General features: G+C 67.7%; 84 protein-coding genes (1 of these 84 running past the window's edge). 22 read left to right on the top strand and 62 right to left on the bottom strand.

The features are described from left to right. Positions 1-516 precede the first annotated feature (516 nt). The 14 genes from tyrS to infC all read right to left on the bottom strand — a co-directional run bounded on the left by tyrS (position 517) and on the right by infC (position 15153). Positions 517-1830, bottom strand: coding sequence for a tyrosine--tRNA ligase (gene tyrS, locus ITJ49_RS11865; protein ID WP_194605506.1), 1314 nt, complete (start codon positions 1828-1830; stop codon positions 517-519). 9 nt (positions 1831-1839) lie between these two features. Then, positions 1840-2418, bottom strand: a complete 579-nt coding sequence (locus ITJ49_RS11860) for a DNA-3-methyladenine glycosylase (RefSeq protein WP_370544494.1) — start codon at positions 2416-2418, stop codon at positions 1840-1842. Between the two features lie 137 nt (positions 2419-2555). Then, positions 2556-3995 (bottom strand): argininosuccinate lyase, encoded by a 1440-nt coding sequence (gene argH, locus ITJ49_RS11855; RefSeq protein WP_194605499.1) that lies wholly within the window; start codon positions 3993-3995, stop codon positions 2556-2558. Then, a complete protein-coding gene (gene argF / locus ITJ49_RS11850; RefSeq protein ID WP_194605496.1) occupies positions 3992-4915 on the bottom strand; it encodes an ornithine carbamoyltransferase in 924 nt (307 codons plus the stop codon). Before argF ends, argH begins: the two co-directional genes overlap by 4 nt. Next, on the bottom strand, positions 4912-6120 hold the full coding sequence (locus ITJ49_RS11845; RefSeq protein WP_194605493.1) for an acetylornithine transaminase: 1209 nt from the start codon (positions 6118-6120) through the stop codon (positions 4912-4914). Before ITJ49_RS11845 ends, argF begins: the two co-directional genes overlap by 4 nt. Then, positions 6117-7067 carry an acetylglutamate kinase gene (argB, locus tag ITJ49_RS11840; protein ID WP_055962464.1) on the bottom strand — a complete coding sequence of 317 codons (951 nt, stop codon included), beginning with the start codon at positions 7065-7067 and terminating at the stop codon, positions 6117-6119. Before argB ends, ITJ49_RS11845 begins: the two co-directional genes overlap by 4 nt. 10 nt (positions 7068-7077) lie before the next feature. After that, positions 7078-8235, bottom strand: a complete 1158-nt coding sequence (gene argJ, locus ITJ49_RS11835; protein WP_194605490.1) for a bifunctional glutamate N-acetyltransferase/amino-acid acetyltransferase ArgJ — start codon at positions 8233-8235, stop codon at positions 7078-7080. Continuing rightward, positions 8232-9278: an N-acetyl-gamma-glutamyl-phosphate reductase gene (gene argC, locus ITJ49_RS11830; protein ID WP_194605487.1), complete on the bottom strand. Its 1047-nt coding sequence runs from the start codon at positions 9276-9278 to the stop codon at positions 8232-8234. The genes argJ and argC overlap by 4 nt, the downstream gene beginning before the upstream one ends. Before the next feature lie 55 nt (positions 9279-9333). After that, a complete protein-coding gene (gene pheT / locus ITJ49_RS11825; protein ID WP_194605484.1) occupies positions 9334-11892 on the bottom strand; it encodes a phenylalanine--tRNA ligase subunit beta in 2559 nt (852 codons plus the stop codon). Further along, complete coding sequence (pheS, locus tag ITJ49_RS11820; protein WP_194605481.1) at positions 11892-12965, bottom strand: phenylalanine--tRNA ligase subunit alpha; 1074 nt, start codon at positions 12963-12965, stop codon at positions 11892-11894. Before pheS ends, pheT begins: the two co-directional genes overlap by 1 nt. After that, a complete protein-coding gene (locus tag ITJ49_RS11815) occupies positions 12965-13768 on the bottom strand; it encodes an RNA methyltransferase (protein ID WP_055963856.1) in 804 nt (267 codons plus the stop codon). Before ITJ49_RS11815 ends, pheS begins: the two co-directional genes overlap by 1 nt. Before the next feature lie 76 nt (positions 13769-13844). Then, on the bottom strand, positions 13845-14234 hold the full coding sequence (gene rplT, locus ITJ49_RS11810) for a 50S ribosomal protein L20 (protein WP_055962480.1): 390 nt from the start codon (positions 14232-14234) through the stop codon (positions 13845-13847). Between the two features lie 41 nt (positions 14235-14275). Then, complete coding sequence (gene rpmI / locus ITJ49_RS11805) at positions 14276-14470, bottom strand: 50S ribosomal protein L35 (protein ID WP_055962484.1); 195 nt, start codon at positions 14468-14470, stop codon at positions 14276-14278. 50 nt (positions 14471-14520) lie between these two features. Further along, positions 14521-15153 (bottom strand): translation initiation factor IF-3, encoded by a 633-nt coding sequence (infC, locus tag ITJ49_RS11800; RefSeq protein ID WP_084816184.1) that lies wholly within the window; start codon positions 15151-15153, stop codon positions 14521-14523. A gap of 271 nt (positions 15154-15424) precedes the next feature. On the opposite strand from infC, the gene ITJ49_RS11795 reads away from it, so the two are divergent. Next, positions 15425-15784: a DUF1844 domain-containing protein gene (locus tag ITJ49_RS11795; RefSeq protein WP_055963859.1), complete on the top strand. Its 360-nt coding sequence runs from the start codon at positions 15425-15427 to the stop codon at positions 15782-15784. A 51-nt stretch (positions 15785-15835) separates the two neighbouring features. On the opposite strand, the gene ITJ49_RS11790 is transcribed toward ITJ49_RS11795, so the two are convergent. The 6 genes from ITJ49_RS11790 to ITJ49_RS11765 all read right to left on the bottom strand — a co-directional run bounded on the left by ITJ49_RS11790 (position 15836) and on the right by ITJ49_RS11765 (position 20395). Beyond that, on the bottom strand, positions 15836-16630 hold the full coding sequence (locus tag ITJ49_RS11790; RefSeq protein WP_194605478.1) for an SseB family protein: 795 nt from the start codon (positions 16628-16630) through the stop codon (positions 15836-15838). Next, positions 16630-17376 (bottom strand): bifunctional 1-(5-phosphoribosyl)-5-((5-phosphoribosylamino)methylideneamino)imidazole-4-carboxamide isomerase/phosphoribosylanthranilate isomerase PriA, encoded by a 747-nt coding sequence (gene priA / locus ITJ49_RS11785; protein ID WP_194605475.1) that lies wholly within the window; start codon positions 17374-17376, stop codon positions 16630-16632. The genes ITJ49_RS11790 and priA overlap by 1 nt, the downstream gene beginning before the upstream one ends. A gap of 64 nt (positions 17377-17440) precedes the next feature. After that, a complete protein-coding gene (hisH, locus tag ITJ49_RS11780; RefSeq protein ID WP_194605472.1) occupies positions 17441-18085 on the bottom strand; it encodes an imidazole glycerol phosphate synthase subunit HisH in 645 nt (214 codons plus the stop codon). Further along, positions 18082-18705, bottom strand: coding sequence for an imidazoleglycerol-phosphate dehydratase HisB (gene hisB, locus ITJ49_RS11775; RefSeq protein ID WP_194605469.1), 624 nt, complete (start codon positions 18703-18705; stop codon positions 18082-18084). Before hisB ends, hisH begins: the two co-directional genes overlap by 4 nt. After that, positions 18702-19805: a histidinol-phosphate transaminase gene (locus tag ITJ49_RS11770; RefSeq protein WP_194605466.1), complete on the bottom strand. Its 1104-nt coding sequence runs from the start codon at positions 19803-19805 to the stop codon at positions 18702-18704. The genes hisB and ITJ49_RS11770 overlap by 4 nt, the downstream gene beginning before the upstream one ends. A 191-nt stretch (positions 19806-19996) precedes the next feature. Next, entirely contained in the window at positions 19997-20395 is a 399-nt protein-coding gene (locus ITJ49_RS11765) for a LysM peptidoglycan-binding domain-containing protein (protein WP_194605463.1), read from the bottom strand. 226 nt (positions 20396-20621) lie between these two features. Between ITJ49_RS11765 and lexA the strand changes: the two genes are divergently transcribed. Further along, complete coding sequence (gene lexA / locus ITJ49_RS11760) at positions 20622-21329, top strand: transcriptional repressor LexA (protein ID WP_194605460.1); 708 nt, start codon at positions 20622-20624, stop codon at positions 21327-21329. Between the two features lie 79 nt (positions 21330-21408). Here lexA and hflX read toward each other — a convergent pair whose 3' ends face one another. Then, entirely contained in the window at positions 21409-22944 is a 1536-nt protein-coding gene (hflX, locus tag ITJ49_RS11755; protein WP_194605457.1) for a GTPase HflX, read from the bottom strand. Positions 22945-22985: 41 nt separating this feature from the next. On the opposite strand from hflX, the gene ITJ49_RS11750 reads away from it, so the two are divergent. Then, positions 22986-23594 (top strand): class I SAM-dependent methyltransferase, encoded by a 609-nt coding sequence (locus ITJ49_RS11750; RefSeq protein ID WP_194605453.1) that lies wholly within the window; start codon positions 22986-22988, stop codon positions 23592-23594. A gap of 84 nt (positions 23595-23678) precedes the next feature. Here the strand turns inward: ITJ49_RS11750 and dapF are convergent, their stop codons facing one another. The 13 genes from dapF to thyX form a co-directional block, all read right to left on the bottom strand. Beyond that, positions 23679-24554 (bottom strand): diaminopimelate epimerase, encoded by an 876-nt coding sequence (gene dapF, locus ITJ49_RS11745; protein WP_055962512.1) that lies wholly within the window; start codon positions 24552-24554, stop codon positions 23679-23681. Then, a complete protein-coding gene (gene miaA, locus ITJ49_RS11740; RefSeq protein WP_370544491.1) occupies positions 24551-25483 on the bottom strand; it encodes a tRNA (adenosine(37)-N6)-dimethylallyltransferase MiaA in 933 nt (310 codons plus the stop codon). The genes dapF and miaA overlap by 4 nt, the downstream gene beginning before the upstream one ends. A gap of 11 nt (positions 25484-25494) precedes the next feature. Beyond that, a complete protein-coding gene (gene miaB, locus ITJ49_RS11735; protein ID WP_194605451.1) occupies positions 25495-27060 on the bottom strand; it encodes a tRNA (N6-isopentenyl adenosine(37)-C2)-methylthiotransferase MiaB in 1566 nt (521 codons plus the stop codon). A gap of 72 nt (positions 27061-27132) precedes the next feature. Further along, on the bottom strand, positions 27133-28005 hold the full coding sequence (locus tag ITJ49_RS11730; protein ID WP_194605446.1) for a regulatory protein RecX: 873 nt from the start codon (positions 28003-28005) through the stop codon (positions 27133-27135). After that, positions 28002-29111, bottom strand: a complete 1110-nt coding sequence (gene recA, locus ITJ49_RS11725; protein WP_055963868.1) for a recombinase RecA — start codon at positions 29109-29111, stop codon at positions 28002-28004. Before recA ends, ITJ49_RS11730 begins: the two co-directional genes overlap by 4 nt. A 381-nt stretch (positions 29112-29492) precedes the next feature. Beyond that, complete coding sequence (locus tag ITJ49_RS11720; RefSeq protein WP_055962522.1) at positions 29493-29717, bottom strand: DUF3046 domain-containing protein; 225 nt, start codon at positions 29715-29717, stop codon at positions 29493-29495. Between the two features lie 157 nt (positions 29718-29874). Then, on the bottom strand, positions 29875-30183 hold the full coding sequence (locus tag ITJ49_RS11715) for a helix-turn-helix domain-containing protein (protein ID WP_055962525.1): 309 nt from the start codon (positions 30181-30183) through the stop codon (positions 29875-29877). 147 nt (positions 30184-30330) lie between these two features. Beyond that, positions 30331-30822 (bottom strand): CinA family protein, encoded by a 492-nt coding sequence (locus ITJ49_RS11710; RefSeq protein ID WP_194605444.1) that lies wholly within the window; start codon positions 30820-30822, stop codon positions 30331-30333. Continuing rightward, positions 30819-31460, bottom strand: coding sequence for a CDP-diacylglycerol--glycerol-3-phosphate 3-phosphatidyltransferase (gene pgsA, locus ITJ49_RS11705; protein WP_194605441.1), 642 nt, complete (start codon positions 31458-31460; stop codon positions 30819-30821). The genes ITJ49_RS11710 and pgsA overlap by 4 nt, the downstream gene beginning before the upstream one ends. Before the next feature lie 4 nt (positions 31461-31464). Then, positions 31465-34383: a DNA translocase FtsK gene (locus tag ITJ49_RS11700; protein WP_194605438.1), complete on the bottom strand. Its 2919-nt coding sequence runs from the start codon at positions 34381-34383 to the stop codon at positions 31465-31467. Positions 34384-34575: 192 nt separating this feature from the next. Next, on the bottom strand, positions 34576-36252 hold the full coding sequence (locus ITJ49_RS11695; RefSeq protein ID WP_055962538.1) for a ribonuclease J: 1677 nt from the start codon (positions 36250-36252) through the stop codon (positions 34576-34578). A 73-nt stretch (positions 36253-36325) separates the two neighbouring features. Then, positions 36326-37303 carry a 4-hydroxy-tetrahydrodipicolinate synthase gene (gene dapA / locus ITJ49_RS11690; protein ID WP_194605435.1) on the bottom strand — a complete coding sequence of 326 codons (978 nt, stop codon included), beginning with the start codon at positions 37301-37303 and terminating at the stop codon, positions 36326-36328. Positions 37304-37328: 25 nt separating this feature from the next. Continuing rightward, a complete protein-coding gene (gene thyX / locus ITJ49_RS11685) occupies positions 37329-38081 on the bottom strand; it encodes an FAD-dependent thymidylate synthase (RefSeq protein ID WP_055962544.1) in 753 nt (250 codons plus the stop codon). Between the two features lie 80 nt (positions 38082-38161). Between thyX and ITJ49_RS11680 the strand changes: the two genes are divergently transcribed. Further along, complete coding sequence (locus ITJ49_RS11680) at positions 38162-39070, top strand: TIGR01777 family oxidoreductase (protein ID WP_194605432.1); 909 nt, start codon at positions 38162-38164, stop codon at positions 39068-39070. A gap of 52 nt (positions 39071-39122) precedes the next feature. On the opposite strand, the gene ITJ49_RS11675 is transcribed toward ITJ49_RS11680, so the two are convergent. Continuing rightward, complete coding sequence (locus tag ITJ49_RS11675; RefSeq protein WP_370544490.1) at positions 39123-39569, bottom strand: hypothetical protein; 447 nt, start codon at positions 39567-39569, stop codon at positions 39123-39125. Positions 39570-39606: 37 nt separating this feature from the next. After that, positions 39607-40350: a 4-hydroxy-tetrahydrodipicolinate reductase gene (dapB, locus tag ITJ49_RS11670; protein ID WP_194605429.1), complete on the bottom strand. Its 744-nt coding sequence runs from the start codon at positions 40348-40350 to the stop codon at positions 39607-39609. A 36-nt stretch (positions 40351-40386) separates the two neighbouring features. On the opposite strand from dapB, the gene ITJ49_RS11665 reads away from it, so the two are divergent. Next, entirely contained in the window at positions 40387-40866 is a 480-nt protein-coding gene (locus ITJ49_RS11665) for a GNAT family N-acetyltransferase (protein WP_194605426.1), read from the top strand. Positions 40867-40976: 110 nt separating this feature from the next. Here ITJ49_RS11665 and ITJ49_RS11660 read toward each other — a convergent pair whose 3' ends face one another. Next, complete coding sequence (locus ITJ49_RS11660) at positions 40977-41579, bottom strand: histidine phosphatase family protein (protein WP_055963877.1); 603 nt, start codon at positions 41577-41579, stop codon at positions 40977-40979. 11 nt (positions 41580-41590) lie between these two features. After that, on the bottom strand, positions 41591-42961 hold the full coding sequence (locus ITJ49_RS11655) for a pitrilysin family protein (RefSeq protein WP_194605424.1): 1371 nt from the start codon (positions 42959-42961) through the stop codon (positions 41591-41593). A gap of 258 nt (positions 42962-43219) precedes the next feature. On the opposite strand from ITJ49_RS11655, the gene ITJ49_RS11650 reads away from it, so the two are divergent. Beyond that, on the top strand, positions 43220-43852 hold the full coding sequence (locus ITJ49_RS11650) for a TetR/AcrR family transcriptional regulator (RefSeq protein WP_370544489.1): 633 nt from the start codon (positions 43220-43222) through the stop codon (positions 43850-43852). A 124-nt stretch (positions 43853-43976) separates the two neighbouring features. Here the strand turns inward: ITJ49_RS11650 and ITJ49_RS11645 are convergent, their stop codons facing one another. Then, positions 43977-45050, bottom strand: coding sequence for an aldo/keto reductase (locus ITJ49_RS11645; protein WP_370544488.1), 1074 nt, complete (start codon positions 45048-45050; stop codon positions 43977-43979). Between the two features lie 541 nt (positions 45051-45591). Further along, positions 45592-47865, bottom strand: coding sequence for a polyribonucleotide nucleotidyltransferase (locus tag ITJ49_RS11640; protein WP_194605418.1), 2274 nt, complete (start codon positions 47863-47865; stop codon positions 45592-45594). A gap of 338 nt (positions 47866-48203) precedes the next feature. On the opposite strand from ITJ49_RS11640, the gene ITJ49_RS11635 reads away from it, so the two are divergent. Beyond that, positions 48204-49505 carry a lytic transglycosylase domain-containing protein gene (locus ITJ49_RS11635; protein ID WP_194605415.1) on the top strand — a complete coding sequence of 434 codons (1302 nt, stop codon included), beginning with the start codon at positions 48204-48206 and terminating at the stop codon, positions 49503-49505. Between the two features lie 155 nt (positions 49506-49660). On the opposite strand, the gene rpsO is transcribed toward ITJ49_RS11635, so the two are convergent. Together rpsO and ITJ49_RS11625 are read right to left on the bottom strand one after the other, a co-directional pair. Next, positions 49661-49930, bottom strand: a complete 270-nt coding sequence (gene rpsO, locus ITJ49_RS11630; protein WP_055962559.1) for a 30S ribosomal protein S15 — start codon at positions 49928-49930, stop codon at positions 49661-49663. A gap of 86 nt (positions 49931-50016) precedes the next feature. Continuing rightward, positions 50017-50496, bottom strand: coding sequence for a VanZ family protein (locus ITJ49_RS11625; protein ID WP_194605412.1), 480 nt, complete (start codon positions 50494-50496; stop codon positions 50017-50019). Positions 50497-50664: 168 nt separating this feature from the next. Between ITJ49_RS11625 and ITJ49_RS11620 the strand changes: the two genes are divergently transcribed. Next, entirely contained in the window at positions 50665-51387 is a 723-nt protein-coding gene (locus ITJ49_RS11620) for a M50 family metallopeptidase (protein ID WP_370544487.1), read from the top strand. A gap of 26 nt (positions 51388-51413) precedes the next feature. Here the strand turns inward: ITJ49_RS11620 and ITJ49_RS11615 are convergent, their stop codons facing one another. After that, positions 51414-51953, bottom strand: coding sequence for an adenine phosphoribosyltransferase (locus tag ITJ49_RS11615; RefSeq protein ID WP_055962568.1), 540 nt, complete (start codon positions 51951-51953; stop codon positions 51414-51416). A 181-nt stretch (positions 51954-52134) separates the two neighbouring features. On the opposite strand from ITJ49_RS11615, the gene ITJ49_RS11610 reads away from it, so the two are divergent. Then, positions 52135-53160: a glycoside hydrolase family 6 protein gene (locus ITJ49_RS11610; RefSeq protein ID WP_194605409.1), complete on the top strand. Its 1026-nt coding sequence runs from the start codon at positions 52135-52137 to the stop codon at positions 53158-53160. 17 nt (positions 53161-53177) lie between these two features. On the opposite strand, the gene ITJ49_RS11605 is transcribed toward ITJ49_RS11610, so the two are convergent. From ITJ49_RS11605 to ITJ49_RS11595, 3 genes are all read right to left on the bottom strand, one after another. After that, complete coding sequence (locus ITJ49_RS11605; RefSeq protein ID WP_370544486.1) at positions 53178-55499, bottom strand: UvrD-helicase domain-containing protein; 2322 nt, start codon at positions 55497-55499, stop codon at positions 53178-53180. A gap of 160 nt (positions 55500-55659) precedes the next feature. Continuing rightward, positions 55660-56502: an aldo/keto reductase gene (locus tag ITJ49_RS11600; RefSeq protein WP_194605406.1), complete on the bottom strand. Its 843-nt coding sequence runs from the start codon at positions 56500-56502 to the stop codon at positions 55660-55662. Continuing rightward, positions 56502-56876, bottom strand: coding sequence for an FKBP-type peptidyl-prolyl cis-trans isomerase (locus tag ITJ49_RS11595; RefSeq protein WP_055962579.1), 375 nt, complete (start codon positions 56874-56876; stop codon positions 56502-56504). Before ITJ49_RS11595 ends, ITJ49_RS11600 begins: the two co-directional genes overlap by 1 nt. Positions 56877-57110: 234 nt before the next feature. On the opposite strand from ITJ49_RS11595, the gene ITJ49_RS11590 reads away from it, so the two are divergent. Further along, positions 57111-58448 carry an MFS transporter gene (locus tag ITJ49_RS11590; protein WP_228514385.1) on the top strand — a complete coding sequence of 446 codons (1338 nt, stop codon included), beginning with the start codon at positions 57111-57113 and terminating at the stop codon, positions 58446-58448. A 392-nt stretch (positions 58449-58840) separates the two neighbouring features. On the opposite strand, the gene ITJ49_RS11585 is transcribed toward ITJ49_RS11590, so the two are convergent. Beyond that, positions 58841-60127 (bottom strand): PrsW family intramembrane metalloprotease, encoded by a 1287-nt coding sequence (locus tag ITJ49_RS11585; protein WP_194605400.1) that lies wholly within the window; start codon positions 60125-60127, stop codon positions 58841-58843. 57 nt (positions 60128-60184) lie between these two features. Here ITJ49_RS11585 and ITJ49_RS11580 point away from each other — a divergent pair, with 57 nt between their 5' ends. Continuing rightward, positions 60185-61519 carry a YihY/virulence factor BrkB family protein gene (locus tag ITJ49_RS11580; protein WP_194605396.1) on the top strand — a complete coding sequence of 445 codons (1335 nt, stop codon included), beginning with the start codon at positions 60185-60187 and terminating at the stop codon, positions 61517-61519. 450 nt (positions 61520-61969) lie between these two features. Here the strand turns inward: ITJ49_RS11580 and ITJ49_RS11575 are convergent, their stop codons facing one another. The 4 genes from ITJ49_RS11575 to ITJ49_RS11560 form a co-directional block, all read right to left on the bottom strand. After that, positions 61970-63490: an aspartate ammonia-lyase gene (locus ITJ49_RS11575; RefSeq protein ID WP_194605392.1), complete on the bottom strand. Its 1521-nt coding sequence runs from the start codon at positions 63488-63490 to the stop codon at positions 61970-61972. Positions 63491-63701: 211 nt separating this feature from the next. Continuing rightward, the gene (locus ITJ49_RS11570) at positions 63702-66473 is read right to left on the bottom strand and encodes an ABC transporter permease (protein WP_194605389.1); all 2772 of its coding nucleotides are present in this window, start codon (positions 66471-66473) and stop codon (positions 63702-63704) included. Next, positions 66470-67192: an ABC transporter ATP-binding protein gene (locus ITJ49_RS11565; RefSeq protein ID WP_123942496.1), complete on the bottom strand. Its 723-nt coding sequence runs from the start codon at positions 67190-67192 to the stop codon at positions 66470-66472. The genes ITJ49_RS11570 and ITJ49_RS11565 overlap by 4 nt, the downstream gene beginning before the upstream one ends. Continuing rightward, entirely contained in the window at positions 67192-67806 is a 615-nt protein-coding gene (locus ITJ49_RS11560; RefSeq protein ID WP_194605386.1) for a PadR family transcriptional regulator, read from the bottom strand. The genes ITJ49_RS11565 and ITJ49_RS11560 overlap by 1 nt, the downstream gene beginning before the upstream one ends. Positions 67807-68192: 386 nt before the next feature. On the opposite strand from ITJ49_RS11560, the gene ITJ49_RS11555 reads away from it, so the two are divergent. Further along, the gene (locus tag ITJ49_RS11555) at positions 68193-69128 is read left to right on the top strand and encodes a phospholipase (protein WP_228514384.1); all 936 of its coding nucleotides are present in this window, start codon (positions 68193-68195) and stop codon (positions 69126-69128) included. Positions 69129-69196: 68 nt separating this feature from the next. On the opposite strand, the gene ITJ49_RS11550 is transcribed toward ITJ49_RS11555, so the two are convergent. After that, entirely contained in the window at positions 69197-70135 is a 939-nt protein-coding gene (locus ITJ49_RS11550) for a diacylglycerol kinase family protein (RefSeq protein ID WP_194605383.1), read from the bottom strand. A 60-nt stretch (positions 70136-70195) separates the two neighbouring features. Here ITJ49_RS11550 and ITJ49_RS11545 point away from each other — a divergent pair, with 60 nt between their 5' ends. Further along, positions 70196-70918 carry a hypothetical protein gene (locus ITJ49_RS11545; protein WP_194605380.1) on the top strand — a complete coding sequence of 241 codons (723 nt, stop codon included), beginning with the start codon at positions 70196-70198 and terminating at the stop codon, positions 70916-70918. A 10-nt stretch (positions 70919-70928) separates the two neighbouring features. Here ITJ49_RS11545 and ITJ49_RS11540 read toward each other — a convergent pair whose 3' ends face one another. From ITJ49_RS11540 to ITJ49_RS11530, 3 genes are all read right to left on the bottom strand, one after another. Beyond that, positions 70929-71141: a hypothetical protein gene (locus tag ITJ49_RS11540; protein ID WP_055962610.1), complete on the bottom strand. Its 213-nt coding sequence runs from the start codon at positions 71139-71141 to the stop codon at positions 70929-70931. Continuing rightward, positions 71138-72388, bottom strand: a complete 1251-nt coding sequence (locus tag ITJ49_RS11535) for an inorganic phosphate transporter (RefSeq protein ID WP_194605377.1) — start codon at positions 72386-72388, stop codon at positions 71138-71140. Before ITJ49_RS11535 ends, ITJ49_RS11540 begins: the two co-directional genes overlap by 4 nt. 82 nt (positions 72389-72470) lie before the next feature. Then, complete coding sequence (locus ITJ49_RS11530) at positions 72471-73991, bottom strand: carboxylesterase/lipase family protein (RefSeq protein WP_194605559.1); 1521 nt, start codon at positions 73989-73991, stop codon at positions 72471-72473. Between the two features lie 108 nt (positions 73992-74099). Between ITJ49_RS11530 and ITJ49_RS11525 the strand changes: the two genes are divergently transcribed. From ITJ49_RS11525 to ITJ49_RS11515, 3 genes are all read left to right on the top strand, one after another. Then, positions 74100-75908 carry a sodium:proton antiporter gene (locus ITJ49_RS11525; RefSeq protein ID WP_194605373.1) on the top strand — a complete coding sequence of 603 codons (1809 nt, stop codon included), beginning with the start codon at positions 74100-74102 and terminating at the stop codon, positions 75906-75908. A 108-nt stretch (positions 75909-76016) separates the two neighbouring features. After that, on the top strand, positions 76017-77381 hold the full coding sequence (locus tag ITJ49_RS11520) for an ABC transporter permease (RefSeq protein WP_194605370.1): 1365 nt from the start codon (positions 76017-76019) through the stop codon (positions 77379-77381). Positions 77382-77385: 4 nt separating this feature from the next. Further along, positions 77386-77637 carry a hypothetical protein gene (locus ITJ49_RS11515; protein WP_055962622.1) on the top strand — a complete coding sequence of 84 codons (252 nt, stop codon included), beginning with the start codon at positions 77386-77388 and terminating at the stop codon, positions 77635-77637. Positions 77638-77839: 202 nt separating this feature from the next. Here ITJ49_RS11515 and ITJ49_RS11510 read toward each other — a convergent pair whose 3' ends face one another. Together ITJ49_RS11510 and ITJ49_RS11505 are read right to left on the bottom strand one after the other, a co-directional pair. Beyond that, positions 77840-78145, bottom strand: coding sequence for a hypothetical protein (locus ITJ49_RS11510; protein WP_194605367.1), 306 nt, complete (start codon positions 78143-78145; stop codon positions 77840-77842). A 123-nt stretch (positions 78146-78268) separates the two neighbouring features. Beyond that, complete coding sequence (locus tag ITJ49_RS11505) at positions 78269-78784, bottom strand: 8-oxo-dGTP diphosphatase (RefSeq protein ID WP_194605364.1); 516 nt, start codon at positions 78782-78784, stop codon at positions 78269-78271. A gap of 56 nt (positions 78785-78840) precedes the next feature. Between ITJ49_RS11505 and ITJ49_RS11500 the strand changes: the two genes are divergently transcribed. From ITJ49_RS11500 to ITJ49_RS11490, 3 genes are read left to right on the top strand one after another with little or no spacing between them, the layout of a single operon-like run. Continuing rightward, entirely contained in the window at positions 78841-79185 is a 345-nt protein-coding gene (locus ITJ49_RS11500; protein ID WP_055962630.1) for a hypothetical protein, read from the top strand. A gap of 9 nt (positions 79186-79194) precedes the next feature. Next, the gene (locus ITJ49_RS11495; protein ID WP_194605361.1) at positions 79195-81378 is read left to right on the top strand and encodes a S9 family peptidase; all 2184 of its coding nucleotides are present in this window, start codon (positions 79195-79197) and stop codon (positions 81376-81378) included. After that, the gene (locus ITJ49_RS11490) at positions 81378-81908 is read left to right on the top strand and encodes a DUF1697 domain-containing protein (protein ID WP_194605358.1); all 531 of its coding nucleotides are present in this window, start codon (positions 81378-81380) and stop codon (positions 81906-81908) included. The genes ITJ49_RS11495 and ITJ49_RS11490 overlap by 1 nt, the downstream gene beginning before the upstream one ends. Before the next feature lie 85 nt (positions 81909-81993). Here the strand turns inward: ITJ49_RS11490 and ITJ49_RS11485 are convergent, their stop codons facing one another. Further along, positions 81994-83550 carry a CYTH and CHAD domain-containing protein gene (locus ITJ49_RS11485; protein WP_194605355.1) on the bottom strand — a complete coding sequence of 519 codons (1557 nt, stop codon included), beginning with the start codon at positions 83548-83550 and terminating at the stop codon, positions 81994-81996. Between the two features lie 59 nt (positions 83551-83609). Here ITJ49_RS11485 and ITJ49_RS11480 point away from each other — a divergent pair, with 59 nt between their 5' ends. Continuing rightward, positions 83610-84965 (top strand): phosphotransferase, encoded by a 1356-nt coding sequence (locus ITJ49_RS11480; protein WP_194605352.1) that lies wholly within the window; start codon positions 83610-83612, stop codon positions 84963-84965. Between the two features lie 141 nt (positions 84966-85106). Here the strand turns inward: ITJ49_RS11480 and ITJ49_RS11475 are convergent, their stop codons facing one another. Continuing rightward, positions 85107-86864, bottom strand: coding sequence for a pyruvate dehydrogenase (locus ITJ49_RS11475; protein WP_194605349.1), 1758 nt, complete (start codon positions 86862-86864; stop codon positions 85107-85109). Positions 86865-86970: 106 nt separating this feature from the next. Here ITJ49_RS11475 and ITJ49_RS11470 point away from each other — a divergent pair, with 106 nt between their 5' ends. Beyond that, positions 86971-87237 carry a mycoredoxin gene (locus ITJ49_RS11470; RefSeq protein WP_055963893.1) on the top strand — a complete coding sequence of 89 codons (267 nt, stop codon included), beginning with the start codon at positions 86971-86973 and terminating at the stop codon, positions 87235-87237. Positions 87238-87259: 22 nt separating this feature from the next. Here the strand turns inward: ITJ49_RS11470 and ITJ49_RS11465 are convergent, their stop codons facing one another. Continuing rightward, on the bottom strand, positions 87260-87772 hold the full coding sequence (locus ITJ49_RS11465) for a hypothetical protein (protein ID WP_194605347.1): 513 nt from the start codon (positions 87770-87772) through the stop codon (positions 87260-87262). A gap of 182 nt (positions 87773-87954) precedes the next feature. After that, positions 87955-88350: a VOC family protein gene (locus tag ITJ49_RS11460; RefSeq protein ID WP_194605343.1), complete on the bottom strand. Its 396-nt coding sequence runs from the start codon at positions 88348-88350 to the stop codon at positions 87955-87957. 401 nt (positions 88351-88751) lie between these two features. Here ITJ49_RS11460 and ITJ49_RS11455 point away from each other — a divergent pair, with 401 nt between their 5' ends. Continuing rightward, positions 88752-89399 (top strand): hypothetical protein, encoded by a 648-nt coding sequence (locus ITJ49_RS11455; protein ID WP_194605340.1) that lies wholly within the window; start codon positions 88752-88754, stop codon positions 89397-89399. A 101-nt stretch (positions 89400-89500) separates the two neighbouring features. Here the strand turns inward: ITJ49_RS11455 and ITJ49_RS11450 are convergent, their stop codons facing one another. Further along, on the bottom strand, positions 89501-90829 hold the 3' portion of the coding sequence (locus ITJ49_RS11450; RefSeq protein WP_194605337.1) for a DEAD/DEAH box helicase. Its footprint extends 846 nt past the window's final position; 1329 of the gene's 2175 nt are visible here — the last part of the coding sequence; its start codon lies beyond the right edge, outside the window — the gene reads right to left on this strand; it ends in the stop codon at positions 89501-89503.

Genomic DNA, 90829 nt, shown 5'->3' with positions numbered 1-90829 from the left:
AGATCCACTGAATGCCGAGGTATAATTTGGCATTTGACAATGTGCACGCTGTTGAGTTCTCAAGGACCAAACGCACCTGAGACCCGATGATGTTTATCATCTTCGCTCAAGGCAACTTTGAAACCTTATCCACCCCGTCGGGCCCTGTCAAACCCACTCTTTCAAGAAGATTTGATGGACTTCAAGAGTCTGTGAAGACTCTTGCGCCTGGCCTTAGCCAGGAGGTGAAGGACTTGCAACCTTACTCACAACCGGTTCCAAGTTCAAGACCGAAGTCGAAGAAGAACCGGGGAAGAAGGGCCCCCGCTTGAGGCCGGTAAGAGGAGCCGCTAGGCCCTTCCGTTTCCGTTCCTTTGGGGTGACAAGAAGAAACAATACGGGTGGATGAACACCTCGGCAAATCTCCGCCGCATCCCGGGCGTGTCGCGACACGCAGGCCCGAAAGTACAAGGGTTAACGCACGATGGCCCGGTTCTTCCCGTTAGGAAAGCACACCGGGCCATCATCCTCACCGCCTCAATTCGAGACAGTCACGCCGGCAAGGGTCTTCTTCCCTCGTCGAAGAACAGCTCGCTTGCCCTCGAACGCGAGTGACACCACGAGCGCCGAATCGTCACTGATCCGTTCGTTGTTGACGTAGATGCCTCCCTCGGCGGTGGCCCGGCGAGCTGCACCAAGCGATGCCACCAATCCGGTGGCGACCAGAGCCTGCGACACGGTGGTCGAGGAATCGACGATCGCGTGGGGCAACTCGGCAATGGCCGCCTCGAGCACGTCGGAAGGAAGAACCGCCAGGTCACCTTGGCCGAAGAGCGCGGCCGACGCATCGATCGCGGCCTGCGCGGCCTCGGTGCCATGAACCAATCCCGTCACCTCGAGTGCAAGACGCTTCTGTGCCTCGCGAGCGAACGCACGCTCAGCAACCTGCGTTTCGAGCCGCTCGATCTCCGCCCGATCGAGGAACGTGAACACCTTGAGGCGAGCCACCACGTCGGCGTCGTCCTGGTTCAACCAGAACTGGTAAAAAGCGTACGGCGAGGTGAGAGACGGGTCGAGCCAGACGGCATTGCCCTCGCTCTTGCCGAACTTGGTGCCGTCGGAGTTCGTGATCAGCGGGGTTCCGATCGCGTGAACCGCGACACCCTCTGTGCGACGAATCAACTCGGTGCCGCTGGTGAGGTTGCCCCACTGGTCGCTCCCCCCGGTCTGGAGCAGGCAGTCGTACGTCCGGTAGAGCTCTCGGAAATCGAGCCCCTGGAGGATCTGGTAGCTGAACTCCGTGTAGCTGATTCCCGCATCCGAGTTCAGGCGGGCCGAAACAGCGTCTTTCTTCAGCATCGTGTTGACTCGGAAATTCTTGCCGATGTCACGAAGGAACTCGATGGCGCTGAGCGGCTCGGTCCAGTCGAGGTTGTTCACGACACGGAGAGCGTTGGATCCCTCGCTCGAGAGGAACTTCTCGACGTGCACCCGGATGCTCTGCACCCACTCGGCCGTCTGCTCCCGCGTCTTGAGCACGCGCTCCGCCGTCGGGCGAGGATCGCCGATGAGCCCCGTCGACCCGCCGACCAACCCGAGCGGCTTGTGCCCGGCGAGTTGGAGACGCCGCATGAGGAGCAGCTGCACCAGGTTTCCGAGGTGCAGGCTCGGTGCGGTCGGGTCGAATCCGCAGTAGAACGTGATCGGGTCGCCGCCGAGGAGGTCACGCAGAGCACCCTCGTCGGTGGAGACATGCACGAGTCCGCGATAGACGATTTCGTCCCACACGGTGTCGAAGGTGGGATCGTTCGCCTGGGTGGCCAAGAGGTCGGCCGTCGTCTGACTCGTCACCCCCTAACTTTAGCCGCGGCGGCGCGAGACGGCGGGACGATACGCCGACACCGTCGGGTCGTCGGCGATCCAGAACCGCCAGGGGTAGGCGTTTGTGCCGGCGTGCCCTGCGACGCCGACGCGGGGGCCGGTTACGACGTCGAACGACTGCTCAGTCGGCAGCGTCAGTGTGAATGGCGGCGCGTCGATGGTCGCACCGTCATCGTTGAGCGAGATACCCAGCGCCGAGCCGAGCCGCCCGGGGCCTCGGGCGAGCTCGACGTCTCGGCGCGCAGCCGGTCGGCGTGACCTGGCCACCTCGAGACCGTCAACGATCTCACCAGCACGAAGCAGCACTGCCGAAGCGGACCCTTCAGGCCCGCAGACGAGATTCAAGCACCGGTGGATTCCGTAGGAGAGATACACGTAAAGGGTTCCCGGGGCCAGCCACATGCTCGCGTTACGGGCAGTTGGGCCGTTGTGAGCATGCGACCCCGGATCCTGACTCTGCCCTTGGTACGCCTCGACCTCGGTGATCCGAAGAGCCACGGGCCCCGACCGGAAAACCGCGCCGAGCAACATCGGAGCCACCTCGAGCGCGGGCCTCACGAGTGCGACCGCCACCGACGTCACGAATCAGAAGAAACGCTGGCCGGTGACGACCGTGTAGGCAACAGCCGCGGCGACGATGAGCACGCACACCACGATGACCACTCGCAGCAGGATCGGCCGCCTCTGCTGATCGCTCACGGCGTTGCCTGGAGACCGAGGTCGGCGACGAGGCTCCGCACCTGCGACGTCAAGGAGACGAGCTGCTCGGCGACCCGGTTCGGCGCCGTGCCCCCGACCCCGTCGCGGCTGGCAATCGATCCCTCGACGGTCAGCACGGCGCGGATCTCGGGGGTGAGGTGGTCGGAGACTTCGCGGTACTGCTCGTCGGTCGGCTCGTCAAGGTCGAGACCGTTCGTCTCGCAGAACTGCACGAGCGAACCGCTGATCTCGTGGGCGTCTCGGAACGGCACGCCCTGCTTGACCAGCCACTCGGCGACGTCGGTCGCGAGCGAGAACCCCTGGGGAGCCAGCTCGGCCAGCCGGCCCTCATCGAACTCGAGCGTCGCGATCATCCCGGTGAACGCCGGCAGAAGCACTTCGAGCTGCGTCACCGTGTCGAAGACCGGCTCTTTGTCTTCTTGCAGATCGCGGTTGTACGCGAGCGGCAGACCTTTGAATGTCGCGAGGAGCCCCGTGAGGTTGCCGATGAGCCTGCCCGACTTTCCGCGAGCGAGCTCGGCGATATCGGGGTTCTTCTTCTGCGGCATGATCGACGACCCGGTCGAGAAGCCGTCGTGCAGCTTGACGAAGCCGAACTCGCGGGTGTTCCAGAGGATCACCTCTTCGGCGAGCCGCGACAGGTCGATGCCGATGGAGGCCGTCACGAAGGCGAACTCCGAGACGACATCACGGCTGGCGGTCGCATCGATCGAGTTCTCGGTGGTGCGGTCGAAGCCGAGCTCCCGGGCGACGAGCGCAGGGTCCAGGCCCAGCGACGATCCGGCCAGCGCCCCCGATCCGTACGGCGACGCGCTCGCCCGCCGTGACCAGTCGCGGATCCTCTCGAGATCGCGCACCAGAGGCCACGCGTGAGCGAGGAGGTGGTGGGCGAGGAGCACCGGCTGGGCGTGCTGGAGGTGGGTACGACCCGGCATGACTGCGGTATCGTGCGCGGTCGCCTGCGCGACGATCGCGTCGATGAGGTCGGTGACGAGTCTCGCGATCACGAGGCCGTGGTCGCGGAGATACATCCGCACGAGAGTCGCGATCTGATCGTTGCGGCTGCGCCCGGCACGGAGCTTGCCGCCGAGCTCCGGCCCGGTGATCGACATCAGGTGCCGTTCAAGGGCGGAGTGCACGTCTTCATCGCTCTCGGCCGCCGTGTAAGTGCCGTCAGCCACGCCGCGCTCGAGCGTGTCGAGAGCCGCGAGCATGCTGTGGAGCTCATCGGCGGTCAGATAGCCGGCGGCGTTCAACGCGGTGGCGTGCGCGCGGGATCCTGCGATGTCGTAGGGGTAGAGCTGCCAGTCGAACTCCGTCGACTTACTCAGCGCCGTGAGCTCGGGGCTGGGACCGGATGCGAAGCGGCCGCCCCAGAGGGCGCCGGCCTCCGCGGCCCGGTTGCCGCCCGTCACTTCTGCTCCAGGAGCCAGGTGAGAAGCGCCTTCTGCGCGTGGAGCCGGTTCTCCGCTTCATCCCAGATGACGCTGCGGGGGCCGTCGATGACGTCGGCCGCTACCTCGTAGCCGCGATCGGCAGGCAGGCAGTGCAAGAAGATGGCGTCGTCATCGGCCTCGGCAAGGAGCGCTTGGTCGACCTTGTACGAGCCGAAAGTCGCGACCCGGTGAGCTTTCTCGTCTTCTTTGCCCATTGACACCCAGGTGTCGGTGACGACGATATCGGCACCGCGAACGGCGTCGACGGCGTTGGTGATCACCTGAGCGGAGCCACCCGTGGTGGCGGCGATCCGCTGAGCATCGGCGACGACAGCGGCCTCGGGAGCGAACTCCTCGGGAGCTCCGATGCGAACGTGCATGCCCGCCGTCGTGCCCGCGAGGAGGTAGGACTGAGCCATGTTGCATCGGCCGTCGCCCACGAACGCGACGGTCAGGCCCTCGAGAGTTCCCTTCTGCTCGCGGATGGTCAGGAGATCGGCGAGCAGCTGGCACGGGTGGAAGTCGTCGGAGAGGGCGTTGACGACCGGCACCGTGGTGCCCTTGGCCATCTCTTCCAATCCGGCCTGGCCGTACGTGCGCCAGACGATGGCCGCGACCTGGCGCTCGAGCACGCGAGCGGTGTCGCTGGGCGTCTCCTTGCCCCCGAGCTGGCTCGAAGCGGTGGCGATGATGAGCGGGACTCCTCCGAGGTCGGCGATACCGACGGCGAACGAGACACGGGTGCGCGTGGACGACTTGTCGAAGATCACGGCGACCGTCTGCGGGCCCTCGAGCGGACGAGCCTTGTAGCGATCGGCCTTGAGAGTCTCGGCGAGGTCGAGAACGGCGGACTGCTCGGCGGGACTCAGATCGTCGTCGCGGAGGAAGTGGCGGGTCATACGAGACCTTTCAGAACGGAGGTGAAGATCTCGGTGAACTCGGCGATCTCGGAATCGCCGACGATGAGCGGCGGAGCGATGCGGATGCTGGAGTCGTTGGCGGCATTGACGATGAGGCCCGCTTCGAGGCAACGGGCCGAGATCTCGTTGGCGATCGGCTCGTGCAGGCCCACTCCGATGAGGAGCCCGCGCCCGCGGACCTCCTTCACGTGCGGCGACGCGATCGCCGTGATGGCGGCCCGGATCTGCTCGCCCCGAACGCGGGCGTTCTCGACCAGGCCCGCGGACTCGATCTCGCCGAGGACCGCATTGGCCGCCGACGTGGCGAAGGGGTTGCCTCCGAAGGTCGAGCCGTGCTGACCGGCCTCGAAGAGGTCGCTGGTGTCGCCGAACGTCACGAGCGCACCGATCGGGATTCCCCCGGCGATGCCCTTCGCGACGGTGATCGCGTCCGGCACGATGCCGAACTGCTGGAAGCTGAACCAGGTGCCCGTGCGGCCGATTCCCGTCTGGATCTCGTCGAGAATGAGGAGCGCACCGTGCTTGGCCGTCAGCTCGCGCGCGGCCTTGAGGAACCCCTCGGGAAGGTCGACGACGCCGGCCTCGCCCTTGATCGGTTCGATGATGATGCCCGCGACACGGTCGTCGATCGCGTGCTCGAGCGCCTCGATCGTCGTGTCGATGTGCTCGACGCCCGGAAGCATGGGCTCGAAGGGCTCGCGGAGCGCCGGTTTGCCGGTGAGGGCCAGGGCGCCCATGGTGCGGCCGTGGAACGAGGACTGGAGGGCGAGGATCCTGGTCTTCGTACCATCGGGGCCCTTGTTGAGGCGCAGCAGCTTGAAGGCGGCCTCGTTAGCCTCGGCTCCCGAGTTGCCGTAGTAGACCCGACCCTGCTCGCCGGCTCCCGAGATGGCCTTGAGGCGCTCGGCGAGTTCGACCTGCGACGGCGTCGCGAAGTAGTTCGAGACATGGATCAGCGTCGCAGCCTGCCTGGAGACCGCCTCGACGAGAACCGGGTGGGCGTGGCCCAGAGCGTTGACGGCGATACCGGCGAGGAAGTCGAGGTAGCTTTTGCCCTCGACGTCCCAGACCTGGCAGCCTTCGCCGCGCTCGAGCATGACCTTGGGGGTCGAAAGGCTCTTCATGATGGAGTCACCGAATCGGCGCTGCCACGTGCCTTCGGTGGTCGGGGTGGTCGTGGTCATGACTGTCCTCTCTTCTGCTCGTGCGTTCGTCTGCTGTTGGGGATGACCTCGGTGCCCGCACCGCGCTGGGTGAAGATCTCGAGGAGAATGGAGTGCGGGATGCGACCGTCGATGATGGTCGCCCCGCCGACGCCCGCAACGACGGCGTCGAGGCAGGCAGTCATCTTGGGAATCATGCCGCTCTCGAGGCTCGGCAGGAGGCCTGTGAGTTCGTCGACGGTGATCAACGCCACGAGCGAGTCGCGGTTCGGCCAGTCGGAGTAGAGGCCCGGCACGTCGGTCAGCATGATCAGCTTGGACGCCTGCAGTGCGATCGCCAGCGCGGCCGCCGCGGCATCGGCGTTCACGTTGAGCGCCGAATCGGGATCCATGTCGTTCACGGCAATGGAGGAGACCACCGGAATCCGGCCCGCCGCGATCTCGGCGAGGACGCGCGACGGATCAACGTCGGTGATGTCGCCGACGTGCCCCAGATCGAAGGTCTCGCCGTCGACCTCGACGCCGCGGACATGCCCTTCGAAGAGCTTGGCCTCGTCGGTGCCGTCGCTGAAGACACCGCGCGCGAGGTCGCCGTGCTCGTTCATCATGTCGACGATCTCGCGGTTGACCTCGCCGGCCAGCACGTCGCGCACGACCGAGATCGCCTCGGTCGTCGTGACCCGGTAGCCGCCACGGAACTCCGACTCGATGCCGGCCGCTTTGAGCGCGGCCGAGATCTGCGGCCCTCCCCCGTGCACGACGACCGGGTGCAGCCCCACCGTGCGGAGGTACACCATGTCTTCGGCGAAGGCGCGCTTGAGATCGTCGTTGATCATGGCGTTGCCACCGAACTTCACGACGACCACCCGGTCGCGGTAGTTCAGCAGCCACGGCAGCGACTCAATGAGCGTCGCGGCCTTGACCGCGGCCAGGGCCTGCTCGGACTGCGTGGCGTGCTCGGTATCCATGCTCACGCCCTCAGCTCGAGTACGCGCTGTTCTCATGCACGTAGTCGTGCGTGAGATCGTTCGTCAGGATGGTCGCCGAAGCGGGGCCGGCATGCAGATCGAGAAGGATCCGCAGTGCTCGCGGACTCATATCGCAGTCGGTCACGGGGCGGTCGGGTGCACCTTTGGCACAGAGTCGCACCCCGTTGAACGAGACGTCGACGTCGTACGGGTCGAACTGCGCGCTCGTCGTACCGATGGCGGCGAGAACGCGGCCCCAGTTGGGATCGTTACCGAACACCGCGGCCATGAGCAGGTTGCTGCGGGCGAGCGACCGGCCCACCTCGACGGCCTCGTCTTCGCTGGCCGCACCCACGACCTCGATCGTGACGTCGTGCGACGCGCCCTCGGCGTCACCCTGGAGCTGCTCGGCGAGGTCGGCGCAGAGGGCCGTCACGGCCCGGGTAAATGCGTCGTCGTCGGGAGTGATGCCCGACTCGCCGCTGGCGAGCAGGACGACGGTGTCGTTCGTCGACATGCAGCCGTCGGAATCGAGGCGGTCGAAGGTGACGTGCGTGGCGCCCCGGAGGGCGGAATCCAACTTCGCTGCCGGAACGTCGGCATCCGTCGTCAGGACCACCAGCATGGTGGCGAGACCGGGTGCGAGCATGCCGGCACCCTTCGCCATACCGCCGACGACCCAGCCGTCGCCCTGGACGACCGCCTCTTTGGCGTGCGTGTCGGTCGTCATGATGGCAGTCGCCGCAGCTGTGCCGCCCGTCGGGCTCAGTTCGACGACCGCGGACTGGGATCCTGCGATCACCTTGTCGCGGAAGGTCTGGTCGCCCACGCCGATGAGACCGGTCGAGCAGACGACCACGTCGCCCGCGCCGATATCGAGCGCCTCGGCGACTGTCTCAGCCGTGAGGTGCGTGGTCTGGAAGCCAAACGGCCCGGTGAAGCAGTTGGCCCCGCCCGAGTTGAGCACGACCGCCCGGGCCTCACCGTCGGCCACCACCTGTTGCGACCAAATGACGGGGTGCGCCTTGGCGCGGTTACTCGTGAAGACACCGGCGACCGCGGCCCTGCGACCGCGGTTGACCACCAGCGCAACGTCGGGTTTGCCGGTCGACTTGAGGCCGGCGACGACACCGGAGGCCTCGAAGCCCTGTGCTGCTGTGACGCTCACGGGGCGACTCCGTTCGTGGTGAGACCGAGGGTCTCGGGGAATCCGAGGGCGATGTTCGTCGACTGGACGGCGGCACCGGCCGTGCCCTTTGCGAGGTTGTCCAGAGCGCTGACGACGATGACGCGGCCGGCTGCCTCGTCGACCGCAAGCCCAATGAGGCAGACATTCGCGCCGAGAGTGTCGGCGACTCGCGGGTACTCCCCCGCGGGCAGCACATGGACGAACGGCTCGTCGGCGTAGGCGGCCTCCCACGCGCGGCGGATGTCGGCCTCGGTCACGCCGGGAACGAGCTTCGCGGTGGTCGTCGCGAGAATGCCCCGCGCCATCGGCACGAGCATCGGCGTGAACGAGAGAGTCACATCGGTGGCGCCAGCGACCCGGAGATTCTGCTGGGTCTCGGGGATGTGCCGGTGGGTTCCGCCCACACCGTACGCAGAGGCCGAACCGAGCATCTCGCTGGCGAGGAGGTGCGGCTTGAGCGCTTTGCCGGCGCCCGACGGGCCGACGGCGAGAACCGCGACGATGTCGTTAGCCGACACCAACCCGGCCTCGACGCCCGGAGCGAGCCCGAGGGTCATGGCGGTCACGTTGCAACCCGGCACCGCGATGCGGGTCGCCCCGACGATCTCGTCGCGCTGCTTGCTGCCGCCGGCGTGGAGCAACTCGGGCATGCCGTACGTCCACGCACCGTAGAACTCGCCGCCGTAGAAAGCAGCCCAGTCGTCTTCGCTGGTGAGCCGGTGGTCGGCGCCGCAATCGACGACGAGGGTCTCGCTCGGCAGCTGGGCGGTGATCTCACCGGACTTGCCATGTGGCAGAGCGAGGAACACCACGTCGTGGCCGACGAGGTTCTCGGGAGTCGTCTCGACGAGTGTCAGGTGCGCGAGAGAACGGAGGTGCGGCTGGGCCGCGATGAGTGGCTGACCGGCGTTCTTGAACGCCGTGACGGTGGTCACTTCGAATTCTGGATGCTGAGCGAGGAGCCGGAGGAGCTCCCCGCCTGCGTAACCGCTTGCGCCTGCAACGGCGACGGATAAAGGCATGCTTCTACCCTAATGTTCGACTGGACGGGATCGGGGCGGCGACGCCTCGCGACGGTCAGTCGCGGAGAGTCGCCCCGAATCGCTCGCCAGCCAGACGGACGGCGCCGGCCTTGGCCTCAGAGGCCTCGGCGGCGGTCAGGGTGCGATCGGTCGCGCGGAACCGCAGCGCGAACGTGAGGGACTTCGAGCCCTCATCGATGCCTTCGCCACGGTAGTCGTCCACGAGGCGAGCATACTCGAGAAGCTCACCCGCACCGAGCACGACCGATTCGAGCACCTCGCCGGCAGGGGCATCGACGCCGACGACCAGAGACAGATCTTGAGTCGCGATTGGGAACGCCGAGATCGGCTCGGGCTGCAAGTCGACCCGGGCGAGCTCCATGGCACGCTCCAGATCGAACTCGGCGACGACGAGCCCGCGGGGCAGATCGAGCTCGGAAGCCAGAGCGGGAAGCAACTCGCCGGCGGCACCGAGGAGTTCGCCCGCGACCACCAGCTCGGCCGTGCGTCCGGGGTGCAGAGACGGGTGACGACCCTGACGAACCGTCAACTCGGCACCGATCGCGCGAAGAGCCACCCGCACGTCGTCGAGAACGTCGGCGAGGTCGGCCTGCACGGCGGGCTGCCCCGGCTGACGCTCGATCGTCGAACCCGTGCGCAGCAGTGCGAGGTGACGCGGCTGCTCGGGAAGGCTGGCGTTCAGCTCGGCGAGGACTTCGTCGGAGGGCTTGGCGGCACCGACCGGGATGAAGTCCGTTCCCGGTGAAGCGGCTTCGGTGGAAGCATCCGTCGAGGCTGTCGTCGAAGCATCCGTCGAGGCGACGAAGAACACCGAACCTGACTCGAACAGCGCAAGGTCGAGCAGACCACGCGAGATGTTGCGGCGGGCCGTCTCGAGAAGCCCCGGAATCAGCGACATCCGCATCTCGCCAGCGGCGGTGTCGAGCGGATTTGCCAGCGTCACCGGGGTGACGCCAGCGGCCCGATCACGGACCGGCGCGAACGCCCCGTTCTTCTCGGGCGACAGGAACGGATACGCGAACACCTCGGTCAAGCCGGCCGCAGCGAGCCCGGTCGACACAGCACGGCGCAGAACCTGCTCGCGAGTGAGACCGCGACCGGGAGGCGCGACGGGCAGGACCGACGGAATGCGGTCGTAGCCCGTGATTCGAGCCACCTCTTCGACGAGGTCGGCATCGGTGGTCAGGTCGGGACGCCACGTCGGCGGCATGACGGCGAAGCCACCGTCGACGACAGCGACGTCGGCACCGATCGCCAGCAGGGATTCTTCGACCTCGGCCGCGGTGTAGTCGACGCCGATCAGGCGAGAGGCGCGGTCTTCGGCGAGGAAGACGGAGGCAGGGGTGACGGATTCGTCGAACGAGGATCCGAGGACGTCGCTCGTTCCGCCTGCCAACTCCACCAGCAGTTCGACAGCGCGCTCTGCAGCTGGCGCCGCCACGGCCGGGTCGACCCCGCGCTCGAAGCGTCGCGACGCCTCGCTCGGCAGCTTGTGGCGGCGCGCAGTGCGCGCGATGCTGATCGGCTCGAAGGTCGCGGCCTCGATGACCACGTCTGTCGTCGTCGCCGAGACCTCGGTGCGCTCTCCGCCCATGACGCCGGCGAGGCCGACGGGGCCCTCGTCGTCGGTGATAAGGAGGTCTTCGACATCGAGGGCGCGGTCGCGTCCGTCGAGAGTGGTGAGGTGCTCCCCCGGAGCCGCGCGACGAACGGTGAGACCACCGACGAGCTTGTCGAGGTCGTAGGCATGCAACGGTTGACCCGTCTCGAGCATCACGTAGTTCGTGATGTCGACGGGCAGCGAGATCGAGCGGACGCCGGCGAGCCGGAGGCGGGAGCGCATCCACGGCGGAGTCGGACGCGTGGCGTCGATGCCTCGAACGACGGCTGTCGTGAAGGTGCTGACCCCGACTCGACCGCGGACCGGGGCGGCGTCGGCCACGGTGACGGAGAAGTCGCTGCGAGTCGTCGGCGTGAATGCTGCTGCGGGATCCTTGAAGGCGGCCCCTGTGGCGTGTGAATACTCGCGGGCGACACCGCGGATGCTGAAGGCGTATCCACGATCCGGTGTCACGTTGATTTCGACTGCTGCGTCGTCGAGCCCGAGCAGCGAGATCGCATCGGCGCCGATTTCGGGATCGAGGCCGAGGTCTTTGAGCAGCAGGATGCCGTCGTGCTCATCGCCGAGACCGAGCTCGCGCGTCGAGGCCATCATGCCGTCGGACACGTGCCCGTAGGTCTTGCGCGCCGCGATCGGGAACGGCCCGGGAAGCACCGCACCCGGCAGGCTCACCACGACCTTGTCGCCCACGGCGAAGTTGTGCGCGCCGCAGACGATGCCGCGCACGTCGGCGTCGTCGGTCTCGGGGTTCGGGCCGACCGCGATGCGGCACCAGTTGATGGTCTTGCCGTTCTTCTGGGGCTCGGGCGTGAACTCGAGTACCTGCCCCACGACGAGTGGGCCCGTCACGTCAGAGAGATGCACGTCTTCTTCTTCGAAGCCGACGCTCACCAGCGCCGCATGGACGTGCTCGAGCGTGACGTCTTCGGGAAGGTCGACGTATTCGCCGAGCCACGAGAGAGGGACGCGCATCAGACCACCATTCCGAACTGCTCACTGAAACGAACATCGCCCTCGACCATGTCGCGCATGTCGTTGAGATCGTTGCGGAACTGCAGGGTTCGCTCGATTCCCATTCCGAAGGCGAAGCCCTGGTATTCGTCGGGGTCGATACCCGCCGCACGAAGGACGTTCGGATTGACCATGCCGCAACCACCCCACTCGACCCACCGCGCGCCACCCTTGGCGTTCGGCTGCCAGACGTCCATCTCGGCGCTGGGCTCGGTGAACGGGAAGTAGTTGGGGCGAAGGCGGATCTGCGCCTCGTCGCCGAACATCTGGCGGGCCAGGTGCTCGAGCGTGCCACGCAGGTGAGCCATCGTGAGGCCCTTGTCGATGGCGATGCCCTCGATCTGCGTGAAGACGGGTGTGTGCGTAGCGTCGAGCTCGTCGGTACGGAAGACCCGCCCCGTGGCGACGTTGTAGACGGGGAGCTCTTTCGACAGGAGCGTGCGGATCTGCACCGGCGAGGTGTGCGTGCGCAGCAGCAGGTGACGGTCGACGGGCTCGACGAAGAAAGTGTCTTGCATCGCTCGGGCCGGGTGGTCGGCATCGAAGTTCAGTGCATCGAAGTTAAACCACTCATGCTCGAGCTCGGGCCCCTCGGAGAGCTCCCACCCCATGCTGACGAAGATGTCGGCCATCTTCTCTTGCAGGAGGCTCAGCGGGTGGCGGCTGCCCTGACGGCGCCGGACCGGCAGCGCGGTCACGTCGATGCGCTCGGCCTCGAGTCGTGCGGCCTCTTCGGCGACGGCCAGCTCGGCCTCTCGAGCCGCGACAGCCTGAGCGACACGGCCCCGGGCTGCCCCCATCAGTTTGCCAGCGGCGGCTTTCTGATCGTTCGGTAGCGAGCGGAGACCGGCGTTCATGCGCGCCAGCATCGACGCCTCGCCGACATGGTCGGACCGCACAGCCTTCAGCTCGGCGACGGTGGAGGCCGCCTGAACCGCTTCTAGGGCGGCATCGACGGCACTCGCGACGGAGTCTTCGGAGATTGCTGGCGTGTCTGACACGAGAAGCAAGCCTACCGAATGCTCGCCAGGCATCAGGAGCGCTGAGCGAACGCACTCTCGTACAGGCAGACCGACGCAGCGGTGGCGAGGTTCATGCTCTCGGCGTGGCCGTAGATCGGCACGACGACGGCGCGATCAGCGCGGGCGAGGTCTTCGTCGGTGAGCCCACGAGCCTCGTTGCCGAAGAGCCACGCGGTGGGGTCGGCGAGAATGCCCTCCTTGCGCGCGGCAAGGAGATCGTCGCCCTTCACGTCGGCAGCAAGCACTCGGACCCCTGCCTCGGTGCACCGAGAGAGAACGGCGGAGAGTTCGAGGCCGACCGCGACCGGAACGTGGAACAGCGAACCTGTCGTCGCCCGCACGACCTTCGGGTTGTAGAGATCGACGCTGCGCCCCGTCATGATGACGGCGTCGGCGCCCGCCGCATCGGCGGCGCGGATGATGGTGCCCGCGTTGCCGGGGTCGCGTACCTCTTCGAGGATCGCGATGAGACGCGGGCCGTCGTCGGCGAAGATGTCTTTGATCGCGGTCGGGAACTGACGGCAGACCGCGACGAGACCCTGCGGCGTGACCGTGTCAGCCATGGCCGTGAGCACCTGCTCGGTGACAAACTCGATCTCGACGCCCGCATCGACGGCAGCCTGAGCCAGCTCGGTGTACCGCTCGAGGGCTGTCGGCGTCGCGAACAGCTCGACGACCAGCTCGGGGCGGAACGTCAGGGCTTCGGTGACCGCCTGCGGGCCTTCTAACAGAAAAAGCCCGGTCTCAGACCGGGCGTCTCTCTTGGCCAGTTTGGCCACCGCCCGCACTCGCGGCGAACGGGGGTTGTCGATCATCTGGTTGCTGGGCACGCCCCCACCCTACGGGGAGAGCGGCGTGCCCAGCCACGAGACACGACTAGGGGAACGAAACCTACGCGGCCTCGACCTTGGGGGCCGACGTGTCGGCGGGAAGCGCAGCCTTGGCGGTTGCGACGAGGCCAGCGAACGTGGCGGGCTCGTTGACAGCGAGGTCGGCGAGGATACGGCGGTCGACCTCGACGCCAGCCAGGGCGAGACCCTGGATGAGGCGGTTGTAGGTCAGGCCGTTCGCGCGCGACGCAGCGTTGATGCGCTGGATCCACAGGCGACGGAACTCGCCCTTCTTGGCACGGCGGTCGCGGTACGAGTAGACGAGGGAGTGGGTGACCTGCTCCTTGGCCTTGCGATACAGGCGCGAACGCTGACCGCGGTAGCCCTCGGCGCGTTCGAGGACGACGCGACGCTTCTTGGCGGCGTTGACCGCTCTCTTGACTCTTGCCATTGTTCTTACTTCCTAACGATTAGACGGATGCCGACCAGGGGTCAGCGGCCGAGAAGCTTCTTGATGACCTTGGCGTCGGCCGGGGCCAGCACCTGGTCTTGGTTCAGGCGGGCCTTGCGCTTCGCGCTCTTGACCTCGAGGTTGTGACGCATGCCGGCCTGCTGCTTCATCAGCTTGCCGGTGCCGGTGACCTTGAACCGCTTCTTCGAGCCGGAGTGGGTCTTCATCTTGGGCATAGTCGTTGCTTTCTTCTCTGGAACCTCGGGGCGGAACGAGTAGGTGGTGCCTACTCGGCCGATGCCTCGGTGGTCGTGGTCTCGGCGACGGCAGCGTCGGCTGCCGCGGGGGCGGGGTGCTTGGGGGGCTTGTTGGCCTGCTTGCGAGCCTCGGATTCGGCCTTCGCCTCGGCCTTGTTCTTCAGCGGGCCGATCACCATGACCATGTTGCGGCCATCGATCGTGGGGTTGTTCTCGACGGTGCCCCACTCGGCGACATCTTCGGCGAAGCGCTGAAGCAGACGCACGCCCTGCTCGGGTCGCGACTGCTCGCGGCCTCGGAACAAGATCATGGCCTTGACCTTGTCGCCCGACTGGAGGAAGCCCTCAGCGCGCTTGAGCTTGGTCTCGTAGTCGTGCTTGTCGATCTTCAAGCGAAAACGGACCTCTTTGAGAATCGTGTTCGCCTGGTTGCGCCGGGCCTCTTTGGCCTTCTGCGCAGCCTCGTACTTGAACTTGCCGTAATCCATGATCTTTGCCACGGGCGGCTTCGAGTTCGGTGCAACTTCGACCAGATCCAGGTCGGCCTCTTGCGCGAGACGCAGGGCCATGGCGATGGGGACAACGCCCACCTGCTCGCCAGCGGGCCCGACAAGTCGGACCTCAGGGACGCGGATGCGGTCGTTGGTACGGGGATCGCTGATGCGGGACTCCTCTAATTCTTGATCAACACTCGACGGGTGGTCGGGCGGGCGAAAAAGAGGAAGTCACATGCCGGCTGACGCCAACACGACACCCTTAGAGCTGCTGGCCTCGAAACCTTCGTCTCGATGCCGTGCGGGGTGTAACTACCCGGTAACGTTGAAGTCGCGGGTGGGATAAACTCCTCTTTCGAACAGGGCATAAAGCCCCGTAGCCGCATGAAGCCTAGCAGAGAGATCGCTTGTGAGCCACAACCCGCCAGCCGACGACCACATCTCCCCCTACGACACGGTGGGCGACGGGGTCGAAGAGATCGGGGCCGAGCGCGATATCGCCGACGTTCCGGCGGTCGAGGTCATCAACACGGTCGCGGTTCACCTGCTCAGTGCGAGCGCCGTCAAGCTCGGGCTCGCCGACGCACCCGAGACCCAGATCGACCTCGACGAGGCCCGCAAACTCATCACGGCTCTGGCCGGACTGGTTACTGCCGCAGCGCCCGAGATCGGCGACACCCACGCCCGCGCCCTTCGCGACGGGCTCCGTACCGTGCAACTGGCGTTCCGCGAGGCGTCGCCCATCGCCGATCCGGTGGGCAAGGGGCCGGGCGAAAAGTACACCGGCCCGGTCAACTGACGGGACGGTTCGCGGCGCCGCGCCCGGATCCTTGTCGAGCGCGCTCTGTCGTCAGACTGCAGCCACGACGCGAACGGCCATGCTGTCGACGCGCTTCGCGATGACCTCATCGGACGCCCAGGCGGACTGCAGCCTCGCGAGCAGTGCTGCCAGCGCCTCGCGATCAAGGCCCGGCCGCAGCCCCAGCTCGACGACGAGCTCAGGGCCGCTCAGTCGTGCACTCGCCGACGAAGCGGCGACCGTGACGCTGGCGACGGACTGCTCGTCGGAGGTGGGACGCAGGAAAGCCTCTGCCACCTCGTCGTCGGCGTAGGACGCCACCCACGGCAGGTCTTGGGCGAGCGCCCACAGTGCGGGTCGCCGGATGCCGAATTCGGTCTCGGAGCCGGGGTCGAGCACCAAGAGTTCGGTCGACTCCCCCGCCGCCGCGATGGCCACGCGACGAGCTTCGGCCGGCACAGGCCGAGCCGTGGGGTTCCAGGTCGAGAGGGCCGCGACCGAGGTGAACGCCGGTAGCACGCTCCGCCCGTCAGGGCCCTCGACGGTGACGATCGCGAGTTCTTGAGTCTTGTCGACGGTCACGCCGTGCTCGTTGACCCCCTCGTCGCCCGCGTGGGCGATCAGCGGGATCAGCAGACGGGCCGAACGCAGCGCGTCGACCACAGCCGATTCGCCGACCTCCTGGGCGCGGAAACGCTGCAGCGCATCGAGAAGCCTCGCATCGGCTGTTCCGTCGTCGGCGGCGTAGGCCGTGTCGTGCGCCTGAAAAGTTCGGCCGGCCCAGGGTGTGCCCGCACTGTCTCGATCGGAATGGCCGTGATCGCCGTGGTGGGAACTCGCCGCCATCAGCGCCCGGCGACGTCGAGGGCAGCCGCAAGCGTGAACGCACCGGCATACAGCGCCTTGCCCACGATTGCGCCCTCGAGGCCGTGGGGCACCAACTCGCGAAGAGCGATCAGGTCGTCGAGGCTCGAGATACCGCCGGACGCGACGACGGGGCGATCGGTCTGCTGCATGACCTGCTTCAGCAGCTCGACGTTCGGACCCTGGAGGGTGCCGTCTTTCGTGACGTCGGTCACCACGTATCGAGCGCAGCCTGCGTCTTCGAGACGAGCCAGCACCTCGAACAGGTCGCCGCCCTCTTTGGTCCAGCCCCGTGCGGCCAGCGTGGTGCCGCGCACGTCGAGCCCGACCGCGATGGCGTCGCCGTAGCGTGCGATGACGGACGCCGCCCACTCCGGGTTTTCGAGCGCAGCCGTGCCGAGGTTGATGCGTTTGACGCCGGTCTCGAGCGCGGCCTCGAGGGACGCGTCGTCGCGGATACCGCCCGACAACTCGACGTGGATGCCGGTGACCTGCTTGATCACACGGTGGATGACCTCCCGGTTGTGCCCTCGACCGAAGGCGGCGTCGAGGTCGACGAGGTGCAGCCATTCAGCACCCTGGTCTTTCCAGTCGGCTGCCGCATCGACCGGGTCGCCGTAGTTCGTCTCGGTGCCGGCCTCCCCCTGGGTGAGGCGGACCGCCTTGCCGTCGGCGACGTCGACAGCCGGAAGAAGGGTGAGGGCGGGGGTGGAGGTGATCTCGCTCATGGTGCTTTCTGGGGAGGAAGGGCGGAGAGATAAAGGATCCGGCACGGCCGGCTTCGTCGGCGGACTACAGCGTCTGCAGCCAGTTGGTCAGCAGGCGGATGCCGGGTTGGCCTGACTTCTCGGGGTGGAACTGGGTGGCCCAGAGGGGGCCGTTCTCGACCGCGGCGACGAACGGACCGCCGTGATCACCCCAGGTGACGAGCGGGCCCTTGCGGGCTCCGTGCCCCTCGAGGCTCCAGGACTGGGCCGCAAAGGAGTGGACGAAGTAGAAGCGCTCGTCGCGGACGCCGTCGAAGAGAAGCGACTCGGTCGGCGCGTCGACGGTGTTCCAGCCCATGTGCGGCAGAACCTCCGCCTTCAACTCGTCGATGACGCCGGGCCATTCGCCGAGGCCGTCCACCTCGGAGCCACGCTCGACGCTCCGGTCGAAGAGCACCTGCATTCCGACACAGACACCGAGGACCGGGCGACCGCCCGCGAGACGCCGATCGATCTTCTCGGCCCCGCGGACGGACTCGAGCTGGCTCATCACCGCGGAGAACGCACCGACACCGGGAACGAACAACCCGTCGGCTTTCGCGACGCGGTCGCTCTCGGCAGTGAGCTCGACATTGGCGCCGGCGAGCTCGAGCGCTTTGATGGCCGAGTGCACGTTGCCGCTGCCGTAGTCGAGCACGACGACCCTAGGGCGGGCACCGGCGGCCGTCACAGAGCACCCTTCGTCGAGGGAATACCCTCGACGCGAGGATCGGGCTCGACGGCAGCCCGAAGCGCCCGAGCGAAAGCCTTGAATTCTGCTTCGGCGATGTGGTGCGGATCACGACCGCCGAGCACGGTGATATGCACGGTGAGCCCCGCGTGGAACGCGATCGCCTCGAAGACGTGGCGAACCATCGACCCTGTGAAGTGGCCACCGATCAGGTGCATCTCGAACCCGGCCGGCTCGCCCGTGTGCACGAGATAGGGACGACCGGAGACGTCGACGACCGCCTGCACCAGCGCCTCGTCGAGGGGCACGAGCGCGTCACCGTAGCGACGGATGCCCGCCTTGTCTCCGAGCGCCTGCTTTAGCGCGGTGCCGAAGGTGATGCCGATGTCTTCGACCGTGTGATGCACGTCGATGTGGGTATCGCCGGTGGCCTTGACACTGAGGTCGATGAGCGAGTGCTTCGAGAGCGCGGTGAGGAGGTGATCGAAGAACGGCACCGATGAGTCGATACTCGCCGAGCCCGTCCCGTCGAGGTCGAGTGACAGGTCGATGCTCGACTCGCTCGTGGATCGACTGACCGACGCGGTGCGATCGCGGAACGCCTGGGACGCTGTGCTCATGCTCCGAGCCTAATGTCGCTCATGGCCTCGAGGAACGCCGTGGTCTCAGCAGCCGTGCCGGCGCTCACGCGCAGGTGCCCCGGGATCGCGAGATCGCGCACGATGATGCCACGAGCGAGGAGCTGCTCGAAGACCGCCTCGGGATCGTCGACGCCGCCGAAGAGGACGAAGTTCGACCACGTCGGCCACGGCTGATAGCCGAGCTCGGTGAGCGTCTCGACGATGCGGTCACGCTGCGCCTTGATGTCGTCGACCATGGCGAGCATCTCGTCGGCGTGCCGGAGCGCGGCGACGGCGGCGGCCTGCGTCAACGACGACAGGTGGTACGGAAGCCGCACGAGTCGGAGCGCGTCGATCACCGCAGGGTCGGCGGCGAGGTAGCCGACTCGGGCACCTGCGAATGCGAACGCCTTACTCATAGTGCGGGAGACGAGCAGACGGGGTCGCCCTTCGAGGAGCGTGACCGCCGAGGGTCGATCGGCGGGCATGAATTCGGCATACGCCTCGTCGACCAGGACGATGCCCCGGGCAGCCTCGTAGGCCGCCTCGATGGTCGCCAGCTCGACCGGCGTGCCCGTGGGGTTGTTGGGCGCGCACAAGAACACGATGTCGGGGTCGACCCGGCGGATCTCGCGAGCGACCGTCTCGGGCGAGATCTCGAAACCCTCGTCTCGAGGCGCTTCGACCCACTCGGTACCCGTGCCCCTGGTGATGATGGAGTGCATCGAATAGGTGGGGGGGAACCCGAGAGCGGTTCGGCCCGGCCCGCCAAACGCCTGCAGGATCTGCTGAATGACCTCGTTGGAGCCGTTCGCCGCCCAGATCTGCGCCGGCTCGATCGCCTCACCGGGCTCGAGGCCACCACTGAGATAGCGGGCCAGCGCCTCGCGAAGGGGCGTGAACTCACGGTCGGGGTAGCGATTGACCTCGAGCACAGCGGCGGCAACGGATTCGACGATGTCGCGAGCCACGTCTTCGGGAATCGGATGGGTGTTCTCGTTGACGTTCAGCGCGACAGGCACCTTCTTCTGAGGTGCGCCGTAGGGCGACTGACCTCGGAGGTCGTCGCGAATGGGAAGGTCGTCGAGAGTGATAGCCACAACACCATTTTACGGGGCGTGCTCGCGCCGCAACTGCGTTCTCCACAGGCTCTCCACTGTTGGCGACTCCGGGCCGTGACTGCAAACGGCGGCTGCAGGCGGCACCGGATGGGGCCCACCGTCTGCACTCCATCGAAGACGCGAACGGCGCCACGCGTGAGCGCGGCGCCGAGGGGCGGTCGAAGACCTGATCAGCTCTGGCTGTACTGCACCGGGATGGCGAGCGACTGGCCCGGCATGACCTGCGTCGAAGAGAGATCGTTCAACTTGACGATGTCGGAGATGACGTCGCGCGGGTCAGAGTCGGGAGCGACGCCCTCTGCCACCTGCCACAGGGTCTCGCCCGCCGAGACGGTGACGTGGTCGAAATGGACGTTGCCCGCTGAACTCGTCGCGACGGCGCTGCCGCCGGTGAGCAGGAAGCCGGCAATGAGGGCGAGTGCGGCAACGACGACGGCGAGCGTCAGAACCAGGCGACCGCGGCGCGTGATGCGGAGGTGGGTCGGCACGTCAGTGGGGACCGGACCCGAGGTCGAAACCGTCGCGGCGCGGGAGGTAGAAGGAACCAGTGCGGTGATCGTAGCGCTCATGCTGTTGCCTCTCTCATCGAACACGATCGGCCCGTAAGACTGCGGACTCGAAGGCGTGTTCCGAACATATCTTCGATTACGGCCGATTTCAAGAGCTCGGTACCAGAAATTTGGCAAAAAACACGCGACACACTCGAACATGTGTTTGTTCTGCCATATCTGACCGGATACAGTTTCGATCGGTGGGATCAGTAGACCAGCGACCACCGACATTCGAGAGGGCGAGATGGCACGCGAGACCGCACGACGCGAAACCCAGGGCGATCAAGGCGCCGACGCCACGTCTCCGAAGAAGGCCCTCACCGCGAAGCAGACGCTGATTCTCACGGCGATCCGCGACTCGATCGGCAGCCGTGGCTACCCGCCGAGCATGCGCGAGATCGGCGATGCCGTCGGGTTGGCCTCTCTCTCCAGCGTGACGCACCAGCTCAATCAACTCGAGCTGGCGGGAGCGATTCGCCGAGACCCGAACCGGCCACGCGCTCTCGAGGTTCTTCTCGAAGACCCGGCCAAGTCGGATCCTGAGCCCTCGATCGTCCGTTATGACGACGACGACAACATCACCGCCCGGGTGCCCCTAGTCGGGCGAATCGCCGCGGGTATTCCGATCACGGCCGAGCAGCAGGTCGAAGACGTTATGCCGCTCCCCCGCACGCTCGTCGGCAAGGGCGAGCTGTTCATGCTCAAGGTCGTCGGCGAGTCGATGATCGACGCTGCGATCTGCGACGGCGACTGGGTTGTCGTTCGCCAGCAGGGCAACGCCGAGAACGGCGAGATCGTCGCCGCGATGCTCGACGACGAGGCGACCGTCAAAGTCTTCCGTCAGCGCGACGGTCACACCTGGCTGCTCCCCCGCAACTCGAACTTCGAGCCGATCGTCGGCGATCACGCGCAGATCCTTGGCAAGGTCGTCGCCGTGCTGCGGTCGCTCTAACAGCTTTCGAAAGTGCAAAAACCGCCCCCGAGCCCAAGCTCGGGGGCGGTTTTCGTGCACTCGGCGGAAGTGTCCGCCTCTAGTGCGCGAACTCCTGCAGTGTCGGGGCGTCCTGCGGATAGACCCGGGCCGTCACCCGAGTGCCCTCAGCGACGTATTCGACGTCGACGACGCGTCCGATCTCGTGAATTCGAGACACGACATCACCGCGATCGAACGGCACGAGTAGATCGAGCTCGACCTCGGGCCGGGGCAGCAACTCGGCGATCCGCGCTCGCAACTCGTCGATACCGGCGCCCGTACGAGCCGACACGAAGATCGCGTCAGGCACCATGCCCTGGAGCACCAGACGCTGGCTCTCGTCGATCAGGTCGCTCTTGTTGAAGACGACCACCTCGGGAATGTCACGCCCGTCGACCTCCGAGATCACCTCTCGAACCGTCGCCAGCTGAGCAGCCGGATCGGGGTGCGATCCGTCGACGACGTGCACGATGATGTCGCTGTCCTGCACCTCTTCGAGAGTCGACCGGAAGGCCTCGACGAGCTGGTGCGGCAGGTTGCGCACGAATCCGACGGTGTCGGAGTACGTAAACGGCCGGCCATCGTCGGTCGACGACTTGCGAACGGTCGCGTCCAGCGTCGCGAACAGGGCGTTCTCGACGAGGACCCCCGCGCGGGTCAGACGGTTCAGCAGGCTGGACTTGCCTGCGTTGGTGTAGCCGGCTATCGCCACGCTCGGAACCGTGTTGCGCACCCGGTTGGCCCGCTTCGCGACTCGAGCCGGCTTCATCTCTTTGATCTTCTTGCGAAGAATCGCCATACGGGTGTGGATGCGGCGACGGTCGAGTTCGATCTTCGTCTCACCCGGCCCACGGGAACCCATACCGGCGCCCGCGCCACCGACCTGGCCACCGGCCTGGCGCGACATCGAGTCACCCCAACCGCGCAGTCGCGGGAGGAGGTATTCCAGCTGGGCCAATTCGACCTGCGCCTTGCCCTCGCGGCTCGTGGCGTGCTGACTGAAGATGTCGAGGATCACAGCCGTGCGGTCGATCACCTTGACCTTCACCACGTCTTCAAGCGCGCGCCGCTGGCTCGGAGCCAGCTCGGTGTCGGCGATCACGGTGTCAGCGCCAAGGGCTAATACGGTGTTCTTCAATTCGAGCGCCTTGCCCGACCCGAGGTACGTGCTGGGGTCGGGGTTGGGGCGACGCTGCAGGAGCCCATCGAGGACCACCGCGCCCGCCGTCTCAGCCAACGCCGCCAGCTCGCGCAACGAATTCTCGGCGTCGCCGAGCGACCCCTGCGAGTACACGCCGATGAGAACCACGTTCTCGAGCCGAAGCTGTCGGTACTCGACCTCCGTGACGTCTTGGAGCTCGGTCGAGAGGCCGGCCACGCGCCGAAGCGCCTGCCGGTCTTCGCGGTCGAACTGATCGCCGTCGTGGTGATCGTCTCCGGTACCGTCGCCTCTCGTGCCGAGACCCTGGGTCTGGATGGCCTGGGCCGGCGAGAAGACGGACAGGCCGGCTCGCGACGAGGCATTGCTCAGGATCCGGTCGACGACGTCGTCGCGCTCGGCGCCCTTCTCCTCTGTGGTGCTGTGCTCTGTCATTCGAGTCACATTAGACCTTTCGTGTTCAGTAATCTGGGGTGATGACCAGCGATCACTACTTCTCGAGCTCCCCCTCGAGCGAGCTCCGACCGAGAGAGATCACGGTCGAGCTCGCCGGGCGTGAGCTCACGCTGGCAACCGCCGCGGGCGTCTTCAGCCCGGGGCGGATCGATCCGGGTACCGCGGTACTTCTTGGATCAATGCCGACGCCACCGAGCGACGGCACCTTCTTGGATGTGGGGTGTGGATGGGGGCCGATCGCGCTCACTCTCGCCCTTCGGTCGCCCGAGGCGACCGTTTGGGCGGTCGACGTCAACGAGCGCGTCCTCGAGCTCCTTCGCGAGAACGCCGCTCGCGTCGGCCTCACTAACGTCAACGCCGTGCTGCCCCCAGACGTTCCCGATGATCTCGTCTTCGACGGAATCTGGTCGAACCCGCCCATTCGAGTCGGTAAAGAGGCTCTCCACGGCATTCTCAGCCAGTGGCTGCCTCGCCTCGGCATCGACATGGAGGCATACCTCGTCGTGGCGAAGAGCCTCGGCGCCGACTCGCTTCAGCGATGGATGAACGAGACGATGGCCGAGATCGTCGAAGTCGAACGGGAGACCACGTCGAAGGGATACCGCGTACTGCGCGCAGTCCGACAGTAGTGGCGCTTCGTCGAAAGGGACGCCGAACCCCGGCGAGCGACTGGGTCAGATGGTCTTCATGCGAGAAGACTAACCCGCGAGGCGTCAGAGAACCAGGTCTCCGGTGAAGACGAGCTCCGCGGGGCCACTCAACGAGACGTGCTCGCCGTCTTCCGTCGCGAACATTCGCACGCCGACGGTGCCACCGGGAACGTCGACCCGCCACTGATCGGGAGCCGAGGGCCCCGCCCAGTAGCGAACGGCAAGGGCCGCAGCCGCCGCACCCGTGCCACACGAGAGAGTCTCACCGGAACCGCGCTCGTGCACTCGCATGCTGATGCGCCCGATCCCGTCGGCGACCAGCGGATCGGCAGGGACGACGAACTCGACGTTGGCCCCGTCGACGGGATTCGGCTCGAGGATCGGCACCACCGTGAGATCGACGTCGGCGAGCTCGTCGGCCGAGGCGAGAGCGACGACGACGTGGGGGTTGCCGACCGTAAGTCCGAGGCCGGGCCTCGCCGCATGCAGATTTCGAGCCCGCACCTGGGCCTCGTCGGTCAGCCCCCACCGCCCCAGGTCGACCTGGAACCCCGACCGGTTGATCTGAACGTCGCGCACACCAGCCCTCGTGCCGATCGCCAGGGTCTCACCCGGCTCGAGGGTGACCAGGCCCTGCTCGAGGAGGTACTTCGTGAAGACGCGAATGCCATTGCCGCACATCTCGGCCACACTGCCGTCGGCGTTGTGATAATCCATGAACCACTCGGCACCGTCGTCTTCGGCCAGACTCGACGCGCCCTCAGGGTGGCTGTCGCTGCGCACCGCTCGAATCACGCCGTCGCCGCCGACACCGAATCGGCGATCGGCCAGCGCGCGGATGCGATCCGGTGTGAGATCGAACGAGCCATCGGGGTCGGAGAACAGCACGAAGTCGTTGCCCGTGCCCTGGCCCTTGGTGAAGCGGACGGTGGTGGTCACCCCACGAGTGTATCGGCGGCGGCTGACACGGATCCTGCGCTCCCTGCCCCCGACCAGGCGACCCGCGGATACCGCCGGAACCAGCTCACCTGTCGGCGGGCGTACCTCCGTGTGAGCAGCTTGGTCGAGTCTTTCGCCTCGCCCTCGGAGACCTCGCCGCGCAGCTGCTGCAGGGCCTGGGAGTAGCCGATGGCTCGGCTCGCGGTCGCGCCCCGTTCGATCCCCTGCTCTCGCAGTCTCTCGACCTCGGAGAGGAGCCCGTCACGCCACATGCCGTCCACTCGGTCGTCGAGTCGCTCGACGAGGATCTCACGCGTCTCTTCGAGGCCGAAGAACGCGGGCGAGTGCCACGTCGGGGCGTCGTCGGGCAGGCCCACCGCGAAAGGCCTGCCCGTGAGCTCGCCCACCTCGAGGGCTCGCACGATACGCCGGCCGTTGTGCGAGCCGATTGCCCGCGCCGCCTCCGGATCACGTTCGAGGAGCAGGCGGTAGACGACGCCGACCCCCTCTGCCGTCAACTGCGACTCGTATTTGTGGCGGACGACCTCGTCGGTGCCGGGAAAGGCGAAGTCGAAGACGGCCCCCGACACGTAGAGACCTGAGCCGCCGACCAGGATCGGGACGGCCCCCCGCTCGAAGATGCCGCTCGCGACCTCGCGTGCCCGTCGCTGGTACCACTCGACGCTGGCCTCGTCGGTGACGTCGAGTTCGTCGAAGAGGTGATGCGGGATACCCCGGCGTTCGGCGACCGGAAGCTTCGCGGTGCCGACGTCCATTCCCCGGTACAGCTGCATCGCGTCGGCATTGACTATCTCGGCGGTGCGCCCGCGAGTGGCGAGTTCGTCAGCGAGGTCGAGCGAGAAGGTCGATTTACCGGTGCCGGTCGCCCCCACGACGACGGCGAAATCGAGGCGCGGCAACGCGCTCACTGGCGACGCGCCTACCGTTCGGAGTCGGACGAATCGTAGATCGGCGTCGTCGACACCCGAAGCGTGGGCAAGCCGAGCGACACCCGCGGCTTCGTGGCCGACGCCACACCCGTCGAGCCGCTGGGCAGACCGCAGGAGGCCGCCTGGGCGAGATCCCACGCGTCGCCCGCCCGAGTACGCCGAACGGAGAACGGGCTCGTTGCCGTCTGATCGGAGAGGAGGTAGAACGGCTTTGCCTCGGTGATCTCGACCGTGACCATGTCTCCGGGACGAGGCGCCTCGATGCCCGCGGGCAATTCGAAGTGCACGAGACGCGAATCTTGCGCGCGACCCGAGAGCCGGTGTGTGGCCTCGTCTTTGCGCCCCTCGTTGGTTGCCACCAGGAGCTCGACCACGCGCCCGACCTGCTTCTGGTTCTCTTCGTACGAGATGCGGTCTTGCAGAGCGGCGAGACGCTCGAAGCGCTCCTGGACGACCGCCTTCGGAATCTGATCGGCGTAGTCAGCGGCGGGTGTGCCCGGGCGGACGGAGTACTGGAATGTGAAGGCGGTAGCGAACCTCGACTGCTCGACGACGCGGAGCGTCTCTTGGAAGTCGTCTTCGGTCTCGCCGGGGAACCCCACGATGATGTCTGTGCTGATGGCCGCATCGGGCATCTGCGCGCGGACACGATCGAGGATGCCGAGGAACTTCTCGCTGCGATAGCTGCGGCGCATTGCCTTGAGAATCCGGTCGCTCCCCGACTGCAGCGGCATGTGAAGCTGCGGCATGACCGAGGGTGTGTCGGCCATCGCGTCGATGACGTCGTCGGTGAAGGCGGCGGGGTGGGGGCTGGTGAACCGAATGCGCTCCAGACCGGCGATCTGACCGGCGGCACGAAGCAGCTTCGCAAAGGCGCCCCGGTCTCCGAACTCGACGCCATACGAGTTGACGTTCTGCCCGAGGAGCGTGACCTCGACGGCGCCATCGTCGACGAGGGCCTGAATCTCGGCCAGAATCTCGCCGGGACGGCGGTCTTTCTCCTTGCCCCGGAGCGCGGGCACGATGCAGAAAGTGCAGGTGTTGTTGCAACCGACCGAGATCGAGACCCATCCGCTGTAGGTCGAGTCGCGCTTCGTCGGCAGTGTCGAAGGGAAGACGTCGAGCGACTCGAGGATCTCGAGCTGTGCCTCGTCGTTGTGACGCGCGCGCTCCAGCAGAGTCGGCAGAGCGCCCATGTTGTGCGTTCCGAAGACGACGTCGACCCACGGAGCTCGGTCGAGGATGATTGACTTGTCTTTCTGGGCGAGGCATCCCCCGACAGCGATCTGCATGCCCTCGTGGTTGCGTTTCGTCTGAGCCAGATGCCCGAGCGTGCCATAGAGCTTGTTGTCGGCGTTCTCTCGCACCGCACACGTGTTGATGACGACGATGTCGGCCTCGGCCCCGTCGGCGGGTACGTAGCCGGCAGCTTCGAGTGATCCGCTGAGCCGCTCGGAGTCGTGGACGTTCATCTGGCACCCGAAGGTGCGCACCTCATAGGTGCGTGCGCGGGCATCCGTAGGAACGGGTGCGCTGGTTTCGAGGACCGTCGACATAGTGCTCCAGTGTAAATCTTTGCGGGCCGCGCCTCGTACCCGACGATGTCGGAGCCGAGGATCCGCGACCCCTCACTCGAATCGAACACCCCCGCGCGATCCCCCGCCGCGAGACCCACCCCGGGGCAGAGCCTTCTCGACCGCTCGTCGGATGACCTCCGACCGGTAGCCCCGCCGCATCAGGTAGCCGTTGAGTCGCCTCTCCGCGGTTGCCTGGTCGAGTCCGCGGAGCTGCCCGGCGCGCTTGGTCGCCCAATCGTCGGCGCGTGCCTGCTCCTCGTCATCGTCGATCTCGGCGATGGCCGCCTCGATCGACTCCTGTGCGACACCGCGCTGACGGAGTTCGGCCGTGATAGCGCCCTTGCCCAGGCCCTTGCGATCTTGCTTGCTGCGGACCAGGTTTTCGGCGAGCTCGTCGTCGTTGAGCAGGCCGACCCGTTCGAGACGCTCGATCTCTTCGGCGACGACCTCGTCAGGGAGATCACGCGACCGAAGGGTCTTGGTCATTTCGGCCGACGAGACACCCCGGCGGGAGAGCGCATGCAGGCTGATGTTCTCCGCTCGAGCCTTGGCCGCTTCGTACGACTCTTCGGGTTCGGGCTCTGTTTCGGGCTCGGGCTCAGGCTCGACGTCCGGGCCGGCTTCGGAGCCTTCAGACCGGGCCGCGAACGCGGCGTAGGTCGGCAGGGCCGAGACCACGGCACCGTCAGGCTCTGCCGCTTCACGGCCCCGCTGCGACAGAGACCCGTGTGAGGAATGCCCACCGATGTCGGCGATCCCGCCATCGGCTGCCTCGACGTCGCCCCGAGTGGCCCGCGCCTCGAACGACGCGGACTCGTCGGGGTCAGCCCACTCCGGCTCGTCAGGGGCCCTGGTGCCCGGCTTTGCCCACCCGGCCCCGAAGAGCGGGGTTACCGGCGCGAGACGATCGTCGTTGTCGCTCATGCGCCCTTGCGCTCTGCCAGCTTGCGCTGGATGGGTGCGACCGAAGGAGCCGCTGCCGGTGCCGCGGCTGCTGCGGCCGCGTCGTTTGCGGCCTTCGCAGCCGCGCCGTCGGCGCCGACACCAAGCTTGGCCAGGATCTTCTGCTCGATCTCGAGAGCGATCGACTTGTTGGACAGCAGGAAGTTGCGGGAGTTCTCTTTGCCCTGCCCGAGCTGGTCGCCCTCGTAGGTGTACCACGCGCCCGATTTGCGCACGATGCCGTGCTCGACGCCGAAGTCGATCAGGCTGCCCTCACGCGAGATGCCGACACCGTAGAGGATATCGAATTCGGCCTGCTTGAACGGCGGTGCCATCTTGTTTTTGACGACCTTGACGCGGGTGCGGTTACCCACGGCATCGGTGCCGTCTTTGAGAGTCTCGATGCGACGGATGTCGAGGCGGACGGATGCGTAGAACTTGAGGGCCTTACCACCGGCGGTCGTCTCCGGGCTTCCGAAGAAGACACCGATCTTTTCGCGCAGCTGGTTGATGAAGATCATCGTGGTGCCGGTCTGGCTGAGACCACCGGTGAGCTTGCGAAGCGCCTGCGACATGAGTCGAGCTTGGAGGCCGACGTGAGAGTCACCCATCTCGCCCTCGATCTCGGCGCGCGGCACGAGGGCTGCGACGGAGTCGATGACGACGAGATCGATGGAACCGGAGCGGACCAGCATGTCGGCGATCTCGAGCGCCTGCTCACCGGTGTCGGGCTGCGACACGAGAAGGGCGTCGATGTCGACGCCGAGCTTCTTGGCGTACTCCGGGTCGAGGGCGTGCTCGGCGTCGATGAAGGCGGCGATGCCTCCGGACTTCTGAGCGTTCGCGATCGCGTGGAGGGTGAGGGTCGTCTTACCCGACGACTCGGGCCCGTAGATCTCGACGATTCGACCCCGCGGAAGCCCGCCAATGCCGAGCGCGACATCCAAGGCGATCGAGCCCGTGGGGATGATGGCGACGGGAGCGCGCTCGTCGCTTCCGAGCCTCATGACGGCGCCCTTACCGAACTGGCGGTCGATCTGGGCGAGTGCGGTCTCGAGGGCTTTCTCGCGGTCAGCAACTGAGGGCATGGTGTTCTCCTTGGATGACATCCGGTGCGGATGGGCGGTGCGCCTATAGGCTGTCGTGCCCCGACCGGCCGATGGTGCAAGGCCGGATGTTCTTCGACAAGGCTCAGGGGAAGCGCTGGTGAAAAGAACGCTACGGAGAACCACCGACACTCAGAGCGGCAGCAGGCCTTCCGTGGAGAACCGGGCTCCAGCGAGCCCCTGTGAAGACGAGGCTAACACTCAACCGAACACATGTTCGAGTGGCTCAGGGGCGGCGTGTCGCTCATGCCGCTGCCCGAATTCGAAGGAAAAACCGGCGCGCGCGACCGTAGTTATGCGGATCCGGGGCTGCGCGGCGACAAATCTCCTTCAAATTCGGACGGGAGGACGTCGGCGGCCCGATCAGCTCCGCGGCTTCGGCAGACCCACGCCGTGACGACGCTCCACCGGCACGTCTTCGGCGTCGCAGAGCGCCAACCACACGTCGCGCGGCTCATCTCCGCGGGCGATGGCCGCGTCGGCCGACACATTGCCGAGCGCCGGGAGCACGGCGTCGCGGGTCACGACCCGGCCGTAGCCCTCTCCGAACTCGTCGATCACAGCCCGGGCGAATTCACTCTTGCGCACCGGTCGAGGCTACCCGCCCTGTGGGAAATGAGCCGTCGGATCCTGGAGTTCGACTCCGCGCGGGCGAACCCGCGAGCGTGACGCACCTCACAAGCCCCATACGAAAGAACGCCCCGACCAGAAGGCCGGGGCGTTCGAAGCTCGAAACGGAATGTGACTAGCGGACCGCGAGGTCAGCGTCGAACTCGGCGACGAGGTCGTCGGGGAGCGTGTCGGGGATGCGGTTCAGCCCCTCGATGACCGCCATGCGGTCACCGACTTCACGCATGATGGTGGAGATAGGCGTCTCGAGAGCATCCGCAACAGACGCGAGGATCTCGGAGCTGGCCTCTTTCTGGCCACGCTCCACCTCGCTGAGGTACCCGAGCGCGACGCTGGCCTTCGATGCGACCTGACGAAGCGTGCGACCCTTTTGCAAGCGGAAGTCACGAAGGACGTCGCCGATTTCTTGACGTACGAGAACCATAGGGACCCTCCTTCTGAGGACGACCCACCGAAGTCGAAGTACTTCTGTGGGTGAGTAACACTAACTGTCGTCGCTGGTGTAACTGTAGCCAGCAGGCTTTGAATGCGCCGTGTGTACCTGCGAGATGTAACGAGACCGAAACCCTGTCTATTCCCGAGGCCGTTCGAGCAGTCGTTGAAGTGCCGAGAGTGATTCGTCGACGGTAGCCGATCGGATTGCTGTTCGGTCACCCTCCAGTGCGAGGGGTACGACCTCGGAGTGGTCTTGCCAGACGATCCCGACGTAGACAGTGCCGACGGGCTGGCCGTCTTGCCCCTCCGGCCCGGCGACGCCCGTGGTGGCGATGCCGATGTCGGCCTGACGGTGCCCGAGCGTCAGACGCTCGCGGACGCCTCGCGCCATCGCGATCGCGACGTCGGGGTGGACGGCGCCGTGCTGGGCCAGGAGCGACGCCGACACTCCGAGCAGGGAATGCTTGACCTCCGTCTGGTAGGCCACGACTCCCCCGGCGACGACCGCGGAGGCGCCGGGCACGGAGACGAGCTCGGCGACGAGCAGGCCACCGGTGAGCGACTCCGCGACGGCGATGGTAAGGCCCTGGGCACGGAGCGAGGCGACGACGTCGACGACGAGGGTCATGCGCGGGCTCGCGAATGGCGAAGGGCGACCCGCATGTAGTCGAGGCCGGAGAGCACCGTCGCGACGAAGGCAGCTGACATGACGACGATGTTGACCCAGGTGAACCAGTCGCCCAGCCAGGTCGTAAACGGGATTAGCGCCAGCGTGAGAGCGACGCCCTGCAGCAGGGTCTTGAGCTTGCCGCCGCGCGAGGCCGGGATGACCCGGTCGCTGAGCGCCACGAACCGGTAGACCGTGATGCCGACCTCGCGGATGAGGATCACGATGGTCACCCACCACGGCAGTTCGCCCAGCACGCTGAGGACGATGAACGCGCCACCGGTCAGCACCTTGTCGGCGAGCGGATCGACGATCTTGCCGAAGTCCGAGACCAGATTCTGTCGTCGGGCCAGGAACCCGTCGAGGCTGTCTGTCAGGATCGCCACCACGAAGATGACCGCGGCCCAGATGCGCAATGACCCCATCTCGCCGTCGTCGACGAGGAGCAGCACGAAGAACAGCGGTGCCATGAGGATCCGCACCACCGTGATGATGTTGGCGATGTTGGCCGTCGAAGCCGGGCCGTCACCGCGGCGGACGATGCGGCCGGTGAACGGGAAGGCCTTGGCGCGGGGGCTGCCGTCGGGATCGTGACTCATGGCTCTAGTCTCGTCCCGTCAGGCCCCAGGCGTCTTCCGACTGCTCGTCGTCGCCGTCCACCTCGCGATATCCGCGGGTCATGTCGCCCACGGGGTCGGCGCTGTAGATGTCGGCGCCGTCGTCGGGGCGGGAGACCGAAAGATCCGGGGAACCCTGGCTCGAGGCCGGCGCATCCTGCCCGCGCAACCGTGCGAGCACCCCCGGCAGCTGCTCCACCGTCACGAGCACGTCTCGCGCCTTCGACCCCTCCGAGGGCCCGACGATGTCGCGCGACTCCATGAGGTCCATCAGGCGTCCGGCCTTGGCGAAGCCGACACGGAGCTTGCGCTGCAGCATCGACGTCGATCCGAACTGCGTCGAGACCACGAGCTCGGCCGCGGCGAGGAGGAGTTCGAGGTCGTCGCCGATGTCGCCGTCGATCTCTTTCTTCTCGATGACCTGGGCCACGTCGGAGCGGTAGTCGGGTCGAGCCTGACGGGTGACGTGCTGGACGACCTCGTTGATCTCGCTCTCCTGCACCCAGGCGCCCTGCACACGCATGGCCTTCGAGGCGCCCATGGGCAGGAACAGGCCGTCGCCCTGACCGATGAGCTTGTCGGCGCCGGGCTGGTCGAGAATGACCCGCGAGTCCGTCACGCTCGTCACGGCGAACGCGAGCCGCGACGGAACGTTGGCTTTGATAAGTCCGGTGACGACGTCGACCGACGGACGCTGCGTCGCGAGGACGAGGTGGATTCCCGATGCTCGAGCGAGCTGCGTGATACGGACGATTGAGTCTTCGACGTCTCGGGGCGCGACCATCATGAGGTCGGCGAGCTCGTCGACGACGACCAGGAGGTACGGGTACGGCTTGAGCTTCCGCTCGCTCCCCTGCGGCAGGACTATCTCGTTGTTCACGACGGCCTTGTTGAAGTCGTCGATGTGGCGGAACCCGAACGACGCGAGGTCGTCGTACCGCATGTCCATCTCCTTGACGACCCACTGGAGCGCCTCGGCGGCCTTCTTGGCGTTCGTGATGATGGGAGTGATGAGGTGCGGCACGCCGGCGTAGATGGAGAGCTCGACGCGCTTCGGGTCGATCAGCACCATGCGCACGTCGCTCGGCTTGGCTCGCATCAACAGCGAGGTGATCATCGAGTTGACGAAGCTCGACTTACCCGAGCCGGTCGAACCGGCCACTAGGAGGTGGGGCATCTTCGCGAGGTTGGCGACGACGTACCCGCCCTCGACGTCTTTGCCGACGCCGATCGTCATCGGGTGGCTGCTCTTCGTAGCGACCGACGAACGGAGCACGTCGCCAAGCGACACGATCTCGCGGTCGGTGTTCGGGATCTCGACGCCGATCGCGCTCTTGCCGGGGATCGGCGAGAGGATCCGCACCTCGTTCGAGGCGACCGCGTAGCTGAGGTTTTTCGAGAGGGCGGTGACCTTCTCGACCTTGACCCCCGGCCCGAGCTCGATCTCGTAGCGAGTCACGGTCGGTCCGCGGCTGAAGCCGATCACGCGAGCGTCGACGTTGAACTGGGTGAGCACCTCGGTGATGGCAGCGACGATGATGTCGTTCGCCTCGCTGCGCGTCTTGGCCGGGTCGCCGGCGCTGAGCGTCGAGACGGCCGGCAGCCGGTAGGGCGTGTCGCTGGCCTGGTCGTCGACGATCTCGAGGCTCGGCGGAGCCTCCTCGTCTCCGGGCTCGAAGAAGTCGGCGGCGGCGTCGGACGGCCCGAGGTTCATCGCCGGAACGACGGGAGCAGGCGTGGGGACGGGTGCGGAGGGTGCGGTGAACGCCCTGGTGAGTCCGTCGGATCCTGCGGTTGCCGCCGTCGCAGCGGACGCGTTCGCGACCGCCTGCTCGGCGAAACCGAGGTCGCTGAGAAGGTCGGTGCGAGTGTCGGGTGCGTCGTCGGACGGCGAGCCGGTGATGACCTCGGTGAACGACGCCTCGGCGGGCTCGGACTTGGCCTTACGACCGCGAGGCTGGCGACCCAGCGCATCGGTCGGGGCCGTCTCGGCGACGACCGGGGAATCGTAGGCGGGATCTTCTTCGCGTCCGCTCTTGTTGCGGCGCCACCACGGCATCTGCTCGGCATCCTCGTCGGTCGTGTCGTCGAGCTCGGCGGCCTCGCTACGTTGCGCCTCGACCGAGCCCGGCTGTGGTGCGCCGAAGAGGTAGGAGTAGAGCTCGTGGAGCCTGTGGCCGATGTGATTCGGCGGGGTCTTTGTGATGATGAGCAGCGAGAGCGCCAACACGATGCAGACGATAGGAACGGCGACCCACGCGGTGAGCAGGCTCACCATCCACGAGGCGACGACCCAGCCCAGGATCCCGCCGGCCGACGCCAGACCGACCATCCCGCCGGCGGCTTCCGGTCGCCCGCCGAAGATGTGGCAGAGACCCGAGATCGAGACCACCATGAGCCCCAGGCCGATGCCGATGCGGGTGTTGTCGTGCACGGATGCCGGGTGCCGGAAGAGCCACCCCGCGAAGACGATCATGATGACCGGGAGGGCGTACGCGACGCGTCCGAAGAGGCCACCGAACGTGTAGTGGTCGAGTGCCATCGCGATCGGATCGGTCGGGTTCAGCCACTCGACGACCGCTCCGGCGATGGCCAGGAGGACGAGGAAGAAGGGCACGCCGTCGCGGCGCTCGTCGGGGTCGAGCGACTCGCGACCGAGAACGCGAAAGCCCGCGCCCACCACGTGGGCCAAGCCGAGCCAGGCCCGAGTGCCGATGCCGGGCCCGTGGTCGATGACGACGGGCGACTTGGAAGCGGGGAGCTTCTTGGTCGGCGTGGCTCTGGTCGCGGCGGTCTTGGTGGCGGCGGTCTTGGCGGGCGACTTGGAAGCGCCGGAGCCGCCCGCGCGCGAGGCAGCGCGGCCCGTGGTGCGGGCGCGCGGCGAGGGCTTAGTGCTCGTAGGCATGCCGCAAAGCTACCTTGCACCACTGGTTGAAGGTGCATCTGGGGCGCGCGTGTCAGTTCACAAGAGTCACAGGAGTCACATTGGTGGGGGCCGGAGGGCCTGCAGGAATGACGTGAGGGGGTGGCGAGTCGCTGCGTCGCCGGACGACCGGAGCTTGTCGGAGGTCCGGCGCCGCGGCGACGCGCCGCGGAATCAAGCTGAGATGACGACCGGAACGATCATTGGACGACGACGGTGCTGGCTGTTCACCCAGCGGCCGACGGTGCGACGGACGACCTGGCTGAAGGCATTCGCGTCGCGGGTGCCGTTCTCGGCCGCCTCGGTGAGCGCCGCGAGGATCTTCGGACGGACGTCGTCGAAGACACGCTCGTCTTCGGCGAACCCGCGCGACTGGATCTCGGGGCCCACGACGACGCGACCGGTGGTCGGGTCGATCGCGAGGAAGATGCTGATGAAGCCCTCTTCGGACAGCACGCGGCGATCCTTGAGGTCGGCCTCGGTGATCTCACCCACGGTGGAGCCGTCGACGTAGACGTAGCTGAGGTCGAGCTGGCCGGCCACGGTCGCGACGCCGTCTTTGAGGTCAACGACGATGCCGTCCTGGCCCAGGATGATGTTCTTGCGCGGCACACCCGTCTTCTCAGCCAGCGCGGCCGACGCATAGAGGTGGCGGTGCTCGCCGTGAACCGGGAGCACGTTCTTCGGACGCAGGATGTTGTAGCAGTAGAGCAGCTCGCCGGCCGACGCGTGGCCGGAGACGTGCACCTTGGCGTTGCCCTTGTGGACGACGTTCGCGCCCAGCTTCGTGAGCCCGTCGATCACTCGGTAGACGGCGTTCTCGTTGCCGGGGATCAGGCTCGAGGCCAGGATGACCGTGTCGCCCTCGCCGATCTCGATCTGGTGCTCGAGGTTCGCCATGCGGGCGAGGACGGCCATCGGCTCACCCTGCGATCCGGTCGACATGTAGACGATCCGGTCGTCGGGGAGGTCTTTGGCCTTCTTCGAGTCGATGAGGACGTTCTCGGGCACCTTGAGGTAGCCGAGGTCGGCCGCGATCGTCATGTTGCGAATCATGGAGCGTCCCATGAAGGCGACGCGGCGGCCGTTCAGGTGCGCGGCGTCGAGCACCTGCTGCACACGGTGCACGTGGCTCGAGAAGCTCGCGACGACGACGCGACGAGGCGCGCGCGACATGATGTCGTCGAGAACGGGCCCGATGTCGCGCTCGGGGGCTGTGAATCCGGGCACGTCGGCGTTGGTGGAGTCGGGCAGGAACAGGTCAACGCCCTCCTCGCCGAGACGCGCGAACGCACGGAGGTCGGTGATGCGGTCGTCGAGCGGGAGCTGGTCCATCTTGAAGTCGCCGGTGTGCAGCACGAGGCCGGCGCTGGTGCGGATCGCGACCGCGAGAGCGTCGGGGATCGAGTGGTTGACCGCGATGAACTCGAGCTCGAACGGGCCGAGTTTCTCGATCTGCCCCTCCTTGACGGCCAGCGAGTACGGCTGGATGCGGTGCTCTTTGAGCTTCGCCTCGACCAGCGCGAGCGTCAGGGTCGACCCGATCAGCGGAATGTCTTTGCGGAGACGGAGGAGATACGGAACGGCGCCGATGTGGTCTTCGTGGCCGTGCGTGAGCACGACGCCGAGCACGTCTTTCAGGCGGTCTTTGATGGGACCGAAGTCGGGCAGGATCAGATCGACCCCGGGCTGGTGCTCTTCGGGGAAGAGCACGCCGGCGTCGACGATGAGGATCTTGCCGTCGAGCTCGTAGGCGGTCATGTTGCGGCCGATCTCGCCGAGACCGCCGATCGGGATCACTCGCAGAGTGCCCTTCTCGAGGGCGCGGGGAGTCTGGATTGTCGTAGGCATAAGTTCCTTGGGTGTAGAAGTCGAGGTCGTGAACCTCCGGTGTAGGTCTGGTGCCGGTCGGAGCCGGCGAACGCTAGCGCGTGGTGCCGTGGATCTTCGGCAGGGCGCCGCCCGCGGCCGCGTTGCGGTCGGGGCGGAATCGCGAGAGGTCAACGCCGGGAATCTCGCCCACGTGCGACAGCTCGTCTTCGATGAGGGCAGCCTCGGTGTCTTCGGGGCCGACGAGGGGCAGGCGCACGCGAGGGCTCGAGATGCGCCCCAGGCCGTGCAGGATGTACTTCGCGGCGACAGTTCCGGGCACGTGGGTCATGACGGCCCGCACGAGGGGCTCGAGCTGCTGGTGCGCGAGGGTCGCGGTGGGCAGGTCGCCCGCGTTCACCGCGTCGATGATGGTGCGGTAGGGCGCTGCGGCGATGTTGGCGGTGACGCCGATGAGGCCGGTCGCTCCGATGGCGAGGTGCGGCAGTACATTCGCGTCGTCGCCGGAGAAATACATCAGATCGGTCTGGTTGAGCACCCGGCTGACCTCGGCGAAGTCGCCCTTGGCGTCTTTCACCGCCACGATGTTGGGGTGCTTCGCCGCGCGGAGGATCGTCTCGTACTTGATGGGGATGCCGGTGCGGCCGGGGATGTCGTAGAGGATGACGGGCAGGTCGGTCGCGTCCGCGATCATGCGGAAGTGCGTCAGCACGCCCGCCTGCGTCGGCTTGTTGTAGTACGGCGTGACGATCATGACGCCGTCGGCGCCCGCCTTCTCGCTGGCCTTGTAGAGCTGGATCGCGTGGGCGGTCTCGTTCGAGCCGCCCCCGGTGATGATCTTGGCGCGACCCGAGGCGACGTCTTTGCCGACCTCGACGAGCTTCAGCTTCTCGGGGTCGGTGAGAGTCGAGGTCTCGCCCGTGGTACCCGTGACGACGATGCCGTCGGCACCCGAGGTGATGCAGTCGTCGATGTGCTTCTCGACGCCCGGCCAATCCACTTCACCGTCTGCGGTGAAGGGGGTGACGAGTGCGACGAGGACCTGCCCGAAGGGGTTTGCGATGTTCGACACCCCCCTAGAGTATCGGCACCCGCCCCTAGGGGGCGACGCGGCCGTTCTTGCCGAAGGCGGCGTAGGTCAGCGGCATGAGCTCGGCCCAGATGTCTTCCATCTTTTCGGCGCACATCTCGATCTCGCGCTGTGGGAACGACGGGAAGTGCGTGCCCTCGCGCTTCGTGCGGAGCGACAGGAAATTCATGAGCGAGCGGGCGTTCACGGTGACGTACATCGACGAGTAGATGTTGAGCGGCAGGACGATGCGCGCGACCTCGCGGGCGACACCCGCCTCGAGCATCTTCTGGTACGCGTCGTAGGCGAGCGTCGAGGAGGCCTTCGTCGCCTCGGAGACGAGCTCGTACTGCTCCGGGCTGCCGGGCAGGAAGTCGTAGGCGCCGGGCTTGCCGACCTGCACGAGGTTACGGGTCTCGCCGGGCACGTAGAACACCGGGTTGAGCTCGCGGTAGCGGCCCGACTCTTCGTTGTAGGACGCCATGCGGTGCCGCATAAACTCGCGGAACACGAAGATCGGCGCCTGCACGTAGAAAGTCATCGAGTTGTGCTCGAACGGCGAGCCGTGTCGGTCGCGCATAAGGTAGTTGATGAGGCCGGCGCCCTTGGTCGCCTGCTCGCCGTCAGCGGAGGCCTGCGCACCGTCGAGGGTGAGCTCGCCCATCGTCGAGACACGCGCAGCGAACAGCACGTCGGAGTCGTGGGCGCTCGAGCGGACGAGCTCGACCGTCACGTCGCTGCGGAATTCGATTTCGGGGGTGGCGGGGGTCTCTTCAGGCACGGCTCCGAGACTACCCTCCGAGCACCCCCGGACACCGCCAGCACCCCCGTCTAGTGTGAGGACTCGACGAAGGGCAGGCAATGACGGGACAGAACGAGACGGGTCTCACCGTGTTGATCGCGGGAGCATCGGGTTCGATCGGCACGGAGGTGACCCGGCAGGCAAAGGCGCAGGGCCACGAGGTGCTGAAGCTGGTGAGGCGACCCACGACGAAACCGGACGAATTCACCTGGTCGCCGTCCGCCGGCATCATCGACTACAACCTGCTCGATCGCGCCGATGCGGTGATCAACCTGTCGGGTGCGTCGCTGACGAAGCTCCCGTGGACCTCGGCGTACAAGCACGAGATCCTCGAGTCTCGAGTGACGGCTACGCGCACGCTGGTCGACGCCATGCAGCACGCCGAACACCCGCCTGCGACCTTCTTGAGCGGCTCCGCGGTCGGAATCTACGGCGACCGTCCGCTCGACATCCTCACCGAGGACTCCCCCCGCGGCGAGGGCTTCCTCGCCGACGTGGTCGCGGAATGGGAGGACGAGGCGAAAGCCGCCCCCGACGCGACGCGGGTCGTCCTGCTCCGAACGGGCATCGTCATCGCCCCCGGAGGCGCCATGAAGCCGCTTCTCGCCCTCACGAAGGCCTTCCTCGGCTCCCGTCTGGGCACCGGCACGCAGATCTGGCCTTGGATCAGCCTTCATGACGAGGCCGCCGCCATCGTTCACCTGCTCACCAGCGACGTCTCGGGCCCGGTCAACCTGACCGGCCCGGTCGCAGCAACGAGCGATCGCATCACGGCTCGCACGGCAGCTGATCTCGGCCGCCCGTACAAGCTTGCGGTGCCCGAGTTCGCCATCCGCACCCTGCTCGGCGACGCTGGCCAGGAGATGCTCCTCTCCAGCCAGAAGGTCACCCCGCAGCGACTCATCGACGACGGGTTCGACTTCCGCTTCGACACCGTCGAAGACGCTCTGGACGACCTCATCAAGTAGGGCGGGGCCCGGCGGGGCGATCAAACGAAGGATCCGCCGGCTCGCCCTCGAATCAGGCCGACGCGCGGCGCCTGAGCCCGAACGACCTCCGGATCGCCCCACGGGCCCGGCGTCGGTCGCCGCACGCGTCGTACGCCAGCCCCAGCCGGAACCAAGCGCGCCAGTCGTCCGGTGCCGCTCGAGCCGCCGCGGCGTAGGCGGGGAAGGCCGCGTCGGCGGCTTCGCGTTCGTAGCGGCCCGACGGGCGACGCGGCAGGTCGTCGACGGGCAGGGCGTCTTCGGCCTCCAGCTGCTTGACCATGCGCTCGGTGAGAATGCCAAAGCGGATCTCGAACAAGAGGGCCGCGACCCCGATGATCGGCAAGACGAGCAGGGCGACGCCGATCACGATCGCGATGGGCTCGCCCGCTGCCATGAAGAGCACGGCCCGCTGCCCCACCAGCACGAGGTAGAGCACCAGCAGGGCGCACATGACGAGAGCTGCGATGCGGCCTTTCACCGTCGGATCCTGACGTCGGTAAGTGCGACTGAGTCGCTCATGCGGCGGGAGAGCGGAGCGGAAGCACTCGATCGAGCCCCACGACGACGCCCACGGTAGCGGGTGCGGCGGCGAGAGCGACCAGGATGCCCTTCTCGTACGCGGCCTGCGAGGTCGTGTCGTGGGTCAGCGAGAGCGTCTCGCCCGAGCCGCCGAAGACGACCTCCTGTCGGGCCTCGATGCCGGGAAGGCGGAGGCTGTGCACGGGCACGCTGGCGATCTGCTGCCCGCGGGCGCGCTGGTCGACGTGCGGGGCACGCACGGGGCCGAGGTCGCGACGGGCGTCGGCGATGAGCTCGGCCGTGCGAATGGCCGTGCCCGAGGGCGAGTCGACCTTGCCGGGGTGGTGCGTCTCGATGATCTCGACGGAGTCGAAGAACCGAGCGGCCATGGTCGCGAAGGTCGTCGCGAGGACCGACCCGACCGAAAAGTTGGGGATCACCAGGACGCCGGGGCCGTCGACCTCGGCCACGACGCGACGGAGATCGGCGAGTCGAGGCTCCGACCAGCCGGACGTGCCCACCAGCACCGGGATGCCGGCACGGACGGCCTTCTCGACGATGCCGGGGCTCACCGCGGGCACCGTGACGTCGACCACAAGATCGGCTCCGAGCAGCTCATCGAGCGAGTCGCGCGACGACAGCCCGGCGTGGAGTTCGAAGCCGTCGGTCTCTTCGATGAGACGGAGGAACAGCTGGCCCATCCGCCCGGTGGCTCCGACGACAGCGACGCGTATGGACATGCCTCCAACCTACCGGGCTCGGTAGCATCGGTGCTCGTGGTGCACTACCGAGAAGTTCCTGTCGACGCGCCCGAGGCGCACGCCCTCCTGGACGCCTATTTCACCGAGCGCATAGCGACCTTTCCCGATCCGGCCGGCTACAAGACGACGTTCCCGGACGCTTCGCTCTTCACTCCCCCGCACGGGGTCTTCGTGGTCGTCGACCTGTCGGACGACGAGCGGGGCGTCGCCTGCGGCGGAGTTCGCAGGATCCGAGACGGCGCGGCCGGCGAGGTCCGGTACGAGATCAAGCACCTCTTCGTGGCGCCGTCGGGCCGGGGTCGGGGGCTCGGCAAGGCTCTGCTCGGCGAGCTCGAGCGTCGGGCGCGCGCGTTCGGCGCGACGGAGGCCGTGCTCGACACGAACGACAGCCTGACGGCCGCGGGCGGCCTCTACCGTGCGTCCGGCTACGCGACGATCGAGCCGTACAACGACAACCCCAATGCGACGCACTGGTACGCCAAGCCCCTGGCCTAGTTCGCCGTCTGTCGCCCAGAAGTCTTCAGCGCTTTTCGCGGAAGGCAGCCGCTCACCGGAGGATCGGAGCCTGTCGGAGATCCGGTGGGCGGCCGTCTGACGCCCCAGAATCACAGCGGCTGCTCGACCGGAAGGCCCGTCCGCAACTCGACCGGAAGGTGACCGAGGTCGTTGTGGGTCACGAGCTCGGGCGGCTTGGCGGAGCGCACCCGGATGATCGTCAGCCCGCAGTTGGCCTGGTTGACGCCCATCCAGCGCCACGACGGCGCCCCGAACACCTCGCGCACGAACCAGCCGATCACGAAGTTGTGGGTGATGAGGAGGTCGTGACGGTCTTCGCGCGCCGGGGTCAGCCACTCGGCGACCGCATCGGACATCTGTGCCTCGCCGGCCTCGATCTCTTCTCCGGTGACCCCGCCGAAGAACGGCTTGTAGGCCTGCGGCATATCGGGGGTCGGCCCCGACGGGATGCAGTCGAAGAGGAGGGTCGAGGGCTCGGGGGTGAGGGCCGGCATCATCTCGGTCATGATGGTCGCCGTCTCGGCAGCCCTCTCGAGTGGCGAGTGCCAGGCCGCGTCGAAGGGGACGCCGCCGAGTCGTGCGGCGATGGCGCGGGCCTGTCGCTTACCGCGTTCCGAGAGCGGCCCGTCGGGCAGACCGTATTCGGCGTCCTGCTGCTCGCCGTGTCGGACGAGGTAGAGGTAGTGCGACACTGTCGCCTCCTTCATCGGATTTCGGGCGGCGTCGTTGCCGCGCCGGAAACGGTCGAGGCGCCGAAGAGCTCGGGCTCGATGTCGCCGACGACCACGGTGGACAGTACGCCCGAGCGGAGTTCACCGGCGAGAGCGGCGACGTCGTTCGGGGTCACTTTCGCCAGGCGGGCGAGCGATTCATCGAGATCGATGAATTCACCCATCGAGATCTCCGCCCGACCGAGGCGGTTCATTCGCGTGTCGCTGTCTTCGAGAGCGAGGGCGGCGGCACCGCCCAGCATGCCGAGGGATCGCGAGTGCTCCTCGTCGGTGATGCCGTCAGCGGCCAGCCGATCGAACTCCTCGAGCAGGAGAGTGGTTACCTCGCGCGCGTTTCTGGGCGCGCACCCGGCGTACAGCCCGAAGAGGCCCGCATCGGAGTAGCTGGCCGCAAACGAGTAGACCGAGTACGCGAGACCGCGCTTTTCGCGGATCTCCTGGAAGAGACGTGACGACATGCCTCCACCGAGGACGGCGTTCAGAATGCTGAGGACCGGTCGTCGGGCGTCGGTGAGGGACAGCCCGGGCACGCCGAGCAGCACGGTCGCCTGCTCGAGCGGCCTCGGTATGACCTGGGTCGGAACGCCCTGCGACAGGGGGCTGACGAGGGTGCTGCGGCGCTCGACGGGTGCCCCCGGTGCATCAGGCCAGCCAGCGAGACTCAGGGCGGCCTCGATTCGACCGACGAGGGCCTCGTGGTCGACGGCTCCCGCCACGGTCACGACGAGGTCTTGCGGCCGGTAGTTGGCTCTGTAGTGGTCGACGACGTCGTCGCGGCGTGCTGCGCGGATGCTGTCGGGCGAGCCACCGATGGGTCGACCGAGCGGGTGCTCGCCGAAGACCGATTCGAAGAGGCGTTCGCTCCCGACATCGGCGGCGTCATCGTCGGCCATTGCGAGCTCGTCGAGGATCACCCCGCGCTCTACCTCGAATTCGTCGGGGTCGATCGTCGACGAGGTGACCATGTCGGCCAGGACGTCGACGGCCATGTCGAGGTCGACGTCACGCACCTTGGCGTAGTAGCAGGTGTACTCCTTGGCGGTGGCGGCATTGTGCTCCCCTCCGACCGACTCGAAGCTCACCGAGATCTCGAAGGCACTTCGAGACGGGGTGCCCTTGAACAGGAGATGCTCGAGGAAGTGCGTCGAACCGCGTTCGTGACCGGTTTCGTCTCGGGAGCCGACGGCGACCCAGAATCCGACCGTGGCGCTGCGGGAACCCGGCATGCTCTCGGTCAGTACACGTGCCCCCGTCGACAGGACGCTGCGCCGGACCAGTTCACCTCCGGAAGCGCGGAAGGAGAGGTCGGCGACATCGAGGGGAAGAGGGACGGCACCGTTCATCGGGCACCCCCGCGCACGAGTCGATTCAGCACTGCTTCGTTCATCGCGTCGAGCCTACGGGATGGGTGACACCCGAACTGGGGTACGCAATTAGTGGACAGACAGACTCGTCTGTTTGTCCTCCTGTGTGATACTCTGGTTTCACTGATCGGGTCCGCTTGAGGCCGACTCGATCGGCGGCTAGCCGGACGTTCGATGTCGGCACCGTCGTTTCCCTCCTTTCGACGGCCCTGCCGAATGTCCTCAAGGAGCCACGCTGTGACGGTCGAATTCCCCCCATCGGCCGTCCAGCGTTCCCTCCTCGTCGAGCCCACCGCAACCCGGGTCCACCAGCCCGGTCCCGGTGCCAAGCAGCGCGTGTTGACCACGTCCGACCGCCTCTTCTACGACGAGGGCATCCGCACGGTCGGCGTCGATCGCCTCATCTCCGAGTCGAGCGTGACGAAAGCGACGTTCTACAAGCACTTTGGTGCCAAAGACAACCTCGTGGTCGACTACATCGGTCGACGGCACGCGTCCGCCGTCGCCGAGGTCGAGGCCATCACAGCCCGCGAGCCCGACGCCACCGGCGTGATTCGCGGCGTGATCGCGTCGATCACCGCCGACATCCAGCGGCCCGAATTCCGCGGGTGCCCATTCGTCAACGCGGCTGCCGAGTTTGCGAATTCGTCACACCCGGTTCGCCAGGTCGTTCTCCAGCACCGCGAGTGGTTCACCGACACCCTTGTGGAGCTCTTCCGCAAGGCGGGCCACCCACTCTCGGGCGACGCCGCCGACGAGTTCCTGCTCGCCCGCGATGGCGCGATGGTCGGCGGCTACGCCGGCGACCCCATCGCCGCCACCGCCGCGCTGTCCCGGGTGGCCGAACGACTCCTCGCCGACTGCGTCTGACCCCCGCTCAGCGCGCCCGCACGGCGGCAAGTGGGACACAGCGACTGTCGGGCACGGCACCCAGCAAGCACTGCTCCTCGCGAACGCTGCTCCTCGGGAACACGGCGCCCGGTGAGCTCAACTTCTAGTGGGCGCTCACCCGGTCGAGCTCGGCCACGTCATGGCGCGTCAACTGCACGCGAGCAGCCTCGACGAGCTCGATCACCTGCGACGGAGACGTCGCGCTGACGACCGGCGCCACGACGTTGGGCTTCGTCAGAAGCCAGGCGAGGGCGACTGCCGAAGCCGGGGCGGCATGCAGAGAGGCGATCCTATCGACCTCGGCCAGGATCCTGAGGTTCTTCTTGGTCAGCAGCTTGGCGACCTCGCTGCCCCTCCGGTGCCCTTTGACATCGGCGCGTCGGCGGTACTTGCCCGAGAGGAATCCGCTCGCAAGGGCGAATCGAGGCATGACGGCCAGGCGCTGCTGCGAGGCGACCTGCGCGAGGTCGCGCTCGTACTCGGAGCGCTCGACGAGGTTGTAGCGGTTCTGCAACGCGACCATCGGTGCGACGCCCAGCATTCCGGCGGCGATCCGGGCCTCGTAGAGACGGTTTCCGGAGTGGTCTGAGCCACCGAACCAGCGCACCTTGCCGGCACGGATCAGCCGGTCGACCCCCAGCAGCGTTCGCTCGAAGGCCACGTCGGTGTCGTCGACGTGCAGGTACAGCAGATCGATGTGGTCGGTGCCGAGGCGCCGGAGCGAGGCCTCGACGGCGCGTTCGATAGAAAGCGGCGTGAGACCCGGGTTGTCGAGGCTCTTGCCGATCTTTGTCGCGAGCACCACGTCTTCGCGCATGCGGCGGGAATGCATCCACTCGCCGATGAGCTCTTCGCTGCGGCCATCGCCGTACGAGTCGGCCGTGTCGACGAAGTTTCCGCCGACCTTGAAGTAGGTGTCGAGCACGTCGAGGCTTGATTTGTCGTCGGCCGTCCAGCCGAAGACGTTTCCGCTCAGCGCCATGGGGAACACGCGCAGGTCAGACGTGCCGAGGCGGCGCCGAGGCTGGATGATGCCGAGGTCGACAGGCACCGTCGAGATGGGCGACGTGAGGGCGGCCCGACGCCCGTGGCGCTGGCTTGGTGCCTCGGTTGCCGGAGCAACGACGTCGGAAGGCACGGTGCTAGGAGTCTCGATGCTCGAGGGCGACTCCGTCACCTGCGTCTCCTGATCCCTGGGTTGAGACGAGAATACGGTCTCCTCGTCCAGTCAACAGCGCGCCGCACCAACTCGTTACCAAATTCGCCACCCCAATTCGGGAAAACAAAGGATCCCACGGGGGACGCTCCACAGCCACCTCATCGTGACCGTTCAGCAGACGCAGAGTCAGCGCAAGTGCTCCCCTCAGGGGCCGTCCGTAATGTTCTTCTCGTGCGGTTCCTGGGAGGGTTCCGGGGCATCGTTCTTCGTGGTGGGGAGCGGTGTCGTCACTATTGCATCGGTACGCATGATCGATGCCAGAAGGGCCGGGCCGCGGTGGGGATCGCGGTTCCGGCCCTTCGCCAATTCTTGGGTCGGGCACGCTGTGTCGCGTGGCGGGTGCCACGCGCCTGGTGCTACGTCCCGAGTGCCGCCTTATGCCGTCTACGGCGGGGGCGGCCCGGCATTCGGCGGCACTCGGCACACTGATCAGGCACAACGAGAACGCCCGCCCCTGCCGAAGCAGGAGCGGACGTTCGTCGATCAGTCAGCTCGAGGGTCAGACCTCGACGGAGGCGTCAGTCGACTCCTCGGTCGCGCCGGAACCGTCGGTGTCGGCCTCGTCGGCCACGACCGGGGCGAGCGAGAGCTTGCCACGGTCGTCGATCTTGGTGATCTCGACAAGGATCTTCTGGCCGACTCCGAGCACGTCTTCGACGTTCTCGACGCGCTTGCCACCGGCGAGCTTACGAACCTCGCTGATGTGCAGCAGGCCGTCTTTGCCGGGGAGAAGCGACACGAACGCACCGAAGGTCGCGATCTTGACGACCGTGCCGAGGAACTGCTCGCCGATCTCGGGGTTGGTCGGGTTCGCGATCGCGTTGACCTGCGCGCGCGCGGCCTCGGCGGACGGACCGTCGACAGCGCCGATGTACACGGTGCCGTCTTCTTCGATGGAGATGTCGGCGCCGGTCTCGTCCTGGATGGCGTTGATCGTCTTGCCCTTCGGGCCGATCAGCTCGCCGATCTTGTCTTGCGGGATCTGCACGCTGATGACACGAGGAGCGGTCGGAGCCATCTCGTCGGGGGTGTCGATTGCGCTGTTCAGCACGTTCAGGATGGCCGTGCGGGCCTCCTTCGCCTGCTTGAGAGCGGCGTCGAGCACAGCCGAGGGGATGCCGTCGAGCTTCGTGTCGAGCTGAATCGCGGTGACGAACTCGGAGGTACCGGCGACCTTGAAGTCCATGTCGCCGAGGGCGTCTTCGGCGCCGAGGATGTCGGTGAGAGCCGCGTAACGGGTCTGGCCGTCGACCTCGTCGGAGACAAGACCCATGGCGATACCGGCAACCGGAGCCTTGAGCGGCACACCGGCGTTGAGCAGCGACAGCGTCGAGGCGCAGACGGAGCCCATCGAGGTGGAGCCGTTCGAGGAGAGCGCCTCGGAGACCTGACGGATCGCGTAGGGGAACTCTTCGCGGCTCGGCAGGACGGGGACGAGGGCGCGCTCGGCGAGGAAGCCGTGGCCGATCTCGCGACGCTTCGGCGAACCGACACGGCCGGTCTCACCGGTCGAGTAGGGCGGGAAGTTGTAGTGGTGCAGGTAGCGCTTCTTCGTGATCGGGCTCAGCGAGTCGATCTGCTGCTCCATCTTGAGCATGTTCAGCGTCGTGACGCCCAGGATCTGGGTCTCGCCGCGCTGGAAGATGGCGGAACCGTGGACGCGAGGAATGACCTGCACCTCGGCGTCGAGCGGACGGATGTCGGCGAGGCCACGACCGTCCATGCGGATCTGCTCGGTGAGGATGCGCGTGCGGACGACCTTCTTGGTGACCGACTTGTACGCACCTGAGACCTGGCCGTTGGCCGTGGCGGGCAGTTCGCCGGCCTCGACCTTGGCGGCGACAGCCGCCTTGACGCGGCCCTTGAGCTCGTCGTCGGCGTTCTGACGCTCGACCTTGGCCGCGATCTTGTAGACGGCCTTCAGCTCGTCTTCGGCGACAGCGGCGACGGCCGAGTAGACCTCGTCGGTGTACGGCGGGAAGACGGGGTAGTCGGCGATCTCTTTCGCGCTCTGCGCGGCGAGCTTCGACTGAGCCTCGACGAGGACCTTGAGGAACGGCTTCGCCGCCTCGAGACCCTGTGCGACGACGGCCTCGTCGGGCTTCACGTCGCCGCCCTGGATGAGGCCCCAGGCGTGCTCGGTGGCCTCGGCTTCGACCATCATGATCGCCACGTCTTCGTTGCCCGCGGCATCGGTGACGACACGGCCGGCGACGGTGAGGTCGAAGACGGCGTCTTCGAGCTGCGACGCCTTCGGGAACGCGACCCACTGGCCCTTGATGAGCGCGAGGCGCACACCGGCGACGGGGCCAGAGAAGGGCAGACCGGAGATCTGGGTCGAGGCGCTGGCGGCGTTGATGGCCAGAGCGTCGTAGAACTCGTCGGGAGCGATGCTCAGGACGGTGATCACGATCTGGACCTCGTTGCGGAGACCGTCGACGAACGACGGACGCAGCGGCCGGTCGATCAGACGGCAGACCAGGATCGCCTCGGTGGAGGGGCGACCCTCACGACGGAAGAACGAGCCGGGGATCTTGCCCGCGGCGTACGAGCGCTCTTCGACGTCGACGGTCAGCGGGAAGAAGTCGAAGTTGTCTTTCGGGTTCTTCGAGGCGCTGGTGGCAGACAGAAGCATGGTGTCTTCGTCGAGGTACGCGGCGACGGCTCCCTGAGCCTGCTGCGCGAGACGGCCGGTTTCGAACCGGACCGTGCGGGTGCCGAACTTGCCGTTGTCGATGACGGCTTCGGCGAACTTGATTTCTGGACCCTCCATATGGGGGTTTTCTCCTCTTTGTTTTGAATCGTCTCCCCGTGTGGGAGGCGATGTCACTCAGTAGGAGCAGGAGGCTTCGAGGCACGAGAGGTGCGCACACGAACCCGGAGCGCCGAGAGTGGCGCCTGCGGTGGCGTATGCCTGGTCAACAGTAGAAACGCTCGGGCCCGACTCGAAAACAACGTCGAGGCCCGAAGATCACCACCGGTGACCAGCTGCTGCCAGCCTGGTCCTATGTGGTCGAGAGTAGCACCAGGCGATATTTTTCCTCCTGGCACGCGCCGAATGTGGCTCATGTGACTGGTGTTACTCGTGTTATCGGCGTTATGGTCGGGACCATGCCATTCGCCCGAGTGCGCCCGCGCACGCTGCGCCGTCGTTCGCTGACCGTCGTGAGCGCGGTGGCCGTGGTCACCGTGACCTGCGGGATCCTCGTCTCTCCTCTGCCGGCGTCGGCGTACCCCTCGTGGAGCCAGGTCGAAGCGGCCAAGGGCAATGCCAGCGCCACGAAAAAGCAGGTCGCGAAGATCACGTCGGCCCTCGACGACCTCGAGCAGGCCGCTGCCACGAAGAGCCAGGCGGCGCTGCAAGCCGACGCCGCCAACTCCGAGGCCCAGCAGAAGTACCAGGCCGCGAGCAGCCAGGCCGATGCCCTCGACGCCGAGGTGGCGAAGCAGAAGACCAAAGCGGCCGAAGCCCACCAGGAGGCCGGTCAGCTCGCGGCGCACCTGTTCCGTATCGGCGGCTCGTCGATGGAGGGTCAGCTTCTCACCGGCGAGAACGCCGACAAGACGCTGTACAAGCTCGGCGCCCTCTCGCAGTTGACGACGCAGTGGCAGACCGTGCTCGACCAGGCCACCGTCGCGAGTCGTTCGGTCTCGTCGCTGAGCGACCAGGCGAAGGTCGCCGCGGATGAGCGCGACCGCCTTGCCGCCACCGCGAAGACGACCCTCTCGACCGCGCAGTCGGCCCAGCAATCAGCCGACGACGAGGTGGCGACCGCCACCCGCACGCAGTCGACCCTCTACTCGCAGCTCGCCGCACTGAACAGCACGTCGGCCACCCTCGAGAAGAAGTACCGCCAGGGCGAGGCCGCCAAAGCCGCCTACGCCGCGCAGCAGAAGCGGGCAGCCGCGGCCGCCGACGCGCTGGCCGCCCAGCAGGCCGAGGCAGCGAGGAAGGCTGCGGCGCCGGTTGCAGCGGCGCCGGTCTCGTCGGGTTCGTCAGGATCGAGCGGGTCGGGCGGATCCTCGGGATCCGGGTCGTCGGGTGGTTCCGCTTCGTCGGGCGGTTCAGGATCCGCGGGAGGCTCGCTCGGGTCGGGCGTCGTCGACGATCCCGCCGGAGCCCAGGCCTACGCCCGCGGCGCCCTCCCCTCGCACGGCTGGGACTCGTCGCAGATGTCGTGCCTCGTGCTGCTCTGGAACCAGGAGTCGGGCTGGCGCACCAGCGCCCTCAACCCGTCGAGCCAGGCGTACGGCATTCCGCAGGCGCTCCCGGCGACGAAGCTCGCGACAGCCGGACTCGACTGGCAGACCAACTACCGCACGCAGATCAACTGGGGCCTCGGCTACATCGCCGCGGCCTACGGCTCCCCCTGCGGCGCCTGGTCGCACGAGGTCGCCCACAACTGGTACTGATCTGCCACGACAGTCGACGCCCAGCACACCGGAGAGACTAGAGGATCCGGGTCTGCCGACCACAACGAGAACAGCCCGCCTTCCGAAGAAGGCGGGCTGTTCGAGTGAAGAGTGTAAGCCGCGAACGGCTTTGCTTCAGTTATCGAGAATGGTCGTTATCGACGCAGTCCGAGACGCTCGATGAGAGCGCGGTACCGCGTGATGTCGACATCGCTGAGGTAGCCCAGGAGGCGACGACGCTGGCCCACGAGCAGAAGCAGGCCACGACGCGAGTGGTGGTCGTGCTTGTGCTCTTTAAGGTGCTCGGTGAGGTCTTTGATGCGCTGAGTCATCACAGCCACCTGAACCTCAGGGGATCCCGTGTCGCCGGGGTGGGTCGCGTATTCTTCGATGATCGCAGTCTTCACTTCGGGTGCAAGTGCCATAGCTGGATCCCCTTTCAGTCGTTGCGCGGTGCTCGGCGCCGGATGCGCGAGCTCTCTTTCTCCGCGGCCGTTGGACGGCAACCTGCCTAGCGTACCAGCCTGGCGGGCTCCCGACGAGCCGGCGTCGAAACGGGCTTGCGGCCCGCCGACGCGAACGGCAGGAACATCAGCCGCAGCACAAGGGCGATCATCGCTCCGATGAAGCCGCCGATGCCGTTGTGCTGGATGTCGGCGGCGTCGCTCACGCGGGAAGAGAGGAACGAGCCCTGGTAGGCCTCGATGCCCGCGGAGAGGAGCACGCAGAGCCCCACTGCCACGAAGAAGAGCCGCTTCGGAAAGAACAGGGCCAGGAAGAAGCCGAGCGGCACGAACATCAGGGCGTTCGCGATCGATTCGACGACGGAGAAGGTGAGCCAATTGGTGGCGTCGTGGCGTTCGAAGAAGCCGAGAGCGCGGTAGAGGTACTCCCCCGTCGTGTGCCCGTAGACGGAGGGGCGCAGGGTCATCCACGCAACGGCCATCAGGTACAGGACGGTCACGACGAGGAGCCAGGGACGAAAGCGCATCCGAACAGTGTGCGGCACGGGCACCGGGTGAGCCTGTGTGCACCCGGTCTATCTGCTGATGGGATCGGTATTCGGGTCTGGAGGACGACGGCCGGTCATCCTTCCGGGTGAGAGGAGGGCCGCCAGCGGGCGACCGGGACTGTCAGCGGCTCTCTCTAGGCTTGCGGCGTGGACATCCTCGCCTCGCTCTGGTCACGGGCAACCCAGACTTCTCCGCCCCTCGAGTTCGCGATGCTCGCCGGGGCTCTCGTGGTCGGGGCACTCCTCGTCATCCTTCCGGGCACCTGGCACACGGTCCGGCACGCCGTGACGGTTGTGCACGAGGGCGGGCACGGTCTCGCGGCCGTCGTCACTGGGCGCCGCCTGACCGGCATCCGACTGCACTCCGACACCTCCGGCCTGACCGTGTCGAAGGGCCCGCGCACCGGGCCGGGAATGGTGATCACCCTGCTCGCCGGCTACACGGCACCCGCCCTCGCCGCGCTCGGCGCCTCCTGGATGCTGAGCCGAGGGTATTCGGCGGGGCTCCTCTGGGCACTCCTGCTCGTGCTGGCTCTGATGCTGATCCAGATCCGCAACTGGTTCGGGCTCAGGGTGATCCTCGTCGGCGCAGCCATCGTGTTCGCCGTGACGTGGTTCGCCACCCCCGAGTGGCAACTCGTCTTCGGGCACGTGCTCGCCGTCGTGCTCGCACTCGGTGCACTTCGCGCCAGCATTGAGCTCCAGGCCAGCCGCACCCGCAGCCGCACGCAGAAGTCCGACGCCGATCAGCTCGCCAGGCTCACCCACCTGCCCGGGCTGTTCTGGGTGTTCGTGTTCGTCCTGGTGGCTCTCGTTGCCGCAGTTGCCGACGTGTGGATGCTCGTGCCACAGGGGCTGCTGACCGTCTGAGCCGCCGAACGGGCGGCCCTCCGGGGTCAGGCCGGGGCAGAGGCGAGCGCGTGCACGGGCACCCGGGAGTCGAGGCGACCGCGACCATCGAGCCCGTCGAGCTCCAGCAGCACGGCGATGCCGACGACCTCGTAGCCGGCGCGTTCGAGCAAAGTCATCGAGGCCTCGGCCGTTCCGCCCGTCGCCAGCACGTCGTCGACGACGAGTACCCTCGAGCCCGCGGGCAACTGGCCGGGGCGCAACTCGATCGACGCCTCGCCGTATTCGAGCGCATACGTCTCGCTGAGCACCTCGCCGGGGAGCTTGCCGGCCTTCCGCACCGTGAGCACGCCGGTGCCGGTCTGCGCGGCGATGCCTCCGGCGAGCGCGAAGCCCCTCGCCTCAATTCCGGCGACCGCGGTGAAGCCCCCTTCGAAGGGCTCGGCGAGGGCGGCGCACACGACGCCGAACGCCTCCGCATCGGCGAACACGGGGGTGATGTCGCGGAACAGGATTCCGGGCTTGGGAAAGTCGGGGATGACCGCCGTGAGGCGATCGATGAGCTCGGAGGCGCTGGAAGCAGACATACCCTCCAGCCTAGAGAACCGACTGCGGATCCTTCGCCTCGCCCCTGTGCCCCGGACTGGGGTGACTCCCTCCCCCGAACGGGCGCTCGTTGTTTGTGTGCCCGACTGATGGACTTGGACGACGGCCGACGCCGAGTGCACGGGGTGCTCGCGGGGCCGATTTCAGGGGTGTCTCATCGCGATGTCAGACCAGCGTCTTCGATGGATCGTGCGCGTCGTCGCGATGACGGGCGCCGCGGCCGTCGTCGGAGTCGGCCTATTGCAGGGGATGGACGTGCACGCCGCGCCGGCGAAGGTGCTGACCGTGGCGCAGGTGCAGAAGGCGAAACCGAAGACGCTCTTTCCGGGCGGTCTCGCGACGCAGCCCGACACGAAGGCGGCCTCCGTCGTCGCCGACCTGAAGAAGGCGAAGCGCACCGCCGATGCGAGAGCCATCGCGCAGATCTCGTCGCAGCCCGTCGCGGTCTGGCTCGGCGACTGGTACACCACGGCCCAGCTCAAGTCGGTCATCGCGAAGTCCCTCTCCACTGCGGAGGCGCAACACCGCACGGCGACCTTCGCGACCTATGCGATTCCCGACCGCGACTGCGGCGACTACTCGGCGGGTGGGCTCACCGCGGCGCAGTACGGGCCCTGGAACAGGGTCATCGCGGCAGCCCTGAAAGGGCACCGCGCCGCCGTGATCGTCGAGCCGGACGCCCTGGCGATGATCAGCAACTGCCCCTCGGTCGAGAAGACCCGCGTGCCGCTGATCAAGGCGGCGGTGTCGACGCTCGCCGATGCCGGCGTCACCACCTACCTCGACGGGGGCAACTCGCACTGGGTCGACCCGGCCGTCATGGCTTCCCGCCTCCGAGCCGCCGGCATCGCCAAGGCCCGAGGTTTCGCAACCAACGTCTCGAACTACTACCCCACCGCCGACGAACGCGCCTACGGCACAAAAGTGTCGAAACTCACCGACGGATCGCACTTCGTCATCGACGTGTCGCGAAACGGAACCGGCTGGAAGGGCACCTGGTGCAACGCCACGGGCGCGGGCCTCGGCGTCAACCCGCGCGTCGGATCCGGTGCCACGAAGGTGGATGCCCTGCTGTGGGTCAAGACGCCGGGCGCCAGCGACGGCACCTGCAACGGCGGGCCGACCGCCGGCAGCTGGTGGGAGGATTACGCCCTCGCCCTGGTGAAGAACCGCACCGTGACGAAGTAGCCCCCGAGCCGTCTTCTCTAGGGGACGTCGACCACGGTCAGCCGCTGCGTCGGCCGAGTCATCGCCACGTAGAGCGAGGCATTGCCCCGCGACGACAGCGCAAGGATCCGAGACGGCGAGACCACGACGACCGAATCGAACTCGAGACCCTTCGACGTCGCCGGGCTCAGCACACTGATGGGCCGGGTGAGCGAGGCGGTGCCGGGAGCGACCTGACCCGGGAACCGGGCGTCGAGCGTCGCGACGAGAGTCGTGACGAGCTCGGGCGGGGCGATCACGGCGAGGGTGCCGGAGTCGTCGATGTCGCGGTCGACGACGACGGCCTCGAGCGTGGCTGCCGCAGGATCCTGCGAATTTGTCTCTCGGACCGGCCACTCGCTGGCGCGCACCGACCGGCTCGGGGTGATCGCCAGTCCGCTCGCCCGGGCGACGCCCTCGGCGTACTCGACGATCTGGCTCGGGGTGCGGTAGTTGACGGTGAGCTCTTCGAGACGCCAGGCGCCCTCGCGGCGGCGGCGGCCGAGGAGACTCTGAAGGGCGCGCTCCCACGAGTCGGCCGATGCCGGCGACGACGCCTGGGCGATGTCGCCCACGACGGTGAATGACCGCAGCGGGCAACGACGGGCGAGGAGGCGCCACTGCATGGGCGACAGCTCTTGTGCCTCGTCGACCACGACGTGACCGAAGGCCCAGGTGCGGTCGCCGCCTGCCCGCTCGGCGGTCGTCATGGAGGCGGCCCGCTCGGCGAAGTTGCCCGCGATGTCGGACGCGGTGACCATTCCCTCGACCTGCATGTTCTCGATGGCGCGCTCGGCGTTCTCGATGTCGCGCTTCTGCTGCTGCTTGCGGGCGCGCTTCTCGGCGTCGACCACCGCGTCGAATTCGCCGAGCAGCTCGGCGGCCTCGTCGAGCAGCGGAACGTCGCTGATCGTCAGCGCCTCGCCGCGGGGTCGCCGGAGGAGCGCCCGCTGCTCGGGGGTCCACTGGGGGGTCAGCGAGGCGAGCCAGTTGGGCCGGGCGTAGAGGTCGTCGAGGAGCTTCTGCGGCGTCAGCGGCAACCAGGCCGTGTTGAGGAGCACGCGCACGTCGTACGACTGGCGGATGTCGTCGCGGAGCACGAGTTCGTCGGAGTCGTCGATCGTGGTGCCGCGGGCCTTGAGCTGGGCGACGAGCTGCTTCGACAGGGCGGCGAGCGCGTGCTTGTTGAACGTGACGCGACCCTCGTTGTGCGGCTTGCCGCGCTCCTGAGCACGACGCATGGCCTCGGCGACGAGCTGCGGCTGAACCGTCATCCGCTCGCCGTCGATGTCGACCACGGCGGGCTCGGTCGGAACGATCTGCCGCGAGCGGACGGCGCGCTTCAGCAGGTCGGCCATGCGAGCCGACCCCTTGGCTGCGGCGACGTCGGGTGCGTCATCGACCGTCGCCTCGACGCCGGGATAGAGGCCGCCGAGGCTCGACAGCACGACGCCGGACTCGCCGAGTGACGGCAGCACCTGTTCGATGTAGCGGAGGAACGACCGGCTCGGGCCGACGACGAGCACCCCGGAACCGCGGAGGCGCTCGCGGTGGGAGTAGAGCAGGAACGCGGCCCGGTGCAGGGCGACAGCCGTCTTACCGGTGCCCGGCCCACCCTGGACCACGAGGACCCCGTCGAGGCCGGAGCGGATGATGCGATCCTGTTCGCCCTGGATCGTCGCGACGATGTCGGTCATGCGACCGGTGCGCTGCGCCGTCAGAGCGGCCATCAGCGCACCCTCGCCCTGCAGCTGCGCGTCGCCGCGGTCGAGCAGGGTCGGATCGAAGACCTCGTCTTCGATACGGGTGACCGTGCGCCCCTCGAGCGTCAGATGCCGGCGAGCGCGGGCTCCCATCGGGGTCGCGGCGGTCGCCTGGTAGAAGGCGCTCGCACCCGGAACACGCCAGTCGAGGAGGATCGGGTGATGCTCGGTGTCGCGGAGCCCGACCCGGCCGATGTAGCGGTAGGCGCCGGTGCTGCCGCCGCCGCCGCTGCCGTCAGTGCTGTCAGTGCTGCCAGGAGTGACGGTGCTGTCAGCGCTGTCAGTGCGGTCGCCCGCACGCAAGGGGCTCGTCGTCTCGTCGGGCTGCTCGAGCTCGAGGCGCCCGAACGCGAGCCGGTCGTCGACCTCGCTCAGCTGGGCGAGGGTGTCTTCGTAGAGCCGCGCATACGCGTCGCGCTCGCTTCGGCTCTGATGATTGCCACCGACCATGTCGCGGCGGGTGGCGACCAGCCGTTCTCGGGCTTCCGCTTTGAGCAGGTCGAGGCGTTCGTAGAGCGTCGACACGTAGTCGCGTTCGCGGTCGAGTTCAGATGGCAACAGGCGTGCACTCCTCGGGAAAAGTCGGCCTCAATTCTACCCACCCGTGACCGGGCCCTCCGGACACCCGGTCTAACAGCGAAGACCCGCACGACCGGTGTGAACGCTCCCCTGGAAGGGATGTTCGCACCGGTCGTGCGGGCCAGAGTCGCAGAGGGAGCTAGAACTCCTCGTGCGTCTCGGGGTCGCCGTCCCAGAGGCGTCCGCGCTCGAGGCCGGAGATGCGCACCACCTCGTCGTCACTTAGCTCGAAGCCGAAGACGTCGAGGTTCTCGCGCTGACGCCCGGTGTCGGCCGACTTCGGCAGCGGCACGGCGCCGAGCTGCACGTGCCAGCGCACCACGACCTGGGTCGGGGTGACGCCGTGGGCGGCCGCGATGTCGACGATGACCTGCTCGGTCAGCAGTTCGGACTGCTTGCCGATGGGGCTCCAGCTCTCGGTCACGATGCCGAGCTCGGTGTGGACTGCGCGAAGGGCCGCCTGCGGGAAGTACGGGTGCAACTCGACCTGGTTGACCGCGGGAACCACGCCGACCTCGTCGATGACCCGGCGCAGGTGGGCCTCGGTGAAGTTCGAGACTCCGATCGAGGTGATGAGCCCGTCGTCCTGCAGCTTCTTGAAGGCCCGGAACGACTCGACGTACTTGTCGATGCGCGGCAGCGGCCAGTGGATCAGATACAGGTCGACATGGTCGAGCCCGAGATTCGTGCGCGTCTCCTCGAAGCTCGCGAGCGTCTCCTCGTAGCCGTGGTGGCGCCCCGGCAGCTTTGACGTGACGATGATCTCGTCTCGCGGCACGTCGGTCTCGCGCACGGCGCGACCCACGGCGTCTTCGTTCTCGTAGTTGAGAGCGGTGTCGAGGATCCGGTACCCGGTCTCGAGCGCCGACTTCACCGCGTCGGTGCCCTCGGCGCCGTTCAGCTTGTACGTGCCGAGGCCGACCTTGGGGAAGGCCGTCCCGTCGTTCAGCGGGGTGGTGGGGACGCTGATGGGCTCGGCCATCAGCTCACGCCCAGGAGGTCGATGATGAAGATCAGGGTCTTGCCGCTGAGCTGGTGGCCGCTGCCGGCGGGGCCGTAGGCGAGGTGCGGCGGCAGGACGAGCTTGCGACGGCCGCCCACCTTCATCCCCGGGATGCCTTCCTGCCAGCCGCGCACGAGTGCCGCGAGGGGGAAGTTGATGGATTCGCCGCGACCCCACGAGGAGTCGAACTCTTCGCCGGAGTCGTACTCGACGCCCACGTAGTGGACGTTGACGGTCGAGCCGGACTGGGCCTCGGCTCCGTCGCCGACGGTGATGTCGGTGATCTCGAGCTGCGCGGGAGCCGGGCCCTCGGGAGCGTCGATTTCGGGCTTGGTAGATGCGTCGTGAGTCATGCCCCCAGTCAAGCATGAGAGCCCGGTGGGGCGTCGCATGCCGGTGATGAACCCCGTGGGAGCGCGATGGGCTGCTCGCTCGCGTCCTCCCTGCGAAGGAATCGAGTGGGCAGCCCATCGACAAACCGGTGATGCCGTTCACACCGAGAATCGAGTCATCAATGCGAACGCATGCAGGCTACGCCGGTTCTTGCACGGTCTGCAAACCGGTGCGTTAACGGGCAGACTAGAGCCTTGTCCAATCACGCCCCCGGGGCCGAGGCCTCCGCCCGCAAGCGCCTCTTCGTCGACCTGAGCCCGCTCCGCGAGAGCCCGGCATTCGCACGGCTCTGGATCGGCTCCTCCATCTCCGGCATCGGGGCGCAGCTCACCCTCGTCGCCGTCGGGCTCGAGATCTACGACATCACCAAGTCGACCTTCGCCGTCGCGCTGGTGGGCGTCATCTCTCTCGTGCCGATGATCATCGCCGGCCTCTACGGCGGCATGCTCGCCGACGCCTTCGACCGCCGGATCGTCGCCATCATCGCCGCCGTCGTCGCCTGGGTCACGACAGGATGCATCGCCCTGCACGCCTGGCTCGGTCTCGACAACGTCGCCCTGCTCTACGCGCTCACCACGGTCGACGCCGTCGCGGCCACGGTGATCGGCACGTCGAGGGCCGCGATCGTGCCTCGGCTCCTTCCCGCACGCCTGCTGCCCGCGGCGTCGGCGCTGAACGGCATCGGCACCGGCGTGCAACTGACACTCGGACCGGCGCTGGCCGGGATCCTCGTCGCCTCTGTCGGTTTCCCTCTGACCTACACGGTCGACGTGGTGCTCTTCACGACCGCGTTCCTCGGGATCCTCGCCCTGCCGGCCATCCGACCCGAGGGCGCGACCCAGCGACCCGGGCTCGAATCGCTCCTGTTCGGCATCCGGTTCTTGCGCCGCTCCCCCAACATCCGCATGACCTTCATCGTCGACATCATCGCCATGACGTTCGGTCAACCGCGAGTGCTCTACCCGGTGGTGGGCGCCATCCTCATCGGGGGCGGAGCGGTGACTGTCGGCGTGCTCACGGCGTCGTACGCGGTCGGAGCGCTCGTCTGCAGCGTCTTCTCGGGGCGGCTCGGGCAGGTGCGGCGACAAGGATCCGCGGTGAACTGGGCCATCACGGCTTACGGGGCGTGCATCCTCGCATTCGGGGTCGTTCTCCTCGTGGCACAGCTCGGCGGCGAGCACGGAACCGGCGGGCTCACCGACGACTTCTGGTCGGCGAACCTCGGTGCCATCGCGTTTGCGGCGCTCGCCCTCGCCGGAGCGGGAGCGGCCGACAACGTCTCGGCGATCTTCCGGTCGACCATCTTGCAGTCAGCGGCGCCCGACGCGATGCGAGGACGCCTGCAGGGCATCTTCATCGTCGTGGTGACCGGCGGGCCGCGCCTCGGCGACCTCTTCGTCGGGCTCCTGGCGCTGGCCGGAACGGTGTGGCCGCCGCTGCTCGGAGGCGCGCTCATCATCGCGCTGATCGGGCTGCTCGCGCGAGTGCAGCCGTCGTTCCGCCGGTACGACTCGCTGAACCCGACGCCGTAGCGCGGTGTGCTGTGTGCTGTGTGCTGTGTGCTGTGTGCTGTGGCCGGTCTGCTGAGGACGGTCGGGCTGCTTGCAAATGTGAAGGAGATCCGTCGCCCCGACCCCGCCCGATCGGCATGGATGCGTGCCGGCGCTGCAGTTTCTCCTTCCAATTCGGAGGCGGGCGCGGACCGGTGCGGCGAGGCGACAGGGATCGGCCGAGGTCGCGCGCCGCGGCGGTGTGACATCGGCCGATTCGCGCGAGGTCGGGCAATGCGACCCGGATCGGCCAAAGTGACGCGACGAGCCACGACGGATTGGCCGAAACGCGTCGCTTCATCTGCGGCAGGGCCGGCGAGCGCATGACACGGCAGACCCTCACGAGACGGGTGACCCGCAGGATCCGACAGACCCTAGCCGCGGTCGACGCCCGAGCGCCCGGCACCCGGGTTCGGCTCGGCCCACGCCGGCATGCCCGACGGGCGGCTCGCCCACTGGCCCATTCCTGGCCCGCCCGCGCCCGGACCGCCCGCGGCTGCGACACCCGGCGCCTGCAGGTACGGCCGGGCCGAGGCGATAGCCGCGAGCAACTCCTGCTCATCGCTCTGAGCGGCCGCCCTTCCCGACGCCGAGTGACGCATCGACACGATCTTCTGGCGCGTCGACGCCAGCCGTGTGGCATCAGAGATGAACCCGGCCATGACCGGCCCGAGCCCGTTGTATTTGGCCCAGCGTTGGGCGCGGCGTCGTGATGCTCCCGACGAGAGCATCGCCACCTCGGTCTGGTCGAACCAGCCCGCGCCCGCGTAATCGGCGAGACGCAACCTCGTCACGCGTCGCTCGAGGTAGCGGAGTACGACCACGAGCACGACACACGCCACGAAGATCGGCACCTGAACCAACACGTAATAGGCGAGGAACCGGTCGCCGACGACGACGAGTGCGCCGTTCCAGAGGGCGTGGAGCAACATCGCCGGCACGAGCCCCACCGCGAAATATCCGAGGGCGCCGAGAGGCCCGGTGCGCCGCGAGGCCACCCCGAGCGCGAAGCCGACGCACGCGGTGTAGATGATGTGCCCGAACGGCGCCATCAGCGCCCGCACGAGAAAGACGCCCGCCACGCTCTCGCCGCCGAACGCCTGGTGGACGACCTGCACCGAGAAGTACTGGATGTTCTCGACGAACGCGAACCCCGCGGCGACGGTCGCCGCGTAGACGATGCCGTCGATCGGGCCGTCAAAGGTGCGGCGGAAGATCCAGAGCACGAGAAGTACCCCGACGCCCTTCGCCGTCTCTTCGACGACGGGCGCCTGGACCACGGCGCCGACGATGTCGGCTGTCTCGCTCTCTCCGGAGGCACCGAGCGCACTCTGCACGGTCTGGACGGCAAAGTCGAAGAGGAGGGCGGCCCCGACCGAGACGCCGGCACCCCAGAAGAAGGCGAAGATCAGGGCCACCCGGGGCTCGGGCTCCCATCGGTCGACCAGCCAAATACCGAACAGGACGATGACGAGCGGGACGACGGCCAGGAAGATGCCGATCGTGAGCACCTCGGTGGGCAGCACGGACACGAAGTAGACGACGACCGCCGCCGCGAAGCAGGCGATCACGACGAACCCGACCGCGAGCGCGGCGAAGCTCGTCGCGGGGCTCCTCCGTCGGAGGGCGGGCGGCGGATGTGGGCTGTTCCCCCGGGTCATGGGTCGAGAGTACCCGCGGCCTCCGACACCGACACCCGGCCCCGGTATCCTGAGGCAATGACGGGACGAGCGCTGCGACCGGCGCAACCCTCTCGAGAGGGCGCGCTTCGTCTCGGGAACCGGGTGTCTCGGATCCTTGTCGCGATCTGGTCGCCGATCTGGGCCGTGTTGCGCGCAATCGGCCGTCTCGCGCGTGCCGTGGCGCTCTTCGTGGCCCGACTCACCTGGCCGATCCTCCGGCCCATCGGCCACGCGACGGCCGCACCCTTCGTCGCCGGCTGGCAGAAGTGGCTCGTGGTCGGGGCGAAGGATCCCATTCCGTGGCGGTATGCGCTCCGGCGCACCTACCACGGGTTCCTCCGGCACCGGACGGTCGACGCCGGCGCTGCCCTCGCGTTCTTCTCGACCCTCGCCATCTTCCCGGGTGCGCTCAGCGTCGTATCGGCGGTGGCCCTTGGGCAGAGCGACGGCGACGCGGTCGACGCCATCCTGAACATCGCCCGGCTCGGCATCGGCCAGTCGGCCGCGGACGCCCTCCGACCGCCGTTGATCTCGCTGCTGAGCCTCTCGGTGCCGGGGGTGTCCCTCGGGGTCGGGCTCTTCTTGACGCTCTGGTCGCTCTCCGGCTACGCGTCCGCCTTCGGTCGCGCGCTGAACATGATCTACGGCGTGCAGGAGGGGCGCCGGTTCGCGAAGTTCCGGCTCGAGATGCTGCTGCTGTCTGCCGTGATGATGGTGCTGTTCGCCGCGATCGCCGCGATCTTGCTCATCACCCCGTCGATCGCCGAAGCCATCGGGGCCCAGTTCCGGTTCGGGGGGCTGCTCGTGCTGCTCTGGAACATCCTCAAATGGCCGGTGCTGGTCGGCATCGTGGTGCTCACGATCGCGCTGCTCTACTACTTCTCGCCCAACGTGAAGCACCCCCGCGTGCGCTGGGTGTCGTACGGTGCCCTGTTCGCGATCGGCGGCTGGGCCCTCGCAACGGTCGGCTTCGCGATCTACATCACGACGTTCTCGAACTACGACCGGGTGTACGGGTTCCTCGGCGGAGCCGTCGTCGTGCTGGTCTACGCCTTCATCTCGAACTTCGTGCTGGTGCTCGGCGGCGAACTCGACTCGCAGATCATCCGGGTTCGCTACCTGCAATCGGGCGTCGAGGCGGAGGGGCTGATTCCGCTGCCTCTGCGTGACAGCAAACGCAACCTCGCCCTCGCACGGCACCAGTCACTCGACCTCGTCGACGGCAGGACGATGCGCCTCAAGGCCGTCCGCCTCTACGGCGAGCCGACCCTTGACGAGCACGGGCAGCCGCACATCCGGCCGCGCTTCCAGACGATGTCGGGTAGTGCGCGGCCGGGGCTGAGCGACGAGGACGACCGCGCAGGGCAGTAACTTTTGGGCGCGGCGGTGGCCGCGGCGCCGTGTCGGGAGACGAGATGCGGGATCCTCCTCTCTCGCCCGCTGGGCGCTGGCGAGCGTCGCTGACCGTTTCACGCACGGCTAACCGAATAAACGGTGGGCGATGCAGAAAACGGTAAGCGATGGCCCACTGCGGGTGTGTCGAGCAGCGCGCGGCCGGATCCTTCGATTTCGCCGCCGCGCGCCTGGTAGGGGCGCAGCGCCGGACGACCGAGGCTCGCACGAGGTCCGGTGCAGGGCCCGTGCCGGGCGCCAAAAGGATCAGCCCGGTAGGGGCGCAGCGCCGGACGACCGAGGCTTGCACGAGGTCCGGTGCAGGGCCCGTGCCGGGCGCCAAAAGGATCAGCCCGGTAGGGGCGCAGCACCGGACGACCGAGGCTTGCACGAGGTCCGGTGCCGTGCCCCTACCGGGCGCCAAAAGGATCAGCCGGCGGTCTCGTCGGCGTGAGCCGCATCGAGCGACGCCAGGTGCTTCGTGATCTGCTCGGCGGTGACGACCGGGATCGACGACGTGATCGCCTCGAGGCCCGACAGGCGCGCGGGCGACAGGACGTGCTCGACCTGCTCGGCCGTCATCAGCCCGGCGGCGACCACGAGGGTCGCGATCGGCGTCTCGGTGGCGAGCGCCGTGTGCGCGATCGACGCCGCAGCCGCGTAGCCGATGTACGGGGTGAGGGCCGTGACGACGCCGATGTTGGTCTCGACCTGCTGGGCCAGCCGCGACGTGTTGGCCTGGATCCCGTCGATGCAGTTGACGCGCAGGGTGCGGCAGGCCCGAGAGAGCCACGAGACGCTCTGCAGGATCGAGTTGGCGATGACGGGCTCGAACGCGTTGAGCTGTAGTTGACCGGCCTCGGCAGCCATCGTGACCGTCACGTCGGCGCCCGCGACCGCGAAGGCCACCTGGTTGACGACCTCGGGGATCACGGGGTTGACCTTGCCGGGCATGATCGAGGATCCGGCCTGACGTGGTGGGAGCGTGATCTCTCCGAGGCCGGCCTGAGGCCCGGACGACAGCAGCCGCAGGTCGTTGCAGATCTTCGACAGCTTGATCGCGCTCCGCTTGAGCGCTCCCGACACGGTCATGTAGACGCCCGCGTCGCTGGTGGCCTCGATGAGGTCGGGGGCGGTCACCATCTCGATGCCCGTCAGCTCGGAGAGGTGGCGACGAACCGCCTCGGCGTACTTCGGGTCGGCGGTGATGCCGGTGCCGATCGCCGTCGCGCCGAGGTTGATCTCGGCGAGAAGCGGCAGGGTGTCGCGGAGGCGCTCCTGGTCTTCGCCGAGGGTGTGCGCGAAGCCGGTGAACTCCTGGCCGAGGGTCATTGGAACGGCGTCTTGCAGCTGCGTGCGGCCAACCTTCAGCACGTTGCGGAACTCGGTGCCCTTGGCCGCGAAGGCGTCGGCCGTCCGGCCCAGCTCGTCGACGAACGGGCCCAGGGCAAGGATCATCGCGAGCTTGATCGCGGTCGGGTAGGTGTCGTTGGTCGACTGGCTGCGGTTGACGTCGTCGATCGGGTGCAGGTATTCGTACTCGCCGCGCGCGTGTCCCAGGATCTCTAGGGCACGGTTTGCGATAACCTCGTTGCTGTTCATGTTGGTGCTGGTGCCCGCACCGCCCTGCATGACACCGACGCGGAACTCGTCGTGCAGCGCTCCCCCGCGGATCTCATCGCAGGCCTGCTCGATGGCGCGGGCTTTGGCGGGGTCGAGCACGCCGATTTCAACGTTGGCGCGGGCCGCCGCCTGCTTGACGACCGCGAGCGCCACAACCAGCTCCGGGTACACCGAGATCGGCCGATTCGCGACCGGGAAATTCTCGACCGCACGCAGCGTGTGGATGCCCCAGTAGGCATCGGTCGGCACGTCGCGCGAGCCGAGCGAGTCGGTCTCACGTCGCGTGGTGGGCTCGCTGGTGGCTACTCGGACGTCGTCGTCGGTCATGCGTCAAGCCTAGCTTTCGCGTCGGTATCGTCGAGGGATGACCTGACGAGAGTCGGGCCCGGCCGCCACTTTGAGAGCGATCCGGCAGAGCACACCACGTGCGGCAGTAACTGGTGTGACTGCGAAGCAGGATCGCTCTCGAATTGGCGGGGCGGGGCGGCCAGGATCGAGGACTGCCGCGGCGGTGGGCCGGATCCTTACGCCGTCCGGCTCAGGCCGCGGGCAGCCGCCGAGACGGTCCGAGCTGGCGCGTACGCCGCGTCAGGGCCCACGAGCCGGCGGCGATCAGCAGCGGCATGGCGATCGCGGTCAGCGCGAGTTGCAGCCACGGCGGCGAGAATGGGATGTAGCCGCTGGTCACGCCCTCGGCACGCAGGCTGAGCGCGAAGGCGGGCACCAGTCCGAGCCCCGCACCGATCAGGGCACCGAGGCCCGCGATGATGATCGCCTGCCAGAAGCCGAAGCCACGGCGGAGGGCCGGACCGGCTCCGATCGATGCCAGGATCTCGTCGTCGCGCCGAGAATCTGCTCGCGCCAGCGAGAGGGCAACGCCGGACGAGACGAGCGCGATGATGGTCGTCAGCGCAACGAGTGCCCACGACCAGGTCGCCGCGTAGAGGTCGGGGCCGCGTTCGATGTTCCACCCGAAATCGCTGTCGACGAGCATCAGCGATGCGGAGAAGGCGTCCGTCTGGGCGGCGGTCGGCGGGGTGGCGAGCTGCGCCATGACCGAGGTCGGCTCGAAAGGCACGCCGAGCTTCTTCGCCGTCGCCGGGCTCATGAAGGTGCCAAAGGCGAAGTCATGGTCGGGCTGCTGGATGGTGGCAGCCACGCTCACGGACCGGATGGGTTTCTGCGGTTGGCCGTCCGCGCCAGTCGCCGCCGGCACGGTGTCGATGATGACCTTGCCGTCTGAGACATACTGCGGGTAGAGCGACACGACGCCACCCGATGCCAGCGTGGCCTTCGACCTAGCCGAGACCTTCTCACCGAGGATGAGCGCCAGGTCGGCCGATGAGCCGACCACGATCGAATTCTCGGTGCTGTCTGCGGAGAGGAAGTAGGGGCGGCCCGCGGGCATCGCGTGCCGCGGCACCGCGTAACTCGAAACGGCTGTCTCGCCCAGCGAGCCGAAGGAGGGTGTACTGAAGATGACTCGCGCCCGTGCTCCCGGGAACGACCGGTCGATCGCGTCCGCTACGCCGTCCGGCGAGCTGAACGTCGAGGTTCCGTCTTCGGAGGTCTTCATCAGTCCCACCGACAGGCTGTTCTCGGGCCCCTGCCAGTAGTGACCACGGATCGACAGCGCCTGCCCGCCCGACAGCAGGCACATCGCGAACACGGCGACGAAGACCGTGCTCATGATGGCGGCGAGCGCCGGGACCGTCCGGCTCGGGTTGCGGGAGGCGTCGCGCGAGCCGATCCTCGCGGCGGTCCCGACCCGTGCGAGGAACGTCGTCACCCAGCGCAGGATCAGCGGCGTGATCATGAGCGCGCCGACTTGCATGACGACGGGACCGATCACCAGCAGGACGATGCCGGCCGTCATCATGTGGTCGTTTTGCTGCGCGACCTGGTTGGTGCCGATGACGACGAGCCCGCCCATCAGGGCGATCACGGAGCCGCCAGCGAGCACGAAGAGCCCGATCAGGGGGCGCCGGAGCGTGACCTTGGGCGGGCGACGAGCGCCTCGGAGAGCCGCGACGACGTCGACCTTCGAGGCGGCCCGAGCCGGAACGGCCGCGGCGAGCCAGCCCGAGACGGTCGACGCGAGCACGATGAGCACCAGCACGAGCGGATCGACGTGAAACCCCGGGTAGCTTGCCTGAACACCCTGGCTGATCAGAGGGATGCCGATCGCGGCCGCCGCGATTCCGAGGGCGACGCCGACGACACCGCCGAGGAACCCAAGCAGGATGCCCTCGATCGACATGACGGCGAAGACCGTCCGCCTCTCGGCGCCCACGCTCGACAGAATGGCAAATTCGCGCTGACGAGCTCGAGCGCCGACCGCGAAGGCGGCTCCGGCCAGAAGGCAGACCTCGAACAGTCCGAACGCGCCGAGCAGGGCGATGAAGACGATCGTGATGAAGTTGCCACCGCTGCCGCTGTCGAGCAGTCGCGGTGCCACCGACGACGGTGGCGGATCGAGGATGATGCTCCGCGACAGGGCGGTGGCCCCCTGGGCGTTGAGCTTTCTGATCTGCGACCACGACAGATCGACATCGGGAAGATAGAACGTGGTCTGGGTCAGAGCCTTTCGACCGCTGATGCCGTCGAAGAGGCCGGGAGTTCCGTAAAGCTGGACCCCGTCGGTGCCGAGCTGGGCATCGCGCAGGGTGCCGACGACCGTGTACGCGCCTTTGACCGGCCCAGCGACGGTCGCCGTGCCGCCGAGCGAGATCCCCAGCCGGTCGAGGGTCGCCGGGCTGACCATGATCTCGTTCTTCGCGGTCGGACGCCGACCGTCGACGAGGTCGTACCGACCGGCGAGCGAAGGATCCCACGCCTCGCCCTGGATGGCGGGGAGCGATGCGAGCCCGGTCTTCGTCTCGACGATAGCGTCGGCGTACCGGGTCGAGACGGTGCGCGTGCCGGCCGGCAAGATCTGACTCGGCGTCAGGAGGTCGGAATCGCTGGATTCGGCTGATCCGGCCGAGCCATCCGACGTATCGGCGGTGCTCCCGGTGACCTGATTGTCCACGGGATCCTGGGTGAGCTGGGGATCGGGAGCGGAGACGATCGACATGCTGGTGCCCGCCTGGCCGAGCTTCAGCCGGACCGTCTCGGCGGGCGTGGCCGCGCGACTCGCCTCGACCGTGTCGATCGCCGTCAGCCCGAGAATCGGGATCGCAATGAGAAGCATCACCAGGATGCTGCGCCCGGGTGTGCGCAGGAGCATGCGGCGCGCCATCCGGGAGGCGGGGCCGAGGCCCCCGCGGCTCGACTCGGTGAGAGCCGCCCCGGTGGCTGTGTCGCTCATCGCCCGACCCCGTCGAGCAGAGCCGTGATCGGGGTGGGCTGGGCGTCGTCGACGATCCGTCCGTCGCGGAGGAACACGATTCGATCGGCCCACGCGGCATGACGGGCGTCGTGAGTGACGAGGATGCCGCCCGCACCGGCATCCACGCGGGACCGGAGCATGCGAAGGACCGCCTCGCCGGTCGTCGAGTCGAGGGCGCCGGTCGGTTCGTCGGCGAGCACGAGCGAGCGTCCGCCGACAACGGCGCGGGCGATGGCGACCCGCTGCTGCTGGCCTCCCGAGAGGTCGGAGGGGTACCGATCGGCGCGATCGGCGAGCCCGACGACGGCGAGGGCGTCAAGAGCGGGTCGCTTCGCTCGCCGCAGCGGGAGCCCGTCGAGCTCCAACGGCAGCGAGACGTTCTCGAGCGCGGTCAGCGATGGGATGAGATTGAAATCCTGGAACACGAAACCGAGACTGCGGCGACGGAGCGTGGCGATCTGCCGGGCGCTGAGCTGGCTCAGATAGTGCCCCTCGACCACGACCTCGCCGCTGGTGGGCGTGCGGAGGCCCCCGGCGACCGTGAGGAGGGTGGATTTGCCGGATCCTGACGCCCCCATGACGGCGACGAGCTCGCCGCGCGAGACCGTCAGATCAACTCCCGTGAGCGCCGTCACACTCGTCTCGCCGTGACCGTACTGCACCGAGACGCCGTCGAGCCGGAGCAGTTCGTCGCCCATCACTCGCCCGCCTCCGTCGCGACTCGCGCCGGTCGCCCGCGTCGAACCGGGGTGTCGTCGATCGGCACGGGAACCGCGACACCCGACGCGACGGCCTCGACGAGCCGGGTCTCGGAGTGGTCGAGCCAGCGGATCTCGGCCTCGGCCTGGAAGATCATCGAGTCGGCGACGAGCTGCCACGCCAGGTCTTCGGCGCTCGCCGCCTCACCGCCGGCGCGCTTGGTGCGGGTGAGCTCTTGCAGGGTGCGGAGGGTCGCGGATCGCTGCGTCTGGATCATGCGGATGATGTCGACTCCCGGGATCGTGACGGCGATCGCGAGCTTCATGGCGAGCTCGTCGCGCGCGGCAGCCGTCGGACGCGCGACCGGCGAGGTGAGCCACGCCCCCACCTCCGCTCGGCCGGACGTCGTGATGGCGTAGTAGATGTGCTCGCTGTCGCCGGAGTCGTCACGGGTGATGAGCCCGTCTCGCTCGAGACGGTCGAGGGTCGAGTAGATCTGACCGATGTTGAGGGGCCACGTCGAGCCGGTGCGGCGCTCGAACTCGGACCGCAGCTGATAGCCGTAGCAGGGTCCCTGGTCGAGGATCGCGAGAAAACTCTGACGAATGGACATGGACGGACTCCCCTGGTCGACGGTGATCTGCGCCCACCGGCATCGGCGTGATCAGCTGTGCCGGTAAAGCAGTTCCGAGTATTGCATACCCGGTACTGTCACGCGATGGTCTATGCGCATGCATGGTGGACAGAGGGTTCTTCCAGGCGTTTCGGCGGACTAGCCCAGAATCGGTCCGCATACTCGCCGCTTCGCCCGCGGCCGATCCGATTCGACGCCGGGCGAGTATTCCGTCACCGGATCGCCATCCGTCCGACCCGTGCACCGAGCCGCAGCTCGAGCCGAGAGGGCACGGCCCTGCCGCCCGTCCCCCCGCCGCGCCGCAGAGCCCGACGTCGCCCTGCCTTCGTCGAGATGGCGAGACCCGGTCGAGCCATTGGACCGATTTGCCCGTCAGCACCACACCCCTGCCCGAAACCCGACACTCCCTCGGGGCCAAGCGCCGCCGCGTTCGCCGCATCCGTCTCGCCGGCCTCACCGGATCCGTCGCAACCGCCGCCGTGCTCTGCACCGGCCTCGTCACGGGAGTGGCATCAGGATCCGCCTTCGGCCTCCCGACCGCCGCGGGCACGCCGAGCGCCCTCACCACGGCACTCGACGTCGTCGCTCCCGGTCAGACGGCGACAGCGAAGTCCGACTTCACCGTCACCGACGCATCGGGTGACCGCGTCTCGGTGCACGCGGGGTCGGCCGTGAGCCGTTCCACCGCGAACACCGTCGCAACGATCGCCCTGGCCTCCGGCAAACACGCCGCAGCCGAGGCGAGCGGCAAAGTCAACGCGTCCGAGCTGAAGATGTCGCTCGCGTCGCTCGCCGGTTATCAGAAGCTCGACGCCGACACGGTGCTCGCCCGGGCCGACGCCACGCAGGATGCTGCCGCCGACGTCACGACCGCGACGGAGAAGGTCGAGAAGCGGGCAGCCGCCAAGGCCGCCGCCGCCCGGAAGGCGGCGCAAGCGGCCGCAGCGAAGGCGAAACAGGAGAAGGCCGACGCCGTCCGCCAAGCCGCCGCGAACACCCCGGCCGGGGCGAAAGCAACCGCCCAAGCACTCATGTCGAGCCAGTACGGCTGGGGCTCCGACCAGTTCTCCTGCCTCGTGTCGCTCTGGACCAAGGAGTCGGGATGGAACTACCAGGCGTACAACGCGTCCGGTGCCACCGGGATCCCGCAGGCGCTCCCCGGCAGCAAGATGGCCAGCGTGTCGTCGGACTGGGCGACCAACGCCACCACCCAGGTGATCTGGGGGCTCGGGTACATCTCGGCGTCGTACGGCACGCCGTGTGCTGCCTGGGCTCACTCCCAGTCGGTCAACTGGTACTGATCGTTGAGACCCGCCCGATCGGCCTAAACACCTCGCCTAGGGCGAGCGTTTGGGCCGACCGGGCGGGTTTAGGCCGAATGAGCGGGTTCGGCGGGCGGAGCGAAAACGCGCAGAGCAGCCGGCACGACCTCGATCGTCACCGGCAGAGCACCGATCCGCTCCCCGTCGCCATACGCCACGACGTCACGCGCCGCGATCGACACCCGCCGGGCGCGTGACAGCCGCACCCGAGGGTCGTCGCCGTGCGTGCCTTTCGCGACCCGCGGGAACAAGCGCAAGAACCCGACGCGCGACAGCCGCTCGACGATCAGCACGTCGAGGAGACCGTCGTCGATCACGGCGTCCGGCAAGAGAGTGATGCCGCCCCCGACCGAGCGGGCGTTGCCGACAGAGACGAGTGTGCCGGCGACGCGGGAGGCGACCCCGTCGACGACGACGTCGTACTCGACCTGCCGCAACCGCAGAAGCTCCAGCACGAGCGCGAGGTCGTACCGTGCCCGGCCGCGGGGGCGTCGGATCCTATTGGCGCGCTCGTTGACGAAGGCGTCGAAGCCGGCCGACACTCCCCCCGCCACCCAGGTGGGCTCGGCGCCGTCGCGCGTCACCCGCAGCAGGTCGACGGGGCGCGGCACCTCGCGAAGCAGCTCGACCAGACTGTCGATCGCGCGGGCGGGGTCGTCGAAGGGGAGCCCGAGCGCCCGAGCCATGTCGTTGCCCGTCCCCGAGGGCACGAGGCCGAGAGGCACGCCGGTCTCGGCGACGAGCCCCACACCGAAGCTGACCATTCCGTCGCCGCCGACCACGATGAGCGCGTCGACCGTCGTGGTCTCGAGCTCGGATCGAACGGCTGTCTCGAGAGCCTCCTGCGACTCGCGCTGGAGCGGGACGACGTCGTGCCCGGCCTTCTCGAGCGCCGCGGTGACGGCGGGGCCGACGGGGCGATGCCTGCCGAACGAGGCCGACGGATTGATCGCGACCAGGATGCGAAGGCGCGGCGACGTCGGCATAGACCGATCATGGCAGAACCCCGGCGGCTCGGTTCGGCCCTCCGGCGGTACGATCACGCCATGACCGCCGAGCAGGAAGGCTCCGCCGAGGATCCCGACCGCCGCCGGCTGGCCCTCACCGAACTCGCGTTCGCCCCGGGCGCGGACCCGCGGGTCGCCGCCGAGGCCGCCGCGGCCCTGCGCGAATTCGACGCCGAGCAGCGACGGCAGCGCGAGGCCGCCTCACCGTCACCCGCGAACACGGCAGACCCGACTCCCCCGGCACCCGACGCACCGGAGGAGGCCGAGCCGGCTCGACCGAAGCACCGTGCGTGGTTCGTGACCGGGGTCGCGCTCGCCGCAGCGATCGCCCTCGCCGCGACGGTCCACGGCGTGACCGACGCGAATCAGGAGAGTGTCGAGACGAAGCCGTCCCCGTCGGATCCTTCGCCGACCTCGCCCTTGCCGTCGGTGCTGTCGAGGGCGCTCGACCGCGCCGAGGTGCCGACCGATGCTCTGCCCGTGGCGATACGAGGCGAGGTCGATCTGGGGTCAAGCCGCGTGATCTACGACGAGGATCCCTCGTTGTCGGCCACCGCAGACCGCTGGCGGCTCTGGGTCGGGTACGGCGTCGACTCGGCCCAGGTGTGCTTCGTGGCGACCTACGACAACGTCGGCGACGCCGTCTCGTGCGTGCCGAAGCAGCGGGCCCTGGTCGATCGAGTGGTGCTGGTCTCGACGCTGCCGGGGCGACGGTTCGAGATGCTCGCGAACGGTGGCGCGATCGCCGTGCAGGTCGACTGACCCCGAGCGGTCAGCTCGCGTGCAGCGCCGGAACGATCAGGTAGATGCCGAACAGCACACCGAGCGCGCACACGGTGAAGCAGGCGTACGCACCGACGACCGCGGCACGGGGCCGCCCGTCGACGGCCAGCAGTCGCAGCCCGGACGCATAGATCGTCACCAGCGCACCCGCCGACACCAGCGAGACGAGGGCCACCAGCAGAAATGCTCCCCAGTTGATCATCGGACTTCCTCCTCGGCACCCAGTTCGAACAGCGACGACTCGTCGCTCATACGGCGGCGCTCGGCGAGAAGCTCGTCACCGCGCTTCTTGAGCAAGCTGCGGCGCTCGCTCCGCGTCAAGACGGAGTTCATGGCGACGTCGACCTCCAGGGCGTTGGACTGCTCGTGCGGTTTGCGGCGCGAGGCAACGAAGATGCCGACGATGACCCCTGCCCCGAGCACCGCGTCGATGACAAGCCCGACGACGCCGATACGAGCGATGAGCTCGCACGCCGCGCCGACGAGCCCGGCGGCGGGCAGCGTGATGAACCAGGCGATGACGATTTTGCCCGCGGTGCCCCACTGGATCGTCGAGCCGCGACGGCCGAGGCCGGCACCGATGATCGAGCCCGACGACACCTGCGTCGTCGAGAGCGCGAAGCCGAGGTGGCTGGAGGCGAGGACGGTGGCTGCGGTCGATGCCTCGGCCGAGAAGCCCTGGGTCGCCTTTATGTCGGTCAGACCGCCGCCCATGGTCTGGATGATGCGCCAGCCTCCGGTGTAGGTGCCGAGCGCGATGGCCAGAGCGCAGACGAGGATCACCCAGAACGGTGGGTTGGCTCCCGAGCCGAGGAACCCGCCCGCGATCAGAGCCAGGGTAATGACGCCCATCGTCTTCTGGGCGTCGTTGGTGCCGTGAGCCAATGCTACGAGCGACGAGGTGAAGATCTGCCCGACGCGGAACCCGCCGCGCTGGTTCTTGCCGACCGGGCGCCGGGTGATCCGGTACGCGAGGCGGGTGGCGAGGAATCCGACGAGGCCGGCGACGAGAGGCGCGAGCAGCGCCGGGAGGACGACCTTCGACAAAACGACTCCGAAGTCGACCGAGTTGGTGCCGGCGCCGACGAGGGCCGCGCCGATAAGGCCGCCGAAGAGCGCGTGCGACGACGACGACGGCAGACCGCGCAGCCAGGTGATCATGTTCCAGATCACGGCGCCGATGAGGCCGGCGAAGATCATCGTCGGGGTGATCTCGACGCCGCCCGGGCCCTCGCGGATGATACCGCCCGAGATGGTCTTCGCGACCTCGGTCGAGAGGAAGGCACCCACCAGGTTCAACAGGGCGGCCACGGTCACGGCGACCCTGGGCCGCATCGCCCCGGTCGCGATCGGTGTCGCCATGGCATTGGCGGTGTCGTGAAAGCCGTTCGTGAAGTCGAAGAAGACGGCCAGAACGATGACCAGAACGACTATGAGGGTGAGATCCACCGGCCTGACTCTTCCAGTCGGCTGAACGGATTGCAAACGCGCGGTGGACGGCGTGTGAACAACCGCCCGACGGGCGTCGCCGTCAGATATGCGGCACGAAGTCCTGCCACACGCGCCGCCGCTCTCCGCGCGGGTCGAACTCCACCCGGTCGACGCGGTCGATGATTAGCGTCCGCCTGCGGAACGGGTCGTACGACGGCCAGTCGGCGACCCCTCCCGTGACGACGAACTCCAGCCAGCGCCGCCGCATGCGGGCCGCCGTCGCGAGGAACGCCCGCCGACCCCCGAGCAGGCTCATCGCCGCGCCGAAGGCCGAATTCATCCGGCCGAAGAGCGCCCACAGCTCCAGACCGTGGAACGCGTCGACCCCCGCGAGACGCAGGATCCGGGGCGCCGCGTCGAAACGGTAGAAGTACACGCGGGCGAACCGGGCGTGCCTCTCCGCCACCTTCACCGACGGGAACCAGAACGAGAAGTCGCCCCCGAAGTCGAGGGCGGGACGCCGCGCCGGCAGGCCCGGGTACTGCTTGGTGATGGCCTTGCGCGCCTTCTTGGTCGTGTTGGCAAAGATCGCGCGGATCCTGAGCGGTGTCGTCGCCAGGATGTCGCGGCGGCCCGTGAAGACCGAGCCCTCTCGGTCGTTGGTGCCGATGATCAACGGCACCGGGTGCGCACGCCCGGCCTTGAAAGCGTCGAGGGGGCGCTCGGGCAAGAAGTCGCCGTCGATCACGGGCGACAGGAAGATCGAGCCGGGCTGATCGTCGGGAGCCCGGAGGAACAGCTTCGACGTCGCCCGGACGATGTGGTGCGCGCCGGCCTTCTCGAGCAGGGCGACCGCGTCTTCGTGCGAGGTCGACTCGAGGTCGTCATCGCGCACCTCGCGGCTGAGCAGCTCGAGCAACTCGCCCGCCCACTTCTCGGTGACCTCGCGGGGGTAGATGGCGTTGGTCGGCGACGACTGGGCGATGGCTCCGGCGAAGAGCCCCTTCGCGCTCGGCACCGTCATGAGCGTCGTCACCGCGTTGCCGCCCGACGATTCGCCCGAGATCGTCACGCGCTCGGGGTCTCCCCCGAACTCGCGAATGTTGTCGCGAACCCACTCGAGGGCCTTCACCTGGTCGCGGAGGCCGAGGTTGGAGTCGATCGGTCGCTCCTCGGTCGACCAGGCCGTGAGATCCACGTAGCCGAACCCGCCAAGCCGGTAGTTAAACGAGACGTAGACGATTCCGCCCTCGCGCACGAGCTGCTCGCCCTGCCGCGGAAACTCGCGCGACGATCCCACGGCATACGCGCCACCGTGGATGAACACCAGGACGGGCAGGGAGGCGGCCGCCTCGGATCCTTCGGGGGCGATCACATTGATCGACAGGCAGTCTTCGTCTTGCGGGGTCGTCGCGTCGATACCCACGAACCGGTCGCGATCCTGCGGACACGCCGGCCCGAAGTGCCGCGCGTTCCGCACGCCGCGCCAGGGCGCAGGATCCGACGGGGCCCGGTACCGCAGGGCACCCACGGGTGCCGCCGCGTACGGGATACCCCGCCACGCTCTTATTCCGCGCTCGGCCACACCGAGCACCTCGCCTGAGGTCGTCCGCCTTCGCATCACCCCCGCATGCTACGAAACCCGGATGAACCCCGAGCACAGGCGGAGCCTGGGTGCCACCTGGCAGAATGGCACCTCTGCGCTCACTGCACGATGGACGGAACCCACGTGGAACTTCTCGAACTCCTTCTCATCCTCGCGGGGTCTCTGACGATCACGGCGTTCGCGCGCTGGCGCGGTCTGCCCGCTCCCCTGCTCGTGGTTGCCGTCGCACTGCTCGTCTCGTTCATTCCCGGGCTTCCCGATATCGAGATCGACTCCGAGGTGATCTTGACGATCATCCTTCCCCCGCTGCTCTACTCGGCCTCGCTCGACGTGTCGTTCCAGAACTTCCGCCAGAGTCTCGTGCAGATCCGGCGTCTCGGCATCTTCCTCGTCATCGTGACCGCGCTCGTCGTCGGCTGGATCGCCTATGTGCTGATCCCCGACATGACTCTGCCCGCGGCGATCCTCGTGGGGGCCGTCGTCGCTCCGCCCGACGCCGTCTCCGCCGCCTCGATCGGCCGCAAGCTCGGCCTGCCCCGCAAGATGATGGCCGTCATCTCGGGCGAGAGCCTCATCAACGACGCCGCCTCGCTCACCTTGGTCAAGGTGTTCCTTGCCATCGTCGGCGGCGCGGCGCTCACCATCTGGCAAGACCTCGGCATCTTCGGTCTGGCTATCGGCGTCGGCGTCGCGGTCGGTCTCGTGCTCGGCATCGTCGCGCACTACCTCCGCATGCACGTCAAAGACCCGGTGGTCGAGATCGTGATCGGCCTGATCCTGCCGTTCCTCGCCTACATCTCGGCAGAGCAGCTGCAGGGCTCCGGCGTGCTCGCGGTCGTCGCCGCCGGGCTCTACGTGGGTTACAACTCGCCAAAATCGGGCTACGCCTCGCGTCTCCAGGAGCGACCCATCTGGGCGGCGGCCGACGTCACGCTCGAGGGCTTCGTCTTCGCGCTGATCGGACTGCAGCTCAGCACGGTCGTGACCGACGTCACCGAGAGCGGTCGCAGTCTGGGCCAGAGCGTGGGAGTCGCTTTCATCGTGCTCGGGGTGGTGATCGTGGTGAGACCGATCTTCATCTTCGTCACCTACTACTGGTCGCGGGGCATCAAGTTGATCGTGCACGCGCGCTTCCGGCGGTTCCGACGAGCCCGTGTCCGACGCATGATCTGGGGGAGGCGAGATCCGAAGCTGTCGTGGCAACAGCTGCTCGTGCTCTCGTGGACGGGCATGCGCGGCGTGGTGACCCTCGCGGCGGCCGTCTCGATCCCCGTCATCACCGAGAGCCGTGTCGAGGTGCCCGCCCGTGACGTGATGTTCCTCATCGCGTTCGTCGTGACCGTGGGCACACTGCTGTTGCAGGGGCTCACCCTGCCCTGGGTGATCCGCCGACTCGGTGTTCAAGACCTCACGCAGGCCGAACGCGACGTCCAGGCCGAGCTCAAGCTGGTCTCCAACAGCACTCAGGAGGCCGTCGACTACCTCGACACCCGACGTGACGCCTGGGCGAAAGAGTGGGGCGAAGAGTCGATCGACCGGGGCATCACCATCCTGAAGGAGCGCCTGCAGCGGCAGGACGCCGCCTTCCGGCAGGGCCTTCGCGAAGACAGCGACGCCGAATCCGACGAGCAGGATCCCGCGGCCGAGTCGGTCGAGCCCGCTTCGCCCGAGCGCGGGGCCGACATGCGATCCACACCGCACGTCGTGATCCCCGACATCACGCCCGATCCGACGCTGGCCCGGCCCGCCCGCAACAACGCCCGCGCCCTCGCCAGCATTCGGCGGGAGCTGCTGCAGAAACGGCGCGAGGTCGTGCTGCGCGAGCGAGACAACGGCAACCTCGACGAGGAGGTCATGCGCCGAGTGCTGCTCGGACTCGACGCCGAAGAGCTCGCCATGGACACGTCGGCGGTGTCGCGCACGAGGTCGTAGGCGTCGTCCACGAGGTCGACGGCGTCACGCCGGGTCGACTGTGGAGGGCCGCGGCGGGTGTCGGCGGTCAGGGTTATCGTGGTCGAAGGCACTCAGAGAGGCGGATCAGTGGCTAATCGTGCAACGAGCCTGGCGCTTCGCGGCCCGTCGGCCTTTCGACGGTGGTACGGATCCTTGCATCCGTCGCTCCAGTTGATCGGGCTGCAACTGTGGCTTCCGCTCTTCTTCATCGTAATGTTCTGCCTCTGCTACGTAGCCGCCTTTCACGCGCCACACCCGCACGAGGTGCCGGTCGCCCTCGTCGATGCACCGGCCGGGCTTCGGGCCGCCATCGAGAAGGCGCTTCCCGGCGTGCTCGACCTGCAGGCGTACGCGTCAGTCGACAGTGCCCGGCAGGCCGTCCTCCACGGTCATGTCGCCATCGCGTTCGATGGGTCAACCGACACCGTCTATCGCGCCACCGCCCACCAGTACCAGGTCGCCGCGCTGATTCCGGCGACACTCGAGCCGATCTTCGCAGCCCAGGGCATCACCGTCACCTCGACCGATCTCGCGCCACTTCCGGTGTGGGACGAATACGGCACGGTCTCGCTCTACCTCATGCTCTCGTGGTGCATCGGCGGCTACATGGTCGCGATGTTCATCGGCCTCATGGGCGCTCCGCTCCGCCACCGCACTCGCGTCGTCGTCATTCTGAGCGGTGGTGTGCTGATCTCGGCGATCACCAATACGCTCGCGGGGCCCGTCATCGGCGCAGTCCACGGGCACTTCGGCATGCTCTTCCTTATCGGCTGGGGCTGGATCGTCGCGATCGGCCTCGCGGTCAACGGCTTCAGCTACTTCGCGGGCCGGTTCATCGCACTGCCCGCAATGGTCGTGTTCATCTTCTTGTCGATGCCCTCGTCGGGTGCGGCCTACCCGTCGTGGTTCATGCCGCAGCCGTTCGCCTGGCTCAACCACGTGGTCGTCGGCTCCGGCATCACCGAGATGCTCAAGCGCGAGCTCTACGACGTCGGGCCCGGCTTCGGCCGCGGGCTCACGATGATGGCGGCCTATGCCGTCGGCGGCGTCGTCCTGATGATCACCGGAAAGCAATTCTGGGAGCGCCGGCGCATCCACGCCATCCTGACGGGGAGCACCACGATGTTCCAAGACGCCCAGGCGGCGAACCGCGAGTTCTTGATCAGTGAGCGCGACGAGGTGCTGGCCCGCCACGGCCTGTCGCGCAGCGACACCGGCACCATCGCGACCATTCCGGTCGATGAGCGCGCCGACTTCCAGGGCCCCGACGACTTCGATTCCGCTCACGGGTTCGACGATCCCTCGACGTCCGACCCCTTCCTGGGGTCCGTCACGGGGCTCGAGGCCGAGGCGCCCCGCACGCGGCCGGTGCAGGTGCCCGCCGGCGCTCGGCGCGAACCGCCCGCTCCACCCACGGGCGACGGGGGCTCGTCGGGCGGCGGCGTATCCTAAAGCGGTGACTCGCCTTCAGCTCCACCGCCTCTTCTTGGGGCTCGTCGTCCTGTTCATCGTGGGCGCTGTCGTGCTCTACGTGTTGTCGATCGTGCTGGCCTCCCGCGGCGGAGACACAGCGCGCCATTTCGACAGCTACGCGATCTTCGCCTTCATGGGCGCCGTGCTCTTCGGCATCATCGACTTCTTCGTGCGCCCGGTGATGCACGCCACGGCCGACGGCTCGCGCGACGTCGACACTCCGCTCAACGGGTAGCTGTCACTGAGTGGACGGGGCTCGGCGGTAGGGGCTCAGCGGTAGGGGCTCAGTGGTAGGGACTAGCCGCCAATTTGAGAGCGATCCCGGCTGAACGACCCCGCACGGCAGTAACTGGTGTGACTCGGTCGCCAAATCGCTCTCAAGTGAGCATGTGCCGGGGAGCGGAAACCCCCGGATGCCGACAAGGAAGCCGGAAAGGTCAGATGTCGCGCTCGGGGTAGGGGGCGCTGTCGATGATGAGGTTCGCTCCGCGGACGTTGCGCGCGGCGACCTTGACGGCCTGACGGGCGAACATCGCAAGCACGCCCGCGACTCCCGCCCAGAAGATGAGGCGCCCTTCAGCACCCAGGAGGGCTCCGGCGATAACGGCAGTCCAGACGGCGGGCCACACGAGGGCTGCTACCCAGCCGACGGGCCGAGAGTCGCCGTTGTTGTTCTGAGGGGTACGGCGGTTGTCGCCCGGACGGCGGACACGGCGTGTCACCCGGCTATCGAAAACGGTCATGATGCTCCCTCAGCTGTGCTGATTTGTCACCCGACGGGTGGCAATACACCGAATCTACTGACTGATCAGATCGGGCGCGTCCCCCTGTCAAGGTGGCACCCATTTGGGGGAACAACCCTCAACTTACGCGGGTCCGAACCGAATCGGGCGGTGTGTAGAGACAGTTGCCAGGTCGGGGCCGAAGACGAACTCGCGCGAGACGTGTCCCCCATCGAGCACTTCTGGGAGCCACCGGCGAGCATCGTCCCACATCTGATCAAGGGGCAGATCGGACACGTCGAACCACTCAGGGTCGAGCTCGTCACTGGGGGACGGATCACCGGCCCACCGCACCGCGACGAAGACCGTCGAACGCTGACTCCAGGTTGGTCGGTCCGGAAAGAGATAGCGCAGGTCTCCGCGTCGATCGAGGTCGCTCTTCTCGACGATGACGCCCGACTCCTCTTCGATCTCGCGGACGATCGCCTCGAGCTCGGTCTCCCCCGCCTCGAACTTTCCACCGAGGCCGACGAAGAGACCCTCGCCGAGGCCGCGCTTCTTGCGACCGAGGAGCACCTGACGACGCCCGCCGACCTCGCGGCAGAGGTAGGCGACGCAGACGCGGAGGAGGTCGTCGGGCACCTGGGTGGCGGCAGTCATCCACCCATCGTGCCAGGCGTAGCATCGACGGATGGTCGAGAGAGACATCCGCATCGATGGCTGAGGGCACCACCCCCGAGCGTCCCCGATTCGCCGGGGCCGGGCGCAGCCTCGAGGTGCTCCGAGCCGAGGCCCACGACGAGCTGGCTACTCTGATCGAGCTCCGCTGCCGACAGGGCGAAGACCCGTGGGAGGTCATCCCCGACCTGCCGAGCGTCGACGAGCACGTCGTGATCTCGCTCCGAGCCGATGCGTTCGGGCATGCCGGATCAGGATCCCCTACCGGGCTGGGGCTCGACGCCGAATTGGAGTTTCTGCGCGAGATCGCCCTGTGGCATCCCCCACTCAGCCGTGCCGTCTGGTCCCTCTCCTACAGACTCGAGACAGCACCCCGTCACTAGGCTTGTCGCATGGCCATTGCTGATCTGCCCGAAGCCCCCCGCGCACCGAAGAAGCCAGTCACACGCAGTCACCACGGCCGCGACTTCGTCGACGACTACGAGTGGCTCCGCGAGAAAGAAAGCCCCGAGGTCATCGCTCACCTCGAGGCCGAGAACGCGTACACCGAGCTGACGACGCGACACCTGGAGGGGCTGCGACAGACGATCTTCGACGAGATCAAGGGGCGCGTGCAAGAGACCGACCTCGGTGTCGCCACCCGCGAAGGGTCGTACTGGTACTACTCACGGACCGCCGAGGGCAAGCAGTACGGCATCCAGTGCCGGCTGCCGATCGACGGGCCCGACGACTGGACCCCTCCCACCATCGAAGCCGGGGTGCCGGCCGAAGGCGAGCAGGTCATCTTCGACGGCAACATCGAGGCCGAGGGCCACGACTTCTTCTCGCTCGGCAGCTTCGACGTCTCCCCCGACGGCCGCCTCCTCGCGTTCGGCGTCGATCTCGAGGGCGACGAGCGCTACACTCTCAGGATCCGCGACCTCGTCACCGGAACCGACCTCCGAGACGAGATCCGCGAGACCGCACCCGGCGCCACTTTCGACGGTTCGGGCCGCTATCTCTTCTACCCCACGGTCGACGAGTCGTGGCGGCCCGATACCATCTGGCGGCACGAGGTCGGCAGCACCGGCGACGACGTCAGCATCTTCCACGAGGCCGACGACCGCTACTGGATCGGCATCGGCCTGACCCGCAGCCGTCAGTACCTGGTGATCGAGGCGGGCTCGAAGATCACGAGCGAGACGTGGATCCTCGACGCCTCCGACCCGACCGGCGAGTTCCGCGTCGTGTGGCCGCGCCGCGAGGGAATCGAGTACGAGGTCGACCACGCCATCGTCGACGGCAGCGACCGACTGCTCGTCTTGCACAACGAGGGCGCAGTCGGCTTCGAGCTGGTCGACGTTCCGGCCGACGATCCCGCCTCGACGACCGACCGCCGCGTGGTGCTCCCCCACCGGGCCGATCGTCGACTCGAGTCGGTCGACGCCTTCGCCGGTCACCTCCTGATCGACTTCCGCGCCGACGGACTCTCCCAGATCGGCATCGTGCCACTCCCGGGTGACAACAGCGGTTTCGGAGCCCTGGAGGTGCTCGCCTTTGACGAAGCCCTCTTCACGGCCGGTTGGGCGGGCAACCCGGAGTTCACCCAGGCGACCGCGCGCTACGTCCTGTCGTCGTTCGTCACCCCGACGACGATCGCCGACCTCGAGGTCGCGACGGGCGAGCGTCGGATCCTGAAGCAGCAGGTGGTGCTCGGCGACTACGACGCCGCCGACTACGAGCAGAGCCGCGAGTGGGCGACGGCCGCCGACGGCACCCGCGTGCCGATCTCGCTGGTGTGGAAGCGCGATGCGGTGACGCTCGGCACTCCGTCGCCGGTGCATCTCTACGGCTACGGCTCGTACGAGCACAGCATCGACCCCGCCTTCAGCGTCGCGCGCCTGTCGCTGCTCGACCGCGGCGTCGTGTTCGCAGTCGCGCACGTGCGCGGTGGCGGCGAGATGGGTCGCGAATGGTACGAGAACGGCAAGACGCTGACCAAGCGCAACACCTTCACCGACTTCGTCGCGGTCGCCGACCACCTCATCGCCGAGGGGCGGACCACGCCGGCCCAGCTCGTCGCCGAGGGCGGAAGCGCCGGCGGCCTGCTCATGGGTGCGGTGGCGAACCTGGCGCCGGATCGCTTCGCCGCGATCCTCGCCGCTGTTCCTTTCGTCGACGCCCTGACGTCGATCCTCGACCCCGACCTGCCGCTGACCGTGATCGAGTGGGACGAATGGGGCGACCCGCTCCACAACCCCGAGGTCTACGACTACATGGCGACGTACACGCCCTACGAGAACGTCGCCGACGATGCCTCCGGCTACCCCAAAATCCTGGCAGTGACGAGCCTCAACGACACCCGCGTGCTCTATGTGGAGCCCGCGAAGTGGGTCGCGCGCCTGCGCGACGCGGGAGCGCCCGCATCGATGAAGATCGAGATGCAGGCCGGGCACGGCGGCGTCTCGGGCCGGTACGAGTCGTGGCGCGAGCGGGCGTTCGAGATCGCGTGGCTGCTCGAGGTGCTGGGGCTGGCGGGTGACATGTCTGCCCCTGACGCTGCGGTGTCTGCCGCGTCCGCCTCGTCTGGGAGCTGATGCCCGACTGGGTCGCCCTCCTCCGGGGCATCAACGTCGGCACCGCGAAGCGCGTGCCGATGGCGGCCCTGCGCCAGGTGTTCGTCGATGCGGGTCATGCCGAGGTCGCGACACTCCTGAACAGCGGGAATGTGATTTTTCGGGCTGCGGGAGACCCGGATCCTGCGGTTCTGCGCCGGGGTGTGCGAGATGCCACCGGTGTCGACTGCGAGCTGATGGTCGTGTCGGCCGAGGCGTTACGCGCGGTCGCCCAGGCGAACCCGCTGCGCGCCGAGGGCCGGCCCGGCAATCGGATCGCGGTGTCGTTCCCGGCCGGGGTGATCGACGTCTCGGTCGGGCGGCCCGCTGCGAGCGAGTTGATTCCCGAGGAGCTCGTCGTCACGGCCTCGGCCGTCTACCAGTGGCTGCCGGACGGCGTGCTCGCGACGAAGGTGCCGCCCGCCTGGTGGCGTTCGCTCGGGGTGGCCGTGACGGCTCGCAACGATGCCACCGTGCAGAAGATCGTGGCGCTGCTCGACGGTCGCGCCTGAGCTGCGCTCGTCAAGACCTCAAAATCGACCGGTTTGCTGGCGCTGGAGGCGTCAATTCTGAGGTTTCGGCCGTGCAACCTGCAAACTACAACTTCTCGGCGAGCTTGGGCAGGCGCCGCAGGGCGCGATCGCGGCGGGCGAGGGCCAGAGCCGTCAGCACGCCGTACCCGAAAGTGTCTTCGCCCGCCCACCGGGCGACATCAGCCGCCGCTCGGTAGCGCTCAGAAGCCGCGTGCGCGTCGAGCGCGTCGCCCAGGGCATCCTGGAGGGCATGCGCGGCTTTGGGGCTGACACTCCCCTTCAGCGTCGCCCCGCGCTGAGCATCGATCGCGTAGCGCAACCGCCGGGCGGCCTTCCGTGCCCGGTGCAGGAGCTCCGCGTCGAACCCACCGCTCTCTCCGTAGGCATCGGCGGCCGCGACCGCTCGGCGACGGGCCCGCTTCGACTCCTTAGCGATCTTCAGGGCGGCGAACTTCGACGCCGACTTGTCGGCCGAGTCGCCCGTGATCGCCTCGATGCCGCCCGGCCCGATGAGGGCGTCGAGCCGGTCGAGCGTCTCGAAGTACGAGACATCGTTCAGGATCCGACTCAGGTCACGTCCGGCCTCCGCCCCGAGTTCGCCGAGGGATGCCCGCAATCGAGCGAGCGTGTCGTGCGTCACCAGGCCCTCCGGCGCATCAGCAAGATCGAGGGCCAGTTGCTGCTCGGCCACCTCGATGTCGCGGGCGACCCCGGCTGCCGCACTGACGGGGGCGAGGGCCGCGTCGAGGGCGGACGCGGTCTCGGGGTCGATGATTCCGGAATAGACGCGGAGGAGGCCCCGGAGCCGACGCACGGTCACCCGGAAGCGATGCACCGCATCGTCGGCGCCATCGCGCGCCGGAGGGTCGAGTCGCTCCAGGTCGTCGACGAGAGCCGCCATCTGGACGAGAAGGAACTCACCGGCCGACGACGGGGCCAGAACAGCGCCGTCGTCTCCCGGGAGGGCGATCGCCTTCGTGCCGGGCAGGGAGTCGCCGAGGCCGCGCGCCAACTTCGACTTCGACGCGGACACGCTCGCCCCGGCGCTCTCGAGCACGCCGCCGACCGCGTCGAGCACCGCTTCGCCGTCGGACCGGCCGACGCCGGGCGCGAGCTCGACCTCCCATTCGCGCCAGGAGCGGATTGCGGCCGTGTCGGGGTTTGTAGCCGTCACCTCGTCGTCGGCGACCTCGCCGAGCGGGTCGCCGTCGATGTCGAGCAGGGTCGTCACGGTGCGACGCGTCTCGAGCACCAGCACCGGGTGAAGAGGCCGTCCGCGCAAGATCACCTCGACCGCAGACCGGAGCGCCGCGGGCAGCGGCTCGTCGGCGGCCGCACCGAGGGACGCGTGCAGCTCGTGCCGCGCCGGGGTGGCTGTCGACTCGGCGTCTCGTGAGGCGGGCAGCTTCACGTGCCATCCGGCGTCGTGCCCACCCTCGCGGCGACGCAGTGTGATGCGGTTCGTCAGCAGGAGGTGCTCGGCCGTGTCGAAGTAGACCGCCCGCAGCGTGAAGGCCTCCTCGGTGGTCGTGGTCGCCACCGGGCCGACGCCCATTAGCTCTGGCACCCGGGTCTCGTGGTCGACGTCGTACTTGCGCTCGATCTCCAGCTGCCGCTTCATGCCCCCTGTCTATCGGATGCGGGTGACAAACGTCGAGGCACCCGGCGTAGTCTGCTGAAATGGACGCTGTCGCCCCCTCACTTGCCGGATGGATGGCGCGCCAGCGCTGGTACGCCACGAAAGGTCGCCTGCCCAAGATCCGAGTCATCGGCAGCATGGAGTCGATGGTCGACGACGCTCTCGTAATGACGCTCCTCGTGATCGACGAGGCGCCCGACGTTCCGGTGCTGTACCAGGTGCCCGTCGTCGCCAGGCCGACCCCGCTCTCGGGAGGCGACCACGCCTTCATCGGGTCGAGCGACGGCCTCTACCTCTACGACGGTCCGCACGACCCCGCCTACACTCACGAGTTGCTTCGCACCCTGGTCGAGCGGCGCCGGGTAGACGGCTCCGACCTTCACGCCGAGGGGCATCTCGTCACGGATCCTGGTCGCGTCACCCGCACCAAGGTGCTCGAGGGCGAGCAGTCGAACACGTCGATCATCTACGACGTCCAAGACGGTCCGGTCGACCGGGTCATCACGAAGGTCTTCCGCGTGCTGCACCACGGTGACAACCCCGATGTGACCTCGCAGGCGGCGCTAACGCACGGTGGCTCGTCGCGGGTGCCGGAGTCGCTCGGCTACCTCACCGCGAGCTGGCCCGACCCGGGTCGTGAGGGCGGAGAAGCGAACGGGCACCTCGCCTTCGCTCAGGAGTTCCTCTCAGGATCCGAGGACGCCTGGCGCGTCGCTCTCGACGCGGCCCGTAGCGGCGTCGACTTCACCGACTCGGCGCGCGCCCTCGGCGAGGCCGTCGCCGAGGTCCACGCCACTCTCGCCTCCGAGCTCGGGACGGTTGCCGCCGGCCCCGACGAGATCGACGCGGCACTCGTCAGCATGCGCCGCCGCATCACTACCGCGGCGCGCGAGGTACCGGCGATCGCCGAATATGAGGGCGCGATCAACGCCGTGTACGACGCGGTGGGGGCGCTCGACTGGCCGTCGCTCCAGCGCATCCACGGCGACCTCCACCTCGGGCAGGCCCTGCAGTCGCCGACGCGCGGCTGGGTGCTCCTCGACTTCGAGGGCGAGCCGCTCCGGCCCATGCCCGAGCGGTCGAGGCCCGATGTGACGCTGCGCGATGTGGCCGGGATGCTGCGATCGTTCGACTACGTCGCCGGATCCTTGGCGCAGGAGCAGCCCGCGGTCAACGCATCGGAGTGGTCGCACGCGGCACGCCGGGCCTTCATCGACGGCTACGTCGCCGCCTCCGGCATCGACGTGCGCGCGCAGCGGACCCTCCTCGACGCGTTTGAGATCGACAAAGCCGTGTACGAGGCGATTTACGAGTCGCGTAACCGGCCGGGCTGGATCGGGATCCCGCTCGGTGCGGTCGGTCGGCTCGTCTCCCGGAGTGCGCCCGCCATTCAGTAGCGGCCTCGCTCCTGTGGCGGCGTTTGCAAATTTGAAGGAGATCCGGCGGCTGCTGGGGCCCGGATCCGCATGAACACGTCGCGCGGCGCCGGTTTTTCCTTCGAATTTGCAAGCGCCAGCCCGCTCGCCCGCCGGCCCGACCTACGGCCGGGGCACGTTCCGCAGGTTCGACCGGGCCATCGCCACGGCTTCGCCCGCCCCACCGTTCATCACGATCTTCGACATCGCCAGGGCGAAGCCCCTCACCTGCGCTCCGGTGATCGTCGGTGGCAGGGACAGCGCCCGCGGGTCGGTGACGATGTCGACGAGTGCGGGGCCGTCGTGCTCGAAAGCGGCCTCGAGTGCATCGTGGAGGTCGCGCGGATCCTCGACCCGGACGGCGTGGATGCCGAGAGCCCGGGCGACGGCCGCGTAGTCAGTCGACGGCACGTCGACGCCGAAGTCGGGGAAGCCGGCGACGAGCATCTCGACCTTGACGAGCCCCAGTGTCGAGTTGTTGAAGACGACGATCTTGACGGGGACCTTGTAGGCAGCGACGGTGACGAGCTCCCCCAGCAGCATCGACAGCCCGCCGTCACCCGACATCGAGACGATCTGCCGGCCCGGGTAGGCGAACGACGCGCCGACCGCCTGCGGGAGGGCGTTGGCCATCGAGCCGTGCAGGTACGAGCCGATGATCCGACGGCGGCCGTTAGGCGTGATGTAGCGGGCGCTCCACACGTTCGACATGCCGGTGTCGGCGGTGAAGATCGCGTCGTCGGAGGCGATCTCGTCGAGGACGCTCGCGGCGTATTCGGGGTGGATCGGCACGATCTTCGTCGCGTCTTTCGTGTACGAGCCGACGACGCCGTTCATGAGGCGTTCGTGCTTCTTCAGCAGCCCATCTAAGAACTTCCGGTTCTTCTTCGGCTTGAGAAGCGGCAGCAGCGCGCGGATCGTCGGCCCGACCTCGGCGTGAACGGGCAGGTGAACGTCGACTCGGCGACCGATGTTCGCCGCATCGGCATCGACCTGGGCGACCTTGACCTTGTCACCGTCAGGCAAGAACTGGTCGTACGGAAAATCGGTGCCGAGCATCACCATTACGTCGGCATCGTGGATTCCGGCGTGAGCGGCTCCGTAGCCGAGCAGGCCGGTCATGCCGACGTCGAACGGGTTGTCGTACTGGATGACGTCTTTGCCGCGCATCGAGTGCCCGACCGGCGCCTTGAGCACGTCGGCGAGTCGGATCACGGCGTCGTGCTCGCCGATCGCCCCGGCGCCCACGAACAGCGCAACGGTCTTCGCCTCGTTAAGTGCGTCGGCGAGGTTCTGCAGGTCGTCGCGGTTGGGCTCGAGCGTCGGCGGTTTTGTCGCGACGTACGCGGGCACGTGGCCTGCCGCCTCGAACTCGGCGATGTCGCCCGGCAGTGTGATGACGCTGACCCCGTTGCCGGCCAGCGTGTGTCGGATCGCACTGGCGACCACACGGGGCGCCTGCTCGGCCGTCGAGATCATCTCGGAGTAGCCCGAGCACTCGGTGAACAGGCGATCGGGGTGCGTCTCCTGGAAGTAGGACATGCCGATCTGGTTCGCCGGAATGTGGCTCGCGATCGCGAGCACCGGTCCGCCCGAGCGGTGGGCGTCGTAGAGCCCGTTGATCAGATGCAGATTGCCCGGACCGCAGGATCCGGCACACACCGCGAGCTGCCCCGTGAGTTGGGCCTCCGCCGACGCCATGAACGCGGCGGCCTCCTCGTGCCGCACGTGGATCCAGTCGATCCCACCCTTTGCCGACCCACCCGTCCGGCGCACCGCGTCGACCACCGGGTTCAAGCTGTCGCCGACGATCCCGTAGATGCGACGCACACCCGCCTCGACGAGTTGCGCGATGAGCTGGTCGGCAATGGTCTGCGGCATGGATGTGCCCTTTCGTCGGAAGTCGATGGTGTCTCGTCCACTCAACTCCTCGGATCCTTTGCTGTCGATCCTCGCGTTGTCAGATGCCCGGCGTATTCTTCTCGACATGACCACCATCGACGCGACCTATGTGCCCGAGGCGGGCACCATCACGATGTTCTCGACCGGCTGGTGCGGCTACTGCGCACGGCTCAAGCAGCAGCTGACCAAAGACGGCATCGCTTACACCGACATCAACATCGAAGAGACGCCCGGCACCGCCGAGATCGTCGAGCAGGTCAACAACGGCAACCAGACCGTGCCGACCGTGATCTTCCCCGACGGGTCGTCGGCGACCAACCCGTCGCTGGCCGAGGTCAAGTCGCGCCTGTAAGCGTTCTCGCCCCGGCGGAGCTCTAGGTGTAGTCGTCGGGGTGGTCGGTGCCGAGGGTCCGGTAGGGCTTGCGCGTCTTCTTGAGTTCGGGCTCCGGTTCGCCCTCGGGCCTCGTTGCGACGGGTGCTGTTGTCCGGCCTAGCAGCGCAAGGAATGAAGGCAGGTTGACGACCAGCACGAGCGCTCCGAAGACGCCCCCGAAGCCACCGATGAGCCTGCCGCCTGAGTCGATGACGAGGCCTACGCCAGCGCCGAGAAACGACACAAACATCAGCGGTGTGGGCCAAAGAGTAAGAAACCCTCGACAGAGGCCTACGCGGAAGCCCTCTGCCCTGTCCGCCGCTGCTATGCGGTCGTTGATCGAGACGTTCGGCTCACGTCCGGCCCGGTAGGCCGCGAGGATCTCCCTATCGATTTCCGGCGTGAAACCCCGTACGCCCCCGAACTTCTGGCTCTCGGTGATCGCCGGCCGCCAGCGGAACAGCTCGATCCACGCCGCGATGGCAGCAGCGGCCAGGCCGACGGCGAAAGACACCAGGATCCGCGCCCCTTCGGTCTCGAATCCGGGCACGAGGGCGTGAAACACCGCCGCACCACCCACCCCGAGCACCACCACCGTCGTGACGAGGGTTCGGCGCCGCCGTGGCGTGACAACCTCGCGCGCGTACGGGACGAAAAGTCGCCACCCCTCGCGGAGATCATGCCCGAGGGCCATCGTCAGCCTGCGGAAGGGGCGAAGAACTCGATGGCGTTACCGTCGGGATCCTTGACGTTCAAGACTGTTCCGTAGGGGGCTTCGACGAGGTCGCCGTCGATTCCGGCATCGGCGAGGCGGTTCTTCAGGGCCACGACGCGGCCCCGGCTCGGCACGGCGAAGCTCACGTGGTCGAGCCCCGGGTGTCGGGGGTCGAAGCGGTCGGCGTCGCCCTTCACGGTGTACTCGGTCACTCCGAACACCTGGCCTTCGCCGACCGGGAAGATCTTGCGGACGAAATCGTCGGTCACCAGCTCCCCCGCGGGCTCGGTCTCGAACACCGAGGTGAAGAACGGCAGGCTCTTCTCGAGGTCGGTCACCGTCAGGGCGACGTGGGCGTATCCGTTGAATTCGGGCATGTTCGGGTTGCTCGCTTCCGTGCGACGATCGTTGTCTGGCCCGAGCTAACACCCCGGGTGCTGGGCGAGTTCTGCACAGCTGTCCCCCTCGCCCCCTGCTCGGCGGCGGCCGTCGGCAGTCTGGTGCGATGTCTCTTGCTCCTGGCCCCGAGCTTCTCGTGCACTCGTCTTTCGACGACAGCGCTGTCCGACGAGCATGCCTGCGTCGTGAACTCATCCGGCTGACGCCGGGCCGTTATGTGCGGGCCAGCCACTGGGCCGAGCTCACTGACATCGCCCGAGAGATCCTCGTGACGGTGGCAGCGGTGAGCACGCTGCATCGAGAATGCGTTATCTCCCACACCTCCGCAGCCCCGTTTTGGGGTCTGCCACGGCTCGGTCCACCACCGAAACGGGCACACGTGACCGACCCCGCAGTCAGTCAGACCATCATGAACAGCGCGGTGGTCAAGCACGCCGGGGCTCTCCAGGCGACCGATGTCGACCATGTGTTCGGAGTTCTCGTGACGACGCCCCGCCGCACGGTCGTCGACATCGCCCTCACTGTGACGTTCCGCCACGCGGTCGTCGTGCTGGATCACTGCCTGCGCGTCGGCCTGGCCACGAGGGAAGAGCTCCGAACCGAACTCGAGTCAAGGGGAAACGCCCGTGGCCGCATCCGGGCCGCGAGGGCCATCGACTTCGCAGACGAACGAGCCAACCGGCCCGGGGAGTCTCTGAGTCGTGTCGTGATGGCTGAATCGGGGGTCGAACCCCCCGAGCTGCAGTATCGCTTCGAGGGCCCCAACGGAGAGATCGCTTTCTCGGACTTCTATTGGAGGAGGTCACGCCGCGTCGGCGAATTCGACGGCATGACGAAGTACCGCGATTCGGGGCGGTGGTCTGGCCTCGATGCGAGTGAAGTGGTCATTCGGGAGAAGTCGCGCGAGGACTGGATGCGCGAGCTGCCGGAGGTGCGCGCATTCACGAGATGGACCTGGCACGACGCGGTGACGCCGGGGCGGCTGGCTCATCTCCTCGCACCCGAGGTCGTACGGAGGCATCGCTAACCGTTTGACGCACGACTTACCGAATAAACGGTTAGCAATGAGTCAAACGGTTAGCGACACCACCCGAGGGGCGCAAGCAACGGGGCGCAAGCAACGCGGCGCTAGCGACGACGCTGCGGCGCAGCCTTCCGCGCCGACGGAGACGCCGAGAGCGCCTCGGTCAGCAGCGCGACGAGGGCGCCGAGCTGGATGTCGGACGACGCCACGATCTCGGAGTCGTCGCCGTCGAGGGCTCGGGCCGCGAGGCCGGCCTTCGAGTCGATGAGCTCGGCGATCTTGGTGTCGATCGTCTGGGCGGCGATCACGCGCCAGGCGGTGACGGGCTCCTCCTGGCCGATGCGGTGCACGCGGTCGATGGCCTGAGTCTGCTCGGCGTCGGTCCAGGAGAGCTCGGCGAGCACCACGTTGGAGGCGACCTGGAGGTTGAGGCCGACGCCCGCCGCGGTGAGCGAGCAGACGACGATCGAGACGGAGGGATCGTTGACGAACGCGTCGATGTTTTTCTGGCGGACGCTCGGCGTCTGGTCGCCGCGGATCGACGCGAACTTGATGTCGCGCTTGGCGAACGTCTCGGAGGCGGTGTCCATCACGTCGATGTGCTTCGCGAAGAACACCACCTTGCCGACGTTGCGTGCCAGCTGCGCCGTGTAGTCGGCGGCGAGGCCGGCCTTGGCCTGGCCGATGCGGCGGACCATGCTGAACACGTTCTCGCCGGTCTTGGCGCCGTCGCCGTCTTCGAGCTCCCACTTGGCGACCTGGCGCACCAGGTCGTGGTCGATGCCCTCGACGCGCACGCCGGAGGTGCGAGTGGCGAGAGCCGTCTGGTAGCGGGTGACGAGCTTCTTGGCGAGCTCGCGCTCGGCCTCGCGGATGGAGCGGCCCACCTCGTCGTCGAGCTCGACGGGGAGGTCGGCGATGCGGCGGGCGGGGATGTCGGCCGCGACGTCGACCTTGCGGCGGCGGACGATGCCGAGGTCGATCACCGAGGAGCGCGCCGAAGCGAAGAATCCGGGCTCGGCCGGGGTGAGGCCGGTCTCTTCGAGGGCCTCCATCAGTTCGGGGCCGGGCTTCTTGTCGTCGATCCAGCCGAGGAACTGCCAGATCGCGCGGAAGTCTTCGATGTCGTTAATGAGGGGCGTGCCGGTCAGCGCCATGAGGAGAGGATGAGCGGTGCGGGCGCGGATCCTGGAGGCGAGCTGGAGCACATTGCGCGAACGCTGCGAGTCTTTGTTTTTGATGAAGTGCGCCTCGTCGACGACCATGCCGCGGAACCCGAGGTCGCCGAGCCAGCCGACGTGGCGGTCGAGCACCTCGTAGTTGACGATGACGATGTCGGCGAAACCGTCGATGGTGTCGCCGTCGCCGTGGATGACAGTGGCGGTGCGATGGGGCGTCCACAGCCCGACCTCGCGGGCCCAGTTCGTCTTGAC

This window comes from Frondihabitans sp. VKM Ac-2883 (genome assembly GCF_015350875.1).
Classification (GTDB): domain Bacteria; phylum Actinomycetota; class Actinomycetes; order Actinomycetales; family Microbacteriaceae; genus Frondihabitans.
The sequence above is the reverse complement of the archived record's forward strand: the minus strand, read 5'-3'. Positions and strand labels throughout refer to the sequence as shown.

What these genes read in the sequence shown, in the direction of transcription:
- argF (WP_194605496.1), bottom strand. Translation starts at nt 4,915, where the DNA reads ATGACCCGCCACTTCCTCCGCGACGACGATCTGAGTCCCGCCGAGCAG.
- ITJ49_RS11845 (WP_194605493.1), bottom strand. Translation starts at nt 6,120, where the DNA reads ATGACCACGACCACCCCGACCACCGAAGGCACGTGGCAGCGCCGATTC.
- argB (WP_055962464.1), bottom strand. Translation starts at nt 7,067, where the DNA reads ATGGATACCGAGCACGCCACGCAGTCCGAGCAGGCCCTGGCCGCGGTC.
- argC (WP_194605487.1), bottom strand. Translation starts at nt 9,278, where the DNA reads ATGCCTTTATCCGTCGCCGTTGCAGGCGCAAGCGGTTACGCAGGCGGG.
- pheT (WP_194605484.1), bottom strand. Translation starts at nt 11,892, where the DNA reads ATGCGCGTCCCTCTCTCGTGGCTCGGCGAATACGTCGACCTTCCCGAA.
- pheS (WP_194605481.1), bottom strand. Translation starts at nt 12,965, where the DNA reads ATGCCTGGCGAGCATTCGGTAGGCTTGCTTCTCGTGTCAGACACGCCA.
- ITJ49_RS11815 (WP_055963856.1), bottom strand. Translation starts at nt 13,768, where the DNA reads ATGATCGACAACCCCCGTTCGCCGCGAGTGCGGGCGGTGGCCAAACTG.
- rplT (WP_055962480.1), bottom strand. Translation starts at nt 14,234, where the DNA reads ATGGCAAGAGTCAAGAGAGCGGTCAACGCCGCCAAGAAGCGTCGCGTC.
- rpmI (WP_055962484.1), bottom strand. Translation starts at nt 14,470, where the DNA reads ATGCCCAAGATGAAGACCCACTCCGGCTCGAAGAAGCGGTTCAAGGTC.
- ITJ49_RS11790 (WP_194605478.1), bottom strand. Translation starts at nt 16,630, where the DNA reads ATGGCGGCGAGTTCCCACCACGGCGATCACGGCCATTCCGATCGAGAC.
- priA (WP_194605475.1), bottom strand. Translation starts at nt 17,376, where the DNA reads ATGAGCGAGATCACCTCCACCCCCGCCCTCACCCTTCTTCCGGCTGTC.
- hisB (WP_194605469.1), bottom strand. Translation starts at nt 18,705, where the DNA reads ATGAGCACAGCGTCCCAGGCGTTCCGCGATCGCACCGCGTCGGTCAGT.
- ITJ49_RS11765 (WP_194605463.1), bottom strand. Translation starts at nt 20,395, where the DNA reads ATGAGCGCTACGATCACCGCACTGGTTCCTTCTACCTCCCGCGCCGCG.
- lexA (WP_194605460.1), top strand. Translation starts at nt 20,622, where the DNA reads ATGGCACGCGAGACCGCACGACGCGAAACCCAGGGCGATCAAGGCGCC.
- hflX (WP_194605457.1), bottom strand. Translation starts at nt 22,944, where the DNA reads ATGACAGAGCACAGCACCACAGAGGAGAAGGGCGCCGAGCGCGACGAC.
- ITJ49_RS11750 (WP_194605453.1), top strand. Translation starts at nt 22,986, where the DNA reads ATGACCAGCGATCACTACTTCTCGAGCTCCCCCTCGAGCGAGCTCCGA.
- miaB (WP_194605451.1), bottom strand. Translation starts at nt 27,060, where the DNA reads ATGTCGACGGTCCTCGAAACCAGCGCACCCGTTCCTACGGATGCCCGC.
- ITJ49_RS11730 (WP_194605446.1), bottom strand. Translation starts at nt 28,005, where the DNA reads ATGAGCGACAACGACGATCGTCTCGCGCCGGTAACCCCGCTCTTCGGG.
- recA (WP_055963868.1), bottom strand. Translation starts at nt 29,111, where the DNA reads ATGCCCTCAGTTGCTGACCGCGAGAAAGCCCTCGAGACCGCACTCGCC.
- ITJ49_RS11715 (WP_055962525.1), bottom strand. Translation starts at nt 30,183, where the DNA reads ATGGTTCTCGTACGTCAAGAAATCGGCGACGTCCTTCGTGACTTCCGC.
- ITJ49_RS11710 (WP_194605444.1), bottom strand. Translation starts at nt 30,822, where the DNA reads ATGACCCTCGTCGTCGACGTCGTCGCCTCGCTCCGTGCCCAGGGCCTT.
- pgsA (WP_194605441.1), bottom strand. Translation starts at nt 31,460, where the DNA reads ATGAGTCACGATCCCGACGGCAGCCCCCGCGCCAAGGCCTTCCCGTTC.
- ITJ49_RS11700 (WP_194605438.1), bottom strand. Translation starts at nt 34,383, where the DNA reads ATGCCTACGAGCACTAAGCCCTCGCCGCGCGCCCGCACCACGGGCCGC.
- ITJ49_RS11695 (WP_055962538.1), bottom strand. Translation starts at nt 36,252, where the DNA reads ATGCCTACGACAATCCAGACTCCCCGCGCCCTCGAGAAGGGCACTCTG.
- ITJ49_RS11680 (WP_194605432.1), top strand. Translation starts at nt 38,162, where the DNA reads ATGACGGGACAGAACGAGACGGGTCTCACCGTGTTGATCGCGGGAGCA.
- dapB (WP_194605429.1), bottom strand. Translation starts at nt 40,350, where the DNA reads ATGTCCATACGCGTCGCTGTCGTCGGAGCCACCGGGCGGATGGGCCAG.
- ITJ49_RS11655 (WP_194605424.1), bottom strand. Translation starts at nt 42,961, where the DNA reads ATGAACGGTGCCGTCCCTCTTCCCCTCGATGTCGCCGACCTCTCCTTC.
- ITJ49_RS11640 (WP_194605418.1), bottom strand. Translation starts at nt 47,865, where the DNA reads ATGGAGGGTCCAGAAATCAAGTTCGCCGAAGCCGTCATCGACAACGGC.
- ITJ49_RS11635 (WP_194605415.1), top strand. Translation starts at nt 48,204, where the DNA reads ATGCCATTCGCCCGAGTGCGCCCGCGCACGCTGCGCCGTCGTTCGCTG.
- rpsO (WP_055962559.1), bottom strand. Translation starts at nt 49,930, where the DNA reads ATGGCACTTGCACCCGAAGTGAAGACTGCGATCATCGAAGAATACGCG.
- ITJ49_RS11625 (WP_194605412.1), bottom strand. Translation starts at nt 50,496, where the DNA reads ATGCGCTTTCGTCCCTGGCTCCTCGTCGTGACCGTCCTGTACCTGATG.
- ITJ49_RS11615 (WP_055962568.1), bottom strand. Translation starts at nt 51,953, where the DNA reads ATGTCTGCTTCCAGCGCCTCCGAGCTCATCGATCGCCTCACGGCGGTC.
- ITJ49_RS11610 (WP_194605409.1), top strand. Translation starts at nt 52,135, where the DNA reads ATGTCAGACCAGCGTCTTCGATGGATCGTGCGCGTCGTCGCGATGACG.
- ITJ49_RS11600 (WP_194605406.1), bottom strand. Translation starts at nt 56,502, where the DNA reads ATGGCCGAGCCCATCAGCGTCCCCACCACCCCGCTGAACGACGGGACG.
- ITJ49_RS11595 (WP_055962579.1), bottom strand. Translation starts at nt 56,876, where the DNA reads ATGACTCACGACGCATCTACCAAGCCCGAAATCGACGCTCCCGAGGGC.
- ITJ49_RS11585 (WP_194605400.1), bottom strand. Translation starts at nt 60,127, where the DNA reads ATGACCCGGGGGAACAGCCCACATCCGCCGCCCGCCCTCCGACGGAGG.
- ITJ49_RS11580 (WP_194605396.1), top strand. Translation starts at nt 60,185, where the DNA reads ATGACGGGACGAGCGCTGCGACCGGCGCAACCCTCTCGAGAGGGCGCG.
- ITJ49_RS11575 (WP_194605392.1), bottom strand. Translation starts at nt 63,490, where the DNA reads ATGACCGACGACGACGTCCGAGTAGCCACCAGCGAGCCCACCACGCGA.
- ITJ49_RS11570 (WP_194605389.1), bottom strand. Translation starts at nt 66,473, where the DNA reads ATGAGCGACACAGCCACCGGGGCGGCTCTCACCGAGTCGAGCCGCGGG.
- ITJ49_RS11565 (WP_123942496.1), bottom strand. Translation starts at nt 67,192, where the DNA reads ATGGGCGACGAACTGCTCCGGCTCGACGGCGTCTCGGTGCAGTACGGT.
- ITJ49_RS11560 (WP_194605386.1), bottom strand. Translation starts at nt 67,806, where the DNA reads ATGTCCATTCGTCAGAGTTTTCTCGCGATCCTCGACCAGGGACCCTGC.
- ITJ49_RS11550 (WP_194605383.1), bottom strand. Translation starts at nt 70,135, where the DNA reads ATGCCGACGTCGCCGCGCCTTCGCATCCTGGTCGCGATCAATCCGTCG.
- ITJ49_RS11545 (WP_194605380.1), top strand. Translation starts at nt 70,196, where the DNA reads ATGACCGCCGAGCAGGAAGGCTCCGCCGAGGATCCCGACCGCCGCCGG.
- ITJ49_RS11540 (WP_055962610.1), bottom strand. Translation starts at nt 71,141, where the DNA reads ATGATCAACTGGGGAGCATTTCTGCTGGTGGCCCTCGTCTCGCTGGTG.
- ITJ49_RS11530 (WP_194605559.1), bottom strand. Translation starts at nt 73,991, where the DNA reads ATGCGAAGGCGGACGACCTCAGGCGAGGTGCTCGGTGTGGCCGAGCGC.
- ITJ49_RS11510 (WP_194605367.1), bottom strand. Translation starts at nt 78,145, where the DNA reads ATGACCGTTTTCGATAGCCGGGTGACACGCCGTGTCCGCCGTCCGGGC.
- ITJ49_RS11505 (WP_194605364.1), bottom strand. Translation starts at nt 78,784, where the DNA reads ATGACTGCCGCCACCCAGGTGCCCGACGACCTCCTCCGCGTCTGCGTC.
- ITJ49_RS11500 (WP_055962630.1), top strand. Translation starts at nt 78,841, where the DNA reads ATGGCTGAGGGCACCACCCCCGAGCGTCCCCGATTCGCCGGGGCCGGG.
- ITJ49_RS11495 (WP_194605361.1), top strand. Translation starts at nt 79,195, where the DNA reads ATGGCCATTGCTGATCTGCCCGAAGCCCCCCGCGCACCGAAGAAGCCA.
- ITJ49_RS11490 (WP_194605358.1), top strand. Translation starts at nt 81,378, where the DNA reads ATGCCCGACTGGGTCGCCCTCCTCCGGGGCATCAACGTCGGCACCGCG.
- ITJ49_RS11485 (WP_194605355.1), bottom strand. Translation starts at nt 83,550, where the DNA reads ATGAAGCGGCAGCTGGAGATCGAGCGCAAGTACGACGTCGACCACGAG.
- ITJ49_RS11480 (WP_194605352.1), top strand. Translation starts at nt 83,610, where the DNA reads ATGGACGCTGTCGCCCCCTCACTTGCCGGATGGATGGCGCGCCAGCGC.
- ITJ49_RS11475 (WP_194605349.1), bottom strand. Translation starts at nt 86,864, where the DNA reads ATGCCGCAGACCATTGCCGACCAGCTCATCGCGCAACTCGTCGAGGCG.
- ITJ49_RS11470 (WP_055963893.1), top strand. Translation starts at nt 86,971, where the DNA reads ATGACCACCATCGACGCGACCTATGTGCCCGAGGCGGGCACCATCACG.
- ITJ49_RS11460 (WP_194605343.1), bottom strand. Translation starts at nt 88,350, where the DNA reads ATGCCCGAATTCAACGGATACGCCCACGTCGCCCTGACGGTGACCGAC.